The organism is Haemophilus aegyptius (assembly GCF_900475885.1).
Classification (GTDB): domain Bacteria; phylum Pseudomonadota; class Gammaproteobacteria; order Enterobacterales; family Pasteurellaceae; genus Haemophilus; species Haemophilus influenzae.
In genome coordinates this window covers 1,899,569-1,993,258 of sequence record NZ_LS483429.1, presented here as the reverse complement: position 1 = coordinate 1,993,258, position 93,690 = coordinate 1,899,569, and the positions used below count along the sequence as shown (strand labels likewise).

The window sequence follows — 93,690 nt, the reverse complement described above, 5'->3', positions numbered from 1 at the left end:
AAAAGGATCCTTATTGTTTTTGTAATAGAGAAAAGTGCGGTAAAAATTGTCGGAGATTTTACAATAAATGCGTGGAAAGATCTTCTAAAAAATCCAAGTTTGACCTTTCACTTAAGCAGATTATAGAACAGAAAAAGATGCGCCAGTAAGGTATAGATATAGCATGTCTAGTCCATCTGGCGCATTTTAATTTAGAATTTCATTTCTAATGTTAAGGTATAGTTTCGTCCTGATGCCGCGTAGCGAGTATAGTTACCAATATTTTGATGTTGATTGACCGCACCTTGTGCTGTTTGACGCACCGCTTCCCAAGTGACATAGCGATAGTTGAATAAATTATATATCCCTAATCGAAGCATAATATTTTTATTCACCATGTAATAACCCGATACATCTAAGATATGCCATGCCCGAGTAAGTTTTCTTGTTGATTTTACATCCCTTGAATTGTTACCTAATGCACGTTTTCCTAGCAATTCATTTTGAGATTTTGCTTTTGATTGGGTAAAGGTAGCATTTACTCCCCAAGTATTACTTATATGATCATAGCCTAAACCAATGATATAACGGCTGGGCTGAATGGCATCAAATAAATAACTGCTTACGGAGGCTAAACCAGCATTGATTTTTTGATCTTTAACTTTTACTCGGTTATAAGCAAATGTTGCATACCAACCGTAGGGAATACGTTTCCATAAACCATTAAAATCTAATTGTGCAGTTATATTTATGCCAACTAATTTTGCATTTTGTGCATTATGATATCCATAATTGCCCTTTCCAGTAGTTCCATTTTTACTAAGTTCTTCAGCAAAGGCGATAAGATTTCGATAAGCATTACTAAAATGACTGATCTCAATATTACCAAAATCCCCTTTTAGAGCGAGACCAAACTCTTGGTTACGAGATGTTTCAGGCTTAAATTTACCTACATAAACCTCGTCATTCTTGCCACCATACCGCCAACCATACATTTCAGCAAAACTAGGATTTCTAAATCCAGTAGAAAGGCGATAAGAAAGATCAAGCCATTCCGTTGGTTTTATGACAATACCAGTATTCCAAGAGAAATTTTTAAATTTACCAACACTAATAGTTGATTCATTAGCTTTTGTACGAGATACGTCATACCGAATACCTAAACCTAAATCAACGTATTTCCCTAATGCCATATTATTGCGTGCTGCGAAATAATAATTTTTCCCTTTAATTAACCGCACTTTACAGTCACTGTAATTAGAGGACTTACCTTGATAATTACAATGATCTTGTCCTACAAAATCTACTTTTGGTGTTGGGTAGAAGTAAGGACTTAATTTTAAACCATTTCTTGTTTCACCAACTTTCGCAATACTATTTGCCGTAGCGGTAACACGTCGAGTTAAATAATCTTTATGCTGAAGCGCTGAAGTAAAGTCATCAAAACCAAGATTGAAGACAATTTGATGAGTAAGCCAATTTTGTTGAATTTTTTTCTCTAAATTCAATTGCAACATATTATGTTTTTCTTTATAAACATTTCTATCAGAACGATAGTATGAATAAGGTTTATCAAGTGTTGGGCGGCAATTCTTACTTGGATTAGGATAAAGACTGCAATGCGTATGTCGCATATAACTGTCAAGTATGATGTTTTGTTGATTAGCACTTAACACTGCTTTGTCAATGATTCCCACTTTGTTCTTATTTTCGTAAATATATTCAATACCTACACGCTGTTTTCTATGGTGTTCATCGAAATAAAGCCCACTTGCATATTTAACGCCTCGGCCATCCTCAATATGTTGATATGCACCATGATCTTGCTTTGGATAAAAAGGGCGATTTGCTAAATCCCCTTTTTCTGTTGGGCTTAAATAAGCGGGAAATGTCATATCACGGATATCAAATTTTTGTTGTGTGAATTCAAAAATACCACCAATATAATGTTGTTCAGAAAAATGATACCCTCCTCTTAAAAACCAAGACTGGCTTTCATATTTCATTGGATTAGGTTTGATACGGTTAGCCCCCGTATAATCTGAAACGCTTACGGTTTCGCTTTGGGAGGATAACTTCGCAGGTGGTTTGGCTGAAGGTATACACTTGTCATAACCATTTGGACACTCATCTTCCATCACAAAGTATGCAGATTGATCCTCTGTTGTGGCGATGAATCGATTATAACTTTGTACGCCTTTTAATGCATCTTTATGGACTTGGGTTTCAATTGAATTTCGTTGAGTGTAAATAGCAAGTCCTTCAAATCCACCTTGTTTTCCTGCTACAGCTAAAGAATGGGTAAAGCCTTTATTTTTGCTTGAATAAGCATTTTTAGTTTGAATTCCCCATGATTTGTCTCCTTCTAAGATATCGGCTGCTGATTTGCTTTGAAATGTTACAGAACCAGCTAGTGCTCCATTACCATACTCAGAAGAACTCCCCCCCTTGCTTATTTCGACGGCCTTTACATTTTCATATTCAATTTCATTAATTGCACCAGTGCCAGAATATCCTGAACGAGCAACTAAAGGGCTTTGCACTACATAAGATTGCGTTTGAGGTAAACCATCTACTAATAAAGCAACTCTATTTCGGTCCATACCACGAATAGAATATCCAGAACTTGCACCGCGGCCTTGTTCTACAACTGAAATCCCTGGATCATAGCGTGTTAGATCACGAATATTTAATACTTGTTCTCGGCTGATACTTTCACTAGTTTTGATAATTTTGCCAAGTCCAGTTACTTCATTATCTTTACGATCTCTTATTTTTTCTGCAGTGACTGAGATAGTTTCTAATTCTGAATCTTCTGTACTTTGAGTGTCCACTTCAGATGATATAGCTTCTTTTGTATCTTTTATACTTTGAGTTTCTGCTTTTACATAGCATGAAATTAAAAGACAAGAAATAATACTTAGGCGAAAATAGGGTTTTTTAGTCATTTTTAGTATTCCATTATTTGTTTTTTTCTACTTGTTGTTTGTTTCTACTTGTTTTTTAGCACCAAAGACAACTGCAGCTCTTGCATTTGGTGAATTGGGTGGTGAAGGTACGGCTGGGGAATTTTTAGCTGTAGAATTTCCGTTATAGGTGAAATAACCGCCTAATTCTGTAGCGTTCGGTCCATAAAATGCCCCATTTACTTCAGTTGTAATATTAATTGGGGTACTTTTAGTTTGACTATTGTTACCATCTATTACAAAATTTGTTGCGGTTGCTGTACCAGTGAAGTCATTCTTACCACTTTGAAGGTCTGCAGTAATTTTAAATACGGTATTTCCATTATCGTGTCGTTTTAATTCGCCTGTTAGCTTTTTATCGGCAAAATTTACATTAAACTCGGCGACAGCATTGTTATTTTGTTGTTTATTTCCTGTAGTGGAATAAGATGTTGTACCATCACCAATATAACCAAACCAACTACCATGATATTTCACGTTTCCCATTGTAGGAATTTCAGAACTGGGAGTACGGTGACCTAATAAGAATTGATAATAAGTCTTGATAGATGTTGTCGTTTGTTTGTCTTTTTCTTCTTTGTCTTTTTGTTTTTCTTTGCCATTTTCTCCATTTAATGGGTCTTCATAATACATACCAAATTTCACATAGCTTAGATTCTTGCAACATGCTTCTACTTTATATCTTTTATTTCCAATATCGTGATGTTTACTCGTTACGAAGTCATCAGTTTTTTCTTCAGGTAAAAGAGGAACAGGGTAATTATCAATTAAAAGGTAATCAGCTTCACCAAAACTTGATATATTTTCTGTCGTAAAGTTTTTTTCATCGGTTTTTACATCGGTTGTTGTATTGGTTGTTTTATTGGTTTTTGCATCGGTTTTTTTAGTAGAGAAAGTAATTAGCTTGCCATCAATTAAGGTTTCTTTGGATAACGCTTTGTTTTTTGTTTCTTCCGTTTCTTTGGCACTAAATACCCCAAAAACTCGGTTATCGCCAGCTAAAAATTTTCCCCCTAGTTCTTCAGCATTAGGCCCATAAAAACCACCTTCTAATGTTCCCTCGCTGGTAAAGGGATGTTCTTCAGAATCTTTTGGGGTTGTTGGCTTTACTTTACCTCTGAATCTATTACTATAAATATCGGCATCTATATCATAGAGTTTATGTTTTCTATTTTCATCTTTATTAAGCTCTGTTTTCCTTTTATTATAATAAAGTTCTCCAGTGAGCTTTTTCGTACCAAAATCTACACTAAATTCACTTGTTAAGCCCGCGTCACCGTTTTCTAAATCAATATCTTCTGGAGTAGCACTACGTCGAGAATAAGCTTGACCGCCAGAATTTCTCAACAATTCATAAGTCTTGCCATTTTTAGTTGCAGTGATGAAGTTCCAAGTTCCTTTGTATTCAGCTACACCGTTTACTGGCAAGTTTGTTGCAGTTTGATTACCATAATAAAACGCATATCCATAGTAACCTAAATAAAGCTTGTTATTTTTAGGATCGTTTAAATTCCACGATTGAATATAATAAAGCCCTGAATATACATATTTTTGTCCATGACGATTTTCGGTTGGATGTGTTGCGCTAGGCTCGTCTATTGAGCCAACTGGATTTGTATGGCGTTTATTTTCTTTTTCAACATCAGCTTTAATCGTAGAAAGTGAGGAAAAATATGATATATAGTCATTTTCATTTAAGAGACTAGGTTCTTCCTTACTACGAAGATTCTGAGCCACTAACTTCATCCCTCCCCCTAAAGAAGGAATGGACAACTTTTTCAAATTAGATTTTGTTCTTGAACTTGAAGTATCGTCTTGATAACGTGGTTTAGAAGAGGAGGGATTAGAGACGTCATCTACATCAAAAGACCCTCCTCCGCTACAAGCACTTAGTAAAAAGGAAAGTCCACCAGTGATAAGAGGTACAGATTTCATAGAATTAATACTTATACAAAATTGATAATAATTCGCATTATTGTTCTTTTTTTGTAATAATGTCAAGTTAGAGTTTTTTAAGTTCATGGATAAAATATGAAAAATGGCGTAAAACAAATTTCTCTCTTATCATTAATAGGCTTATCATTACCGAATGTAGCTTGGGCAGATGTTGCACGTCCTAAAAATGATACATTGACAAATACGATTCAAAGTGCGGAATTAAAAACCTCCTCTTTTTCTTCTATGCCTAAGAAAGAAATACCAAATAGGCATATTATTTCTCTTTCCAAAAGCCAATTAGCACAACATCCAAGACTTGTTTTGCGTGGGTTAATTCTTGCTTTATATCAAAATAACACTCAGGCAGTTCAACTGTTATTACCACTATATAAACAATTTCCTCAGCAAGATAATTTCTTACTCACTTGGGCAAAGGCTATTGAAGCGCGTGAACAAGGCGATTTAACTCAATCTATTGCTTATTATCGTGAATTATTCGCTCTAGACGCATCTTTACTACCTTTGCGTTATCAATTAGCTCAAGCCCTATTTTTTAACTATGAAAATGAATCTGCCAAAATTCAATTTGAAAAATTACGTACAGAGGTAGATGATGAAAAATTTTTAGGTGTTATTGATCAGTATCTTTTAACACTAAATCAGCGGAATCAATGGATATGGCAAGTAGGCTTAAATTTTTTAAATGATGATAATTTGAATAACGCTCCAAAAAGTGGCACAAAAATTGGTAATTGGACCGCTTGGGAAAAAGAAAGTGGGAAGGGGGTAGGGTATTCTTTATCAGTAGAAAAAAAATGGCCGTGGGCAGATCATTTTTTTAGTAAAACTATGTTTAATGGGAATGGAAAATATTATTGGGATAATAAAAAATACAATGAGGCTACTTTTCGTATAGGTGGTGGTTTAGGTTATCAAACTGCCTTAGTTGAAGTCTCGTTGTTTCCTTTTCAAGAAAAACGCTGGTATGCAGGCGGTAGCTCTGGAACGAATACAATGAAGCAATATGCGGATAAATTGGGTATTCGTTTAGAAAACGTAGATTGGCTAAGTAAAACTTGGCAAATTTCTACCGCACTTGAGTATGGAAAATCTCGTTATAAAACCCGAAAACATTTAGATGGTGATTATTATTTCATTTCATCAACACTATTTTATTTACCTAAAAGCACTCAATTTTGGTTTGTTGGCATGGATTTTCATCGAGAAAATACACAAGCATTAGATAATGCTTATCAACAAAAGACATTGAGATTTGGTTGGGGGCAGGATTGGTCTTATGGTATTTCATCACGTTTTACTTTTAGTTATGCCAACCGAGTGTATAGAGAGAAAGATTTGATTGGGATACAGCAAAAAAATCGTGAATACACAACCACAATTACTTTATGGCATCGAAATATACATTTTATGGGATTAACACCTAAATTATCGTGGGATTATCAAAAATCCACTAGTAATCATGCTTTTTATCGTTATGATAAAAATAGAATTTATCTCGAAATTGGAAAAATATTTTAAGGTTGTAAACTAACTGTTGAGTTATCTCTAACATTGTCAAAGTGCATACACTATATTTTTAATATTAGTTTGAAATTTTTTAAAAAATTTCCGTTTCTTATTTGACGAACGCGCATTTTATGACTAGAATTGCACCCTATTTTATTCACTCTTAATTGTATTTAGGTAAATTAAAATGAAACGTACATTTCAACCTTCTGTATTAAAACGTAGTCGTACTCACGGTTTCCGTGCTCGTATGGCAACTAAAAATGGTCGTCAAGTTTTAGCACGTCGCCGTGCTAAAGGTCGTAAAAGTTTATCTGCATAATCACAATTCTTAGTGGTTAAGCTGAACTTTTCAAGGGAGTTACGTTTATTAACTCCCATTCAATTCAAAAATGTTTTCGAACAGCCATTCAGAGCTAGTACTCCCGAAATTACAATCCTTGCTAGAAAAAATAATCTTGAACATCCGCGTTTAGGTTTGACCGTTGCTAAAAAACATTTAAAACGCGCCCACGAGCGTAATCGAATTAAACGCTTAGTACGAGAAAGTTTTCGTTTATCACAGCATCGTTTGCCTGCTTATGATTTTGTTTTTGTAGCTAAAAATGGTATTGGAAAACTCGACAATAGCACATTTGCACAAATACTCGAAAAATTATGGCAGAGACACATTCGCTTGGCACTAAAATCTTAATTAAGATTATTCGTCTTTATCAAATTATGATTAGTCCGTTTATTGGGGCTCGTTGTCGGTTTGTACCTACTTGTTCTTGCTATGGTATTGAAGCATTAAAAACACACGGATTATTAAAAGGTGGTTGGCTTACGCTGAAACGTGTATTAAAATGCCATCCTTTAAACGCAGGTGGATTCGATCCTGTTCCACCAAAAACCAATAATAATGATGAGAAAAAATAATGGATTCAAGACGTAGCCTATTAGTGCTTGCACTGATTTTTATTTCTTTCCTTGTTTATCAGCAATGGCAGTTGGATAAAAATCCACCTGTGCAAACTGAACAAACAACTTCAATAACTGCCACTTCTGACGTTCCGGCAAGTTCCCCTTCTAATTCACAAGCCATAGCAGATTCTCAAACTCGTGGTCGTATTATTACTCTTGAAAACGATGTGTTCCGTTTGAAAATTGATACATTGGGTGGCGATGTAATTAGCTCTGAATTATTAAAATATGATGCAGAATTGAATTCAAAAACACCGTTTGAATTATTAAAAGATACTAAAGAGCATATTTATATTGCGCAAAGTGGTTTAATTGGTAAAAACGGTATTGATACCCGTTCTGGTCGTGCGCAATATCAAATTGAAGGCGATAATTTTAAATTAGCAGAGGGGCAAGAATCTCTTTCTGTACCGCTTCTTTTTGAAAAAGATGGCGTAACTTATCAAAAAATCTTCGTATTAAAACGTGGTAGCTATGATTTAGGCGTAGATTACAAGATTGATAACCAAAGTGGTCAAGCTATTGAAGTTGAGCCTTATGGTCAATTGAAGCATTCTATTGTTGAAAACTCTGGTAATGTTGCAATGCCTACTTATACTGGCGGTGCATATTCTTCTTCAGAAACTAACTATAAAAAATATAGTTTTAGTGATATGCAAGATAATAATCTTTCTATTGATACTAAAGCTGGTTGGGTTGCGGTGTTACAACATTATTTCGTTTCTGCGTGGATCCCAAATCAAGATGTAAATAATCAACTTTATACAATTACAGATAGTAAAAATAATGTTGCATCAATTGGTTATCGTGGTCCTGTTGTCACTATTCCTGCTGGTAGCCAAGAGACGATTACAAGTTCATTGTGGATTGGCCCTAAACTTCAAAATCAAATGGCAACTGTCGCAAATAATTTAGATTTAACTGTTGATTATGGTTGGGCTTGGTTTATTGCTAAACCGTTATTCTGGTTATTAACCTTTATTCAAGGGATTGTGTCTAACTGGGGTTTAGCGATTATCTGTGTAACAATTGTAGTGAAAGCAATTTTGTATCCTCTTACAAAAGCACAATATACTTCAATGGCTAAAATGCGTATTTTGCAACCGAAAATGCAAGAAATGCGTGAACGTTTTGGAGATGATCGCCAACGTATGAGCCAAGAAATGATGAAACTTTATAAAGAAGAAAAAGTAAATCCACTTGGTGGTTGTTTGCCAATTCTTCTTCAAATGCCAATTTTCATTGCATTGTACTGGACGTTCTTAGAAGCCGTTGAATTACGCCACGCGCCGTTCTTTGGTTGGATTCAAGACTTATCAGCACAAGATCCTTATTACATTCTCCCTATTTTAATGGGTATCTCAATGTTCTTGTTGCAAAAAATGTCGCCAACACCGGTAACTGACCCAACACAACAAAAAGTAATGAATTTTATGCCATTAGTTTTTATGTTCTTTTTCTTGTGGTTCCCTGCTGGTTTAGTGTTGTATTGGTTAGTTTCCAACTTAATTACAATCGCCCAACAGCAATTAATTTATCGTGGATTAGAGAAAAAAGGGTTGCATTCTCGTAAGAAATAGTCACGAACAGGCAAAAAGAAAGGCACGGAATGTGCCTTTCTTTATTATTTGATCTTAATATATTCTGCATTTTGTAGAGATAGAGTTTTTTAGTAGAAACAGGGATAAGCGTTATCCCTCTAAATTAAAAGTGCGGCTAGATTTTAAAGAGTTTTTTATGAAAGAAACAATCGTTGCTCAAGCTACTGCACCAGGTCGTGGTGGCATTGGGATTTTAAGGGTCTCTGGGCCTTTAGCAACAAAAGTTGCTCAAGCTATATTAGGTAAATGCCCGAAGCCAAGAATGGCAGATTATCTTCCTTTTAAAGATGCTGATGGCACTATTTTAGATCAAGGGATTGCGCTTTATTTCAAATCGCCAAATTCATTTACTGGTGAAGATGTATTGGAATTGCAAGGTCACGGTGGGCAGGTTGTATTAGATTTATTACTCAAACGTATTTTACAAATTGATGGAATCCGTTTGGCGAGACCAGGCGAGTTTTCTGAACAAGCTTTTTTGAATGATAAATTGGATCTTGCTCAAGCGGAAGCGATTGCGGATTTAATTTATGCAACATCAGAACAAGCGGTACGCTCTGCATTAAAATCTTTGCAAGGTGAATTTTCTAAAAAAGTAAATGAATTAGTTGATTCTGTGATTTACTTACGCACCTATGTAGAAGCAAGCATTGACTTTCCTGATGAAGAAATTGATTTCTTGGCAGATGGAAAAATTGAAGCAAACTTACGTGGCATTATTAATCAGTTGGAAGATGTTCGCTCTGAAGCTAAACAAGGTTCTATTTTACGTGAAGGAATGAAAGTCGTGATTGCTGGTCGTCCGAATGCAGGCAAATCGAGCTTGCTTAATGCCCTTGCTGGTCGCGAAGCAGCTATCGTCACGGATATTGCAGGTACAACCCGTGATGTATTGCGTGAGCATATTCATATTGACGGTATGCCATTGCATATTATTGATACCGCAGGTCTTCGAGATGCAATCGATGAAGTAGAGCGTATTGGGATTTCTCGTGCTTGGACAGAGATTGAACAAGCCGATCGTATTATTTTAATGTTAGATAGTAGCGATCCTGAAAGTGCAGATTTAAGCAAAGTGCGGTCAGAATTTTTAGCAAAATTACCCTCAACCTTGCCAGTTACTATTGTTCGAAACAAAATTGATTTAAATGGTGAACAAGCAAGTGAAAGCGAACAGGGCGGTTATCAAATGATTAGTCTTTCCGCTCACACGCATGATGGCGTACAACTTTTACGTGAACATTTGAAACAAGCAATGGGTTTCCAAGCTGGCATGGAAGGGGGATTTTTAGCTCGCCGCCGTCATTTAGATGCGCTGGATAAAGCCGCAGAGCATTTACAAATCGGTTTGGTTCAACTTACAGAATTTCACGAAGGAGAACTTTTAGCGGAAGAATTACGCTTAGTTCAAAGCTATTTAAGTGAAATTACGGGTCAATTCACATCCGATGATTTACTTGGTAATATTTTTAGCTCTTTCTGCATTGGAAAATAGGAAGCGTAAAGTGCGGTCATTTTTTGGCAAAATTTAAATCAAAAGCGGCAATATTTGGTGGTGTTTTGTTGATAGGAATTGCTATTAGCTGGCTTTGTGAGGATGGCGTTTTCACTTTTTAAGATGCTAATTTTTTACGTTTAGATTATAATCGGGAAAATTTTATATTTATAACAAGGGTTATAGAATGTTAATTGAAAAAATGCACAATTTAACAAACTCAAAGATTTCTAAATTTATCTTAGGTTTGATTACTGTATCGTTTCTAGTTGGTGGAATGTCTGGCTATCTTTTTAGCTCAAATGATACTTATGCGGCAAAAGTGAACGGCGAAGTGATTTCTCAACAAGATTTTTTAAATCGCTATAATCAAGAATTTGAAATACGCGCACAACGTGAGGGAGAGGCGTTTGTGGCTCAGTCTGATTCTCCTGAATTTGTTACCGCACTTCGTCAAAATATCGTTAATCTAATGATTGATCAAGAATTACTTCGCCAATATGTTAAAGAATTAAAATTAGGCGTGAGTGATGAAATGATTAAACGTGCAATCGTGACCGATCCTAATTTTCAAGTAAAGGGTAAATTTGATAATGCTGTTTATCAACGAATATTACAACAAAATCATTTAACTTCAGATGGTTACGCTTCAATTTTGCGTGCTTCGTTACCTCTTGAACAAATACAAAATGGCGTTGCTAACAGTGAATTTATTGTTCCTGCTCAAGTAAAAAATAGCGCAGAAGTTTTCTTTCAAAAGCGTTTAGCTCGTTTAGCAACTTTATCTCTTGCAGATGAAATGGCAAAACAATCAGTCTCTGATGATGAAATCAAAACGTATTATGAAGCTAATCAAAAGTCTTTTGTTCAGCCAGAGCAGGTTAAAGTTCAGTATATTGATCTTTCTGCAGATAACATCAGTAGAAATCTTCAAGTTACAGATGTAGAAATTGCGCAATATTATCAAGATAATAAAGCACAATTTATGACGCAACATTTAGCACATATTCAATTTGCAAATGAACAAGATGCGAAAGTGGCTTACGAGGAATTACAGAAAGGGGCAAATTTCGCTGATGTCGCTAAAGCGAAATCTTTGGATAAAATTTCTGGTGAGAATGGCGGGGATTTAGGCTGGGTAAATGAGAATGAATTACCAAAAGCCTTTGAAGATGCCGCAGCTGCATTGCAGGTAGGGCAATATAGCCAACCAATCAATGTGGATGGCAATTACCATATTGTGTTAGTGCAAGAACGTAAAGCGCAAAGTTTGGAGAATGTGAAAGCTCAAATTGCAGATTTAGTTCGTAAATCTTTAATGGAGAGTCGTTATTTTTCTTTAGAAAAACAAGCGAGTGATAAGGCTTTTGAAGACAGTAAGTTTCTTAATACTGCAGCACAAGCAGCAGGTGTTAAGGTTCAAGAGAGCGATTATTTTTCTCGTCAAAATGTGCCAGCTGGATTAAATTTTCCTAATGTTATTTACACAATATTTGAATCAGATACTACGAATGTTGGTATGAATTCTGAACCAATTAATGTAGGCGATTATCACACAATTATTGTACGTGTGTTGGATCGCAAAGCAGAGGGCGTAAAAAGTTTAGAAGAGGCTAAAATAGATATTGAAACTTTCTTAAAACGTCAGAAAGCTGAGAATGCGCTTAATGAAAAAGCACAACAAGCAGTGAAAAAATTAAATGAAAACCCTGAATCAAAAGTAGATGGCATTAATTTCTCAAGTGAGCAGACTTTTACTTTAAGTGAAAATAAAGATCCTATTTTAACAAATGGCATATTTTCAATTGCTAAACCTGAATCAAGTAAAGCTCTTTATCAAGTGGTGCATAATTCAAATGGCGATGTCGTTGTTGTCGCTTTGAATAAGGTTGAACAAGGCAGTTTAAGTGAAAAAGAATTGTCGCAATTTGCTATGCAATTATTGCGTAGTCATCAATCTGAATTACAAGTTCAGTTAATACAAGGATTACGTGAGAGAGCGAAAATTGAGGTAAATGATTCTTTCATCAATCAAGATGATGAAGCACAACAATAGTAGGTTAAATTATAATTTGAGATAAATTCTGCTCAAAAGTGCGGTAAATTTCACCGCACTTTTTTACTTTTGTGCGAAAGGAAGTTAATGATGTTCGGGAAAAAAATAATTCATTCTAAAACAATATGGTTTTATTTTTTATTGTTTCTCTTTTCTATATTTACCAATATGGGATTAGGCAATGTATTAAGTGAGAATATTCCTGTTTCAGATTACGCAATTTTATTTGTTATCACTGCGATTTCTTTTTATTTCACCCCTTGGATTGGGCGAATATTAATCACTGTATTATTCCTCAGCGCGCTATTTTATTGCTCTGCTGGTTTTTTCTATGGTATTCCATCTTTGGGTATTATCGCTTCGATTTATGAAACGAATATTAATGAAACCTTGGAATACTACACAACCATTCCTTTTTGGATATTTTTATTTCAAGCTAGTTATCTCATCCTATTTGTTGCTTTAATCAAATTAAGCTTTCATGTTAAACAGCAAGCATTTAAATGGCTAAATACAGCTGTTATCGGCATATTATTAGTTTTTTCTTACAATCAATTTGCTGATTGGAACTATGCGTATAAATTCCGTTTTTATCCAGTTCTTTTCTACTCAGAATTTGATCGTATGAATGATCTGTATTTAGAACAACGAGATTTTCTAAATCAATCCGTTAATGCGCCTTCTCAATGGGATATTCAATCTTTTATGCCAAAATATAAAAATTATATTTTGATTATCGGTGAAAGCATGCGAAAAGATTATATGTCGTTATATGGCTTTCCACTGAAAACCACGCCATTTTTAGAGCGTGTGAAAGGCACAGTTTTTGAAAATTATTATTCTGCGGCACCGAATACGCAACCGTCTTTACAACGCACCTTATATCGAGCAGAAAAAGAGGAAACCGTTTATACGGATAATATTATTTCTTTAGCCAAAAAAGCGGGCGTGAAAACTTATTGGATTTCTAATCAAGGCAAAATTGGTGAATTTGATACGATGGCCTCTCGTATTGGTCAAAGTGCGGATGAAACGATTTTTATGAAGCCGTTAGGTTACAATTCTAAAAAAGTTTATGACGAGGAAATGTTGCCTGTATTAAATAAAGCTTTAAAAGAAAATATTAACAATCCAAAATTAATTGTGATTCATTTAATGGGCTCTCATCCTGCATTTTGTGAGCGTCTTCCGTACGAGGTTAAAAATTATTTTATTAATCAATCTATGTCTTGTTATTTAGAATCAATTAAATATACGGATCAATTTTTAGAAAAATTAAATTTACAATTGGTGGCTCAAAATGAACCCTATTCGGTAATTTACTTTTCTGATCACGGGCTTGCTCATTATGAGGATTCTGAAGGTTTATCATTGCATCCAAATAATCTTTATAAACAAGATTATGAAATTCCTTTCGTTATATTTTCCAGTGATAGTAAAAAGCTAGAAAAAATAAAAACGCCACAATCGGCATTTAATTTTGTTTATGGTTTTGCTGATTGGATGGGGATTAAGGAAAAACATTTACAAGGCGTAGATTTCTTCCATCCTGAAAAACAGGAAATTAAAGTATTTGATTGGAAAAATGTTGTGAATGTTAAAGAGTTGGCTGATGATCCAGCAAAATTACCAAAATATGTTCAGTAAATAAGATCCTGCTTTATCATTTATCGGCTTATGCTAGAATTAGCGCAATTTTTTTAAAAGGGAAATATTATGTCCAAAAAATCAGGGCTTTCATTTTTATGGTTAAGTGCGGTCGCTTTTGTGGTTGATTTACTCACAAAATACATTGTGGTACAAAAATTTGATTTATATGAAAGTGTTAATCTTTTGCCTGTTTTCAATCTTACCTATGTTCGCAATTATGGCGCGGCATTTAGTTTCTTAGCGGATCATAGTGGCTGGCAACAATATTTCTTTATTTTGTTGGCATTGGCTATTTCAGGTATGTTGGTTTATTTTTTAGCAAAAAATAATGCCGAACAAAAAATCCAAAATTCTGCTTATGCACTGATTATTGGTGGGGCGTTAGCTAATATGGCAGATCGCGCTTACAATGGTTTCGTTGTGGATTTCTTTGATTTTTACTGGGATATTTACCATTATCCAGTGTTTAATATTGCTGATATTGCTATTTGTATTGGCGCAGGGTTATTAGCATTAGATGCGTTTAAAAGCGAAAAGAAAAAAGTACAAGATAAACAAGTAGAAAAGTGCGGTCAAAAATGAAGATAATTTTAGCCAATCCACGAGGATTTTGTGCCGGTGTAGACCGTGCGATTAGTATCGTTGAACTTGCCTTAGAAATTCACGGCGCACCGATTTATGTTCGTCACGAAGTGGTGCATAACCGATTTGTTGTGAACGGATTGCGTGAGCGTGGTGCGATTTTTGTGGAAGAATTAAGTCAAGTGCCTGATGGTGCGATCGTGATTTTTTCTGCACACGGTGTGTCTCAAGCGGTTCGGCAAGAAGCAAAAGATCGTAATCTCAAAGTATTTGATGCAACCTGTCCTTTGGTGACTAAAGTGCATATGCAGGTTGCGCGTGCAAGTCGAAAGGGTACAAAAGCGATTTTGATTGGGCATAAAGGGCATCCTGAAGTTGAAGGCACAATGGGGCAGTATAGCAATGAAGATGGCGGTATTTTCCTAATTGAAAAAGTAGAAGATATTGCACGTTTGCCAATGCAAGAAAATGATAATTTAACCTTTATGACGCAAACGACGTTGTCGCTAGATGATACGGCTGAAACTATTGCTGCATTAAAGGAAAAATATCCCGCTATTCAAGGACCACATAAAAACGATATTTGTTATGCGACAACTAATCGTCAAGAAGCGGTGCGTGAATTAGCAAGATTATCAGATTTAGTGTTGGTTGTAGGTTCTAAAAATTCATCCAATTCAAATCGTTTAGCTGAACTGGCTTCTCGAATGGGGGTTAAATCACAGCTTCTTGATGATCCTGCCGATATTCAAGCTGATTGGTTTAATGATGTAAAAACCATTGGGATTACAGCTGGTGCTTCTGCGCCAGAGGAATTAGTTCAATCGATTATTTCTCGTTTAAAAAGGTTTGGTGCGAATTCCATAGAAGAACTGCAAGGTTTAGAAGAAAATATGTTCTTTGAGGTGCCAAAAGAGCTGAGAATAAAAGAAGTTAATTAATACTAAGGGCTTGTCGTAAATGATAAGCCCTTTGTTTTTTCATTCAAATTAAGAATTTTTGCGATCGAGATCGCAAAAGTGCGGTCAGTTTCTTGAGGGTTTTTGCAAGGCAGGAAAAAATAGGTGTGTTGATTGCTGATCAACGATTCATATTATAAGGAAACCTCTATGAAATTAATGAAAACATTATTCACTTCGGTTGTATTGTGTGGTGCGCTGGTTGTTTCTTCGTCTTTTGCTGAGGAAAAAGCGACAGAACAAACCGCTCAACCTGTTGTAGCAACTCAAGCTGAAGCTCAAATAGCACTAGCCGTAGTGAGCGATAAATTGAATATCAACACAGCAACTGCCAGTGAAATTCAAAAATCCCTAACTGGCATTGGTGCGAAAAAAGCGGAAGCTATTGTGCAATATCGTGAAAAACACGGTAATTTTACTAATGCAGAACAGCTTTTAGAAGTACAAGGAATTGGCAAAGCAACACTAGAGAAAAATCGTGATCGTATAATCTTTTAATTTTCTAACCTCCAATGAATGCCCTGTTTTACAGGGCTTTTTTACTCTTTATACACAGAATATATTAAAAACCCGTTGGCAAGTTGAGTAAATTTTAATACACTAGAAAGCCTAGTCGGGGTGCAATACGCTGAGATCATACCCGTGAACCTGAAACAGTTAATACTGACGTAGGAAACTAGGAATACAACCTTATCTCCTTTTCGTCATTATTGCTGCCTTTTAATCATAAATAAGGATGTAATAATGAAACTTCTTAAATTAACCTTAATTTCTACCGCACTTTTTTCCACTGCGGCATTAGCTCAAGCACAGCAAAGTGTAAACGTATATAGCTACGACTCTTTCACTTCTGAATGGGGGGCTGGGCCAAAAGTAAAACAAGATTTTGAAAAAGCCCATCCACAATGTGCGATTAATTTTACGCCTTTTGAAAGCGTTGGTGTGTTGCTCAACCGTGTTCGTTTGGAAGGGAAGAAAACCAAAGCAGATATTGTGCTAGGTTTAGATAACTTTTTTTTGGAACAAGCTGAAAAAACAGCTATTTTTGCGCCAAATAACGTGGATTTAACTCAGCTGGATTTACCAACAAAATGGGCGAATAAAACCTTCTTACCTTTTGATTTCGGTAATTATGCTTTTGTGTACGATAAAACTAAATTACAAAACCCGCCGAAAAGTTTGAAAGAATTAGTTGAACGTCAAGATCTTAGTGTGATTTATCAAGATCCTCGCACCAGCAGTGTGGGTCGTGGTTTATTGGTTTGGATGAATGCTGTTTACCCTGCTGATAAAATTCAATCCGCTTGGAAAGAGTTAGATAAGCATACAGTGACAGTGGGTAAAGGCTGGTCAGATACTTACGGTGCATTTTTGAAAGGCGAAGCGGATTTAGTATTAAGTTACAGCACATCGCCACTTTATCATCAACTTTTTGAGAAAAAAGATAATTATGCGGCGACAGATTTTGCGGAAGGTCATATTACTCAAGTAGAATTAGCGGCGCGAGTTGCAAACCATCCAAATCAATGTGCGGATGATTTCATGGCATTTTTAATTTCGCCTACAGCACAAAAACATATTGTGACCGCCAATATTATGTTGCCAGTTATTCAAGGCGAAATTGAACCGCACTTTGATGCGCTTAAAGTTCAACAAAAAACTCAAACGTCAATTAATCCAACAGTGAATGCTGAGCAGTTAAAAAATTGGATCAGCACTTGGCAAACTACATTAACAAAATAATTTGATGTTTTCGTTATTTCATCATCCACAACTTCGCCCTCGTCATTATGCGGGCGGGGTTGTTGTTATTAGTTTCATTATTCTTTTTTATGGTAGTGCCTTAAGTTCGATCTTTGCATTGGGCGATGAATTGCAATGGCGAGCTTGGTTTACTGATGATTATCTACAGCATTTGATTCTTTTCAGTTTTGGGCAAGCCTTACTGTCTACCGTTTTATCTATTTTCTTTGGTTTACTTCTCGCTAGGGCATTATTTTATAAGCCATTTTTGGGAAAAAAGTGGTTGTTAAAATTAATGTCGCTAACTTTTGTCTTACCTGCTTTAGTGGTAATTTTTGGTTTGATCGGCATTTATGGTTCAAGTGGTTGGTTAGCTTGGCTTGCTAACCTTTTTGGAATGTCGTGGCAGGGACATATTTACGGACTTTCGGGGATTTTAATTGCCCACCTTTTTTTCAATATCCCACTGGCAGCACAGCTTTTCTTACAAAGTTTGCAAAGTATCCCTTATCAGCAACGTCAGCTTGCAGCCCAGCTTAATTTGCAAGGTTGGCAATTTGTTAAATTGGTGGAGTGGCCGGTTTTTCGTCAGCAATGTTTGCCTACATTCAGCTTAATTTTTATGCTGTGCTTTACCAGTTTTACTGTTGTTCTTACATTAGGTGGTGGGCCTCAATATACAACATTAGAAACCGCAATTTACCAAGCGATTTTATTTGAATTTGATCTGCCGAAAGCGGCTCTTTTTGCTATGTTGCAATTTGTATTTTGCTTGATTTTATTTAGTTTGACATCGCGTTTTTCGCTTTCTAATCAAAATGGCTTGAGCAATAGTAATATTTGGTTTGAGAAACCTAAAAGTGCGGTCAAAATTTTCCATATTTTGGTTTTACTTGTTTTTGTCTTTTTCCTTTTTTCGCCAGTATTGAATATTCTTATTAGCGCATTGAGTTCATCAAATTTACTCACAGTTTGGCATAATTCCCAGCTCTGGCGTGCCTTAGGCTATTCACTTTCTATCGCGCCCTTGTCCGCATTACTTGCATTAACGATGGCAATTGCCTTATTGCTTTTATCACGCCGTTTAGAATGGTTGAATTATCAAAAAATCTCACAATTTATTATTAATGCTGGAATGGTAATTTTAGCCATCCCGATTTTAGTGCTTGCGATGGGGTTGTTTTTATTATTACAAGATCGTGATTTTTCCAATATTGATTTGTTTATCATCGTTGTATTTTGTAATGCCTTAAGTGCAATGCCTTTTGTTTTACGTATTTTAAGCTCACCTTTTCATAACAATATGCGTTATTACGAAAATCTGTGTAATAGTCTGGGAATTGTGGGTTGGCAACGTTTTTATCTGATTGAATGGAAAACCTTGCGCGCACCGCTGCGTTATGCTTTTGCTTTAGGTTTAGCGTTATCTCTCGGCGATTTTACGGCGATTGCGTTATTTGGCAATCAAGAATTTACTTCTCTACCGCATTTGTTATATCAGCAGCTAGGGAATTATCGTAATCAAGATGCAGCTGTAACCGCAGGGATTTTATTATTGCTTTGTGGCATATTGTTTGCCTTTATTCACACATATAGGGATGCCGATGATTTATCTAAATAATGTCATTTTGAATGATAAAACCTTACCGATGTGCTTTAATTTGAGCGTAAATGCTGGCGAACGTGTTGCAATTATTGGCGAAAGTGGCGCGGGGAAAAGTACTTTATTGAATTTAATTGCTGGGTTTGAATTTCCTGCTCAAGGAGAAATTTGGTTAAACGATAAAAATCATACGCGTAGTGCGCCTTACGAGCGTCCTGTTTCTATGCTATTTCAAGAAAATAACTTATTTCCCCATTTGACTGTACAACAAAATCTTGCCTTAGGAATAAAACCCTCTTTAAAATTAACCGCACTTGAGCAGGAAAAAATTGAACAGGCCGCTTGCTCCGTAGGATTGGGCGATTATTTAGAGCGTTTACCGAATTCTCTTTCGGGGGGGCAAAAACAACGAGTGGCATTGGCGCGTTGTTTGTTGCGAGATAAGCCAATTTTGTTATTAGATGAGCCTTTTTCTGCATTAGATCAGAAACTTCGGGTAGAAATGCTGGCTTTAATCGCTAAACTTTGTGACGAGAAAGATTTAACATTGCTACTTGTTACCCACCAACCATCGGAATTAATCGGTTCGATAGATCAAGTGTTAGTGGTGGAAAATGGTCAGATAAGTCAATTACAAAAAGGGGTGTAAAATTAGTTTCATTCATAACGTTGAATTGATTGTTTCTACCATATACACTAATTCATCAATTAAGAAAGTATAAAAAGCGTGGTGTTTTTAACCGCACTTTCAAAGGAAAAACATGTTAGCGGAAAAATTACAAATTAACTCTATTACACCTAATCCAAGTGTAGAATATTGGTCTGTTTGCAAAGTTGAGGCGTTATTTGAAACGCCATTTTTGGAATTAGTTTACCGAGCAACGCAAGTTCATCGTAAGCATTTTAATCCTCGCGCGATTCAGTTATCCACGTTAATGTCTATCAAAACGGGGGGATGCCCAGAAGATTGTAGTTATTGCCCTCAATCAGCCCGCTATCATACTGGCGTACAAAATCAGCAGTTATTAGATGTTGATGAGATCGTCGCTAAAGCAAAAATTGCGAAAGCGCGTGGTGCAGGGCGTTTCTGTATGGGGGCTGCTTGGCGAGGCCCTAAGCCAAAAGATATTGAGAAAGTCACAGAAATTATTAAAGCCGTGAAATCACTTGGTTTAGAAACTTGCGGTACCTTTGGTTTATTGCAAGACGGTATGGCGGAAGATTTAAAAGAAGCTGGATTAGATTATTACAATCATAATCTTGATACCGCACCAGAACATTATGCAGAAGTGATTGGTACTCGCCGTTTTGATGATCGTCTTAGCACCTTAGGAAAAGTGCGCAAAGCTGGATTAAAAGTGTGTTGTGGTGGCATTGTGGGGATGAATGAAACCCGTAAAGAACGGGCTGGATTAATCGCGAGCCTTGCAAATCTTGATCCGCAACCTGAGTCAGTGCCGATTAATCAACTCGTTAAGGTTGAAGGTACGCCGTTAGCCGATGCGGAAGAATTAGATTGGACGGAGTTTGTGCGAACGATTGCTGTTGCACGTATTACTATGCCAAAAAGTTATGTTCGCCTTTCTGCAGGTCGCAGTGGTATGACTGAAGAAATGCAAGCGATGTGTTTTATGGCGGGTGCAAATTCTATTTTCTATGGCGATAAATTACTTGTTACAGATAATCCAGAAGAAGATGGCGATCAGTTATTGATGGCAAAATTAGATTTAGAGCCAGAAACTGCAGAAAATAAAAAGTTGTAGTTTGCGTTAGATAGCTGAGAAATTAAGTATAAATCTATTCCTTTCTTTATTTCATATCTCACAATAATTTTCAATAGCCAATAAAAAAGCTCCTTGAATATCAAGGAGCTAGTTTAGTTTAATCTTAAAGAATTTCTTTCGCTTTTGCTACCACGTTTTCAACAGTGAAACCAAAGAGTTTAAATAATTGATCTGCTGGTGCGGATTCGCCAAAGCTATTCATACCGACAACACGGCCATTGAATCCAACGTATTTATACCAGAAGTCAGCAATACCCGCTTCAATCGCAACACGTTTGGTTACCGCTGCAGGTAATACACTTTCACGGTATGCTGCATCTTGTTTATCGAAACGGTTAGTACTTGGCATAGAGACGACACGTACTTTTTTACCTTCAGCACTTAATGCTTCGGCTGCTTGCACTGCTAATTCCACTTCAGAACCTGTCGCAATGAAGATTAACTCAGGTGTGCCATCACAGTCTTTTAACACATAAGCACCACGTTTAACCGCATCTAATTGTGCAGAAGTGCGGTTCATTTGAGCAAGATTTTGACGAGTGAAAATTAACGCACTTGGGCCATCTTGACGTTCAACCGCTTGTTGCCATGCGATGGCTGATTCAACTTGGTCACATGGACGCCATGTTTCAAGGTTTGGAATTAAGCGTAGTGAAGCCGTTTGTTCTACTGGTTGGTGTGTAGGCCCATCTTCGCCTAAACCGATGGAATCGTGGGTATAAACGAATAATGTGCGTTGTTTCATTAATGCTGCCATACGCACCGCATTGTGAGCATATTCATAGAACATTAAGAAGGTTGCGCCGTAAGGAATGAAACCGCCGTGTAAAGCAATACCGTTCATAATGGCAGACATACCAAATTCACGCACACCATAGTTAATGTAGTTACCACCTACGTTTTCGTGCGCACGAATTGGTTTAGAACCACTCCATAAGGTTAAGTTGGAGCTTGCTAAGTCTGCAGAACCTCCTAAAAATTCTGGCAATACGTGTGCATAAGCTTCAATGGCATTTTGTGATGCTTTACGGCTTGCAATACTCGCTGGATTTGCTTGTAATTTTTCGATGAACGCTTTAGATTCTGCCGCCCAGTTTGTTGGTAATTCGCCAGAAACACGACGTTTAAATTCTGCTGCTAATTCAGGATAGGCTTTTGCATAAGCGGCAAATTTTTCTTCCCAAGATTTTTCTGCTGCAGCACCTTTTTCTTTTGCCGACCATTCAGCATAGTATTCAGCTGGAATTTCAAATGGCGCATATTCCCAGCCTAGTGCTTTACGGGTTAATGCGATTTCTTCATCACCTAATGGTGCGCCATGGGAATCATGAGAACCTGATTTATTTGGTGAACCAAAGCCGATGATGGTTTTACAAATAATTAACGTTGGTTTTTCTTTTTCTGCTTGAGCAAGAACGGTAGCAGCACGAATTTGCTCTGCATCGTGACCATCTACATTACGGATTACTTGCCAGCCATAAGCTTCAAAACGCTCGGCGGTGTCATCACTGAACCAGCCATCAACATGACCATCAATGGAAATATTGTTGTCATCGTAGAATGCGATTAATTTACCCAGACCTAAGGTTCCTGCTAAAGAGCAAGCCTCGTGAGAAATCCCTTCCATTAAACAACCATCGCCTAAGAACACATAAGTGTGGTGATCGACAATTTCATGGCCTTCACGGTTAAATTGTCCAGCTAAGGTTTTCTCAGCAATTGCCATACCCACCGCATTAGTGATACCTTGACCTAACGGGCCAGTCGTGGTTTCAACACCAGGGGCATAACCATATTCTGGGTGACCTGGGGTTTTAGAATGTAATTGACGGAATTGTTTTAAATCTTCGATAGAAAGATCATAGCCAGTTAAATGTAAAAGACTATAAATCAACATAGAACCATGGCCGTTAGAAAGTACAAAACGATCTCGATCAGCCCATTTAGGATTGGTTGGATTGTGTTTTAAAAAGTCGCGCCATAACACTTCAGCAATATCCGCCATCCCCATTGGTGCACCAGGGTGACCAGATTTTGCTTTTTGTACAGAATCCATTGCTAAGACACGAATTGCATTGGCTAATTGTCTACGAGTTGCCATTTTGTTCTCCTGTGATAATTCGCTTTGAAAAAATAATCTTGCACATTCTACCTTATTTCTGAAGGAAATTTAGCAAAAATCCGCACTCAATTTAATAGTTTGTGACAATAATCAAAGTCTACGACGACATTGATGAAAACGCATACTACTAGATTTCATTGTCAAATTTACCGCACTTTTTTCTCTTTGAGTTTATGATAAGAACAGCGATAATGACTTAAAAAATACTTGTTTTACACCAAATAAGATAACGCCAAATATCGCTAGGCTTAGCGAAATAATCGTTGCAAGTATCATTGAGTAGTTTTTCTTTAATTATTTTCACTTTTTCAATTCACATCGGTTAAAATCTTTTTAGTCGCCACAACTTACAGGATTTTTATGCAAATTCAACGTTTCGAAAGTATTACACAAAAATACCCACAATTTCCTACCGCACTTTTGGCTAATGAGGAGCCTATACAGAATGGGGAACCTTTTATCTTATACGGCACAAAGTTGGACATAACTAAGCTAGAAAAATTTCAACAAAAGTGCGGTCAAAATTTTCAGATTTTTGATGTTTGGATGGTAGCGAAAAATATTATCGTCTTATTGAAAGGTCAATGGTTTTCTGATTTCATTAAATTTGCTCACGATGTTGAAGTGGATATTGCTAAATTAGATTTCAGCCCTAAATTGTCTCAAGCAGGGTTGTTGGTGATGGATATGGATTCTACCGCTATTCAAATTGAGTGTATTGATGAAATTGCGAAACTAGCGGGTGTTGGCGAACTTGTTTCTGCGATTACGGAAAGTGCAATGAGGGGGGAATTAGATTTCGAGCAAAGTTTGCGTTGTCGAGTGGGCACATTAAAAGGTGCGCCAGAAAGTATCTTACAGCAAGTTAGAGAGAATTTACCGTTAATGCCAGGATTAGTTGAAACGATCCAAACCTTACAAAAATATGGCTGGAAAACTGCAATTGCTTCAGGCGGATTTACTTATTTTGCGGATTATTTGAAAGCCTTATTAAAGCTTGATTTTGCGGCATCAAATCAATTTGATATTGAAGATGGAAAACTCACTGGCTTAGTTAAAGGCGATGTGGTTGATGCCCAATACAAAGCTAAAACATTACAACATTTGTTAGAGGAATACGGTATTAATTCACGACATTCTATTGCTATCGGCGATGGGGCAAATGACTTGGCAATGATGAATGTGGCAGGGCTAGGCGTTGCGTTCCACGCTAAACCTAAAGTGCAACAACAAGTGCAAATTGTGGTAAACTTCGCCGACTTAACCGCACTTTTATGCCTTTTAAGTGCCAATGATAGAATTTAATAAAACGGGAGAAGACTATGCCATCTTTTGATATTGTTTCTGAAATCACTTTACACGAAGTTCGTAATGCAGTGGAAAATGCCAACCGTGTGCTTAGCACGCGTTATGATTTTCGTGGTGTAGAAGCAGTAATTGAATTAAATGAAAAAAATGAAACAATTAAAATCACTACAGAATCTGATTTCCAACTTGAGCAATTAATTGAGATTTTAATTGGATCTTGTATTAAACGTGGTATTGAGCACAGTTCTTTAGATATTCCAGCAGAAAGCGAACACCACGGTAAACTTTACAGTAAAGAAATCAAACTTAAACAGGGTATTGAAACAGAGATGGCGAAGAAAATTACTAAATTAGTAAAAGATTCTAAAATCAAAGTTCAAACTCAAATTCAAGGTGAGCAAGTGCGTGTGACAGGTAAGTCACGCGATGACTTACAAGCAGTGATTCAACTTGTAAAAAGTGCTGAATTAGGTCAGCCATTCCAATTTAATAATTTTAGAGATTAGTTTTTCAAATAAGGGCGAAATGTTGCCATAGTTTTTTGATAAAACTTGACGAACACCGCTTTCAAGCGTAACATTCGCCCGATTTTTTAACGAGAAGGACACACACTTTGGACAGTCATAGTCGATACCGAATATCGCTCTAGACGCCCGCCTTTTATTATCGGCGTGCGTTCGCCGGTAAATTTACCGTTGTTTCGGCATCTCTTAACGAAAACTTTGCGATTTTTCACCGCACTTTCGTTTCTTCTTTAATTTGTTCACTGTTAGCTGTTCATAATCCTATAAGGAGTATGAAATGATCAACGCGTTTGCTATCAATGATTCCCGCTTGGTTCGTATTGACGAAGACCAAACTGATCTCAATACTGCCATTTGGCTTGATTTACTTGAGCCAACAGGCGAAGAACGTGAAATACTACAAGAAGGCTTAGGTCAGAGCCTAGCCTCTTTTCTTGAATTGGAAGATATCGAAGCTTCCGCCCGTTTCTTTGAAGATGAAGACGGTTTACACCTTCACTCATTTTTTTATTGCGAAGATGAAGACAATTATGCTGATTTAGCGAGCGTCGCTTTTACTATTCGTGATGGTCGTTTATTTACGTTGCGTGATCGCGAGCTACCCGCATTCCGTTTATATCGTATGCGTTCACGTAGCCAGCGTTTATTAGAATGTAATTCTTATGAAGTTTTGCTAGATTTATTTGAAACGAAAATTGAGCAATTAGCGGACGTGATTGAAAATATTTATGCAGATTTGGAAGAGTTAAGTCGCGTTATTTTAAACGGAAAACAAGATGAAGCCTTTGATGAAGCATTAAATACACTCACGGAACAAGAAGATACGAGCTCAAAAGTTCGTTTGTGCTTGATGGATACTCAACGTGCATTAGGTTTCTTGGTTCGCAAAACTCGCTTACCAACTAATCAGTTAGAACAAGCACGAGAAATCTTACGAGATATTGAATCTTTGCAACCGCATAATGAATCATTATTCCAAAAAGTAAACTTTTTAATGCAAGCTGCAATGGGTTACATCAATATTGAACAGAACAAAATTATGAAATTCTTCTCGGTTGTTTCTGTGATGTTCCTTCCTGCAACATTAGTCGCGTCTACTTATGGTATGAACTTTGATTTTATGCCTGAATTACATTTTAAATATGGCTATCCAATGGCAATTGGATTAATGATCGCAGCCGCACTGACACCATATATTTATTTTAGAAGAAAAGGATGGTTATGATGGAATTATCCCAAACCGCATTATTTATCGGATCAATTATTAATCTTTACGCACTTGTATTAATCTTACGAGCTTGGTTGCAGTTTGCTCGTGTGGATTATTACAGTCCTGTTTCAACATTTGCAGTCAAAATGACTGATCCAGTATTAAAACCTCTGCGTAAAGTTATGCCAACGGTAAAAAATATTGATACTTCCGCATTACTGCTTGTATTTATTATTGGTATGTTAAAAGGTATTATTTATTTTGGCTTATCAGTAAATGTACTCTTAGTATTGGGTGTGCTAACTGTATTGAAAAGCATTGGTTTAGCTATTTTCTATGTGCTTTTTATTGGGGCTGTTTTAAGTTGGTTTAATCGAGGTAATAATTCTATAAGTTATGCCTTTTATCAACTCTCCGAACCACTTTTAAAACCAATCCGTCGATTATTACCTACATTAGGAATGATTGATTTTTCTCCGATGGTCGTTGTGTTTATCTTATTGTTTTTAAACAATTTTATGCTTGATCTTCTAGGTGGGCTTTGGATTATCGCTGGTTAGATATTCATATTCCTTATTTGAATATTGCTTTATAAAAATATTGAAGATTTAGTTGGTAAGAATAGTATTTTCTATTCTTACCTTTTTATTTCGTTTTTAGAGGTTTTTGATTTTTATAATTCTTATAAAAGATATAAAATTCTTTTATAAAAATAAGGGGAAGTTTATTTACATTGACATTTAAATAGCAGAATTTATTGTCCTATTACCTAAAGTACCATCATCAATCGCTTCTTTTGGCGTCCCAATAACTTCGGCGATTTTCTCTCCATTTTTAAAAAACACAAATCCACCATTTTCCATTTTTGTCCAAGATTCATTTTTGGTTAAAGGAAATGTTGTGATGATATTGACCTTATCTCCTGCTTTTGCATAATAGCTAAAATCAATTACTCCATCATCATCAATACGGTGAGCTTTGCCAAAAGGTGCTTTTCGCATAACATAATGTAAGTTTGTTGAGCAATGTGCAATCATCCACTCGCCATTAGAAAGAATGAAATTAAACGTACCGTGTTGAGCAAGTTCTTTTGTTACTTTTTGAATTGCTTCAAAAATTTCCATTTCACTTGGTTTTTTGCGGAAAGTATTTTTAAGATATTCAGCCATATAACAGAAAGCAGCTTCAGAATCTGTAGAACCTATTGGCTGTAAAAAATGATCTGTCATATCTGGTAAGTTTTTTAAATTACCATTATGTGCAAAAACCCAGTTTTGTCCCCAAATTTCACGAATGAACGGATGGGTGTTTTCAATATTGACTTCGCCTTGTGTTGCTTTACGAATATGCGCAATAACATTAAGAGATTTAATATTATATTGTTTTATACAATCTGCGATGGGGGAAAGACTGGCTGCTTGATTATCACGAAAAATACGTACACCACGTCCTTCAAAAAACGCGATTCCAAAGCCATCTGAATGGCAATCTGTTAAACCTGCACGACGACGGAAACCTTCAAAAGAAAAAACAATATCCGTTGGCGTATTACAATTCATTCCGAGTAATTGACACATAACTTTAATTAGATATAACCTCACAATATTTGAGCGATTTAACACCATTATAGGGAGAATATCAAGAGAGATTTAATGAATTTTTATGTTGTATAGATATTAATGATAGAAATCTTATTTAATCTATTATTCTTTAAAAATCAAGATTTAACAGTCTCTTTCGGCTAATGTATTGTGGTACAAGCAAATAAACTCACAAGGAAAACAACAAGCAATGCCATCTTTAATTTATTCATAAATACAAAATTCCGAGAAATAAGAAAGCGCGTATGATAGCGAAAATTGGGGACTGTGCAAGGATTGGAATGAGACTAAAAAATGCAATAAAAACTGGAAATGTAATTCCAAACACACACAAAAAAATAAAATATGGAAATTAACTTCCAATTTTTGTACACTTTTTACAAATATGAAATTAACTTCCAATGAGTAAAACTATGATCTCTCGTGAAAATTATTTACAGCAACTGATTCAATTTAAAGATACTGATTTTATCAAAGTCATCTCGGGTGTTCGTCGTTCTGGTAAATCAGTGCTACTCATGCAATACCGTGATTACCTTCAACAACAAGGAATTTCCCCTGAAAATATTCTTTACCTCAATTTTGAATCTTTTGAATATCAATGGGTGAAAGACGCTCAAGACTTCCAACAGCTTATTCAAGAAAAAATGCCGTCTTCTCAAGAGAAAATCTATTTTCTGATTGATGAAATTCAGTTTGTGGAAGGTTGGCAAAAAATCGTCAATGCGCTTCGTGTGAGTTTTAACACCGATATAGTGATTACAGGTTCCAATGCTAACTTGCTTTCCGGTGAACTTGCGACACTGTTAAGTGGTCGATATGTAGAAATCAAAATTTATCCGCTTTCTTTTAAAGAATTTTTACGCTCCCAAAATGTGGATAGTCAGTCAAGATTGGTGGATAAACTCTATTCGGAATATGAAAAATACGGCGGTTTCCCCAGTGTTGTGATGGCTGATGAGCCTTTAAAAGAAACGATTTTATCGGGTATTTTTGATTCCATCGTGCTAAATGATATTGCCCACCGAGCTGGAGTGAAAGACACGCATATTCTTAAAAGCGTGATTCTCTTTCTGGCGGATAACGTAGGGCAGTTGGTGAATCCAAGCAAAATTAGCAACACGCTCACGTCCGAACGTGTTCCCACTTCAAATCACACCATAAGCAAATATCTTGATTTGTTAGAAAATGCCTTTCTTTTTTATAAAGCAAAACAATACGATATTCGCGGAAAAGGCTATTTAAAAACCAATGCGAAATATTTTATTGTGGATAACGGTTTAAGACGACACGCTATCGGCAAAAAAGGGGCGAATTATGCCAATCGCCTAGAAAATATCGTCTTTATTGAATTACTCAGACGTGGTTATACCGTTGATGTGGGAAAACTTGACAGCAAAGAAATTGATTTTATCGCCCGAAAAGCCGATGAAATTCTATATGTGCAAGTCGCCTTTGAAATCCCTGAAAATACCCACGAAACCGATAATCTTTTGTATATTCAAGATAATTATAAAAAGATCTTAATTACGGGGAAATATTACGAACAAACGGAGATTGATGGGATTGAAGTGATTTATGTGGTGGATTGGTTGTTGCAATAAATCCAAAAAAAGCTGGAAATTTTCACCGCACTTTTTTGTATTTTATGAATTATAGCTAATTTATAAATTATTCTAATTAACGACGTTGCTGTTATGGAAACTATATTTAATTTTCTCTTTTAAGTATGTGAAAAAATTAATTAATGTTTACGATGATATTAATTTAGATAGAAAAGGAGATCCGAACGTTAATTTTTCAGGCAATCTTTTCTATCCAGCCAAAGCCCGTTGCAAACTTTGCGTCCAAGCGGTTCTAAATGCGGCATCTTTGGCAAAAAGTTTGTATAGTTCCAATTCATCCCGATGGCGTTCGCTCATCACATCGCGCAAAATGGCTTGGAAAGCCAATTCACGGGTATGAATATCCGGGTTATTTTGATATTTTTGCTCAAAGTCTTTATGGTTGCGGATGCGCTCGGTAATATTGATAAATTTTACCCGTTGCTCATCCGGCGTTGCGCTCCAGCCTTGAAACCATCTTTCGTTAAATACACGAATAATTTCATCAATCGGATCTTTTTCTTTATCTTCGCCATGCGTACCGCGCGGATTGGGGTTTTGCGGGTCAAGCCCTGTTTCTTCATCATCTAATTTAATGCTGTAATTCAGTTTGGTACGCGCCAAGCCGTAAGAGCTTAAATCCACAGCATCTAAAATTTCATCAAATTCATCCATCGGGTCTTGTACTTTTAATTTCGGTACTAAGAATTTGAGGAACCAATAGAGTTTCTCCCAAGCGATATTTTCAAAATTGATGATGGAGGCCATTTGCCCGTAGATTTTTAAAAACTGTTTTGCCTTGATTTTAAAATCAACTTTTTCATTTCGATCCAAATCCAATTCATCATCAAAACGTCGGACAGCCACATCAATCATACTGCTTAATTGCTGTGCGTCTTTATTGGCAAAATAGCCTTCGGTAAAATCGTCGACCTCCGCTTGTTCGTACACGCCGGTTTCATCCAACCGGTCTTTCAAATCATGCAAGACATTGACATCGGTTGCCTGCGACAACGAAGTAGAAGTATAAAACGGCTCAAATGCCTGCTGAATATCTTCAACACTGTTAAAAAAGTCCAATACAAACAAATCTTCCGTGCGTTTACCCAACTTATTCGCACTGCGATTCAAACGAGATAAAGCCTGCACGCAAAGCACGCCGGAGAGTTTCTTATCCACATACATGGCACACAATTTCGGCTGATCGAAACCGGTCAGATATTTATTGGCGACCACCAGCAAACGATATTCATCTTGATCGAAATACTCTTTGGTTTCGCTTTCTGCAAAGCCGTTCATTTCCGCTTCGGTGTATTCAACACCGTTAACCACTTTACTGCCTGAAAACGCAATCGCAATTTTAAACGGATTACCCCGCCCGGTCAGCAAGTGTTTTAACGCCTGAAAATAGCGGATGGCGGTTTCAATATTTTGCGTTACCACCATTCCCTTGGCTTTACCTTTGAGCTTTTTACGGTTGAAAACTTGGTGAATAAAATGCTCCAGCATAATTTCCGCCTTGGTATCAATCGTTTGTTGCGAACGCTCCACATAAGCTTTCAGACGGCCTTGAGCCTTTTTACTATCAAACTCCGGATTATCTTCAATCGATTTAGTGATCTCATAAAAACTTTTATAAGTGGTGTAATTTGCAATCACATCCAAAATAAAGCATTCTTCAATCGCCTGCTTCATAGAATAAAGGTGGAACGGCTTAAATTTACCATCCGCCTGTTTCTCGCCGAATTTTTCCAAAGTGCTGTTTTTCGGGGTGGCGGTAAAAGCAAAATACGACGCATTACCGCGCATTTTGCGGGATTGCATGGCTTGTAAAATCAAATCTTGCACATCTTCGGCATCAAGGTCTTCCGTTTTGCCGAAGGCTCGGTTCATATTGTCGTGTGCCGAACCTGATTGTGAGCTGTGTGCCTCATCAATAATCACAGCAAATTGTTTGTCACCCAAATCAGCAATGCCATCGACAATAAACGGGAATTTTTGAATCGTGGTAATAATGATTTTTTTGCCCTGCTCAAGGGATTGGCGCAATTCTGCCGAACTCAACGCCGGCGCAACAATGTTTTTAACTTCTGAAAAATCTTTGATATTGTCGCGCAGCTGTTTATCCAGCAAACGACGGTCGGTTACGACAATCACCGAATCAAAAATCGGGCGGTCTGCCTCTCTACCGTTTGCCGCCTTTTCATTGCGCGGATATGCCTCAATCAACTGATACGCCAGCCAAGTAATGGAATTAGACTTGCCCGAACCGGCAGAATGTTGAATCAAATAACGTTTACCCACGCCATGTTCACTGACATCAGCAATCAAACGGCGGACCACATCTAATTGGTGATAGCGAGGGAAAAAGAGGGTACGTTTATCCAACGGATCTTTGGTTGAACCGTCTAAGCGCATAAAATGCTGAATAATGTTGGCAAGGCTTGCTTTGCCGAACACCTCTTGCCATAAATACGCCGTGCGGTGTCCATTGGGATTGGGCGGATTACCCTTACCGCAGTTGTTGCCCAAGTTAAACGGCAAGAAAAACGTAGCAGGCCCCGCCAATTTGGTGGTCATATAAGCTTCTTCCGTATCTAAGGCAAAATGCGCCAAACAACGCCCGAAATGGAACAACGTTTGGCTTAAATCACGGTTGCGGTATTGTTTTTGCGCATCAATGGCTGTCTGACCTGTCCAATGGTTTTTCAGCTCAAGGGCAATAATCGGCAAGCCATTGGCAAACAGCACCATATCCACCGTTTCATTGCTTGAGGCAGAATAAGGCACTTGACGCATACAGCTAAACAAATTCTGTTCAAAACGCTGCTTGACCTTTTCGCCACTGCTGGCAAGCGGAATGGGGTAGAGCAAATCAAAATGGGCACTATCAATGTCCAAGCCTTTTTTCAGCAGGTGCAACACGCCGTTTTTCTTTATTTGTCGGTCTAACCGTTCTAGAATTTTACGTTGCCAATCGTTGGGATTGAGCTGTTGAAAACGGGCAAGTTCCGTCTCTTGGCTGGTTTGCAGGAATTGCCAAAACAGGCGTGTGTCGATGGCAAACTGCGCATCAAAATCCTGTGAAAATGCCAGCTCAAAACCATGATGGCGCGGCAGGTATTCCGCCTTCGGCTCGCCCAGCTTGTTTTCCATATTTTCACGCCAAGTGCCGGTTAAGGCTTTTTCAATGGCAATTTCTAAATCTTTTTCCTTTGTTCCTGAAACCATTTTGTACTCTTTTGTGAAATTTTTAAAATTGATTCATTACGCCCAAGTTGTCGCGCCAATATTCAAAATCCATCGGATTTTTTGACCGCACTTTTCACACCCTACACCTGCAGCTTGCCGGTCACCACATCGTTAATCAACACGCTTTTATATTCTTTCAGCTTTTCAATATGTGCTGTTTTTAATGCGATTGCTTGATCAATTTTAGCGGTTTGTTGTTCGAGATAATCGGCAATTTCTTGTTGCTCTTGAAATGGAGGAAGAACAATTTTTTGATTCCGATATTTATCCATTGCTAAGCTAGGGATAGCACCAGGATTAGTAAATAAATCAAAATCTAAAGCACAATGTAAGTAATACCCAAATAAAACATCTGCTTTTTTTATCTCAATTCCTAAACAATTATTATCAATAATGGAGTCTATTGATAAAATTTTCCTGTGATTTTTTCTTAATGCCTCACCAATTTTAGCGGTAACAATGCTATTTTTAGGAACAATATTCCATTTTTTCTGTTTTATTACTTTATTTGTTACTGAATTATTCCACTTGAAAATATATTTATCCTGATTCTCTGAAAAATCACTTACTTTTAAAAAAGGAATATTTCCATTGTTACCTTGTAGATCAATGGGAAAACCATTTCCTGAATGTTCTTTAACTACTCTTTTCATTGAAACTACTTCCCAATGCTCCGGCACTTGCCCTATCCATTCCACGCCGGAATCTTTTAACGGCACATCAGGGTTTAAGCCTCGGGTTACGGCATTTTGAATCAGGATCTGCTTGTGCTCTTTCAACAGGGCAATCTGCTTTTCCGCCAAATCCACCGCCTGATCGATTTTAGCGGTTTTATCGTCTAGGAATTGCGCGATTTTTTGTTGTTCGGAGAGAGGTGGAATAACCAAAATACTGTCTGAAATATGCCCATAGTTAATCGTTTGTCTTACACCTGAACCTAATAATTTCATATATGCAACATCGTATCTATGTAATAAATACGAAAAGTATTTTTTATTAATTATTTGTTTTTCTTTTAAAACAATGTAACCAGCACTTACAACAACGTCTATTTCTGATAAAGCAATTCTCAAACTAATTAGGTCATAATTTAAGTTTAAAGGATTTATTAAAAACTCGCCTTTTAACACCTCTTGATATGAACGTTTTGTTGCCTCTGTTACTTTATCATCCGATTTTTCAATAACTTTACCAAAACTAATGGCTCCACAATTAAGAGACAGGCTTTGCTTATGTTTTTTTTCAACAAATAATTGTTTCAAGCGTTTTAACTCCCAATGGCTCGGTACCTCCCCTAGCCAATCCACACCTGAATCCTTGTAACTCTCGTATCGTCTCATTTGCAAAAAATCCTTAAAATCTGACCGCTCTTATTGATGCAATTTGTTGTCCGTTTAACTATAAAAAAACTTTCTTATTTCATGCTAAATCTTGCTTAAAAGATAAAAAAGTATTATTTTTCAACAAGTTAATTATTATTAATTTCCTTGCTTAGCAAGCGATAAACCTTGCTTAATCTTTTCTAAAAGCATATTTGGCATTGGGGTCACGCTGTTTTACACTTTGTCTTTCAATAATACCTTGCTGAATAAAGGCATTTAAATACGCTCGGATCGAATTCTGATTGATTTTTGTATAGTCAACTAATTCTGACAATATCGCCGTACCATTTGTAAATAGATAAAGCAAAATGGCTTTTTGGGTGTCGTTGTAGTTTGTCCATTCTTTTTCAATCTGCAGCATAGTGGCTGTAGATACCGTTTTTTCATGTGCGGTAACACGGTTGCGCAATGTTAGATAAACATTGTTGTGTTGTTCTCTATATTCAGGCTTTGCCAATAATGATTTTTCCATTGACTCATAAATACGGGAAACGCCTTCATTAAGCTGACGGACATACCCAAGATCCTCTAAAACTCGTGCTATACGTGGATTCCGAGCAAATCGTTCTGTTTTAATATTTTCAATGGTGACTTGAGCAGGAAGAGGGCCACTATTACTAATTTCAAGACGATCGTCGAAATGTTTAATATAAATTACATTACCTTGAACATTGTAAGAACGATGACAAAGCGCATTTACAACACCTTCTAACCAAGCTTCTTCAGGATATTCCGGTACTTTGATAAATTTTCCCTGATTGATATCAAGAAAGTAATAATCCCTTAAAGAGGCTCTTAAAAAATAGGTCAGCTCCTCAATTAGCTTTGGAATATTATTTTCAAAACGTTGGTCTTTTATCACATTATGCTCAGTACCGACTTTCGCTACTGTACCTTCATAACGAACATAGCGGACTGATGCTGAAGGAATGTAACGTTCCGGCATGGTAGAAAAGAGTAAAATGGCTGATTTTTTAAACTGATAACAACCTTCCTTTTTGGTTAATAAATTTCGCTTGTATAACAAATCTAAGATATTATCGGAGGTAAAATTAACTTTCTTTTTATATAGCTCTAATAATTCTTGATCTAAATCTTCTTCATTAAAATCAGGAACTATTTCATCTTCAAATAGACGGATATTTTTATCATATTCAAGATTTTTGATTTGTTCTCTGGTGAGAGGGCCTCGATTACTATCTGCTACACGTAAGAACACATTTTCATTGTCTTTGCGACAATAAATACGCTCTAAATCTTGCTCTACGTGGAATAAGAAAACTAATTTTCCATCAACCAGAATTTCTTCCAGTCCAATCCGACAAGGCGGTGCAATAAAATCGAAAACCAATTTCCGATAATCATCTAATTTATCGCCAAGGCTATTCAAGTCTTGGATTTCGCCATTATCTGCCACACCAAAAGCCAAAACTCCGCCATCAGCATTGAGCATTCCAACTAATTCTTCAGCTATTTTAGTTGGCTTGATGTCTTTTTCTCCTAGTCCTTTGCGCTCAAAATATTGGTTTTCCGGCTGCATCTCTAAATAATTTTTTGTGATAATGCCGTTAATTTTAGAAAGCGGTTCTGTCATTATTATTCCTTGCTTATTTCATGCCAAATCTTGCTTAAAAGGTAAAATTCATTATTTTTCAATGTGTTATATATTTTGAATTTCCTTACTTAAGACCTATTAAAACTTGCTTAATAGTTTGTTTTTTATTAAGCCTCTAGAATTTCACTAATCAAGCCGTCAGCCTGTTTTTCTAACGCCAAAATATCTTGGGCAACTTCTGCAAGGCTGCGTAATGGTTTGTGGCGGTAGAAGTATTTGTTGAAGCTGATTTCATAGCCGATTTTTACGCTTTCCATATTCAGCCATGCTTCGCTGATGTGCGCTTGCACTTCGGCTTTGAAATAGTCGTGGATATTTTGTTTGAGCGGTATGGATTCGCTGTCGCGCAAGTCGCTGCTGGTTTCATATAGGATATATTCGCCTGCTTTGCCAGTGGTGTAATAGCCAAAGTCTGCCAGCCCGTCGGCTTGGCATTGGTAGCGTTGGCAAAGGGCGTCCAATTCGTTTGGTTTGAGCTTGAGTGTTTTGGCAATCACTTTGGCTGAATTTTCGTCGTACCAACTTACGGCATTGAAAATGGCCTTTTTCTCTGTGGCAGAAAGGGGGATTTTTTCGGTTTTCAGACGGCATTCCACGGCTTGTTTGAATTGGTTGAAATCGTCAAATTGTTGTTCGCCGAAATGTTCGAGCAGTTTTGATGCCGTCTGAAAAAGTGCGGCGGCTTTTTCCCAGGTTTTGACATCCAGTAGCTTTGCCTTGTTTTTGTTGTTTAAGGCTATGCCCTGCGCTTCGCACCAAGCGGTAATTTCTTGCTCGGTTTGGGTTAAAAATCCGGCGTTGTAAACTTGTCCGCCATATTGCCGATAAAGATATTGCATCGGCTCAAACAAGGCTTTGTCAAAACGTAAAGACGCAATATTTTCGACGGTAAATTGGGCAGAACGACGATCCGGGCGTTCGATGGTGACTTTGTAATAGCCGAAATCTTGATTGTCAAAAATCTGCGAAGCCAAACCGACCGCTTCATTTTGGCTGTCGGTTTCGCGCGCTTTGGCAGTGAAATCAAGATAGTTTTGGGTAATTTCGGAGATATGTTCAGGTACAAATTCGCAGTTTTTATCGCCAAGGTTTTTACGCAATTTGCGGAATAAGAGGCTGGCATCAATCAGCTGAACTTTGCCTTTGCGTGCTTCGGGTTTGTTGTTGGACAGCAACCAAATATAAGTGGTAATGCCTGTGTTATAAAACAGATTATTAGGCAGCTGTACGATGGCTTCCAGCAAATCATTCTCAATGATATGGCGACGGATGTTGCTTTCTCCTGAACCTGCATCGCCGGTAAACAGGCTTGAGCCGTTATGCACAGAGGCAACACGGCTGCCGATTTTGTTGTTTTTCGGCGATTTCATTTTGTTGACCATTTCCATCAGGAAAAGCAGCTGACCATCGCTGGAGCGCGGGGTGGCATCAAGGGTTTCTACATTGCCCCAGTAATCTGGTAAGGTAACTTTAAAGCGACTGTCGATAACCTCATTGCCGTCTTTGATATAGGCTTGATCTTTGCTCCAGCTTTTGCCATATGGCGGGTTGGAAAGCATAAAGTCAAAGTGATTACCTTGGAAGCTATCTGTAGCAAGGGTTGAGCCGACTTTGATGTTTTCAGGGTTGTCGCCTTTAATCATCATGTCAGATTTACAAATGGCATAGGTTTCATCATTGGTTTCTTTACCAAACAAAAAGATGGAACGCTCGCCTTGTGATTCAGATAGCGGATATTTTTGCTCAATAAAGTTTTGCGACTCGGTCAGCATGCCACCGCTGCCGCAAGCTGGGTCGTAAATCGTAATAATGGCCGGAATTTGGTCTTTGAGCGGATCAAAGACTAAATGCGTCATCAGCTCGATCACTTCGCGTGGGGTAAAGTGTTCGCCAGCTTCTTCGTTATTTTCTTCGTTAAATTTACGAATCAGTTCTTCAAATACATAGCCCATGCCCAGATTGGTCAGCGCTGGTAATTTGTTGCCCTCAGTGTCTTGTTGTTCTTTAGGGGTAAGATTGATATAGGGCGATACAAATTTTTCCAACACACTCAGCAAAACATTTTTATGGGACATGTGGCGGATTTGTTCACGCAGCTTGAAGCAGTTGATGATTTCATGAACGTTGGTGCTGAAACCATCAAGATATTCTTCAAAATTGGCCAGCATATACTGCGGCGTATTGCTGGCGGTTTGATAGAGGGATTTTAATGTCCATTTTGAGGTGTTATAAAAAACATGACCGGTAATTTTTTTAAGGGGAAGGTCATCCAATTCGGTGAATGCCAATTCTTCTTTTTGAAAACGCATTTCTTCCAATACGGCATCTTTGCTTGGCTCAAGTAAAGTATCCAAACGACGAAGCACAAACATCGGTAAAATCACATCACGATATTTACCGCGCACATACACATCGCGCAGACAATCGTCTGCAATACTCCAAATAAAAGAAACCAGCTTGTTATGAACAGAATGATCCATATTTGTTCCCACTTAATATTATGAAATTTTTTGGGTATTGTTGCTTATTTTTAATGGGCATTCAATTTTTTCTTTTATTAAAGGAAGCTAATTGTTATTAGTTATGATTGTAGGATCTTATAGAGAAGAAAGCGTGCGGTAAAAAATTAAGTAAATTTTACCGCACTTTTGTATTTTACGCTGGATTATCTATATCTTTAAATTCTACGTCAAAGCCATATTCGTTCGCCAACCATTCGCCTAATGCCTTGATGCCATAGCGTTCTGTTGCGTGATGACCTGCAGAGAAGAAATGTAATCCTTGCTCACGGGCAGAATGAATCGTTTGTTCTGACACTTCCCCTGTAATAAATGCGTCGCAGCCTTGTTCTGCAGCAAGATCAATATAACCTTGTCCGCCACCGGTACAGATGCCAATTTTTCGGATTAAGTGCGGTCCGTTTTCAATGCAAATTAACGGTTTTCGATTTAACACTTTTTCTATTTTTTCTGCAAAGTCTTTACCTGTCATCGGTTCTTTGAATTCGCCCCAAACAGGAATACTCACAGAGCCTTTTTCTAATGGTTGTAAATTTTCAATGTCGAGCAGTTTGGCTAATTGTGCATTGTTACCTAATTCTGGGTGCACATCTAATGGCAAATGATAGCCATATAAATTAATGTCGTTCACTAAAAGGGCTTTAATTCGCTTGCCTTTCATTCCTCGAATACAAGGGTTTTCACTTTTCCAAAAATAGCCATGATGAACCAAGATCGCATCGGCATTTTGGCTGATTGCGTAATCAATTAAAGCCTGACTCGCCGTTACGCCAGTAATGATTTTTTTGATTTCTGTTTTACCTTCGACTTGTAAGCCGTTGGGCGCATAGTCATTGATTTTATCGGAAGAAAGTTTTTGATTAATGAGTTGTTCAAGTTCGAGATTATTCATAATGGATCGTTGATTGGAAAAAGTTGGGATATGGTACAAAATTCCCAAAAAAATGGCTAGTGCGAAAGGAGTGGGGGAATGCACTAGCCAAGTTTCATTACTATTAAATTACTATCTAGTATCTAAAACAGAATTCATTATATACATAAATTTATAGCGATCAAGAGGGATAAGAAATTTTTTATTTAAAGTGCGGTTTAAATTCCTTGTGTTTTTTACCGCACTTTTCCTCTTAAATTCCCCTTGAAATCTTTCTTTTTATTCTTATATCTGTGACGTTCAATTTTTATCTTTATGAAGGAAAAAATTATGTCACAAAATCAAGAAACTCGCGGATTCCAATCTGAAGTCAAACAACTACTCCAATTAATGATTCATTCTTTGTACTCTAACAAAGAAATTTTCTTACGTGAATTGATTTCTAATGCTTCTGATGCGGCAGATAAATTACGCTTTAAAGCACTTTCCAACCCTGCTTTATATGAAGGCGATGGCGACTTGCGTGTGCGTGTTAGCTTTGATGCGGATAAAGGCACTATTACAATTAGCGATAACGGCATTGGTATGACTCGCGAGCAAGTCATCGATCATTTGGGTACGATTGCAAAATCAGGAACAAAAGAATTTTTAACCGCACTTGGCCAAGACCAAGCAAAAAATAGCCAGCTTATTGGGCAGTTTGGTGTAGGTTTTTATTCAGCTTTTATTGTGGCAGATAAAGTGACTGTAAAAACTAGAGCGGCTGGCGAAGAGGCGGATAAAGCCGTACTTTGGGAATCTGCGGGCGAAGGCGAATATTCTGTGGCGGATATTGAGAAAAAATCCCGTGGTACAGATGTGATTTTACATTTACGTGAAGATGAAAAAGAATTTTTAAATGAATGGCGTTTGCGTGAAATTATCGGTAAATATTCTGACCATATTGGCTTGCCAGTGGAAATGCTGACGAAAGAATACGATGATGAAGGCAAAGAGTGCGGCGAAAAATGGGAAAAAATCAATAAATCTGATGCCCTTTGGACGCGTTCTAAAAATGATGTTTCCGATGAGGAATACAAAGCGTTTTACAAACACTTAAGCCATGATTTTGTTGATCCTGTGACTTGGGCGCATAACAAAGTGGAAGGAAATCAAGCATATACTAGTTTGCTTTATGTACCAGCTAAAGCACCTTGGGATTTATTTAATCGCGAACATAAACACGGCTTAAAACTTTATGTTCAACGTGTATTTATTATGGATGATGCTGAGCAATTTATGCCGAATTATCTACGTTTTATGCGTGGTTTAATCGATAGTAATGACTTGCCATTAAATGTATCTCGTGAAATTTTACAGGATAACAAAATTACGGCTGCACTACGCAAAGCATTAACTAAGCGTTCATTACAAATGCTAGAAAAATTAGCAAAAGATGATGCAGAAAAATATCTTCAATTCTGGAAAGAGTTTGGTTTAGTCTTAAAAGAAGGCCCTGCAGAAGATTTTGCTAACAAAGAAACTATCGCAAAGTTATTGCGTTTTGCTTCGACACATAATGATGGTAGTGAGCAAACTGTCTCTTTAGAAGATTACATCTTGCGTATGAAAGAGGGGCAAAAAGCTATCTATTACATTACAGCGGATAGTTATGTTGCAGCGAAAAATAGCCCGCACTTGGAATTATTCAATAAAAAAGGCATTGAGGTTTTATTGCTTTCCGATCGCATTGATGAATGGATGTTAAGCTATTTAACTGAATTCGATGGTAAACAATTACAAAGTATCACGAAAGCAGATTTAGATTTAGGCGATTTAGCCGATAAAGAATCTGAAACACAAAAACAACAAGATGAAGCCTTTGGTAGTTTTATTGAGCGTGTGAAAAACTTGCTTGGCGAACGTGTGAAAACGGTGCGTTTAACTCACAATTTAACGGATACACCAGCGGTGGTTTCTACGGATAACGATCAAATGACGACCCAAATGGCGAAATTGTTTGCAGCCGCAGGGCAACCTGTACCAGAAGTAAAATACACATTTGAACTGAATCCAGAACACCATTTAGTGAAAAAAGTGGCTGATATTGCAGATGAAACTGAATTTGCTGATTGGGTGGAATTATTACTTGAACAAGCTATGTTAGCAGAGCGCGGATCTTTGGAAAATCCAGCTGCGTTTATTAAACGTATCAATAAGTTGTTAGGTTAATTCATTTGAGATGAAGTAGCATAAGGGTTAAAATCCTCAGTCTGATTAGATTGAGGATTTTTCTTTTTTAGGTGAAATATGATTACAGTTTACGGCATTAAAAATTGCGATACAGTGAAGAAAGCGTTGAAATGGCTGGCGGATCACAATATCGAACATAAACTTCACGACTACCGTGTTGATGGGTTAGATTTGAATTTTTTAACCCAAGCGGAAACTCAATTTGGCTGGGATGTGTTAGTGAATAAACGCAGTACAACTTGGCGTAATTTGAATGAGCAAGTTAAAAATTCTCTTGATAAAACCACCGCACTTTCCGTGTTGGCTGAGAATCCAACTTTAATTAAACGCCCAATTATTTTACAAGATGGGAAGGCACTAATTGGATTTAATGAAAAGGAATATCAGGCTGCTTTTGCTTAAAGTGCGGTTATTTTCTTAGGAGTTTTTATGAGAGAAAAAGTGGTTTCGTTAGCACAAGATTTAATTCGTCTCCCATCTATTAGCCCGAATGACGAAGGCTGTCAGCAAATTATTGCCGAACGTTTAGAAAAGTTAGGTTTTCAAATTGAATGGATGCCTTTTAATGATACGCTGAATTTGTGGGCAAAACACGGAACGAGCGAGCCAGTTATTGCTTTTGCAGGTCATACGGATGTTGTGCCTACTGGCGATGAAAATCAATGGTCGTCTCCGCCGTTTTCTGCTGAGATTATTGATGGCATGCTTTATGGGCGTGGTGCGGCGGATATGAAAGGCTCCCTTGCAGCAATGATTGTGGCGGCAGAAGAATACGTAAAAGCAAATCCTAACCATAAAGGCACCATTGCATTATTGATTACCTCTGACGAAGAGGCAGCCGCAAAAGACGGCACCGTGCGTGTGGTTGAGACTTTAATGGCACGTGATGAAAAAATTACTTATTGTATGGTTGGCGAGCCATCGAGTGCTAAAAACTTAGGAGATGTTGTCAAAAATGGTCGCCGCGGCTCAATTACAGGAAATCTCTATATTCAAGGTATTCAAGGACACGTAGCCTATCCGCATTTAGCTGAAAACCCAATCCATAAAGCAGCGCCATTTTTGCAAGAATTAACGACTTACCAATGGGATAAAGGCAATGAATTTTTCCCGCCAACAAGCCTACAAATTGCTAACATTCACGCGGGTACGGGAAGTAATAATGTAATTCCTGCTGAGTTATATATTCAGTTCAATTTGCGTTATTGCACAGAAGTCACGGATGAAATCATCAAGCAAAAAGTGGCTGAAATGCTAGAAAAACATAATTTGAAATATCGTATTGAATGGAATTTATCAGGTAAACCCTTTTTAACAAAACCAGGTAAATTATTAGATTCGATAACCTCCGCTATTGAGGAAACCATAGGCATAACGCCAAAGGCTGAAACAGGTGGTGGCACGTCAGACGGTCGTTTTATTGCATTGATGGGCGCAGAAGTAGTGGAATTTGGCCCGTTAAATTCAACCATTCATAAAGTCAATGAATGTGTCAGTGTAGAAGACCTTGGCAAGTGCGGTGAAATTTATCACAAAATGTTAGTGAATTTATTGGATAGCTAAAATGAAATTAACCCCAGAAATGCTTACAGGAAAGTCCCGTGAGCATTTAGTCAATTTACCCGCAACTCATTCATCAAATCATTTTTTGCAAACGCAAGCTGTGCAAGCATTTCAAGCTTTGCAACAAAGTGCGGCAAAAAATGGCTTTAATTTACAGCCAGCGAGCAGTTTTCGTGATTTTGAACGCCAACAACTTATTTGGAACAGTAAATTTAAGGGCGAGAGAAAAGTACACGATGATGCAGGCAAGGCATTAGATTTGAATCAATTAGATGACTGGCAAAAATGTCAGGCGATTTTACGTTGGTCTGCATTACCAGCGGCTAGCCGTCATCATTGGGGAACGGAAGTGGATATTTTTGATCCTGATCTTTTGCCACAAGGGCAATCTTTACAATTAGAGCCTTGGGAATATGAAAAAGGCGGCTACTTCTTTGAATTGAGTGAATTTCTTGCCGAAAATTTACCGCACTTTGATTTTGCTTTGCCTTTTATGAATATGCAGTCCAATAAGAAAGTGGGGCGGGAGCCTTGGCATATCAGTTATTTGCCGTTAGCTGAATTGGCAAGCCAGCAATTTTCTCCAGAGATTTTGCAACAGGCGTGGAAAGGGGAAAATATTTTAGGGACAGACTGTTTAATATCACATCTTGAACAAATTTTTTCCGAATATATTGTTTAAAAATAAGCCTTATTGTGAAGATAAGGCTTTATTGTTAAGCGTAAAAAAGCCCTTTTCTATGTAAATAAACAGGCAAATTATCGCCAATAGATAAATCGGGAGAAATAACGTTCTCAATCCATATTGCGTAGCCATTAATTTCAATTTGAATGGAGGTAATTTTTCCTTTAAATTCAATTTGTTTTATTTGTCCATTAAAAAGTGCGGTTGGATTTTCTGATGTTTTAAACAGGCTAAATTGTTCTGGACGAAGCAAAATCCTACCTTGATTTTGTGAGATTGATTTATTTTTTATAGGAATATTGCCTAATTGGCATTGAGCGGTATTTTCATCGAGTAGATTTGCAGGCAAAACAATACTTTCCCCCATAAATTTTGCTGTTTCAAGATGATTAGGCGACCAATAAAGGGTGCGAGGCGTATCGATTTGTAAAATTTTACCTTGCTGAATAATGGCGATTTTATCAGCGTAGCGTAAGGATTCATCACGGTCGTGAGTAACGAAAATTGCGGAAGCACCGCTTTGGCGAAGTGCTTGGAGCATCTCTTGGCGAATTTGTTGGCGAAGATGCTCGTCTAAGGCACTGAAAGGCTCGTCTAATAAAATCAGTTCTGGATTAGGGGCTAAAGCACGTGCCAATGCTACGCGTTGTTGTTGTCCGCCTGAAAGTTGATGTGGAAAGCGATCCGCCAGTTCAAAAATACCCGTTAGTTGCATTATTTGTTCAATCCGCATTTTTTCTTCGCTATTTTTTCCTTTGCCGTTGCCTAATCCGTAAGCAATGTTGCGATAGACATTTAAGTGAGGAAAAAGTATGCCCTCTTGCACCACATAACCGAGATGACGTTGTTGCGTTGGAAGATTAAAATTCTCGCCAAAAATTAACCGCTCTTTTAGCCAAATTTCGCCATTAGAGGGTTGTTCAAAACCTGCAATGGCACGTAATAATGTAGTTTTGCCACAGCCTGAAGATCCAAGTAGAAAGAGGATTTCTCCGCGTTGTAAGCTGAATGAAATATCGTGCAGAACTTGTTGTTCATTAAAAAATTTATTGAGATTTTTAACGGTTAATAACGGATTATTTATCATTTTATTTAAACGCATATTTTTTCAATAAAAATACAGGAATACCCGAAAAAAGAACGAGCATTAACGCATAAGGGGTGGCGGCAGCATATTGTGCATCGCTGGTATGTTCCCACACAGAAATGGATAAGGTTTTAATATCATTTGGTGTGAGCAAAAGCGTCGCGGTAAGCTCTTTCATTAAATTCAAAAAAACCAAAGCAAATGCGGCGGCCACACCTGGTAATATGGCTGGTAGCGTCAAGGTGCGAAAAATATAGAAAGGGCTTCGCCCAAGACTTTGTCCGACTTTTTCAATTTGATCGGAAAGTTGCTCTAAAGACGCTCTTAATGTAGTTTGTGCCATTGGCAAATAGAGCATAAAGTAGGCAATGATAATCACAAAAAAGGTTTGATATAGGTCGTTAGCGTAATGGATGGAAAAATAGACTAATGATAAGGCAATGACTAAGCCTGGCACAGCGTGTAATAGATATGGCAAGCGGTCGATCCAAATCGTTAAATAACTACGGTAACGAACAGCTGCCCAAACTAATGGCAAGGCGCACATTACGGTAAGCAATGCGCCTAAGCCTGAAATGATAAATGAATTGCTGAATGCCGATAAAAATTCTGAAAAATCACCCGCACTTTCGAGTGAAGTTCCCACAATAAGCCAGTAAATTAACATAATCACAGGCACGCCAATGCTTAAAATGAATATGCTAGAGAAAAATCCGAAGGTTAAACATTGTTTTCCAAAGGAAAGTGTTTTTACGAGATAAGGACGCGTAACACCTTTTCCACTGTGGTAAAGGGTTTGTTTTCCACGAAAGAAAATTTCCCCAAAAACAATAAGTATACAAATCGCCATTAAAACGGCGGATAATAATGCAGCAGTGCTGTTGTTAAAAGACATTTCATATTCTTGGAAAATGGCTGTGGTAAAGGTTTGATAATTTAAAATTGACACTGCACCAAATTCGACCAACATATGTAAAGCAATCAGTAAGATACTACTACCAATGGCGGGTTTAAGTTGCGGGAAAATAGCATACCAAAAGGTATACACAGGGCTTTTACCAAGCGAAAGGCTTACTTCTTCAAGAGAACGATCAAGTCTTTTTAGTATGGCGGAAACGGGCAAATAAGCCAAAGGAAATGAACTTAATGTCATAATACCAATTGTTCCCCAAAAACCCTCAACGCGGAATGTGAGGCTGATCCAAGTAAAACAACTTACAAAGGCGGGAATACAAAGGGGTAACGTCATCGCCACTTCAAAAAAAGCTTTACCGAAAAAGCGATAACGTTCAAGTAAAAAAGCACAAAACGTGCCAAGTGAAATAGCTCCGATAGTTACACAAACCATTAAAAGCATTGTATTGCTTAATAATTCAGCCATTCGAGGGCGAAACAATAGCTCAACACTTCGCGTTAATCCCACTTCTGTCGCACGCAAAATGACATACAGAAACGGCAAACATAACGGAAGCCCGATTAAGATGATAAGTAAAGTGAGCCAGAATGGCGGTCTGCGAGGCAAAGTTAAATCCTTTTAGGAATGTGAACCTTTCAGTTCACGCACGCAAGCGGTTAATTTTGTTAGAGAATTGTAAACGCGTGCGTGAATTTTTTCAAATACACGCACGCAATATTTGGATTATTTCAATCCAGCTTCTTCAATTAATTTGATCGCATGTTCTTTATCTTGAGCTGTTGTTGCGGACACCACTGGTGCTTCTAATTTTTCATAAGGTTCAAGATTAAATGGCGAAACCACATCAGCACGTAACGGATATTCTGCACGCGCTGCCACTAATGCTTCTTGACCTTTTTTACTCGCTAAGAAATCAACGAATTTTTGTGCTTCAGCTTGATTTTTAGAGGCTTTCAATACTGCTGCACCTGAATAGCTAACTAACGCACCTGGATCTTGGTGGCGAACAAAATAAAGACGGCTTTTTAGGTTTTCCACGCCTTTTTCTTTTGCTAGGTTATACCAATAATAGTTATTGATTAACGCAGCAGGTACTTCGCCATTTTCAACCGCTTGTAATGCCACACTATTTTTAGCGTAAAGTTTTCCGTTCTCTTTTAAACCTTTTAACCAATTAAGCGCAACTTTGTCCCCTTTCATTTTGCTTAACGCAACAACTTGCTCTAAGAACGCGCCAGAAGTTGAGACATAACCGATTTTGCCTTTCCATTTTGGTGTTGCATAATCAAGCACTGATTTTTCCATATCTTTTTCAGATAATTTAGTGTGATCGTAAACCACTACGCGAGAACGGCCACTTAATGCAACCCAGTCTTTTTTCGGTGCAAGTGGTACGCCTTTTTGTGCGGTTTGTTTAATGGTTTGTTCTGAAATTGGTGCTAAAAGTCCTGCTTCAGAAAGAGCGGCAAAAGTCGCTGTTTGTTCAGTATAGAAAACATCGGCTGGTGTTTTATCGCCTTCTTCTTTTAATTGACCTGCAAGTTGCTCACTTTTCCCGCTATTTAGCGTAACTTTAATGCCTGTTTCCTGTTCAAAGGCTTTTGCCACAGCCGTAGCGGCTTCTTTGTGCTGACCATTATAAACGGTAATATCAGCAAAACTATTAGCAGAAAAAGCAAGTGCTGCCACAAGGGTAGCAAGTTTGAAATGTTTAAATTGCATTGAAAAGCTCCTTATGTTGAGTGCAAATTATTCAGTTAAGCCTGAATTGTGGCTATTCTATGCCTAATTTTATTTAAATGCAAATAATTCTCAATTTAAATTGATATTTAGATGAAAAACAAAACGGTACATTAAACGAACCATACACAGATTATAGGTTTACAGGCTGGATATAGCCTAATCTTGTTAATACATCACAAAGCGCATTAAACAACTCAGTGCAATCATAAGTTTCATCAATCAACTTATCATTGTTATTCATATCTTGATATTCATTTTGAATTAAATAGCCTTGTAATGCTGATTTCAACTCAGCTTTAGTTGTCGGTTTTTCCATTTGAGACATTATATAAAGATGCAGTTTATTCAAATCTTCTACGCTGCCGTTATACATATCTCCAGTACCAATATACTGATTTGCACCTTCTACCAATGTTTTTACATATTGAGTAAAGCGTTTCGGTATGTAAGTTTTGTTATCTTCAAAGGAATAAATTGGATAGGGTGTAAGATAAACATAGACATAACCTAAAATAACTAAAGATAGCACCGCAGAATACAGTTCATTTTCAGTAATATTGGCAAATTCTTTATTTTCCTCAATATGCTGTGTTAAAGATTGAATAGTAAATGAACCAACTTGATAAATAAAATATTCAAGCAAACGAACGAGTGCTTGATTGTTAAATTGATGACTAAGATTATTTGTATAATTGGTATTTATAAAGGTAAATTTATCTAACAAATGCTTTTCAACATTTTCTGTACGATTGATACTTTCTTGTAAATGCTGATGACATAACAAACTTCGTCTAAATGCCACATCGTAAAGATAATCAAGGCATTGTTCACGGACGACATAATCTGTCTCAGATAATTGATCGATCATTTCTCTCAAATGGTAAGGCATCCAAGAAATATAGGAAAGTTGGAAACTGGTATCGCCAATATAAGCTAATTGATGTTGATTGACACTATCCACAAATTGATGAAGATAAATTGGATGATTGTGGTATGCAAGATATTCGTGTGCAATATAATGATCACTATCTGTTTGAATACTATCAAAATTATCCACTCGGCTATGATTTTTTATTTTTTCAGAGTCAATTGATTTAATCGCATCAGAAAATAATTGAACCACCGCTTTACCACGACGAGTTTGTTCTGCAAGCGGCAAATCTTGCGTATATTTGTTAGCATAAAGCATAATATCCCGTGCAACTTCACGACTTTTCCAACCGGGATAGGTATTATAAGAAATATAAGCAATACCGTTCGGGGTTAAATTCTCACGACAAATTTCAAGAATTTTATCTTTCACATTATCAGGCACCCAAGAATAAATACCATGCACGAGAATATAGTCAAACATGCCAAATTCAGGCGTAATATCGAGAATATTTTTTGTTTCTAAACGAACATTTGTTAAGCCCATTGATTGAATAATTTCATTACCTTGGGTAATTTGACTATCCGCTAAATCCACGCCAATAAATTCAGTATCTGGATAATAAACCGCTTGAGAGATTAAGTTTCCACCAAAAGAAGAACCTAATTCTAATACTTTAGCCCCTTTGAGTGCTGGCGGCTTTAATCCCCAAAACGTCGCATTCCCTTCTAAAAGCACAATACTCGTATAGGAAAAGGGTTTAGAATAGTATCCTAGTTCATCGTAAGGGTTATGCTGATTTGATTGATTGATTGATTGATTGATTGATTGATTGATTGATTGATTGATTGATTGATTGATTTGCCATTATTTGTCCTGTTAATGTAGAAATTGTCAATATCTTTGAAACACAACATTGTAAAGTGAATTGACACAAAAACAAAGTGAGATAATGTTTGTTGAGTTGTGATGGGGAGCGTGGTTTTGTTTATTGAGGGGATAGGTTTAAAGTATAGATAATAGAGATGACTATTTTATATTAATTTTAGAAGGATAACTCAAATATGAAATGAATGATCAATTAACCTAAAAGTGCGGTAAATTTTTTCCACGTTTTTTATTTAATTTCCAAAAATGTGAAATAACTTACATTTTTGACATTATTTTCTGTTAGAATGACGGGTCTCAATTATTTTCTTGACAAAGGAGCAAAACAATGAAAATCATTAAGCAAGCAAGCAAGCAAGCAAGCAAGCAAGCAAGCAAGCAAGCAAGCAAGCAAGCAAGCAAGCAAGCAAGCAAGCAAGCAAGCAAGTAAAATAGTCTAACCCGCCTTTCTTTAATTACTCTACTTATTTTCCACTTCTTTTTATCCTGTTCAGTCTTTTCTGCCGATCCAAAATGGACATCGGAATATGGAATTGCCTCCAGTAATGTTATTTGGGGTATTGCCTTGGGTTATGAAAGCGAAGCCGCCACTTACAATTCCGTTGCTTTGGGCGCAAGTTCGCTTGCCAACCGCCCCAACACCGTTTCCGTAGGAGATGGCGATTATAATCTTTACCGCCAAATTATCAATGTCGCCGACGGCGTATATGATTTTGATGCTGTCAATGTCCGCCAGTTGAACCGCTTAAGCAAACGTGTAAACCACGTCGGCGCAAGTGCGGCAGCATTCGCTTCGTTAAAGGCGCAATTGGGCGAAAACGGCAAATTCGCCTTTTCTTTGGGTTTTGGAAGCTATAAAAATGCCCAAGCGATGGCAATGGGTGCAGTGTTTAAGCCAGCTGAAAACGTATTGCTTAATGTAGCGGGTAGTTTTTCAGGCTCAGAAAAAATCGTTGGTGCAGGTGTTTCTTGGAAATTTGGTAACAAATCAAAACCTGCAGTTTCAACACAAAGTGCGGTCAATTCTGCGGAAGTTTTGCAATTGCGACAAGAAGTAGTGATGATGCGCTCTCAACAAGCAGAAACCGACAAAAAACTGTATAAACAAGCTGAAATGGAAAGCGAATTGAAACAGTTACGTCGTGAATTACTTGAATTTAAAAAAGCATTGAAGAAATAATAGGAAAAGGCGGAACAATTATTCCGCCTTATTTATTTGATCTGCCATTTTAATAGTTATCATTTTTATCTATAATATAAAAACCAAGTTAATTACTAGGAGATAAAAATGGCAAAAGATGAAGTAGGGCATAATTTTCTTGCACGTTTGGGTAAAACGCGTTTGCGTCCAGGCGGTAAAAAAAGCGACAGATTGGTTAATTGCCAATGGCGATTTTAGCCAAGATAAAAAAGTGTTAGAGGTTGCCTGTAATATGGGGACGACTGCAATTGGATTGGCGAAACAATTTGGTTGTCATATTGAAGGTGTTGATTTAGATGAAAATGCGTTAGCAAAAGCACAAGCAAATATTGAAGCAAATGGCTTGCAAGAAAAAATTCATGTACAGCGTGCGAATGCGATGAAGTTGCCTTTCGAGGATGAAAGTTTTGATATTGTCATCAATGAAGCGATGCTCACAATGTTACCCGTGGAAGCAAAGAAAAAAGCTATTGCAGAATATTTTCGAGTGTTAAAATCCAATGGTTTATTGCTTACTCACGATGTTATGCTGGTGGGGAATGATCATCAAACTATTCTAGAAAATATGCGCAAAGCGATTAACGTGACTGTCACGCCATTAACGAAAGATGGATGGAAAGGCATATTCCAAGAAAGTGGCTTTAGATATGTTGATACTTTCTCTGGTGAGATGACATTACTTTCCCCAAAAGGAATGATTTATGATGAAGGAATTTTCGGTACGTTAAAAATCATCCGTAATGCGATGAAAGCGGAAAATCGTGAGCAATTTAAAAGAATGTTCAAAACCTTTAATGATCCTGAACATAAATTACATTTTATTGCTGTATGTAGCCAAAAATAATATAAAAATGAACCGCACTTTGATTTGCACCTTAATGAGTAAGCTTATTTGTTTAGTTTTGGGGTGCAGATCATTTATATTAATTTATTTATACGATAGTTAAATTAATATTTAATTCTCTAATGCCATTCTGTGCAGATTCAACAAGATTTTTGTCGCAAATTATGTGATCAAAATTTGTTAGTGGACAAATATGGAATGTCGCCACTTTCCCATATTTTGATGAATCTGATACTAAAATTCGTTTTATTTTTTCTAGTTCACTTGCTGTATTTGGTGGTGATTTACCAGAAATTATTCAGGATTCTACTGCTGTAACGCCACAATCGACTTATGGTGCACAAAAAGCAATGAGTGAATTACTTATTAATGACTATACAAGAAAAGGTTTTGTTGATGGTCTCTGTGTTCGCCTGCCCACAATTTGTATCCGTCCAGGAAAACCAAATAAAGCGGCTTCTTCCTTTGTAAGTAGCATTATTCGAGAACCTTTACATGGTGAAACTTCAATCTGCCCAGTTGCTGAAAAAATGGCGTTCAGCTTTATCAAATTTCTAGGTAAGAAAAAGGAAGAATGGGCATTAGCCATTACGGGCTATGTCGTGAGTATTCCTATTGTCTTACCGATTTTACTTATTTTCATCAAAGCTATTCTTGATTTGGGGAAATGATGGTTCTGTAATAGATCTCATTTTTCCACTAGGGATTTTGGCATTAATTATGGGATATGTTCAAGTTCAGAATAAAACATTATAGCGATAAAAACGCAGTGCGGGAGAATAGTCTCCCGTCTTTTCTTGCAGATAAAACAATATTTGACTAACTTTCTTTTTCTCAATATTTTATCTTCATTTATCTTCTTTATTACAAATATGCAACTTGACAAATACACTGCCAAAAAAATTGTTAAACGTGCAATGAAGATCATTCATCACTCTGTAAATGTAATGGATCACGACGGTGTGATCATTGCGTCGGGAAATTCAACGCGTTTGAATCAACGGCACACAGGAGCGGTGTTGGCGTTGCGGGAAAATCGTGTGGTAGAGATTGATCAAGCGTTGGCACAAAAATGGAATTTTGAAGCGCAACCAGGGATTAATTTACCGATTCATTATTTAGGCAAAAATATTGGAGTGGTGGGGATTTCTGGTGAGCCAACTCAGGTGAAACAATATGCCGAACTAGTGAAAATGACGGCAGAACTTATTGTGGAACAACAGGCTTTACTCGAACAAGAAAGCTGGCATCGTCGTTACAAAGAAGAATTTATTTTGCAATTATTACATTGCAATTTGAATTGGAAAGAGATGGAACAGCAGGCGAAATTTTTTTCTTTTGATTTAAATAAATCTCGTGTGGTTGTATTGATTAAGTTACTTAATCCAGCCCTGGATAATTTACAGCATCTGATCAATTATTTGGAACAGTCTGAATTTGCACAGGATGTGGCAATTTTGTCCCTTGATCAGGTTGTGGTCTTAAAGACTTGGCAAAACTCCACCGTACTTTCTGCTCAAATGAAAACGCTTTTACCTGCAGATTATTCAAAACAAGATTATAAAATTGCTGTAGGTGCCTGTCTAAATCTACCTCTTTTTGAGCAGCTTCCCTTGTCTTTTCAAAGTGCGCAAAGCACGCTTTCTTATGGATTAAAACATCATCCACGCAAAGGTATTTATGTGTTTGATGAGCATCGATTGCCTGTGTTACTTGCTGGATTATCCCATTCTTGGCAAGGGAACGAATTGATAAAACCACTTTCTCCCCTTTTCTCAGAAGAAAATTCGATACTTTATAAAACCCTTCAACAATATTTTTTATCAAATTGTGATCTTTATCTCACTGCGGAAAAATTATTTGTTCACCCGAATACTTTGCGTTATCGATTGAACAAAATAGAGCAAATAACTGGCTTATTTTTCAATAAGATAGATGATAAATTAACGCTCTATCTCGGAACGTTGTTAGAACATTGAGGTTGTATAACTTTACAAAGTTTGATGATTTTTAACCGCACTTTTTGTTTGCTCTAATAAAGCATTTTCCCTATAAAACAGAAATAATCTCCTTGGTTTTAATTTTTATAGGAGAGAAAAAATGACAACAGTCTCAGCAATAGGTGCGTTGGTGGCGTTAATCGTTGCTATCTTCCTCATTTTGAAAAAAGTCTCACCAGCTTATGGTATGTTGGTGGGAGCTTTGGTTGGAGGCTTAATTGGTGGTGCGGATTTATCGCAAACAGTGAGCCTAATGATCGGTGGCGCACAGGGTATTACTACTGCGGTTATGCGTATCTTAGCTGCTGGTGTGTTGGCAGGCGTGCTGATTGAATCGGGTGCAGCAAATTCCATCGCGGAAACCATTACTAATAAATTGGGTGAAACTCGAGCTTTACTCGCCTTGGCACTAGCGACGATGATTTTAACTGCGGTGGGTGTGTTCGTGGATGTGGCAGTGATTACTGTTTCACCAATTGCTTTAGCGTTATCGCGTCGCAGCGATTTATCGAAAGCTGCAATTTTGCTCGCCATGATTGGCGGTGGTAAAGCTGGTAATATTATGTCGCCAAACCCAAATGCCATTGCGGCAGCAGATACTTTTCATTTGCCACTCACTTCCGTGATGATGGCTGGTATAATTCCCGCGCTATTTGGTTTGATTCTCACCTACTTCTTAGCAAAACGCTTAATCAACAAAGGTTCTAAAGTGACTGACAAAGAGGTAATCGTGCTTGAAACGCAAAATTTACCTTCATTTCTGACCGCACTTGTCGCACCTTTAGTGGCAATTTTGCTATTGGCACTTCGTCCATTGTTTGATATTAAAGTTGATCCATTAATTGCATTGCCGTTAGGTGGTTTGATTGGTGCGCTTTGTATGGGCAAACTTCGCAATATAAATAGTTATGCTATCAATGGATTGAGTAAAATGACACCCGTGGCAATTATGTTACTTGGTACAGGCGCGCTTGCTGGCATCATTGCTAATTCTGGTTTAAAAGAAGTATTGATTCAAGGTTTGGAACATTCAGGTTTGCCATCATACATTCTTGCACCAATTTCAGGGGTGTTGATGTCTTTAGCGACAGCTTCTACCACGGCAGGTACTGCGGTGGCATCCAATGTGTTCAGTAGTACCTTGTTAGAACTTGGAGTTAGCAGTCTTGCTGGTGCAGCAATGATTCATGCAGGGGCGACCGTATTTGATCATATGCCACATGGTTCTTTCTTCCATGCCACAGGCGGTAGTGTGAATATGGATATCAAAGAACGTTTAAAACTTATTCCTTATGAAAGTGCGGTCGGTTTGATGATGACCATCGTTTCTACCTTAATTTTTGGCGTATTTAAATTCTAGGAGTTGTTATGAAATTTGTGATTGCACCTGATTCTTTTAAAGAAAGTTTGACCGCACTTGAAGTCGCTACCGCCATTGAAACAGGCTTCAAACGTGTATTCCCCGATGCGGACTATGTAAAATTGCCAATGGCAGATGGGGGCGAAGGTACAGTTCAATCCCTTGTGGATGCCACGCAAGGCAAGCTCATTGAATGTGAAGTCACCGCACCTTTGGGTGACAAAGTGAAAAGTTTCTTCGGTTTATCGGGAGATGGAAAAACCGCGATTATCGAAATGGCAGCAGCTTCTGGTTTACATCTTGTTCCGCCTGAAAAACGCAATCCCTTGCTTACCACCAGTTACGGCACAGGGGAGTTGATTAAACTGGCATTAGATTTAGGCGTAGAGAGTTTCATTCTTGGCATTGGCGGTAGCGCAACCAACGATGGTGGTGTAGGAATGTTGCAAGCACTAGGGATGCAATGTTTAGATTCGCAAGATAAGCCTATCGGTTTTGGTGGAGCAGAGCTAGCAAATATTGTGAAGATTGACGTTCAACAATTAGATCCACGTTTGCAACAAGTTCACATTGAAGTAGCGTGCGATGTGAATAATCCGCTCTGTGGTGAATGTGGTGCATCTGCCATTTTTGGACCACAAAAAGGCGCAACGCCTGAAATGGTGAAACAACTTGATGCTGCACTTTCGCATTTTGTTGAAATTGCCGAACGCGATTGCGGTAAACAAATTCGTGATCAGGCTGGCGCAGGTGCTGCTGGGGGTATGGGTGGTGGCTTGCTATTATTACCAAGCGTACAACTGAAAGCAGGCATACAAATTGTGTTAGACCGGTTACATTTAATTGACTATGTAAAAGATGCTGATGTAGTGATTACGGGTGAAGGGCGAATAGATGCACAAAGTATTATGGGTAAAACGCCAATTGGTGTGGCACGTACGGCAAAACAGTTCAATAAGCCAGTGATCGCCATCGCAGGGTGTTTGCGTGAAGATTATGATGTGGTGTTTGATCACGGTATTGATGTGGTGTTCCCTATTATTCACCAACTTGGCGATTTATCGGATATTCTCAAACAAGGCGAACAAAATTTAATTTCTACCGCTCAAAATGTGGCGAGAGTACTGGCATTTAAATTTCATTAAGAAATAAGGCTTGTTTTAAATTCGAGCCTTATTCCATGATTATTTATTTTGTGATGTTGAATAATTTCTCGCACCAAAAATCGCAGTGCCAATGCGTACCATTGTAGAACCGCATTTTATTGCGCTCGGCATATCATCCGTCATTCCCATAGAAAGTGTATCAATTTGTTGATTGGGTAAGGCTTGTTTAAGTTGTTCAAATAGGTCTGACATTTTTCTGAACATGGCTTCTTGTTCAGCGATTTTATCGGTTGGTGCGGGTATTGCCATTAAGCCACGTAGGCATAAGTGCGGTAAATTTTCGATGTGTTTTGCTAGTGTTAGCATTTCCTCAGGTTGAATACCTGATTTACTTTCTTCATCGCTGATATTAATCTGAATTAATACATTCAATGGAGCCTTGTTGGTCGGTCGTTGTTCATTTAAACGATCTGCAATTTTTGCTCTATCAAGCGTTTGCATCCAATCAAAATGTTCTGCAACGAGACGGGTTTTATTCGATTGTAATGGGCCGATAAAATGCCATTCAAGGTTAACTTCTTGCGATTCAAAATATTGGATCTTTTCTACCCCCTCTTGCACATAATTTTCCCCAAAAGCCGTTTGTCCCGCTTGATAAGCCGAAAGAATAGCAGAAATAGGTTTGGTCTTAGATACGGCAAGTAATTTTACGGTATTTTGATTGCGATTTTCTTCTTTACAAGCCGTTTCAATTTTTTGCTGAATTAGGTTGAGATTATGCTGGATATTCATAGGTTTTCCTTTATAAAAAAGTGCGGTTAGTTTACACGAAATTTATTGACTAAGAAAATTTCTGAAAAATTTGTCACTTTCTGTTTGACAAGCTAGGGAAATTTCGGTATTTCTTTACGCATTCATTTTTCAAGATAAAACACAATGAAAAATAACCGCACTTTATCCGTAATCATTAGCACGATTACCGCCATTATGATGACCATTATTATGATTAATGGTGCGGGTTAGTGCAGCAAAAACAAGATACAGAAAACCCGCGATTCAACTGAATAGCGGGTTTTTTTATAAATTTAAAAACACAATATCTAGGAGAACCAATTATGCGCGTACTTAAATTTGGCGGCACTTCGCTTGCAAATCCGGAACGTTTTTCCCAAGCGGCGAAATTGATCGAGCAAGCTCATTTAGAAGAGCAGGCTGCAGGTGTTTTATCAGCACCAGCCAAAATAACCAACCATCTCGTCGCCCTTTCTGAAAAAGCTGTATTAAATCAATCAACCGATACGCATTTCAACGAAGCAATCGAAATTTTCTATAACATCATCAACGGCTTACATACGGAAAATAATCAATTCGACTTAAATGGCACCAAGGCACTTATTGATGCTGAATTTGCTCAAATCAAAGGATTATTAGAAGAAATCCGTCAGGCAGGAAAAGTAGAAGATGCAGTTAAAGCGACCATTGATTGCCGTGGGGAAAAACTTTCTATCGCAATGATGAAAGCTTGGTTTGAAGCGCGTGGTTATAGCGTACATATTGTGGATCCTGTCAAACAATTATTGGCAAAAGGCGGTTATCTTGAATCTTCTGTTGAAATTGAAGAATCAACAAAACGTGTTGATGCAGCAAATATCGCAAAAGATAAAGTGGTGCTGATGGCAGGTTTTACTGCAGGTAATGAAAAAGGCGAGTTGGTATTGCTCGGTCGTAATGGCTCAGACTATTCTGCAGCCTGTTTAGCGGCTTGTTTAGGCGCAAGTGTATGCGAAATTTGGACCGATGTGGACGGCGTTTATACTTGCGATCCACGTTTAGTGCCTGATGCACGTTTATTGCCAACTCTTTCTTATCGTGAAGCGATGGAACTCTCTTATTTCGGTGCGAAAGTGATTCATCCTCGTACGATTGGGCCATTGTTGCCACAAAATATTCCTTGTGTCATTAAAAATACAGGAAATCCTTCTGCGCCAGGTTCGATTATTGATGGCAATGTGAAATCAGAAAGTTTGCAAGTTAAAGGTATCACTAACTTAGACAATTTGGCGATGTTTAATGTGTCAGGCCCTGGTATGCAGGGTATGGTAGGCATGGCATCTCGCGTATTTTCAGCCATGTCAGGCGCAGGCATTTCAGTTATTTTAATTACTCAGTCTTCGTCTGAATATAGTATTAGTTTCTGTGTGCCTGTGAAATCTGCAGAAGTAGCGAAAACCGTACTAGAAACGGAGTTTGCTAATGAATTAAATGAACATCAATTAGAATCAATTGAAGTGATTAAAGACTTATCCATTATTTCTGTTGTGGGCGATGGAATGAAGCAAGCGAAAGGCATTGCTGCTCGTTTCTTCTCGGCATTAGCGCAGGCAAACATTAGCATTGTGGCGATTGCACAAGGATCTAGCGAACGTTCAATTTCTGCGGTTGTGCCGCAAAATAAAGCCATTGAAGCGGTGAAAGCTACCCATCAGGCACTTTTCAATAATAAAAAAGTCGTAGATATGTTTTTAGTGGGCGTTGGTGGAGTAGGCGGAGAATTAATAGAGCAGGTAAAGCGTCAAAAGGAGTATCTAGCAAAGAAGAATGTTGAAATTCGAGTTTGTGCTATTGCGAATTCCAACCGTATGTTGCTTGATGAAAATGGATTAAATTTAGAGGATTGGAAAAACGATTTAGAAAATGCGACTCAGCCATCAGATTTTGATGTATTGCTTTCTTTCATTAAATTACATCATGTGGTGAATCCAGTATTTGTAGATTGTACTTCAGCCGAATCTGTAGCAGGGCTTTATGCTCGTGCGTTAAAAGAAGGTTTCCATGTGGTTACGCCAAACAAAAAAGCGAATACACGAGAATTAGTTTATTACAATGAGTTACGCCAAAATGCCCAAGCAAGCCAGCATAAATTTTTATATGAAACCAATGTAGGTGCGGGCTTGCCAGTTATTGAAAATCTCCAAAACTTACTTGCAGCAGGTGATGAGCTTGAATATTTTGAAGGGATTTTATCTGGCTCGCTTTCCTTTATTTTTGGTAAGTTGGAAGAAGGACTTTCTCTTTCAGAAGTAACCGCACTTGCGCGTGAAAAAGGCTTTACTGAGCCAGATCCTCGAGATGATCTTTCTGGACAAGATGTAGCACGCAAATTATTAATTCTTGCTCGTGAATCGGGAATTGAACTTGAACTTTCAGATGTTGAAGTTGAAGGTGTATTGCCAAAAGGCTTCTCCGATGGAAAATCTGCAGATGAGTTTATGGCAATGTTGCCACAGCTTGACGAGGAGTTTAAAACTCGCGTTGCCACAGCTAAAGCAGAAGGCAAAGTATTGCGTTATGTTGGAAAAATTAGTGAAGGAAAATGCAAAGTATCCATCGTTGCGGTAGATCTGAATAATCCACTTTATAAAGTGAAAGATGGTGAAAATGCCTTGGCATTTTATACTCGTTATTATCAACCGATTCCACTTTTATTACGTGGTTATGGCGCAGGTAATGCAGTTACTGCGGCAGGTATCTTTGCAGATATTTTAAGAACATTACAACATTAATAAGGATTTCCAATGTTAAGAATTTACGCTCCTGCATCTAGCGCGAATATTAGCGTAGGTTTCGATACTTTAGGTGCTGCGATCTCTCCTATTGATGGTTCTTTGTTAGGCGATGTGGTTCAAATAGAATCTATTTCAACTGGTTTTGAGTTAGAAAGTGCGGGCTATTTTGTTCGTAAATTACCGAAAGAACCACAAAAAAATATTGTTTACCAAGCTTATGTGCTATTTAGCGAGCAATTAAAATTACGCGGAGCAAATGTTAAACCTTTACGTTTAACGCTCGAAAAAAATATGCCTATTGGCTCTGGTTTAGGCTCTAGTGCTTGTTCTATTGTTGCTGCATTAGTGGCATTAAATCAGTTTCATAATGAACCTTTTTCGAAAATGGAATTGCTTGAAATGATGGGAGAATTGGAAGGTCGTATTTCTGGTTCAATCCATTATGATAACGTCGCACCTTGCTATCTTGGCGGTGTGCAATTTATGGTGCAATCGCTCGGCAATATTTGTCAAAAATTGCCATTTTTTGATAATTGGTATTGGGTGTTAGCCTATCCAGGGATTGAAGTTTCTACTGCTGAAGCTCGTGCAATTTTACCGAAAAGCTATACTCGACAAAACGTGATTGCCCATGGTCGTCATTTAGGTGGCTTTGTGCATGCTTGCCATACCCATCAGGAAAATCTTGCCGCGATTATGATGAAAGATGTCATTGCCGAGCCTTATCGTGAATCTCTGTTACCTAATTTTGCTGAAGTAAAACAAGCTACTCGAGACTTAGGCGCACTTGCCACAGGTATTTCAGGCTCAGGGCCAACTATTTTCTCTATTGCCCCTGATTTACAAACTGCAATTAAACTTTCAAGTTATTTAGAAAGCCATTATTTACAAAATAATGAAGGTTTTGTGCATGTATGTAAAGTTGATAACGAAGGCACAAGAGAAATTAAATAAGTTAATTTAAATAGATGAAATCAGATTAAAAACGGATTAAATATGAATTTATACAATATCAAACACCCAGAAGAACAAGTCACTTTTTCTCAGGCTGTTCGTCAAGGTCTTGGGCGGGATCAAGGTTTATTCTTTCCAGAAGTTATTCCTAAACTTAATAACATTAATGAATTACTTGAATTGCCTCTTGTTGAGCGTAGTCAAAAAATTCTAGGTGCATTAATTGATGGCGAGTTACCACAAGCAACGTTAGATGCGATGGTGAAAAATGCATTCACTTTTCCTGCACCGTTAGAAAAAGTGGAAGATAATATTTATGCACTTGAGTTATTTCACGGTCCAACGCTAGCATTTAAAGATTTTGGTGGGCGTTTTATGGCTCAGGCGCTTGCAGCAGTTCGTGGTGATGGCAAAATTACTATTTTAACGGCTACGTCTGGAGATACTGGAGCCGCTGTAGCACATGCGTTTTATGGATTAGAAAATATTAATGTAGTTATCCTTTATCCAAAAGGCAAAATCAGCCCATTACAAGAAAAGCTATTCTGTACTTTAGGTGGGAATATTCGTACTGTTGCTATTAACGCTGATTTCGATGCGTGTCAGGCTTTGGTTAAGCAAGCCTTTGATGATGTTGAATTGCGCCAAGCTATCGGGCTGAACTCTGCAAATTCTATTAATATCAGCCGTTTATTAGCTCAAGTTTGTTATTACTTTGAGGCTGTCGCACAATTGCCAAAAGAAGAACGTGATAATGTCGTGGTTTCTGTGCCAAGTGGTAATTTTGGTAACTTAACTGCGGGATTAATTGCAAAAACCTTAGGCTTGCCGATAAAACGCTTTGTCGCCTCAACAAACGCAAATGATACTGTGCCACGTTATTTGAAATCGGGTAATTGGGAGCCTAAAACGACAGTTGCAACCCTTTCTAATGCAATGGATGTAAGTCGCCCAAATAATTGGCCGAGAGTGGAGGAATTGTTTAAACGAAATGGTTGGGATTTAACTGATTTAGGTTCGGGGATGCTAAGTGATAGCGAAACAGAAGATAGCTTAAAAGCGATGCAGTCGAAAGGTTATTTATGTGAACCTCACGGTGCGATAGCTTATCAGGTGTTGAAAGATCAACTTAAAGCGAGTGAAACAGGAATCTTCCTGTGTACGGCGCATCCTGCGAAATTTAAAGAATCCGTAGAACGTATTCTTGGTATTCAGCTTCCATTACCTGAAACACTGGATAAACATAATCAGCTACCATTGCTTTCTGATGAAATGGATAATGATTTTGCACAACTACGGGCTTACTTATTGAAGTCATAAAGTGCGGTAAATTTTTATTGTGTTTTGGATAGCATCTGATTTTCAGGTGCTATTTTATTTTAGAAAATATAACGTAGCGATAAAATATATTAATTATTTTAGATTGGATGGAGAGAATAGCTATTTTTCAATAAGCAAGTAATTTAAAAAATAGTATCAGATTTAGGCAATAAAAAAACACCTTTCGGTGCTTACTTTATTTTTAAGTGGTGGGTCGTGAAGGATTCGAACCTTCGACCAACGGATTAAAAGTCCGCTGCTCTACCGACTGAGCTAACGACCCAAAAGACTGATTTTAAAATTAATTTTAAAACCTTTAGATTGGTGTTTAAATGGTGCCCGAAGCCAGACTTGAACTGGCACGCCTCGAAAGGCGAGGGATTTTAAATCCCTTGTGTCTACCGATTCCACCACTCGGGCATATAGACAACTAACATTTGCGTATTATGGAGGCGTGTCCCGGAGTCGAACCGAGCTACATGGATTTGCAATCCAGTGCATAACCGCTTTGCTAACACGCCACGAATTGGAGCGGGAAACGAGGCTCGAACTCGCGACCCCGACCTTGGCAAGGTCGTGCTCTACCAACTGAGCTATTCCCGCATTCGCTGTTAGTGGTGCGCATTTTACGGAAATTCAGATAACTGTCAATTACAGATTTAAAAAAATTGTCTAACCGTTTAAAAAAAGTTCATTTTGTTCAAATAAATCACAGAAAATGATGGAAAAATGAAATTTTATGTAATTTTCTAATTTCTACTTTTATCACTTTTTCCTTTGTGCCAAAATGCTAAACGTTTTTTAGCACGTAAAGTGCGGTTGATTTTTTCATTATTTTTAGAGGATGTTATGACACAACAATATGCTATCGATACTTTATTAGCTCAAGCAGGCAATCGTAGTGATGAGCGTACGGGCGCGGTTTCTGCACCAATTTTTCTTTCTACGGCTTATGGTCATTGTGGTATCGGTGAAAGTACGGGATTTGATTACACACGTACCAAAAATCCAACTCGCACAGTATTAGAAGAAACGATAGCTAAATTAGAGAATGGAGATCGTGGCTTTGCGTTTTCTTCTGGTATGGCTGCAATTCAAGTTTTGATGACGCTTTTTACCGCTCCAGATGAATGGATTGTTTCTAGCGATGTGTATGGTGGTACTTATCGACTATTAGATTTTTCTTATAAAAATAACAATAGTGTAAAACCTGTTTATGTTAATACAGCATCTGCTTCAGAAATTGAGGCTGCCATTAACCCAAATACGAAAGCGATTTTTATTGAAACCCCATCAAATCCTTTAATGGAAGAATGTGATGTGGTTGAAATTGCAAAACTTGCGAAAAAACATAACTTAATGTTGATCGTGGATAATACGTTTCTAACGCCTGTGCTTTCTCGTCCGTTAGATTTAGGCGCTGATGTGGTAATTCACAGCGGAACTAAATATATTGCTGGTCATAATGATGCACTTGTTGGTTTAATTGTTGCGAAAGGACAAGCACTTTGTGATCGCATTGCTTATATTCAAAATGGTGCGGGTGCAGTACTTTCTCCGTTTGATTCTTGGCTGACTATTCGCGGTATGAAGACCCTTTCTTTGCGTATGAAACGCCATCAAGAAAATGCACAAGCTATTGCGGAATTTTTAAGAGCTCAACCACAAGTGGAATCGGTGCTTTATCCAAATAAAGGTGGGATGTTGTCTTTCCGTTTGCAAGATGAAGCTTGGGTTAATACATTCTTAAAATCCATCAAATTGATTACTTTTGCAGAAAGTCTAGGCGGCACAGAAAGTTTTATTACTTATCCTGCCACTCAAACTCATATGGATATTCCAGAACCCGAGCGTGTAGCTCGTGGGATTACTAATACCTTGTTGCGTTTTTCAGTCGGTATTGAAGATGTAGAAGATATTAAAGCGGACTTATTACAAGCTTTTGCAAACTTAAAATAATTGGAGCAAACCATGAAAATTGCAATCTATAGCACTAAAAGTTATGACAGAAAATATATTGAGCTCATTAACGCGAAATATAATTTCGATTTAGAATTTTTTGATTTTATGCTGAACGAGAGCACTGTGCGTTTGGCAGAACATTGCGAAGTAGTATGCATTTTCGTGAATGATAATGGTAGCCGAAAAGTATTAGAAAAATTAGCCGCACTTGGTGTGAAAATTGTGGCTTTGCGTTGTGCTGGCTTCAATAATGTTGATTTAAAAGCAGCTCAAGACTTAGGCATCCAAGTTGTCCGCGTTCCAGCTTATTCGCCTGAAGCGGTGGCGGAACATACCATCGGTTTGATGATGACACTGAATCGTCGAATTCATCGTGCTTATCAGCGTACCCGAGAAGCGAATTTCTCTCTTGAGGGGTTAATTGGTTTCAATATGTACGGACGCACAGTCGGCGTAATCGGAACAGGAAAAATCGGGATCGCAGTGATGCGAATTTTGAAAGGTTTTGGCATGAATATCTTGGCGTACGATCCTTTCAAAAATCCAGTGGTGGAAGAACTGGGGGGACAATATGTTGAATTAGATGAGCTTTATGCTAAATCTCATGTGATTACGCTTCATTGCCCAGCAACGCCAGAAAACTATCATTTATTAAATCGCGAGGCTTTTGCAAAAATGAAAGATGGCGTGATGATCGTTAATACGAGCCGTGGTTCTTTGATTGATACTCAAGCTGCAATTGATGCGTTAAAACAGCGCAAAATCGGTGCGTTAGGTATGGACGTTTATGAGAATGAGCGTGATTTATTCTTTGAAGATAAGTCTAACGAAGTGATTCAAGATGATATTTTCCGCCGTTTATCTTCTTGCCATAATGTATTGCTAACAGGTCACCAAGCGTTTTTAACCGAAGAAGCACTAACCAATATTGCAGACGTGACTTTATCAAACGTTTATAAATTAAAATCTGGTAAAGTGTGTGAAAATATTGTTTTGCCGTCTTAGCTTTTGGCAATTAAAACGATTAGTTTACATTTTTTAAAACGGTGTTATTCTGCACCGCACTTGTAAGTTTAAAAAAAGCCCTTATATAGGGATTCCATTCACAAAATAAGGAAAACAAAATGAGCGAAGTATTACACATTAATGACGCAGATTTTGAAAGTGTTGTAGTTAATTCAGATATCCCCGTTTTATTAGACTTTTGGGCACCTTGGTGTGGTCCTTGCAAAATGATTGCTCCAGTGTTAGATGAACTTGCGCCTGAATTTGCTGGTAAAGTTAAAATCGTGAAAATGAATGTGGACGACAACCAAGCAACGCCAGCACAATTTGGTGTTCGTAGTATCCCAACATTATTATTGATTAAAAATGGTCAAGTTGTTGCGACTCAAGTTGGTGCATTAGCAAAAACTCAATTAGCTAACTTCATTAACCAACATATTTAATCGTTGTTTAAAGCTATAAGTAACTTTAGCGCATTGATAAGATTGCCTCTTAATGGGGCTATTTTTTTGTCTGAAATTTTGATATTTGCTCTGGTGGAAGGTAATTTAAGGCTTTTTCTGCGCGCTGAACAATTTGTGCTACAGTTTCCACTTCATCAGAACGAGGATTGATGACGCCTAAGCCTAAAATACATTTTTGTCTTAAGATTTCACTTGCTAATAACGAACTTAATTCTCCCGCTCTTGGCGTAGAAAATTCGAGCATTAAAATATCAGGTAATGCCGATTCAAATAAATCCACTAATGATGTATAAGACCCGCGCAGTAATACGCTTTCATCTTTGCTCCAGTTGCCATGGCATACATGTAATTAGGGGAGAGTTCCACGCTACACGCCAGCTACGATCTAATGGCATATCGGTCATGCGCATAAAGCAAGAAACATTGCTACGCATATCTAAGCCATTCCAGCTATCGGCTTCAAAAGTTAAGCCTTGAGTGCCAAGTGGAAGCACCCAGTTATCAATAGTTTCGCCATTTTCGGAAGGCAAAAGCGCTAAATAATAAGAAGCATAATTGCCCGATGTCACCATGGATTTTAAGCCATTGAATACTGCAATTTAATTCAAAATAATTTCAGTAATGTGACGTGGATCAAGAAAAAATCTGGCAAGCATTTTCCCATGTAAGTTTTTTAATCAATTCAGCAGGTTCATTTCTTAAGGTACAAAGGGCTTTGAAACTTTCCACAATACGTTCTGGTCGATTAGGTTGGCCTTGAAAACCAAATACAGGCATATCTGGACTGTCTGTTTCCAACACTAAGGCATCAAGTGGTAGTTTTGCAATCGCTTGACGAGTTTTATTGGCTCGTTCATAAGTGATAGTGCCGCCAACTCCGATTTTATAGCCTAAATCAACAAAGCGTTTTGTTTGATCGTAACTTCCTGAAAAACCATGTACCACGCCAAGTTTAGATAATGGAATACGTTTTAAAAAAGTAAAAATTTGATCATGGGTTTTTCGACTGTGAATATTGACGGGTAAATTAAATTGCTTTGCCAAATAAAGTTGGCTTTCAAAAAAATGACATTGCTTTGCCCAAAGTTCATCGGTGAGCAAATCAGGAATTGCGCGTTCTAAACCAATTTCTGCCACTGCCGTGCAATTTGCATCACGATTTTTTAAGGCTTGTTCTAACAGAATCAAATCATTTTCGGCGTGTTCTTGAATATAAAGAGGATGGAGCCCAAGCCCATAGTACAAATTATCAGGAAAAAGTGCGGTCATATTTTGGATTGTTTTAAAATCAGCTTCTTTCACCGCCACAACCAGTATTTTTTGCACATCGGCTTGCTTAGCATTATCAATAAGCTGTGACAACGGTTCCCCAGTAAATTGTTGGAGATAATCAAGATGCGTGTGAGTGTCGAAGAAAGGCATGTGCATTTTCCTTTAGCTCGATAAAAAATGGCGGAATTTATCCGCCATTCACCATTATTCTACTGAAACCAATGTAATCACTACATCTTCAGTTGGAACATCTTGATGAAAGCCTTTGTTGCCCGTTTTCACTTTTTTGATTTTATCGACAACATCCATCCCTTCTACTACTTCTCCAAATACTGCATAGCCCCATTCTTGAACGACTTCGCGACCAAACATTTCTTTTGAACGATAATTTAAGAAATCATTGTCTGCCACGTTAATGAAAAATTGTGCGGTCGCTGAATGTGGATCTGAAGTGCGTGCCATTGCAATGGTTCCACGTTTGTTACTTAAACGATTGTTCGCTTCATTTTGGATTGGTGCTTTAGTTGCTTTTTCACGCATACCGCTTTCCATACCTCCTCCTTGAATCATAAAACCATCAATAACACGATGAAAAATTGTGTTATTATAAAAACCTTCTTTGCAGTAATTTAAGAAATTTTCTGCCGTAACTGGAGCTTTATCAAAATCCAATTTAATTTTAATGTCGCCAAAATTTGTGTGTAATGTAACCATTTTGTTTTCCCTCTAAAAAATTAAGGGTCGTATTATTCCACAATCGAGGTAAAAGTGCTATAAAAGTGCGGTTTGTTTTTATTTCATTTTACGAGCTTAAAAATGCTAAAAATTTTCAATACCTTAACGAGAGAAAAAGAAATCTTTAAACCTATCCACGAAAATAAAGTGGGAATGTATGTTTGTGGCGTTACTGTTTATGATTTGTGCCATATCGGTCATGGACGCACTTTTGTGTGTTTTGATGTGATTGCCCGTTATTTACGTTCTTTGGGTTACGATTTAACTTATGTGCGAAATATTACGGACGTAGATGACAAAATCATCAAACGTGCATTAGAAAACAAAGAAACCTGCGATCAGCTAGTGGATCGTATGGTGCAGGAAATGTATAAAGATTTTGATGCACTTAATGTATTACGCCCTGATTTTGAGCCTCGCGCAACCCATCATATTCCTGAAATTATTGAAATTGTGGAAAAATTGATTAAACGTGGACATGCTTATGTTGCAGATAATGGCGATGTGATGTTTGATGTAGAAAGCTTCAAAGAATATGGCAAATTATCTCGTCAAGATCTTGAGCAATTACAAGCTGGTTCACGCATTGAAATCAATGAAATTAAGAAAAATCCAATGGATTTCGTGCTTTGGAAAATGTCGAAAGAAAACGAACCAAGTTGGGCTTCCCCTTGGGGCGCAGGTCGTCCTGGCTGGCATATTGAATGTTCGGCTATGAACTGCAAACAGCTTGGCGAGCATTTTGATATTCACGGTGGTGGCTCTGATTTAATGTTCCCACACCACGAAAATGAAATTGCACAATCTTGCTGTGCGCATGGCGGCCAATATGTGAATTATTGGATCCATTCCGGCATGATTATGGTGGATAAAGAAAAAATGTCGAAATCTCTCGGCAATTTCTTCACAATTCGTGATGTATTAAACCATTACAATGCAGAGGCGGTACGTTATTTCTTATTAACGGCACATTATCGTAGCCAGCTAAATTACAGCGAAGAAAACTTGAATTTAGCGCAAGGTGCGTTGGAACGTTTATACACGGCTTTACGTGGAACGGATCAAAGTGCGGTTGTTTTTGGCGGAGAAAATTTTGTGGAAACCTTCCGTGAAGCAATGGATGATGATTTTAATACGCCAAATGCACTTTCTGTTTTATTCGAAATGGCGCGTGAAATTAACAAGTTAAAAACAGAGGATGTTGAGAAAGCCAATGGACTTGCCGCGCGTTTGCGTGAATTGGGGGCGATTTTAGGATTACTTCAACAAGATCCAGAAAAATTCTTACAAGCAGGTTCTGACGATGATGAAGTGGCAAAAATTGAAGCACTGATTAAACAACGCAATGAAGCCCGCGCTGCTAAAGATTGGGCTACTGCTGATGCTGCGCGTAATGAGCTTACCGCTATGGGCATCGTATTAGAAGATGGGGCGAATGGAACAACTTGGCGTAAGCAATAAATTCAAACGTTAAATCATTTCCATTAAAAAGACTAAGTTCAGAATGTAATAGAACTTAGTCTTTTTATTTTTTCATCATTTCTTAATATAGGATTTCAAGGTTTGCGCGGTTTCAATTTGTTGCCAAAATTGTGTAATAAGTGCGGTCATTTTTTCTCTCTTATTCGTTAAAACGGATCAAACCTTCTTGTTGTGTTGTCGCGATTAATTGACCATCTTGCGAGAAAATTTGCCCGCGAGCTAAGCCTCGCCCTCCAAAGGCATTATTGCTTTCAATTGCGTGCAAATGCCAGTGATTTAAATCAAACGGACGATGGAACCAAATACTATGATCAATGGTTGCCACTTTCATTCCTTTTTGTAAAAAGCCTTTTTCGTGCGGATGAAGTGCGGTCAAAATACAGTGAAAATCGGAAAAATAAGCCAATAAACATTGCTAAATTTTTATATCAAGCGGCGTTTCACCATTGGCTTTAAACCAAGAATATTGCTCGGCTGGCAATTTTGTCCCGTTAAATGGGTTATTCAAATATTTGGTACGTACCTCAAATGGACGCTCTGCCGCAAATTTTTCATTGAGTGGTTCTGGCAAGGTTTGAGCCACTTTTTGTAGCATCACATTTTCATCTGTAAAGTCTTCAGGCGCGCCAACATTTGGCATTGAATTTTGATGTTCAAAACCTTTTTCCTGCACTTGGAAAGAGGCTGTTACATGGCAAATGGTATTTTTATGTTGAATGGCTTTTACGCGTAATGCAGAAAAGTTACGCCCTTCACGCAAGGTTTCCACATCGTAAATAATCGGATATTGGCTGTCTCCTGGAGCAAGAAAATAGGCATGACAAGAATGTAAAATGCGATCTTCTGGCGCCACCTGCATTGCTGCAGATAACGCCTGTGCCACTACTTGCCCGCCAAATACTTGACGAAAACCTAAATCTTGGCTTTCACCACGAAAGATTAAATCATCAATTTTTTCAAGTTTAAGAAGATGAATGAGGTTATTGAGAATATCTGACATATTGCTTTCCTAGAAGATAAGAAAAAGTGCGGTTATTTTAGCGGAGATTTTGGGGAATGCCAAAGTTGGTAACAAAAAGCACGCATTAAAAAATGCGTGCTTTTGCTAGGGAGTTAAATCAAAGGTGTTTAACTCTTCTCTTCACTTCTTCCTGTTTTCCCGCATTAAATGGGCGGGCATCAGGACTGCCTAGATAGCCACAGACGCGGCGAGTGACAGACACTTTTGTGCTGTCGTGATTGCCACATTTAGGGCAGACAAAACCTTTGCTGGTACATTCAAACTCGCCAGTGAAACCACATTCATAACATTCGTCAATCGGTGTGTTTGTGCCGTAGTAAGGTACGCGATCGTAGCTATAATCCCACACATCTTCCAATGCTTTTAAGTTGTGTTGAATATTTGGATATTCACCGTAGCAAATAAAACCGCCGCTGGCGAGTGGGGGATATGCCATTTCAAAATCCAGTTTGTCGTAAGGATTCACTTTCTTTTCTACATCTAAGTGGTAACTATTTGTGTAGTAGCCTTTATCCGTGACGCCTTCAATCACGCCAAATTTTTTGGTATCTAGACGGCAGAAGCGGTCGCATAAGTTTTCACTTGGCGTGGAGTAAAGGCTGAAGGCATAGCCAGTTTCTTTTTGCCAGCGTTTAACTGCCTCGCTAAGGTGGCGAACAATCGCAATGCCTTTTTCGCGTAATTGTTCATCATCAAAAATATGCCCTTTGTTATATAGCGCATTAATGGTTTCGTGAATACCGATATAGCCAAGGGAAATAGAGGCGCGCCCATTTTTGAAAATTTGTGCCACATTTTCATCCGCTTTTAACCGCACTCCGCATGCACCTTCCATATAAAGAATTGGAGCAACGCGAGCTTTGGTATTCTCAAGACGGGCAACACGCGTCATTAATGCTTTTTTCGCAATAGCTAAACGTTCATCTAAAGTGCGGTAGAAATCTTCTTCGTTTTTGGACTCCAACGCAATACGCGGTAAATTCAAACTCACCACACCAAGATTATTACGCCCATCGTGAATTTCGTGGCCTTTTTCTTCGTATGCACCTAAAAAGCTACGGCATCCCATTGGGGCTTTAAAAGAGCCTGTGATTTTAACTACTTGCTCGTAATTGAGAATATCTGGATACATACGTTTTGATGCGCATTCTAATGCGAGTTGTTTGATATCGTAATTCGGATCGCCTTTATTTTGGTTCAAGCTTTTTTTAATGGTGAAAACGAGTTTTGGAAAGACTGGCGTTTTATGATTTTTTCCAAGTCCACGAATCCGATTTTTTAAAATAGCTTGCTGAATTAAACGGGATTGCCAGCTTGTACCTAAACCAAAACCAAAGGTCACAAATGGTGTTTGTCCGTTTGAAGTATGTAGTGTATTAACTTCATATTCTAAGGATTGGAAGGCATCGAAACATTCTTTTTCAATCAATGCTTTGGCATAACCTTCAACATCAGGCACGTTCCATTCTTGGGCATGTTTGAGATGTTTTTCGTAACTGATTTGCACATAAGGGGAAAGTACTTCATCAATACGATTAATGGTTGTGCCACCGTAAATATGGCTCGCAACTTGGGCGATAATTTGTGCTGTCACTGCCGTTGCGGTGCCGATAGATTTAGGGGGTTCGATTTCCGCATTGCCCATTTTGAAACCACGAGAAAGCATCCCTTCTAAATCAACTAACATACAGTTAAACATTGGAAAGAACGGCGCGTAATCTAAATCGTGATAATGAATTTCACCTTTTTCGTGAGCCTCTACCACATCGCGTGGAAGAATATGGTGCTTGGCATAATGTTTTGCCACAATTCCAGCAAGCAAATCTCGTTGCGTTGGAATCACTTTCGCGTCTTTATTGGCGTTTTCATTAAGTAATTCTACGTTGCTTTGTTCAATCAAGCCTTCAATTTCTTTTGTTAGCTGGCTACGTTTTTCGCGGGCTAAATCACGATCATGACGATATTCGATATACGCACGAGCAATCTCAGGATAACGACTTGCCATCAATTTATCTTCAACGATTTTTTGAATCTGATTAATATCAATCTCGCCTTGATGACGGGTGAAAATTTCATTCCCTACTTCTTGCCCAATTTGGTGGCAATAAAATTCATCGGAAATATTGACCGCACTTGCGGCTTTTTTAATGGCATTAATGATACGTTGAATCTCAAACTCCGAACGAGAACCATCGCGCTTGATGACCCCAAAGTTACTCATGATATAGCTCCAATATATAGTGTTTTTGAAATGCGGATTGCACTATATATAGATCTAAAAAGATAATCAACACACAATATGTAGTGTTTTAGACCTTTTTGTCGTAAGATAATTTTGTTAAAGATTGATTTTATTAGAAAAATATCACATTAAGTTGTTGAGAGCTTTTCTCAAATATTTTTGATTTTGTGATCAATATCACAATGTTTACTTTTGGGGTTATAGGTTTTGAGAAAAAATAGTCTATGGTAAAATAGATGAGTATTTAACAGAGGTAAAAATGATGACTGATAAGCTAAATTTAAATGTATTAGACGCTGCATTTTATTCGTTAGAGCAAACCGTAGTACAAATTTCAGACAGAAATTGGTTTGATATGCAACCCTCTATTGTACAAGATACCTTAATTGCAGGTGCAATTCAGAAATTTGAATTTGTTTATGAGTTAAGTTTAAAAATGATGAAACGCCAACTTCAACAAGATGCAATTAATACCGATGACATTGGGGCTTATGGATTTAAGGATATTTTGCGAGAAGCATTGAGATTTGGTTTGATTAAAGATATGTCAAAATGGGTTGCTTATCGTGATATGCGTAATATTACATCACATACTTATGATCAGGAAAAAGCCATGGCTGTTTATGCACAAATTGATGATTTTTTAATAGAAAGTCGTTTCCTATTGGAACAATTACGTCAGAGAAATCAATATGACTAGTTTTCAGCTTGATATAAAATCTGAAGAATTGGCGATTGTGAAAACTATTTTACAACAATTAGTACCTGATTATACCGTGTGGGCTTTCGGTTCTCGTGTAAAGGGAAAAGCAAAAAAATATTCCGATCTTGACCTTGCGATTATCTCTGAGCAACCTTTAGATTTTTTAGTGCGTGATAGATTAAAGGAAGCTTTTTCTGAATCAGATTTACCGTGGCGCGTTGATCTTCTAGATTGGGCTACAACGAGCGAAGATTTTAGGGAAATTATCCGTAAAGTTTATGTTGTTATTCAGGAAAAAGAAAAAACGGTCGAAAAACCGACCGCTCTTTAGACCAAATGTAAATTAAGCTGCCACCATTACCATCGCTGGGCGAATGACTCGACCACTTAAGGTGTAGCCTTTTTGCAATACCACGCTAATTTGATTGGTTTCAAAGCCTTCAGCAGGTTGCATTGAAATGGCTTGATGTAAATCAGGATTAAATGCTTCACCGACAACTCCCACAGCTTCCACGCCAAAACGCCCAACGGTTGAAACTAATTCTTTTAAGGTCAGTTCTACGCCGTCAAATAAGGCTTTTACGCTTTCATCTTCTTTATTTGCTGGAGTGGCAAGGGCACGCTCTAGGTTATCGATAGTATTCAAAATGTCTTTTGAAAATTTTTCCAAAGCGAATTTATGTGCTTTTTCTACGTCTTGTTCAGTACGACGACGAAGATTTTCAATTTCAGCACGAGAGCGAAGTAAAATATCCTGTTCTTTGTTTGCGGCTTCTTCTATTTGAGTTTTTAGCTGCTCTTCAAGCTCTTGCACGCGGGCAATAGCTTCTTCTAAAGGATCAAATTCTTGAGAAGGATCTGCTTGTTGTGCTTCTTCCACAACGACTTCTTCTTGATTTTCTACTTCTGGGTTTTTAACTTTTTGTTCTTGTTCTGACATTTTTTTCTCCGTAAAACAAAATTGATTAATCGTAATTGGGCATAGTGTAGCAAAAAACGATATAATGACGAAAATGTTAAATTCAAGTGCGGTCATTTTATGAATCATTTATATCGTTCCTTTAAAACCATTGCTCTTGTAGGTAAGCCTCGCAATGACATTAACTTACAAATGCACAAAAACTTATTTCATTGGTTAATGGAACGTGGTTATCAAGTGTTGGTGGAAAAAGAAGTCGCCATAACACTTGAATTACCTTTTGAACATCTTGCTACGTTAGAAGAAATAGGTCGCCGAGCCCAATTAGCCATTGTGATTGGTGGAGACGGCAATATGCTAGGGTGCGCTCGCGTATTAGCAAAATATGATATTCCATTGATTGGTATTAATCGTGGTAATTTGGGATTTTTAACGGATATTGACCCGAAAAATGCCTATTCCCAGCTTGAAGCTTGTTTAGAACGTGGCGAATTTTTTGTGGAAGAACGTTTTTTATTGGAAGCAAAAATCGAACGAGCAAGTGAAATCGTATCAACCAGCAATGCGGTAAATGAAGCGGTTATTCATCCCGCCAAAATTGCACATATGATTGACTTTCACGTATATATCAATGATAAGTTTGCATTTTCTCAACGTTCTGATGGATTAATTGTTTCTACTCCAACAGGTTCTACGGCTTATTCTCTTTCCGCTGGTGGACCTATTTTGACACCAAACCTTAATGCCATTGCATTAGTGCCAATGTTTCCACATACATTAACTTCTCGCCCTCTTGTTGTTGATGGGGATAGTAAAATATCGATTCGTTTTGCTGAACATAATACCTCTCAATTAGAAGTGGGCTGTGATAGTCAAATTACCTTACCTTTTACCCCAGATGATGTGGTGCATATTCAAAAAAGCGAGCATAAACTCCGATTGCTTCATCTGAAAAATTATAATTATTACAATGTGTTAAGTAGCAAATTAGGTTGGTTAAAATCATTTTGATTATGGTAAAAATTTTCGATTGAAATAGATTTGACAAAATACTGTAAAAAATCCTTTACTGTAAATTAAATCAGTTATATCATATTAAATATACAGTTAAAGGATTTTGCTATGCTTACTCAACTTACTATCAATAATTTTGCGATTGTTCGTCAGCTTGATATTGAATTGGCGAAAGGAATGTCTGTTATAACAGGGGAAACTGGTGCTGGAAAATCTATCGCCATTGATGCTTTAGGTTTATGTTTCGGACAAAGAGTAGAAACCTCAATGGTGCGTGAAGGGCAAGAGCGTGCGGAAATTTGTGCAACTTTCCAACTAGAATCGCAAAATCCTGCTTATCACTGGTTGAGTGAGCAAGAATTACAGGATCCAGATAATCCAACTGAATGTATTTTACGTCGCATAATTAATGCAGACGGACGTTCTAAGGCTTTTATTAATAGTACACCAGTATCCGCTTCTCAATTAAAAGAAATTGCTCAATATCTTGTTCATATTAATGGGCAACACGCTTCTCAATTATTGTTAAAAAATGACTATCAGCTTCAGTTAGTTGATAATTTTGCCGCTCATCCTGAATTACTTGTGAAAATGCGTGAAGATTATCAGACATGGAAAAATCTTCAAAATCAAGTTAAAACCTTTCAACAAAAAGTGGCGGAAAATGAAGCACGTAAACAACTTTTACAGTATCAAGTGGATGAGTTAGATGAATTTAACCTTCGACCAAATGAATATTTGGAATTAGAAGATGAACAACGTCGTTTATCTAGCAGCGAACAGCTAACTCAACTTTCCCAATCTGCACTGCAAATTTTAAGTGAAAATGACACCGTAAATATCGATAGCTTGCTTTATCGTGCGACACAATATATTGATGAATTAGCTGAACTTGATCCGCAATATGCTGAAGTGCAAAATATGTTGAATGATGCGTTGATTCAAGTGCAAGAAGCAACCAGTGAAGTGCAAAATTTATCAAGTAATATCGAGCAGGATCCTCGGCTTTTACAGGAAATCGAACAGCGAATTAGTCAGGCTTTACAACTTGCTCGTAAACATCAAGTTAAACCTGAAGATCTTGTAGAACAGCACAAAAAATTAAAAGCAGAATTAACCGCACTTTTAGATTTTTCTGAAAGTGAAGAGATGTTGATTGAGCAAGAAAAACGAGCATTTGAACAAATGCAAGCAACGGCTACAGCATTAACAGCAAGTCGTCAGCAATCTGCAACCCGCTTAGCGCAAAATGTCACACAGTCGATAAAACAACTTGCAATGGAAAACGCTGAATTTTATGTAGAGTTGAATACGGATTTAGATAAAGTGAGTGCAAATGGTGCGGATAATGTGATTTTCACTTTGCGTAGTAATTTAGGACAACAACCGCAGCCATTAGCTAAAATTGCCTCTGGTGGTGAGCTTTCTCGTATTTCTTTAGCGATTCAAGTTTTAACTTCTGATCAATCGGCTATTCCAACCTTAATTTTCGATGAAGTGGACGTGGGCATTAGCGGAAAAACAGCAAGTGTTGTCGGAAAACTTTTACGTCAATTAAGTGAACGCTGCCAAGTATTATGCGTAACCCATCTGCCACAGGTTGCTTGTCATGGTCATCATCAGTTTAATGTGGAAAAATTTACTGTTGATAATAAAACTGAAACAAAAATGACCGCACTTTCACAAGCTGAACGTGTACCAGCCTTGGCAAGACTCTTGGGCGGAAGTGAAATCACAGAATTAGCTCTAGCCAATGCACAGGAAATGTTAGATTTGGTTCATTAAAAATAGGATTGAATATTTAGTTTTTGCGAGGTTTCAAGAAGATTTGTGATGAAGGCTATTTTTGAAACGTCCACAAGCCATATTTTAGGATACAAATAACCTATCCCAAAATGCTTGAATAAATGACCGCTCTTTGACAAATTCAGTTTCATCCACAACGGGGGATTTGCCTATCAAATTTAAATGGTGAATAGCATTACGTAAATCAACATAACATTGTTTTAATGTGTCGCAGTCTGTTTGGCTAATAATTTTAGCCTCTGCCATATCATCGAAAATACGTACATTGTCTGACCATTTTGTTAGTTGTGGTTTTTTCGGGGCATTGGCAAGCATTAAATATTGAGCAATAAATTCTATATCTGTAATGCCACCGCGATCTGTTTTAAGGTTAAATTCACTGTGTTTTGAGTGAGATAAATGGGTAAACATTTTTTTTCGCATCTCAATAACATCTTGTTTTAATTGTTCAATATCTCGTGATGCAGAAAGCACTTGTTGGCGGATATGCTCAAATTTAGCTTTAAGAGATGATTCGCCAAATACTGGACGAGCGCGCACAAGTGCTTGTTTTTCCCATGTCCAAGCGTCATTCAATTGATAATGGGAAAATGCAGAAAGAGAGCAGCCAATTAAGCCAGCATCGCCAGAAGGGCGCAGGTGCATATCAGCCTCATAAAGTACGCCAGCGGAAGTATTTATGCTGAAAATACTCACAATCTTTTGTGCCAAGCGTAGGTAAAATTGATTGCTATCAATCACTTTTTTGCCACCTGTTGTTTGACTTTCTACGGCATCGTACAAAAATACGAGGTCTAAATCGGATTTATAACCGAGTTCAATACCACCTAGTTTTCCATAACCAATCACTAAAAATCCTTTTTCATTATTTTGTAAATGTTCTGGCACGCCAAATCTAGAAGACACTTGTTTCCAAGTTAGATTCACAACCACTTCAATAATGGCTTCAGCAAGATAGGTTAAATGATCGCTTACTTTCATTACTGGCAATGCACCTAAAATATCTGCCGCTGCCACTTTTAATAGGGTTGCTTGTTTAAATTGACGTAAAGCATCAATAAGCTGTTCTTCATCATCAGGGGGTAAACGAAGCAAATATTGGTGTAACTCTGCAGGATATTGGGTAAATGGCAACGGATGGCGTAGTGCTTCCGTATTAAGCAATTCATCTAATAAGATAGGATGGCGCGCCAATTGTTCTGAAATAAGTTGAGACTGCGCACAAAGTTCAATAACTTGCTGAAGTGCGCGAGGATTTTCCAACAATAATTCTAAATAAGTCGTGCGACTCGAAATTTTTTCAATAATGTTCAGAATCCGCGGAAGCAAAGTGCGGTAATTTTCTTGTTCAAAAATGAGTGCAAGTACTGTTGGCATCAAATGACTCAAAACATCACGCCCACGCGAACCAATCACTCTGTGATTTAGGCCGTTTTTGAATTGAGCAAGCTTTTCTAAAACTTCATCAATATTATTTTCTGATACACCACTCTCTAATAATGTTTGTTCAATATCCTCAAAATCTGCTTCTAAAAAATCTTGCCATTGGCTATCAGTTTGTGAAGGCTCATCTTGTTCATCACCGATTAATTGAGTAAATACTGCCCGCACTTTTTCTTGTTTTTGTTGTAAAGTGCGGTAAAAATCGTCCCAATTTTCTATTGGATAATGTTTTTCAATGGTTTGATTATTTTCATTTAAACAGGTGAAAGTTTTACATGCCTTGACTAAACGAATTTGATCTATTTCATCGGTTGGTAGTGTTTGCGTTTGTTGATCGTTAATGGCTTGTAGAATGTTTTCTACGCGGCGTAAAAAAATATAACTTTCACGTAAATCGTGGAATTGTTGTTCGGTAATTAATCCTAGTTTGGTAATTTCAGGCAAGATCTTTAAGAGTGAATGTTGTTGCAGATTGATTTCTCGCCCGCCTCGAATGAGTTGAAATACTTGTACGATAAATTCGACTTCACGAATACCACCAGCACCTAGTTTAATATTATCTTTCAAACCACGACGGCGTACTTCTCGCTCAATTTTGCCTTTCATTTCACGTAAAGATTGAATCACACTAAAGTCAATATAGCGACGATACACAAAGGGGCGTAACATTTTTTGCAATTTTGAAACGTTGGGATCCTTTGTTTGTACGCCCAATACTCGCCCTTTAATCATTGCATAGCGTTCCCAATCTCGACCTTGATCTTGATAATATTGTTCCATTGCTGCAAAGCTAAGAACAAGCCCGCCGCTATCGCCAAATGGGCGCAAGCGCATATCGGTTCGATATACAAAACCATCAGAGGTAAATTCATCTAAGGCAGAAATAAGGCGTTGTCCTAAACGTGTGAAAAATTTCGTATTATCTACAGAACGTCGAGCATTCGTATTCTCAACGGACGTTTCCCCTTGTGATGGATAAGTAAAAATTAAATCAATATCTGAGGAAAAATTTAGTTCAAAGCCGCCTAATTTCCCCATTCCTAGGATATAAAGCTGCTGCTGATTGCCTTGTTCATCCATTGGTGTGCCTATCTCCGCACAGGCTTGATGATAAAGCCAATCGCGGGCAGCGATAATTAAACTCTCTGCAAGTTGTGAAAGCTGAACAAAAATTTCCTCAACAGTGGCAAGATTCAAACTTTGACAAAAACTTAATTTTGCCATTTCAATGTTACGGAATTGGCGTAATGTTTGATAGAGTGCAGTTTCGTCATGTACATTGGCTAACTCTCTATTCAAACGTTCAATATAGGCAGTGCAATCTGCAAAACAGGGGGATTTTTCCCACCATTGTTTCACTAAGTGCGGGTATTTTTGCAAGACTTTTTCCACAAAGTCAGACATTGCTATGGCATAGCCTAATTGATAAACAGGCAGTTCTGGATGATTTGAATTTTGTTGAATGGCTTCGTGAATTTTTTCTGGGGAAAGTTCTGGAAAAGATTGGCACAGGATTGTGCCAAGAGATTGTAATTTTTGTTCGATGAGGGCCGAAAGTGCGGTCATTTTTTCTAACCTTTTTGATAGGAATCTAAGTGACGTAATACGGTTTCTTTCGCTTGTTGAGGTTGCAAACTATCTAGCCATTGTATTGGTGTTTTCCAGCCGCGTAGCCAAGTGAGCTGGCGTTTTGCAAGTTGGCGCGTTGCACAAATACCACGGAAAATCATTTCCTCGTAAGCGTAATCACCTTGCAAATATTCCCACATTTGACGATACCCTACACAGCGAATTGACGGCAGATTAATATTTAAATCGCCACGCGCATAAAGTTTTTCCACTTCTGCTTGAAAGCCTAGTTCAATCATTTTATGAAAGCGTTGTTCGATGCGTTCATGCAAAACATGGCGATCTTGCGGCGCAATTGCAAATTGCACAAAATCATAAGGCAAAGCTTCGCCTTTTTCTTCAGTCAGCTCTGTGAGTGATTTTCCCGTGATATAAAAAACCTCTAAAGCGCGATTGATTCGTTGAGAATCACTGGGATTAATTCGGGCGGCAGAAATGGGATCGATTTTGGCGAGTTCTGTATGCAATGCTGCCCAACCTTGTTGAGCTGCTTTTTGTTCAAGCTCGGCACGAATATTTTCATCAGCAGAAGGCAAGGGAGAAAGCCCTTCGATTAAGGCTTTGTAATACAACATCGTGCCGCCCACTAGTAACGGAATTTTGCCTTGTGCGGTAATATCCGCCATTTCGCGTAGCGCATCATCGCGGAAATTCATTGCGGAATAGCTTTCTGATGGATCTAAAATATCAATTAAACGGTGAGGCGCAAGGGCAAGTTCTTCTTTTGATGGTTTCGCTGTGCCAATATCCATTCCCTTATAAATAAGAGCTGAATCTACACTAATCACTTCGACTGGAAGTTGGCTTCGTAGTTGAATAGCTAAATCCGTTTTGCCTGAGGCCGTAGGGCCCATTAAAAAAATTGCGGTTGGTTTCATGAAGAATCTAAATTTCGTCTAATAAAGGCTGCCAATTAACAGGTTTGAGTAATTGGGTGAATGCCGTGCGATTCGTTTGCGTCAGTAAACGTTCTGTATCGCTCAATAAATTGAGTGCATCCGCTAAAGCGTTAAAGGTTTTGCATTCTAATTGTGCGCAAAGTGCGGTTAAAAATGGTGATGAATTTTCATCTCTAGTCAGCATTGCCATCACGCATTTTTGTAGATTTTGTGTGCGTAATAAACTTGGCACGCGATTTAAAGTTAAACGTAATTGTGCTTGATTTTCGATAAATTCAAAGCCAATTTTTTTGAAGTCATCTGAATATTGTTGCCATGCTTGAAATTGTGATTCGGTTAATCGGAACACGATTGGAATCAACAATGGTTGTTGTTCAATCTGTATTTGTTTTAACGCTAGTTGCCATTGCAAGCGTTGTAATTTTTCCAATGAAAGCAAAAAGAAATCTTGGTTTTGTTGTAATAACAGCGCGCGATTTTCAATAAGTGAAAGGGCACGCAGATGTGATGAACACTCAATTATTTCAGTTGAGATGATTTTAGCTGTATCTGAAATATTTTGTTGTGCTGTATTCGATATATCCCTTTGCTCTGTAGGCGGTAACGTGCGTAACAATTCAGCATATAAACGTTGCTCAGTTTTACTCGGTGCATCAGAACGGTAATCTCGATAACCAGTACTTACATGATTTGGAAACACTGGTGTGTTAGAAAAGTGCGGTTGATTTTGCTGTGATTTTTCATGATATTTTGGCGCAAAGCTATTTTGCCCCGCAGCTGCACGATTAGGACGAATACTGTAATTCGGTTGGGGCTCACGCACCGTATTTTCTTCGCGATTTTCTACCGCACTTTGGTCTGTGTGCCAATTAAGCTGTTCTTGATTGTTTAGCGCATGGCTGATGCCTTCGTAAATAAAATCATGAATGAGACGTTGTTGGTGAAAGCGTACTTCATGTTTGGTTGGATGAACATTGACATCTACATCGTGCGGGTTTAAGTCAATAAACAACACAAACGCAGGATAAACATCGGTTGGTAAATATTGAGCATAGGCTTGTCGAATCGCATGGCTGATCACTTTATCTCGAACCATTCGGCCATTAATATAGCAATAACTTAAATCGTTTTGAGTTCGGCTAAAATTTGGTGTCGCCACCCAACCTGATAAATGTAAATCATCGTGTTTCCACTCAATTCGTAAGGCATTTTTGACAAAATCATCCCCACAAATCGCGGCGACACGTTTTAGTTGTTGATTGATTGCTTCGGCAGGACGGTATTGACGGATAATTTTTCCATTATGCGTTAATGTAAATGCTGTGTTGAATTTCGTTAAAGCAATACGACGAATGACTTCATCAATATGCGCAAATTCTGTTTTATCTGTGCGCAAAAATTTTCGGCGGGCTGGCGTATTGAAAAAAAGATTGGCAACTTCAACTGTTGTGCCGACAGGATGTGATGCTGGTTTGATTGTGGTTTCCATATCACGACCTTGCGCATAAACTTGCCACGCTTCAGTTTGTTCTTCGGTACGAGAAGTAAGGGTTAGGCGTGATACGGAACTGATACTAGCTAATGCCTCGCCACGAAAACCTAAACTTAAAATCGCTTCGAGATCGTCAAGATCGGCTATTTTACTCGTAGCATGTCGTGCTAAAGCGAGGCTTAATTCTTCTTTTGGAATACCACAGCCATTGTCACGAATGCGGATTAAATTTGCCCCACCATTTTCGATATCAATTTGGATTTTATTTGCACCTGCATCAAGGCTATTTTCCACTAATTCTTTTACCACTGATGCAGGGCGTTCTACCACTTCTCCAGCAGCAATTTGGTTAGCAAGTTGTGGGGAAAGAATTTTAATAGGCATTTATTTTTCTCTTAATTTTATTTTTTGTCCTGTAATAACTTTGCCATTTTTTAAATGTGGATTTAGGCTCAATAGTATATTTACTGGAATGTTATATTCCCTCGAAATAGCATAAAGTGTTTGGTTTTTTGTTACTTTATGATAGAGCGGAATTATATTTTTTTGATTATTAGTTTGTGTATTTTTCTCTTTTTTTAAATCTTTATTGGTATTATTTACTGAGCTATTTTGTTTTTTATGAAAATCATTTTCTTTAATTGTTAATGATTTATTTTTTATCTCGACATTATCAGGGATTTTAATACTTTCATTTAGCCAAAGTGTTTTTCTCTTTAATTGATTTAATTTAATAATATCAGAGACTTTTACGTGATATTTATTTGATAAGCTGCCTAAACTTTCTCCTTTTTTTACAATATGGCGAATGCCACTGTCTTTAATATTATCTTCATTTATATTTTGTTCTGAAGTGCGGTTATTTTTCCCTGATTTTTTTATATCGTTTTGTTTGATGTTTTGCACTAAATTGTCTTTAACTAAAGTGTTGGTTTTACCGCTATGGAATGCAACTAAGCCTTCATAAATCATATAAGCAATGCGGCGACGATAAGTTTGGGAATTAAGTTTTTTTTCTTCTTCTGAATTGGAAAGAAATCCAGTTTCTACCAACACAGAAGGAATATCTGGCGAACGTAGAACACCCAGACTTGCATGTTGTGGCGTACTGCGACTTAATGTTGTTACTTTAGCAAAATGGTGCAAAATATGTTCGCCTAACACATAGCCTGTACGTTGGCTATGTCCGAATTGCAGATCAAGTACAGTCTGGTCAAGATATTTGTCATTATTGTGTGAAAGCACCTTTCCCGCTCCACCAAGTAATTCCGAGCGTTTTTCATCGTCTTCTAACCATTGACCCATTTCATCATTGGCTCGACGGTTTGACAATACCCAAACAGAAGCCCCGCGACGATCAGGCGATTCAGATGAATCCGCATGAATGGAAATAAGATAATTGGCTTTAAATTTACGTGCGATTTCTGAACGTTCAGGCACGGAAATATAATAATCACTTTTACGCGTTAATACACCGCGAAAATGTGGATCTTTATCTAATAAGGCTTTTAATTCTTTTGCAATTGAAAGGGTAACATTTTTTTCATAAATGCCTAAGTTTCGGCCGATTGCACCAGGATCTTTTCCCCCATGACCTGGGTCAATTGCAATCGTAATAGGAGCTGCAAAAATAGAAAAGCTAAATGTCGAGAAAAAAAGAAAAAATAAAATTTTAGTTTTCATAAATAAGTTAATTAGAAAATGCGCTTATAATATTTTTACCCAAATTTGTTTGTGCGATTAATTCAATATTTCGTGCATCATCGTAATAATCAATATTCACTAAAATATCCGCTTCCGGCAATATGCCTTGACCTTTTTCAGACCATTCAATTAAGCAAATACTATCAGTATTAAAATAATCTCTAATGCCCATAAATTCGAGCTCTTCAGGATCTGCTAAACGATATAAATCAAAATGATAAATCATTTTGCCTGCGATATTGTATTCTTCAACCAGCGTATAAGTTGGGCTTTTTACATTACCTTGATGACCTATGCCTTGCAACATTCCGCGCGTTAGCGTTGTTTTTCCTGCCCCAAGATCACCGTTAAGATAAACCATAATTGCTTTTTCTGTATGTAATTTTAAAAGAATTTCCGCAAATTTTTTGCCGAAGCGGAGCATAGAAAATTCATCAGGGATATATTGAGTTAAGCTTTCCATAACGGGTCATGAATGAAGAAAAATGTGGGCTGATTCTACCGCACTTTTGAGGTTCATAAAAGTGCGGTGAAATTTCTAGGGATTTAATTTTATCATTTTGTGGTCAGCAAATTGCTTGACCAGCTCTGTTATGATTTGACTATTTGGTAAAACTAAATCCGATGCGATTTCAAACAACGGCACAATGACAAACTCACGGTTATGCATATCATAATGGGGAATTGTTAAGCGTTCGTTTTGAATAATTTCATTGCCGTAGAGCAAAATATCTAAATCTAACGTGCGTTCGCCCCAGAGACGTAAACGCACTCGACCTTGCTCGTTTTCAATACGCTGTAATTCATCTAATAGCTTGAGCGGACTAAGTTCGGTTTCAATTTTTGCAACGGCATTCACATAATCGGGTTGATCTTGTGGGCCGAGCGGTTTGCTTTTATAAAAAGAGCTCGTCGTTACTAAATGCGTGTTTGGTAACTGACTTATCGCTTTAAGCGCAGCATGTAATTGTTCTACTGGTGTGTTTAAATTGCTACCTAGAGCAATATATGCAGTAATCATATCTCCCCTTACTCTGCTGAACGTGTTATTTTACGACGGCGTGGACGGTAGTATTTTTTCTTTGGTTTAGGATGTAAGCGTTGTTGCTCTTGTATCAACTGTTCGCGCTGTTCACCATTGCTTAATTGATATTCGTGCCACCATTTGGCTAATTCAATGGTTTCGCCACCTTCAATTTCTGCTCGCATAGCCAGTAAATCAAAGCCAGCACGGAATTTTGGATGTTCCATGGTGCGCATTGGTGCTGAGCCAGTACGTTTTAATAATTGCAGTTGTAAGAACCAAATATCTCGAATGACCGCAGTATGACGACGTGGTGCAGCTAAAGCTCGGCAGAATAAATCTAAAACTTCATTACCCGCTAAAGCATAAGCATCATGATTATTTAAACCGCCTTCATTTTTTAAAATTTCCACTTTTTCGCGCAATGGATACCAGAAAAATGCTGCAAATAAGAATGCAGGATTAATACGAAGTTTATCCGCAACACGTTCATCTGTCGAACTAAGGGCGGTAACGATCATGCGTTCTGCAAAGCTATCTTCTTTCTCTGTAAAATATGAGCTTAATGCAGGGAAAAGTTGTTCAAATAAACCATATTGGCGTAATAAACGATAGGTTTTTACCCCTCGTCCTGCCTGCAATAATTTTAAGCTTTCGTCAAATAAGCGGGCTGGCGGAATATTTTTTAATAAAGGCGCGAGTTCACGAATTGGCTGTTCACTTGGTTTTTCAAGGAACATATCAAGTTTTGCCATAAAACGAATTGAGCGTAGCATGCGCACAGGATCTTCTTGATAACGTGTAACAGGATCGCCAATTAAGCGTAGCTTGCCCGCTTTGAGATCTTTAATGCCCTCGAAATAATCTCGTAACGTATTATCCTGCGGATTGTAATACAGCGCATTGACCGTAAAATCACGGCGTGCTGCATCTTGTTCGATCGTACCGTAAACATTATCGCGTAGTAACATGCCTTCATTGCTCTGTTTCGCTTGATTTTCATTGCGAGCATCACTGTGATTAGCACGGAAAGTGGCGACTTCAATAATATCTCGACCAAACATAATATGTGCTAAGCGGAAACGGCGACCCACTAAACGACATTGGCGTTGAAAAATGTTTTGGATTTGCTCAGGGCGGGCGTTTGTTGCAACATCAAAATCTTTTGGTTTTTTACCGAGCAATAAATCACGGATACATCCACCGACGATATAAGCCTCAAAACCTTGACGTTGCAGTTTTTCCACTACATTGAGAGCATTACGGCTAAAATCACGCGGAGAAATATCAAATTGAGCCGCTTTAATCACATTTTTATCATAGCGACGTGTTTGTTCTGATTTTTTTGCTCGCGCTTTTGGCATTTGGCTATTAGAACGCTCAACTCGTTTAGAATGAGCACTTGTTTTGGCAACCTCTTTTGATTTTTTTGTCTTCTTGCCAAACAAATTTTTGATATAAGTAAGAATAATTTACTCCGTTTTGTTGTTGGAAATAAATGACTTGGCTCTTTTCTTGTAAAGAAAAAGGCAAGTGGATTTTCCTGCATTTTTAAATGCAAAAAAGTGCGGCTAATTTTAACCGCACTTTTGTATTTTTCAATAGAATGAATTAACCAGCGACTTGTTTTTCGCGGATTTCAGCTAAAGTTTTGCAATCAATGCAAAGATCTGCTGTTGGGCGTGCTTCTAAACGGCGAATGCCGATTTCTTCACCACAACAATCGCAGTAACCAAAATCATCGGTATCAAGTTTCTTCAAGGTTGCTTCGATTTTTTTCATTAGTTTACGTTCGCGATCTCGATTACGTAATTCTAGACTAAATTCCTCTTCTTGAGTTGCTCGGTCTGCAGGATCGGGGAAATTGGTTACTTCATCCTGCATATGTGCAACGGTGCGAGAAGCTTCTTCCACGATTTGCTCGTGCCAAGCATTAAGAATTTTTCTGAAATGAAGAATTTGCTCTTCATTCATATATTCTTCATCTTTTTTCATTTGATAAGGCTTAACGCCTGCTAAATCTAGCAAGCTCAATGATGCTCTTGACATCTCTCACTCCTAATACATACAGAATTAAGCGTGGACTTCACGACTTCCTGTCTTGTTATTTTAGTTTGTTCCTGACTGCTATTTTAGGAACCCAATTTTTGCGGGCGGTATAAATATCAGAAGTTGTTTGTTTTAGCAAGTAAATTTTCCTGAAAAATTTATTTTTACGATATGGATCGCAAAATTTGAAGCAACCGTTTGCATATTTAAATAAAACTAGCCTAGGCTTAGAGAGACTGGAATTAATCTTTTATAAAAATGAAATTAAACTTAATAACTTTAGCTGTCTTGTTAATTGTCGCGGATTTAACGTTGTTATTTCTACCGCAACCGTTGCTATTGCCTTGGCAAGTTGCTCTCGTTATTGCGCTTGTTTTGATTTTTCTTTTTATTTTCTTGCGTAGAAATTTCTTAGTTAGCCTTGCTTTTTTTGTTGCCTCTCTTGGCTATTTTCATTATTCGGCTTTGAGTTTATTACAACAAGCTCAAAATATTACCGCTCAAAAGCAAGTGGTAACTTTTAAGATTCAAGAAATTTTGCACCAACAGGATTATCAAACGCTTATCGCCACAGCAACATTGGCGAATAATTTGCAAGAACAACGAATTTTCTTAAATTGGAAAGCGAAAGAGGTGCCTCTATTATCGGAAATTTGGCAAGCTGAAATTTCTTTACGTCCCCTTTCTGCACGATTAAATTTCGGTGGGTTTGATCGGCAACAATGGTATTTTTCAAAGGGGATTACCGCTTTTGGAACGGTAAAAAGTGCGGTGAAAATTGCGAATGTTTCATCATTGCGTGCAGAAAAATTGCAACAAGTGAGAAAACAAACGGAAGGGTTATCACTACAAGGTTTATTGATTGCCTTAGCCTTTGGCGAACGGGCTTGGTTAGATAAAACTATTTGGTCAATTTACCAACACACTAATACTGCTCATCTTATTGCTATTTCTGGCTTACATATTGGGTTGGCTATGGGGATTGGTTTTTTCTTCAGTCGAGTTGTACAAATATTTTTTCCTACTCGTTTTATTCATCCTTATTTTCCTTTAGTTTTCGGTACTTTATTTGCTTTAATTTATGCGTATTTGGCTGGTTTTAGCGTGCCAACTTTTCGTGCCATTTCAGCACTTGTTTTTGTTTTATTTGTTCAAATAATGAGGCGACATTATTCGTCCATTCAGCTTTTTACGTTGATTGTTGGATTCTTGCTTTTCTGCGATCCATTAATGTCGCTTTCTGTCAGTTTTTGGCTTTCTTGTGGTGCAGTTGGTTGTTTGATCGTTTGGTATCGTTATGTGCCTTTTTCTCTTTTTCAATGGGGAAATAGCCCCTTTTCCCAAAAAGTGCGGTGGATTTTGAGTTTATTTCATTTGCAATTGGGGTTATTGCTCTTTTTTACACCTTTGCAACTTTTTCTATTTAATGGCTTATCGCTGAGTGGATTTTTAGCCAATCTTATGGCTGTTCCAATTTATAGTTTTTTCCTTGTGCCATTAATTTTATTTGCCGTTTTTACCAACGGCGCAATGTTTTCTTGGCAACTTGCAAATAAGCTAGCCGAAGGAATTACTTGGTTAATTTCTCTTTTCCAAGGAAATTGGTTCAATGTTTCATTTAATTTAGCGTTGGTTTTAACCGCACTTTGTGGCGGAATCTTTATGTTAATTATTTGGCGTATTTATCGAGAAGCAGAGGTTTTATCATTAACTTGGAAAATTAAACGACCAAGATTTTTTACATTAAATCTCAGTAAACCCTTGCTAAAAAATGAACGAATCAACGTTTTGCGATGTTTTTTCGGCATTATGTCGCTGTGTTTTATGATTTTGTTGTTCAAGCAACTAAGCAAGCCAACTTGGCAATTAGATACTTTAGATGTGGGGCAGGGCTTGGCAACGCTGATTGTGAAAAATGGCAGAGGGATTCTTTATGATACGGGTTCTTCTTGGCGAGGTGGAAGTATGGCTGAGTTGGAAATTTTGCCTTATTTGCAAAGAGAAGGGATTGTTTTGGAAAAATTGATTTTAAGCCACGACGATAACGATCACGCAGGTGGGGCATCAACAATGTTAAAAAACTATCCAAAAGTGGAATTGATTACTCCTTCACAAAAAAATTATGGGGAAAATTACCGCACTTTTTGTACTGCTGGACGTGATTGGCATTGGCAAGGGTTACATTTTCAAATACTTTCTCCTCACACTGTTGTGACACGAGCTGATAATCCCCATTCTTGTGTAATTTTAGTCGATGATGGAAAGCATCGAGTTTTGCTAACCGGCGATGCTGAAGCAAAAAATGAACAAATTTTTGCCCGCACTTTAGGCAAAATTGATGTGTTACAAGTGGGGCATCATGGGAGCAAAACATCGACAAGTGAATACTTACTTTCTCAGGTTCGACCAGATATGGCGATTATATCTAGTGGACGTTGGAATCCGTGGAAATTACCCCATTATTCGGTGATAGAGAGGCTTCAACGCTATAAAAGTGCGGTAGAAAATACCGCTGTTTCAGGGCAAGTGCGGGTAAATTTTTTTCAAGACCGATTAGATATCCAACAAGCACGCACAGAATTTTCCCCTTGGTATGCGCGTGTAATTGGATTATCAAAGAAATAAAAGGTACAATGCGCGCAATTTTTACTATTAGATAGCGATTATGCAAAAACAAAAATTACAAGATCATGACTTTTCTACCCTGCAAACTTTTAAACGTTTGTGGCCAACAATTAAACCTTTTAAAGCGGGGCTTATTGTTTCTGGTGTTGCGTTAGTTTTTAATGCATTTGCTGATTCAGGTTTGATTTATTTGTTAAAACCGTTGTTGGACGATGGATTTGGCAAGGCAGACCATTCATTTTTGAAAATTATGGCTTTTGTCGTTGTTGGAATGATTATTTTACGCGGCATTACCAACTTTATTTCTAATTATTGTTTGGCGTGGGTATCAGGCAAAGTTGTCATGACAATGCGTCGCCGCTTGTTTAAACATTTAATGTTTATGCCAGTGAGTTTCTTTGACAGAAATTCAACGGGGAAATTACTTTCTCGTATCACTTATGATTCTGAGATGATTGCAAGTTCTTCTTCAGGATCTTTGATTACCATTGTGCGAGAAGGAGCATATATTATTTCGCTATTGGCAGTGATGTTTTATACAAGCTGGGAATTAACCCTTGTTTTATTTGTTATCGGGCCAATTATTGCAATGTTGATCACTATCGTTTCAAAAATTTTCCGTAAGTTGAGTAAAAATTTACAAGATTCAATGGGGGAATTGACGGCGACGACGGAGCAAATGCTGAAAGGACATAAAGTCGTGATTTCTTTTGGTGGTCAGTTTGTCGAGGAAGAGCGTTTTAATAAAGTGAGTAATAACATGCGTCGTAAAGGTATGAAAATGGTTACTGCAGATTCCATTTCCGACCCTGTTGTGCAGATTATTGCTTCTTTTGCTTTAGTTGCTGTATTGTTTTTAGCTACCACGCCATTAATTGCGGAAGATAATCTAAGTGCGGGTTCTTTTACGGTAGTTTTTTCATCTATGTTGGCAATGATGCGCCCATTAAAATCCTTAACGAATGTAAACTCTCAATTCCAACGTGGAATGGCAGCCTGTCAAACGCTATTTGCCATTTTAGATTTAGAACCAGAAAAAGATAGCGGCACTTATAAAGCAGAACCCGCGAAAGGTGCGTTGGAATTTAAAAATGTGAGTTTTGCATATCAGGGAAAAGAGGAACTTGCATTAAATAATATTTCTTTTAGCGTGCCTGCAGGAAAAACCGTTGCTTTAGTGGGACGTTCTGGATCGGGCAAATCAACCATTGCTAATTTAGTGACACGTTTTTATGATATTGAGCAAGGCGAGATTTTACTGGATGGCGTAAATATCCAAGATTATCGTTTATCTAATTTGCGTGAAAACTGCGCTGTGGTTTCTCAACAAGTCCATTTATTTAACGATACCATTGCGAATAATATTGCTTATGCCGCGCAGGATAAGTATTCTCGCGAAGAAATTATTGCTGCAGCAAAAGCGGCTTATGCTTTAGAGTTTATCGAAAAATTACCGCAAGGTTTTGATACGGTAATTGGCGAAAATGGCGCGAGCCTATCTGGTGGGCAACGCCAGCGTTTAGCGATTGCTCGCGCTTTATTGCGTAATTCGCCAGTATTAATTTTAGATGAAGCCACATCTGCACTAGATACGGAATCAGAACGCGCCATTCAATCTGCATTAGATGAATTGAAGAAAGATCGTACTGTTATCGTAATCGCCCATCGTTTATCAACCATTGAAAATGCGGATGAAATTCTTGTGATTGATCACGGAGAAATTCGTGAGCGAGGCAACCATAGAGCATTGCTTGAACAAAATGGAGCTTATAAACAGCTATACAGTATGCAGTTTAGTGGCTAATTTATTGATTATCGAAAACGCGAGTTGAAAAACTCGCGTTATTTTATCCGCACTTATTAGAAAGGATTTTCTATGCCCTTCTGGTATTCCAACTCCAAACTTATTTGGCTCTTATCGCCTTTTTCTTTATTGTTTTGGTTGATTCGCCAACTTCGTCGCGCCTTATTTTGTTTGGGGATAAAATCTTCTTATCGTGCACCAAAACCAGTGATAATTGTGGGGAATTTGTCTGTGGGTGGAAATGGCAAAACGCCCGTGGTGGTGTGGCTTGTGGAAGAATTAAAAAAACGAGGTTTGCGCGTAGGTGTGATTTCTCGTGGTTACGGCAGTAAATCTAAAACTTATCCGTTGTTTGTTACTGAAAATACAAATCCAATTGAAGGTGGCGATGAACCTGTATTGATTGCTAAACGTACTAATGTTCCTGTCGTGATTTCCCCGAATCGCCAGCAAGCGATTGAATTACTCTTAAGCCAAGCAGAGTGCGATATTATTGTTTCTGACGATGGTTTACAGCATTATAAATTACAGCGTGATTTGGAAATTGTCGTAATGGACGCTGAGCGTGCATTGGGAAATGGTTTTGTATTGCCTGCAGGCCCATTGCGAGAATTACCAAGTCGATTAAAATCCGTAGATTTTGTGATCACTAATGGTGGAAAAAATCAGTATTCAGATGCAGTTATGTATCTTGTACCCCATTTCGCGATTAATTTAAAAACCAATGAAAAACGCCAATTAAAGGAATTTCAATCTGGTGTTGCCATTGCAGGGATTGGCAATCCACAGCGTTTTTTTACTATGTTAGAAAAGTTAGGGATTCAGTTACAGCGAACGCAAGCATTTCAAGATCATCAATATTTTGAAGCCTTTCAATTAGAAAAACTTGCTGAAAATCAACCGCTCTTTATGACGGAAAAAGATGCCGTAAAATGCCAATCTTTTGCCAACGATAATTGGTGGTATGTCCCTGTGGATGCAGAGATTATTGAGGCTGAAAAACAATGTGAAAATTTACCGCACTTTTGGGACAAAATAGACAAACTTGTGGCGCAATATAGAAATGGCTGAAAGGATTAATCTCCAGTTGTTTTGATTGCTTGCCGATAAAGCTGAAATATTAAAGAATAAGGAATAAATTATGTCATTTACCGTGATTATCCCCGCTCGTTTTGCATCAAGTCGTTTACCTGGAAAACCGCTTGCTGATATTGCAGGTAAGCCAATGATTCAACATGTATTTGAGAAAGCACTGCAGTCTGGGGCGAACCGAGTGATTATTGCCACCGATAATGAAAATGTGGCTGATGTTGCCAAAAATTTTGGCGCAGAAGTGTGCATGACTTCGGTTAATCATAATTCTGGTACAGAACGTTTAGCGGAAGTTGTAGAAAAATTAGCGATTCCTGACAATGAAATCATTGTCAATATTCAAGGCGATGAGCCTTTGATTCCTCCCGTTATCGTGCGACAAGTGGCAGATAATTTAGCAAAATTTAATGTCAATATGGCAAGTCTTGCGGTAAAAATTCATGATGCTGAGGAATTATTCAATCCAAATGCAGTGAAAGTTTTGACGGATAAAGACGGCTATGTGCTATATTTTTCCCGTTCGGTTATTCCTTACGATCGTGATCAGTTTATGAATTTACAGGATGTTCAGAAAGTACAGCTTGCGGACGCTTACTTACGTCATATTGGCATTTACGCATATCGTGCTGGTTTCATAAAACAATACGTGCAATGGGCTCCGACTCAACTTGAAAATTTAGAAAAACTTGAGCAGCTTCGTGTGTTATATAACGGCGAAGGCATTCACGTAGAGCTTGCGAAAGAAGTGCCTGCAGTGGGGGTGGATACTGCTGAAGATTTGGAAAAAGTGCGGCTGATTTTGGCGAAGGATTAAATGTTTGGCTCCCCTTGCTTGCGGGGGGAGCAGCCGAAGGCTGAGGGGGGATAAATTTAACATCGCAAGCCCCCTTCAGCCCTTTAGGCTCCTTCCCTCGAAAGCAAGGGAAGGCAAGATGTCTTTTGTTATTGGTAAAATATTCTATGTTCAATTACAAAAAATTCCTCGCTGATGTCTCTCACGAACCTGGTGTTTATCGTATGTATGACGATAAAGATCAGGTTATTTATGTTGGGAAAGCAAAGGATCTAAAAAAACGTCTTTCAAGCTATTTTCGTAAAAATCTGAGTAGTAAAAAAACAGAGGCGTTGGTGGCATCAATTCATCATATTGACACCATGCTAACTTCATCTGAAACGGAAGCTTTACTGCTAGAGCATAATTTTATCAAGCTTTATCAGCCTCGCTATAACGTATTATTGCGTGATGATAAATCCTATCCATTTATTTTATTAACCAAAGAACGTCATCCAAGAATCACGTCCTATCGTGGGTCTAAAAAATTTGCGGGTGAATATTTCGGGCCTTATCCTCACGCAGGCGCCGTGCGTGAAACCTTATCACTTTTGCAAAAACTTTTCCCTGTTCGACAATGTGAAAATTCCGTTTATTCCAACCGCTCTCGTCCTTGTTTGCAATATCAAATTGGGCGTTGTTCTGCGCCTTGTGTACAGGGATATGTTTCTGATGAAGAATATAATCAGCAAGTTGAATTAGCCCGCTTATTTTTACAAGGCAAAGATCAACTGGTGTTAGATTATTTAATCGGGAAAATGGAGCAGGCAAGCAGAAATTTAGATTTTGAACAGGCGGCTCGTTATCGTGATCAGATTCAGGCGGTGCGTTCGGTTATTGAAAAACAATTTGTATCCAATGAACGTTTAGATGATATGGATATTATGTCCATCGCTTACCAACACGGTTTAGCCTGTGTACAAGTGATGTTTATTCGTCAAGGAAAAGTGCTAGGCAATCGCAGTTACTTCCCAAAAGTCCCCGCCAATACGGATTTATCGGAACTTACCGAAACTTTTGTGGGGCAATTTTATTTACAAGGTCATCAAGGGCGAAGTATTCCGAATAGTATTATTGTTGATCGTCAATTAGCTGAAAAATCAGAGCTTGAGCAACTTCTTACGGATCAAGCAGGCAGAAAAGTGACGATTCAAGAAAGCGTAAAAGGCGATAAGAGTAAATACTTACAGCTCGCACAAGTTAATGCTAAAGCGGCTTTAAATGTACAACTTAAACAATCTTCACGAATGTCAGAGCGTTATCAAGCGTTGTGTGATCTGTT

At 37.9% G+C, this 93,690-nt stretch carries 72 protein-coding genes, 4 tRNA genes, 4 pseudogenes, 1 riboswitch and 1 other annotated feature (1 of these 82 running past the window's edge); of the genes and pseudogenes, 47 read left to right on the top strand and 33 right to left on the bottom strand.

What is annotated here, in order from left to right; translation table 11 throughout:
- Positions 1-191: 191 nt before the first annotated feature.
- Positions 192-2,927: a transferrin-binding protein Tbp1 gene (tbp1, locus tag DQN49_RS10115; protein ID WP_006995640.1), complete on the bottom strand. Its 2,736-nt coding sequence runs from the start codon at positions 2,925-2,927 to the stop codon at positions 192-194.
- 27 nt (positions 2,928-2,954) lie between these two features.
- Complete coding sequence (locus DQN49_RS10110; RefSeq protein ID WP_032826302.1) at positions 2,955-4,880, bottom strand: transferrin-binding protein-like solute binding protein; 1,926 nt, start codon at positions 4,878-4,880, stop codon at positions 2,955-2,957.
- A gap of 96 nt (positions 4,881-4,976) precedes the next feature.
- Here DQN49_RS10110 and DQN49_RS10105 point away from each other — a divergent pair, with 96 nt between their 5' ends.
- The 15 genes from DQN49_RS10105 to bioB all read left to right on the top strand — a co-directional run bounded on the left by DQN49_RS10105 (position 4,977) and on the right by bioB (position 20,825).
- Positions 4,977-6,422, top strand: coding sequence for a surface lipoprotein assembly modifier (locus DQN49_RS10105; RefSeq protein ID WP_006995642.1), 1,446 nt, complete (start codon positions 4,977-4,979; stop codon positions 6,420-6,422).
- A gap of 175 nt (positions 6,423-6,597) precedes the next feature.
- On the top strand, positions 6,598-6,732 hold the full coding sequence (gene rpmH / locus DQN49_RS10100; RefSeq protein ID WP_005539760.1) for a 50S ribosomal protein L34: 135 nt from the start codon (positions 6,598-6,600) through the stop codon (positions 6,730-6,732).
- 12 nt (positions 6,733-6,744) lie between these two features.
- Positions 6,745-7,104 carry a ribonuclease P protein component gene (gene rnpA / locus DQN49_RS10095; RefSeq protein WP_006995643.1) on the top strand — a complete coding sequence of 120 codons (360 nt, stop codon included), beginning with the start codon at positions 6,745-6,747 and terminating at the stop codon, positions 7,102-7,104.
- Positions 7,068-7,328 (top strand): membrane protein insertion efficiency factor YidD, encoded by a 261-nt coding sequence (yidD, locus tag DQN49_RS10090; protein ID WP_005647910.1) that lies wholly within the window; start codon positions 7,068-7,070, stop codon positions 7,326-7,328. The genes rnpA and yidD overlap by 37 nt, the downstream gene beginning before the upstream one ends.
- Positions 7,328-8,953, top strand: a complete 1,626-nt coding sequence (gene yidC, locus DQN49_RS10085; protein WP_006995644.1) for a membrane protein insertase YidC — start codon at positions 7,328-7,330, stop codon at positions 8,951-8,953. The genes yidD and yidC overlap by 1 nt, the downstream gene beginning before the upstream one ends.
- Positions 8,954-9,110: 157 nt before the next feature.
- Complete coding sequence (mnmE, locus tag DQN49_RS10080) at positions 9,111-10,469, top strand: tRNA uridine-5-carboxymethylaminomethyl(34) synthesis GTPase MnmE (protein ID WP_032826266.1); 1,359 nt, start codon at positions 9,111-9,113, stop codon at positions 10,467-10,469.
- Between the two features lie 187 nt (positions 10,470-10,656).
- Positions 10,657-12,525 carry a SurA N-terminal domain-containing protein gene (locus tag DQN49_RS10075; RefSeq protein ID WP_006995646.1) on the top strand — a complete coding sequence of 623 codons (1,869 nt, stop codon included), beginning with the start codon at positions 10,657-10,659 and terminating at the stop codon, positions 12,523-12,525.
- Between the two features lie 87 nt (positions 12,526-12,612).
- Entirely contained in the window at positions 12,613-14,172 is a 1,560-nt protein-coding gene (locus tag DQN49_RS10070; protein WP_006995647.1) for a phosphoethanolamine transferase, read from the top strand.
- A 69-nt stretch (positions 14,173-14,241) separates the two neighbouring features.
- Complete coding sequence (lspA, locus tag DQN49_RS10065; protein ID WP_006995648.1) at positions 14,242-14,757, top strand: signal peptidase II; 516 nt, start codon at positions 14,242-14,244, stop codon at positions 14,755-14,757.
- Complete coding sequence (ispH, locus tag DQN49_RS10060; RefSeq protein WP_006995649.1) at positions 14,754-15,698, top strand: 4-hydroxy-3-methylbut-2-enyl diphosphate reductase; 945 nt, start codon at positions 14,754-14,756, stop codon at positions 15,696-15,698. Before lspA ends, ispH begins: the two co-directional genes overlap by 4 nt.
- Positions 15,699-15,866: 168 nt before the next feature.
- Entirely contained in the window at positions 15,867-16,214 is a 348-nt protein-coding gene (locus tag DQN49_RS10055) for a helix-hairpin-helix domain-containing protein (RefSeq protein ID WP_006995651.1), read from the top strand.
- A 106-nt stretch (positions 16,215-16,320) separates the two neighbouring features.
- A riboswitch (TPP riboswitch) is annotated at positions 16,321-16,408 on the top strand.
- 52 nt (positions 16,409-16,460) lie between these two features.
- Positions 16,461-17,459: a thiamine ABC transporter substrate binding subunit gene (thiB, locus tag DQN49_RS10050; RefSeq protein WP_006995652.1), complete on the top strand. Its 999-nt coding sequence runs from the start codon at positions 16,461-16,463 to the stop codon at positions 17,457-17,459.
- A gap of 4 nt (positions 17,460-17,463) precedes the next feature.
- Positions 17,464-19,080, top strand: coding sequence for a thiamine/thiamine pyrophosphate ABC transporter permease (thiP, locus tag DQN49_RS10045; protein ID WP_006995653.1), 1,617 nt, complete (start codon positions 17,464-17,466; stop codon positions 19,078-19,080).
- A complete protein-coding gene (thiQ, locus tag DQN49_RS10040; protein ID WP_005655984.1) occupies positions 19,064-19,711 on the top strand; it encodes a thiamine ABC transporter ATP-binding protein in 648 nt (215 codons plus the stop codon). Before thiP ends, thiQ begins: the two co-directional genes overlap by 17 nt.
- Positions 19,712-19,823: 112 nt before the next feature.
- Positions 19,824-20,825 (top strand): biotin synthase BioB, encoded by a 1,002-nt coding sequence (bioB, locus tag DQN49_RS10035; protein WP_006995654.1) that lies wholly within the window; start codon positions 19,824-19,826, stop codon positions 20,823-20,825.
- Positions 20,826-20,949: 124 nt separating this feature from the next.
- Here the strand turns inward: bioB and tkt are convergent, their stop codons facing one another.
- Positions 20,950-22,947: a transketolase gene (tkt, locus tag DQN49_RS10030; RefSeq protein ID WP_006995655.1), complete on the bottom strand. Its 1,998-nt coding sequence runs from the start codon at positions 22,945-22,947 to the stop codon at positions 20,950-20,952.
- 381 nt (positions 22,948-23,328) lie between these two features.
- On the opposite strand from tkt, the gene serB reads away from it, so the two are divergent.
- The 4 genes from serB to DQN49_RS10010 all read left to right on the top strand — a co-directional run bounded on the left by serB (position 23,329) and on the right by DQN49_RS10010 (position 26,570).
- A complete protein-coding gene (serB, locus tag DQN49_RS10025; protein ID WP_006995656.1) occupies positions 23,329-24,273 on the top strand; it encodes a phosphoserine phosphatase in 945 nt (314 codons plus the stop codon).
- 17 nt (positions 24,274-24,290) lie between these two features.
- Complete coding sequence (locus DQN49_RS10020; protein WP_005651674.1) at positions 24,291-24,782, top strand: YajQ family cyclic di-GMP-binding protein; 492 nt, start codon at positions 24,291-24,293, stop codon at positions 24,780-24,782.
- Between the two features lie 295 nt (positions 24,783-25,077).
- Positions 25,078-26,025: a magnesium/cobalt transporter CorA gene (corA, locus tag DQN49_RS10015; RefSeq protein ID WP_005655990.1), complete on the top strand. Its 948-nt coding sequence runs from the start codon at positions 25,078-25,080 to the stop codon at positions 26,023-26,025.
- A complete protein-coding gene (locus DQN49_RS10010; RefSeq protein WP_005665949.1) occupies positions 26,025-26,570 on the top strand; it encodes a YggT family protein in 546 nt (181 codons plus the stop codon). The genes corA and DQN49_RS10010 overlap by 1 nt, the downstream gene beginning before the upstream one ends.
- A 180-nt stretch (positions 26,571-26,750) precedes the next feature.
- Here the strand turns inward: DQN49_RS10010 and DQN49_RS10005 are convergent, their stop codons facing one another.
- Positions 26,751-27,587 carry a class II glutamine amidotransferase gene (locus DQN49_RS10005; RefSeq protein ID WP_005647819.1) on the bottom strand — a complete coding sequence of 279 codons (837 nt, stop codon included), beginning with the start codon at positions 27,585-27,587 and terminating at the stop codon, positions 26,751-26,753.
- A gap of 425 nt (positions 27,588-28,012) precedes the next feature.
- Here DQN49_RS10005 and DQN49_RS10000 point away from each other — a divergent pair, with 425 nt between their 5' ends.
- Positions 28,013-29,215, top strand: coding sequence for an ATP-binding protein (locus tag DQN49_RS10000; protein ID WP_006995661.1), 1,203 nt, complete (start codon positions 28,013-28,015; stop codon positions 29,213-29,215).
- 210 nt (positions 29,216-29,425) lie between these two features.
- Here the strand turns inward: DQN49_RS10000 and DQN49_RS09995 are convergent, their stop codons facing one another.
- The 5 genes from DQN49_RS09995 to DQN49_RS09975 form a co-directional block, all read right to left on the bottom strand.
- Complete coding sequence (locus tag DQN49_RS09995) at positions 29,426-32,446, bottom strand: type I restriction endonuclease subunit R (RefSeq protein WP_006995662.1); 3,021 nt, start codon at positions 32,444-32,446, stop codon at positions 29,426-29,428.
- 101 nt (positions 32,447-32,547) lie between these two features.
- A complete protein-coding gene (locus DQN49_RS09990) occupies positions 32,548-33,807 on the bottom strand; it encodes a restriction endonuclease subunit S (RefSeq protein ID WP_032826267.1) in 1,260 nt (419 codons plus the stop codon).
- 172 nt (positions 33,808-33,979) lie between these two features.
- Positions 33,980-35,443: an ATP-binding protein gene (locus tag DQN49_RS09985; RefSeq protein WP_006995664.1), complete on the bottom strand. Its 1,464-nt coding sequence runs from the start codon at positions 35,441-35,443 to the stop codon at positions 33,980-33,982.
- A gap of 128 nt (positions 35,444-35,571) precedes the next feature.
- Complete coding sequence (locus DQN49_RS09980; protein ID WP_006995665.1) at positions 35,572-37,944, bottom strand: type I restriction-modification system subunit M; 2,373 nt, start codon at positions 37,942-37,944, stop codon at positions 35,572-35,574.
- Between the two features lie 175 nt (positions 37,945-38,119).
- Positions 38,120-38,875, bottom strand: a complete 756-nt coding sequence (locus DQN49_RS09975; protein WP_006995666.1) for a Nif3-like dinuclear metal center hexameric protein — start codon at positions 38,873-38,875, stop codon at positions 38,120-38,122.
- A gap of 309 nt (positions 38,876-39,184) precedes the next feature.
- Between DQN49_RS09975 and htpG the strand changes: the two genes are divergently transcribed.
- From htpG to DQN49_RS09955, 4 genes are all read left to right on the top strand, one after another.
- A complete protein-coding gene (gene htpG / locus DQN49_RS09970) occupies positions 39,185-41,065 on the top strand; it encodes a molecular chaperone HtpG (RefSeq protein ID WP_013527243.1) in 1,881 nt (626 codons plus the stop codon).
- Between the two features lie 78 nt (positions 41,066-41,143).
- Entirely contained in the window at positions 41,144-41,488 is a 345-nt protein-coding gene (locus DQN49_RS09965; protein WP_006995668.1) for an ArsC family reductase, read from the top strand.
- A gap of 27 nt (positions 41,489-41,515) precedes the next feature.
- Positions 41,516-42,649: a succinyl-diaminopimelate desuccinylase gene (gene dapE, locus DQN49_RS09960; RefSeq protein WP_006995669.1), complete on the top strand. Its 1,134-nt coding sequence runs from the start codon at positions 41,516-41,518 to the stop codon at positions 42,647-42,649.
- 1 nt (position 42,650) lies between these two features.
- The gene (locus DQN49_RS09955) at positions 42,651-43,331 is read left to right on the top strand and encodes a M15 family metallopeptidase (protein WP_006995670.1); all 681 of its coding nucleotides are present in this window, start codon (positions 42,651-42,653) and stop codon (positions 43,329-43,331) included.
- A 34-nt stretch (positions 43,332-43,365) separates the two neighbouring features.
- Here DQN49_RS09955 and fbpC read toward each other — a convergent pair whose 3' ends face one another.
- The 4 genes from fbpC to DQN49_RS09935 all read right to left on the bottom strand — a co-directional run bounded on the left by fbpC (position 43,366) and on the right by DQN49_RS09935 (position 48,764).
- Positions 43,366-44,436 (bottom strand): heme ABC transporter ATP-binding protein FbpC, encoded by a 1,071-nt coding sequence (gene fbpC, locus DQN49_RS09950; RefSeq protein ID WP_006995671.1) that lies wholly within the window; start codon positions 44,434-44,436, stop codon positions 43,366-43,368.
- Complete coding sequence (locus DQN49_RS09945) at positions 44,423-45,943, bottom strand: ABC transporter permease (protein WP_006995672.1); 1,521 nt, start codon at positions 45,941-45,943, stop codon at positions 44,423-44,425. The genes fbpC and DQN49_RS09945 overlap by 14 nt, the downstream gene beginning before the upstream one ends.
- A gap of 117 nt (positions 45,944-46,060) precedes the next feature.
- Entirely contained in the window at positions 46,061-47,059 is a 999-nt protein-coding gene (locus tag DQN49_RS09940) for an iron ABC transporter substrate-binding protein (RefSeq protein WP_006995673.1), read from the bottom strand.
- Between the two features lie 151 nt (positions 47,060-47,210).
- Positions 47,211-48,764, bottom strand: a complete 1,554-nt coding sequence (locus DQN49_RS09935) for a class I SAM-dependent methyltransferase (protein WP_032826268.1) — start codon at positions 48,762-48,764, stop codon at positions 47,211-47,213.
- 529 nt (positions 48,765-49,293) lie between these two features.
- Here DQN49_RS09935 and DQN49_RS10310 point away from each other — a divergent pair.
- The 7 genes and pseudogenes from DQN49_RS10310 (at position 49,294) to DQN49_RS09900 (ending at position 55,389) form a co-directional block, all read left to right on the top strand.
- Positions 49,294-50,019, top strand: a complete 726-nt coding sequence (locus DQN49_RS10310; RefSeq protein WP_408609793.1) for a YadA family autotransporter adhesin — start codon at positions 49,294-49,296, stop codon at positions 50,017-50,019.
- Positions 50,020-50,127: 108 nt separating this feature from the next.
- A pseudogene (locus DQN49_RS09925) lies at positions 50,128-50,884 on the top strand (class I SAM-dependent methyltransferase).
- A 236-nt stretch (positions 50,885-51,120) separates the two neighbouring features.
- Positions 51,121-51,417, top strand: a pseudogene (locus tag DQN49_RS10550) (NAD-dependent epimerase/dehydratase family protein); the annotation flags it as partial.
- A pseudogene (locus tag DQN49_RS10545) lies at positions 51,406-51,552 on the top strand (GntT/GntP/DsdX family permease); the annotation flags it as partial. The pseudogenes DQN49_RS10550 and DQN49_RS10545, both read left to right, overlap by 12 nt.
- Positions 51,553-51,756: 204 nt before the next feature.
- On the top strand, positions 51,757-52,863 hold the full coding sequence (locus DQN49_RS09910) for a PucR family transcriptional regulator (protein ID WP_006995678.1): 1,107 nt from the start codon (positions 51,757-51,759) through the stop codon (positions 52,861-52,863).
- A gap of 121 nt (positions 52,864-52,984) precedes the next feature.
- Complete coding sequence (locus DQN49_RS09905) at positions 52,985-54,244, top strand: GntP family permease (RefSeq protein ID WP_005658366.1); 1,260 nt, start codon at positions 52,985-52,987, stop codon at positions 54,242-54,244.
- Positions 54,245-54,252: 8 nt separating this feature from the next.
- Positions 54,253-55,389 carry a glycerate kinase gene (locus tag DQN49_RS09900; protein ID WP_006995679.1) on the top strand — a complete coding sequence of 379 codons (1,137 nt, stop codon included), beginning with the start codon at positions 54,253-54,255 and terminating at the stop codon, positions 55,387-55,389.
- A 39-nt stretch (positions 55,390-55,428) separates the two neighbouring features.
- On the opposite strand, the gene DQN49_RS09895 is transcribed toward DQN49_RS09900, so the two are convergent.
- The gene (locus tag DQN49_RS09895; RefSeq protein ID WP_006995680.1) at positions 55,429-56,142 is read right to left on the bottom strand and encodes a YggS family pyridoxal phosphate-dependent enzyme; all 714 of its coding nucleotides are present in this window, start codon (positions 56,140-56,142) and stop codon (positions 55,429-55,431) included.
- A 172-nt stretch (positions 56,143-56,314) separates the two neighbouring features.
- Positions 56,315-56,432, top strand: a sequence feature (Thr leader region).
- A gap of 33 nt (positions 56,433-56,465) precedes the next feature.
- Between DQN49_RS09895 and thrA the strand changes: the two genes are divergently transcribed.
- The 3 genes from thrA to thrC are packed head-to-tail and all read left to right on the top strand — an operon-like array spanning position 56,466 to position 61,190.
- Entirely contained in the window at positions 56,466-58,913 is a 2,448-nt protein-coding gene (thrA, locus tag DQN49_RS09890; RefSeq protein ID WP_006995681.1) for a bifunctional aspartate kinase/homoserine dehydrogenase I, read from the top strand.
- Between the two features lie 12 nt (positions 58,914-58,925).
- Positions 58,926-59,870, top strand: coding sequence for a homoserine kinase (gene thrB / locus DQN49_RS09885; protein ID WP_005654296.1), 945 nt, complete (start codon positions 58,926-58,928; stop codon positions 59,868-59,870).
- 42 nt (positions 59,871-59,912) lie between these two features.
- Positions 59,913-61,190: a threonine synthase gene (gene thrC, locus DQN49_RS09880; protein WP_006995682.1), complete on the top strand. Its 1,278-nt coding sequence runs from the start codon at positions 59,913-59,915 to the stop codon at positions 61,188-61,190.
- 207 nt (positions 61,191-61,397) lie between these two features.
- Here the strand turns inward: thrC and DQN49_RS09875 are convergent.
- The 4 genes from DQN49_RS09875 to DQN49_RS09860 all read right to left on the bottom strand — a co-directional run bounded on the left by DQN49_RS09875 (position 61,398) and on the right by DQN49_RS09860 (position 61,793).
- Positions 61,398-61,473: transfer RNA gene (locus DQN49_RS09875), tRNA-Lys, on the bottom strand.
- 50 nt (positions 61,474-61,523) lie between these two features.
- Positions 61,524-61,610 (bottom strand) — tRNA-Leu (locus tag DQN49_RS09870).
- 27 nt (positions 61,611-61,637) lie between these two features.
- Positions 61,638-61,711 (bottom strand) — tRNA-Cys (locus DQN49_RS09865).
- A 6-nt stretch (positions 61,712-61,717) separates the two neighbouring features.
- Positions 61,718-61,793, bottom strand: a tRNA-Gly gene (locus DQN49_RS09860).
- Between the two features lie 246 nt (positions 61,794-62,039).
- Between DQN49_RS09860 and DQN49_RS09855 the strand changes: the two genes are divergently transcribed.
- From DQN49_RS09855 to trxA, 3 genes are all read left to right on the top strand, one after another.
- Entirely contained in the window at positions 62,040-63,149 is a 1,110-nt protein-coding gene (locus DQN49_RS09855) for a methionine biosynthesis PLP-dependent protein (RefSeq protein WP_013525434.1), read from the top strand.
- Positions 63,150-63,161: 12 nt separating this feature from the next.
- A complete protein-coding gene (locus tag DQN49_RS09850) occupies positions 63,162-64,157 on the top strand; it encodes a 2-hydroxyacid dehydrogenase (protein ID WP_006995684.1) in 996 nt (331 codons plus the stop codon).
- Positions 64,158-64,276: 119 nt separating this feature from the next.
- Entirely contained in the window at positions 64,277-64,600 is a 324-nt protein-coding gene (gene trxA / locus DQN49_RS09845; protein WP_005689970.1) for a thioredoxin, read from the top strand.
- 58 nt (positions 64,601-64,658) lie between these two features.
- On the opposite strand, the gene DQN49_RS09840 is transcribed toward trxA, so the two are convergent.
- The 4 genes from DQN49_RS09840 to DQN49_RS09825 all read right to left on the bottom strand — a co-directional run bounded on the left by DQN49_RS09840 (position 64,659) and on the right by DQN49_RS09825 (position 66,607).
- Positions 64,659-64,901, bottom strand: a complete 243-nt coding sequence (locus DQN49_RS09840) for a uroporphyrinogen decarboxylase/cobalamine-independent methonine synthase family protein (RefSeq protein ID WP_006995685.1) — start codon at positions 64,899-64,901, stop codon at positions 64,659-64,661.
- Between the two features lie 34 nt (positions 64,902-64,935).
- Positions 64,936-65,193, bottom strand: coding sequence for a hypothetical protein (locus DQN49_RS09835; RefSeq protein ID WP_006995686.1), 258 nt, complete (start codon positions 65,191-65,193; stop codon positions 64,936-64,938).
- Positions 65,194-65,254: 61 nt separating this feature from the next.
- Positions 65,255-66,043 (bottom strand): TatD family hydrolase, encoded by a 789-nt coding sequence (locus tag DQN49_RS09830; RefSeq protein ID WP_006995687.1) that lies wholly within the window; start codon positions 66,041-66,043, stop codon positions 65,255-65,257.
- A 54-nt stretch (positions 66,044-66,097) separates the two neighbouring features.
- Positions 66,098-66,607, bottom strand: coding sequence for a peptidylprolyl isomerase (locus tag DQN49_RS09825; RefSeq protein WP_005652519.1), 510 nt, complete (start codon positions 66,605-66,607; stop codon positions 66,098-66,100).
- Between the two features lie 102 nt (positions 66,608-66,709).
- Here DQN49_RS09825 and cysS point away from each other — a divergent pair, with 102 nt between their 5' ends.
- A complete protein-coding gene (gene cysS / locus DQN49_RS09820) occupies positions 66,710-68,089 on the top strand; it encodes a cysteine--tRNA ligase (protein ID WP_006995688.1) in 1,380 nt (459 codons plus the stop codon).
- Positions 68,090-68,249: 160 nt separating this feature from the next.
- Here the strand turns inward: cysS and tesB are convergent.
- Positions 68,250-69,110, bottom strand: a pseudogene (gene tesB, locus DQN49_RS09815) (acyl-CoA thioesterase II).
- Positions 69,111-69,228: 118 nt separating this feature from the next.
- A complete protein-coding gene (nrdD, locus tag DQN49_RS09810; protein ID WP_006995691.1) occupies positions 69,229-71,352 on the bottom strand; it encodes an anaerobic ribonucleoside-triphosphate reductase in 2,124 nt (707 codons plus the stop codon).
- A 280-nt stretch (positions 71,353-71,632) separates the two neighbouring features.
- On the opposite strand from nrdD, the gene DQN49_RS09805 reads away from it, so the two are divergent.
- On the top strand, positions 71,633-72,073 hold the full coding sequence (locus DQN49_RS09805; protein ID WP_006995692.1) for an HI0074 family nucleotidyltransferase substrate-binding subunit: 441 nt from the start codon (positions 71,633-71,635) through the stop codon (positions 72,071-72,073).
- On the top strand, positions 72,066-72,407 hold the full coding sequence (locus tag DQN49_RS09800; protein ID WP_006995693.1) for a nucleotidyltransferase family protein: 342 nt from the start codon (positions 72,066-72,068) through the stop codon (positions 72,405-72,407). The genes DQN49_RS09805 and DQN49_RS09800 overlap by 8 nt, the downstream gene beginning before the upstream one ends.
- A gap of 12 nt (positions 72,408-72,419) precedes the next feature.
- Here DQN49_RS09800 and grpE read toward each other — a convergent pair whose 3' ends face one another.
- Entirely contained in the window at positions 72,420-73,016 is a 597-nt protein-coding gene (grpE, locus tag DQN49_RS09795; RefSeq protein WP_138676959.1) for a nucleotide exchange factor GrpE, read from the bottom strand.
- 99 nt (positions 73,017-73,115) lie between these two features.
- On the opposite strand from grpE, the gene DQN49_RS09790 reads away from it, so the two are divergent.
- Entirely contained in the window at positions 73,116-74,006 is an 891-nt protein-coding gene (locus tag DQN49_RS09790) for an NAD(+) kinase (protein WP_006995695.1), read from the top strand.
- 111 nt (positions 74,007-74,117) lie between these two features.
- Positions 74,118-75,794, top strand: a complete 1,677-nt coding sequence (gene recN, locus DQN49_RS09785; protein ID WP_006995696.1) for a DNA repair protein RecN — start codon at positions 74,118-74,120, stop codon at positions 75,792-75,794.
- An 84-nt stretch (positions 75,795-75,878) separates the two neighbouring features.
- Here the strand turns inward: recN and glnE are convergent, their stop codons facing one another.
- From glnE to dksA, 8 genes are all read right to left on the bottom strand, one after another.
- Positions 75,879-78,824, bottom strand: a complete 2,946-nt coding sequence (glnE, locus tag DQN49_RS09780; RefSeq protein ID WP_006995697.1) for a bifunctional [glutamate--ammonia ligase]-adenylyl-L-tyrosine phosphorylase/[glutamate--ammonia-ligase] adenylyltransferase — start codon at positions 78,822-78,824, stop codon at positions 75,879-75,881.
- A 5-nt stretch (positions 78,825-78,829) separates the two neighbouring features.
- Entirely contained in the window at positions 78,830-79,765 is a 936-nt protein-coding gene (miaA, locus tag DQN49_RS09775) for a tRNA (adenosine(37)-N6)-dimethylallyltransferase MiaA (RefSeq protein WP_005693854.1), read from the bottom strand.
- 7 nt (positions 79,766-79,772) lie between these two features.
- On the bottom strand, positions 79,773-81,662 hold the full coding sequence (gene mutL / locus DQN49_RS09770; RefSeq protein WP_006995698.1) for a DNA mismatch repair endonuclease MutL: 1,890 nt from the start codon (positions 81,660-81,662) through the stop codon (positions 79,773-79,775).
- Complete coding sequence (locus tag DQN49_RS09765) at positions 81,663-82,961, bottom strand: LysM peptidoglycan-binding domain-containing protein (RefSeq protein ID WP_005649777.1); 1,299 nt, start codon at positions 82,959-82,961, stop codon at positions 81,663-81,665.
- Positions 82,962-82,968: 7 nt separating this feature from the next.
- A complete protein-coding gene (tsaE, locus tag DQN49_RS09760) occupies positions 82,969-83,445 on the bottom strand; it encodes a tRNA (adenosine(37)-N6)-threonylcarbamoyltransferase complex ATPase subunit type 1 TsaE (protein ID WP_005693857.1) in 477 nt (158 codons plus the stop codon).
- A 75-nt stretch (positions 83,446-83,520) separates the two neighbouring features.
- Positions 83,521-84,003, bottom strand: a complete 483-nt coding sequence (gene folK, locus DQN49_RS09755; RefSeq protein ID WP_006995701.1) for a 2-amino-4-hydroxy-6-hydroxymethyldihydropteridine diphosphokinase — start codon at positions 84,001-84,003, stop codon at positions 83,521-83,523.
- A gap of 8 nt (positions 84,004-84,011) precedes the next feature.
- Positions 84,012-85,370: a polynucleotide adenylyltransferase PcnB gene (gene pcnB / locus DQN49_RS09750; protein ID WP_013527232.1), complete on the bottom strand. Its 1,359-nt coding sequence runs from the start codon at positions 85,368-85,370 to the stop codon at positions 84,012-84,014.
- A gap of 247 nt (positions 85,371-85,617) precedes the next feature.
- Complete coding sequence (gene dksA, locus DQN49_RS09745) at positions 85,618-86,055, bottom strand: RNA polymerase-binding protein DksA (protein ID WP_005630220.1); 438 nt, start codon at positions 86,053-86,055, stop codon at positions 85,618-85,620.
- Between the two features lie 258 nt (positions 86,056-86,313).
- On the opposite strand from dksA, the gene DQN49_RS09740 reads away from it, so the two are divergent.
- From DQN49_RS09740 to uvrC, 5 genes are all read left to right on the top strand, one after another.
- Positions 86,314-88,680 carry a DNA internalization-related competence protein ComEC/Rec2 gene (locus DQN49_RS09740; protein WP_006995703.1) on the top strand — a complete coding sequence of 789 codons (2,367 nt, stop codon included), beginning with the start codon at positions 86,314-86,316 and terminating at the stop codon, positions 88,678-88,680.
- A gap of 40 nt (positions 88,681-88,720) precedes the next feature.
- The gene (gene msbA / locus DQN49_RS09735) at positions 88,721-90,484 is read left to right on the top strand and encodes a lipid A ABC transporter ATP-binding protein/permease MsbA (RefSeq protein WP_006995704.1); all 1,764 of its coding nucleotides are present in this window, start codon (positions 88,721-88,723) and stop codon (positions 90,482-90,484) included.
- A 72-nt stretch (positions 90,485-90,556) separates the two neighbouring features.
- The gene (gene lpxK / locus DQN49_RS09730; RefSeq protein ID WP_006995705.1) at positions 90,557-91,555 is read left to right on the top strand and encodes a tetraacyldisaccharide 4'-kinase; all 999 of its coding nucleotides are present in this window, start codon (positions 90,557-90,559) and stop codon (positions 91,553-91,555) included.
- Between the two features lie 70 nt (positions 91,556-91,625).
- Positions 91,626-92,390 (top strand): 3-deoxy-manno-octulosonate cytidylyltransferase, encoded by a 765-nt coding sequence (gene kdsB / locus DQN49_RS09725; protein WP_006995706.1) that lies wholly within the window; start codon positions 91,626-91,628, stop codon positions 92,388-92,390.
- Between the two features lie 146 nt (positions 92,391-92,536).
- On the top strand, positions 92,537-93,690 hold the 5' portion of the coding sequence (uvrC, locus tag DQN49_RS09720) for an excinuclease ABC subunit UvrC (RefSeq protein WP_006995707.1). The gene runs 676 nt beyond the window's last position; the window shows 1,154 of its 1,830 coding nt (coding positions 1-1,154); its start codon is at positions 92,537-92,539; the stop codon falls past the right edge of the window.

What these genes read in the sequence shown, in the direction of transcription:
- DQN49_RS10010 (WP_005665949.1), top strand. Translation starts at nt 26,025, where the DNA reads ATGGAATTATCCCAAACCGCATTATTTATCGGATCAATTATTAATCTT.
- DQN49_RS09995 (WP_006995662.1), bottom strand. Translation starts at nt 32,446, where the DNA reads ATGGTTTCAGGAACAAAGGAAAAAGATTTAGAAATTGCCATTGAAAAA.
- DQN49_RS10005 (WP_005647819.1), bottom strand. Translation starts at nt 27,587, where the DNA reads ATGTGTCAATTACTCGGAATGAATTGTAATACGCCAACGGATATTGTT.
- msbA (WP_006995704.1), top strand. Translation starts at nt 88,721, where the DNA reads ATGCAAAAACAAAAATTACAAGATCATGACTTTTCTACCCTGCAAACT.
- serB (WP_006995656.1), top strand. Translation starts at nt 23,329, where the DNA reads ATGCAAATTCAACGTTTCGAAAGTATTACACAAAAATACCCACAATTT.
- DQN49_RS10070 (WP_006995647.1), top strand. Translation starts at nt 12,613, where the DNA reads ATGATGTTCGGGAAAAAAATAATTCATTCTAAAACAATATGGTTTTAT.
- DQN49_RS09805 (WP_006995692.1), top strand. Translation starts at nt 71,633, where the DNA reads ATGATGACTGATAAGCTAAATTTAAATGTATTAGACGCTGCATTTTAT.
- rpmH (WP_005539760.1), top strand. Translation starts at nt 6,598, where the DNA reads ATGAAACGTACATTTCAACCTTCTGTATTAAAACGTAGTCGTACTCAC.
- DQN49_RS09990 (WP_032826267.1), bottom strand. Translation starts at nt 33,807, where the DNA reads ATGAGACGATACGAGAGTTACAAGGATTCAGGTGTGGATTGGCTAGGG.
- fbpC (WP_006995671.1), bottom strand. Translation starts at nt 44,436, where the DNA reads ATGCGTTTAAATAAAATGATAAATAATCCGTTATTAACCGTTAAAAAT.
- DQN49_RS10055 (WP_006995651.1), top strand. Translation starts at nt 15,867, where the DNA reads ATGAAATTAATGAAAACATTATTCACTTCGGTTGTATTGTGTGGTGCG.
- thrA (WP_006995681.1), top strand. Translation starts at nt 56,466, where the DNA reads ATGCGCGTACTTAAATTTGGCGGCACTTCGCTTGCAAATCCGGAACGT.
- DQN49_RS09980 (WP_006995665.1), bottom strand. Translation starts at nt 37,944, where the DNA reads ATGGATCATTCTGTTCATAACAAGCTGGTTTCTTTTATTTGGAGTATT.
- DQN49_RS09830 (WP_006995687.1), bottom strand. Translation starts at nt 66,043, where the DNA reads ATGCCTTTCTTCGACACTCACACGCATCTTGATTATCTCCAACAATTT.
- DQN49_RS09905 (WP_005658366.1), top strand. Translation starts at nt 52,985, where the DNA reads ATGACAACAGTCTCAGCAATAGGTGCGTTGGTGGCGTTAATCGTTGCT.
- mnmE (WP_032826266.1), top strand. Translation starts at nt 9,111, where the DNA reads ATGAAAGAAACAATCGTTGCTCAAGCTACTGCACCAGGTCGTGGTGGC.
- thrB (WP_005654296.1), top strand. Translation starts at nt 58,926, where the DNA reads ATGTTAAGAATTTACGCTCCTGCATCTAGCGCGAATATTAGCGTAGGT.
- kdsB (WP_006995706.1), top strand. Translation starts at nt 91,626, where the DNA reads ATGTCATTTACCGTGATTATCCCCGCTCGTTTTGCATCAAGTCGTTTA.
- grpE (WP_138676959.1), bottom strand. Translation starts at nt 73,016, where the DNA reads ATGTCAGAACAAGAACAAAAAGTTAAAAACCCAGAAGTAGAAAATCAA.
- DQN49_RS09835 (WP_006995686.1), bottom strand. Translation starts at nt 65,193, where the DNA reads ATGGTGACATCGGGCAATTATGCTTCTTATTATTTAGCGCTTTTGCCT.
- DQN49_RS09790 (WP_006995695.1), top strand. Translation starts at nt 73,116, where the DNA reads ATGAATCATTTATATCGTTCCTTTAAAACCATTGCTCTTGTAGGTAAG.
- DQN49_RS09765 (WP_005649777.1), bottom strand. Translation starts at nt 82,961, where the DNA reads ATGAAAACTAAAATTTTATTTTTTCTTTTTTTCTCGACATTTAGCTTT.
- corA (WP_005655990.1), top strand. Translation starts at nt 25,078, where the DNA reads ATGATCAACGCGTTTGCTATCAATGATTCCCGCTTGGTTCGTATTGAC.
- DQN49_RS09895 (WP_006995680.1), bottom strand. Translation starts at nt 56,142, where the DNA reads ATGAATATCCAGCATAATCTCAACCTAATTCAGCAAAAAATTGAAACG.
- tsaE (WP_005693857.1), bottom strand. Translation starts at nt 83,445, where the DNA reads ATGGAAAGCTTAACTCAATATATCCCTGATGAATTTTCTATGCTCCGC.
- DQN49_RS09740 (WP_006995703.1), top strand. Translation starts at nt 86,314, where the DNA reads ATGAAATTAAACTTAATAACTTTAGCTGTCTTGTTAATTGTCGCGGAT.
- DQN49_RS09975 (WP_006995666.1), bottom strand. Translation starts at nt 38,875, where the DNA reads ATGAATAATCTCGAACTTGAACAACTCATTAATCAAAAACTTTCTTCC.
- DQN49_RS10020 (WP_005651674.1), top strand. Translation starts at nt 24,291, where the DNA reads ATGCCATCTTTTGATATTGTTTCTGAAATCACTTTACACGAAGTTCGT.
- dapE (WP_006995669.1), top strand. Translation starts at nt 41,516, where the DNA reads ATGAGAGAAAAAGTGGTTTCGTTAGCACAAGATTTAATTCGTCTCCCA.
- DQN49_RS09850 (WP_006995684.1), top strand. Translation starts at nt 63,162, where the DNA reads ATGAAAATTGCAATCTATAGCACTAAAAGTTATGACAGAAAATATATT.
- tbp1 (WP_006995640.1), bottom strand. Translation starts at nt 2,927, where the DNA reads ATGACTAAAAAACCCTATTTTCGCCTAAGTATTATTTCTTGTCTTTTA.
- nrdD (WP_006995691.1), bottom strand. Translation starts at nt 71,352, where the DNA reads ATGAGTAACTTTGGGGTCATCAAGCGCGATGGTTCTCGTTCGGAGTTT.
- DQN49_RS09985 (WP_006995664.1), bottom strand. Translation starts at nt 35,443, where the DNA reads ATGACAGAACCGCTTTCTAAAATTAACGGCATTATCACAAAAAATTAT.
- DQN49_RS09800 (WP_006995693.1), top strand. Translation starts at nt 72,066, where the DNA reads ATGACTAGTTTTCAGCTTGATATAAAATCTGAAGAATTGGCGATTGTG.
- DQN49_RS10000 (WP_006995661.1), top strand. Translation starts at nt 28,013, where the DNA reads ATGAGTAAAACTATGATCTCTCGTGAAAATTATTTACAGCAACTGATT.
- glnE (WP_006995697.1), bottom strand. Translation starts at nt 78,824, where the DNA reads ATGACCGCACTTTCGGCCCTCATCGAACAAAAATTACAATCTCTTGGC.
- tkt (WP_006995655.1), bottom strand. Translation starts at nt 22,947, where the DNA reads ATGGCAACTCGTAGACAATTAGCCAATGCAATTCGTGTCTTAGCAATG.
- folK (WP_006995701.1), bottom strand. Translation starts at nt 84,003, where the DNA reads ATGATTACTGCATATATTGCTCTAGGTAGCAATTTAAACACACCAGTA.
- htpG (WP_013527243.1), top strand. Translation starts at nt 39,185, where the DNA reads ATGTCACAAAATCAAGAAACTCGCGGATTCCAATCTGAAGTCAAACAA.
- mutL (WP_006995698.1), bottom strand. Translation starts at nt 81,662, where the DNA reads ATGCCTATTAAAATTCTTTCCCCACAACTTGCTAACCAAATTGCTGCT.
- DQN49_RS09825 (WP_005652519.1), bottom strand. Translation starts at nt 66,607, where the DNA reads ATGGTTACATTACACACAAATTTTGGCGACATTAAAATTAAATTGGAT.
- recN (WP_006995696.1), top strand. Translation starts at nt 74,118, where the DNA reads ATGCTTACTCAACTTACTATCAATAATTTTGCGATTGTTCGTCAGCTT.
- dksA (WP_005630220.1), bottom strand. Translation starts at nt 86,055, where the DNA reads ATGTCAAGAGCATCATTGAGCTTGCTAGATTTAGCAGGCGTTAAGCCT.
- DQN49_RS10110 (WP_032826302.1), bottom strand. Translation starts at nt 4,880, where the DNA reads ATGAAATCTGTACCTCTTATCACTGGTGGACTTTCCTTTTTACTAAGT.
- pcnB (WP_013527232.1), bottom strand. Translation starts at nt 85,370, where the DNA reads ATGCCAAAAGCGCGAGCAAAAAAATCAGAACAAACACGTCGCTATGAT.
- DQN49_RS09900 (WP_006995679.1), top strand. Translation starts at nt 54,253, where the DNA reads ATGAAATTTGTGATTGCACCTGATTCTTTTAAAGAAAGTTTGACCGCA.
- lspA (WP_006995648.1), top strand. Translation starts at nt 14,242, where the DNA reads ATGTCCAAAAAATCAGGGCTTTCATTTTTATGGTTAAGTGCGGTCGCT.
- DQN49_RS10075 (WP_006995646.1), top strand. Translation starts at nt 10,657, where the DNA reads ATGTTAATTGAAAAAATGCACAATTTAACAAACTCAAAGATTTCTAAA.
- DQN49_RS09910 (WP_006995678.1), top strand. Translation starts at nt 51,757, where the DNA reads ATGCAACTTGACAAATACACTGCCAAAAAAATTGTTAAACGTGCAATG.
- cysS (WP_006995688.1), top strand. Translation starts at nt 66,710, where the DNA reads ATGCTAAAAATTTTCAATACCTTAACGAGAGAAAAAGAAATCTTTAAA.
- thiQ (WP_005655984.1), top strand. Translation starts at nt 19,064, where the DNA reads ATGATTTATCTAAATAATGTCATTTTGAATGATAAAACCTTACCGATG.
- thrC (WP_006995682.1), top strand. Translation starts at nt 59,913, where the DNA reads ATGAATTTATACAATATCAAACACCCAGAAGAACAAGTCACTTTTTCT.
- miaA (WP_005693854.1), bottom strand. Translation starts at nt 79,765, where the DNA reads ATGAAACCAACCGCAATTTTTTTAATGGGCCCTACGGCCTCAGGCAAA.
- thiP (WP_006995653.1), top strand. Translation starts at nt 17,464, where the DNA reads ATGTTTTCGTTATTTCATCATCCACAACTTCGCCCTCGTCATTATGCG.
- DQN49_RS09940 (WP_006995673.1), bottom strand. Translation starts at nt 47,059, where the DNA reads ATGCAATTTAAACATTTCAAACTTGCTACCCTTGTGGCAGCACTTGCT.
- bioB (WP_006995654.1), top strand. Translation starts at nt 19,824, where the DNA reads ATGTTAGCGGAAAAATTACAAATTAACTCTATTACACCTAATCCAAGT.
- lpxK (WP_006995705.1), top strand. Translation starts at nt 90,557, where the DNA reads ATGCCCTTCTGGTATTCCAACTCCAAACTTATTTGGCTCTTATCGCCT.
- ispH (WP_006995649.1), top strand. Translation starts at nt 14,754, where the DNA reads ATGAAGATAATTTTAGCCAATCCACGAGGATTTTGTGCCGGTGTAGAC.
- yidC (WP_006995644.1), top strand. Translation starts at nt 7,328, where the DNA reads ATGGATTCAAGACGTAGCCTATTAGTGCTTGCACTGATTTTTATTTCT.
- yidD (WP_005647910.1), top strand. Translation starts at nt 7,068, where the DNA reads ATGGCAGAGACACATTCGCTTGGCACTAAAATCTTAATTAAGATTATT.
- DQN49_RS09965 (WP_006995668.1), top strand. Translation starts at nt 41,144, where the DNA reads ATGATTACAGTTTACGGCATTAAAAATTGCGATACAGTGAAGAAAGCG.
- DQN49_RS10105 (WP_006995642.1), top strand. Translation starts at nt 4,977, where the DNA reads ATGAAAAATGGCGTAAAACAAATTTCTCTCTTATCATTAATAGGCTTA.
- thiB (WP_006995652.1), top strand. Translation starts at nt 16,461, where the DNA reads ATGAAACTTCTTAAATTAACCTTAATTTCTACCGCACTTTTTTCCACT.
- trxA (WP_005689970.1), top strand. Translation starts at nt 64,277, where the DNA reads ATGAGCGAAGTATTACACATTAATGACGCAGATTTTGAAAGTGTTGTA.
- DQN49_RS09855 (WP_013525434.1), top strand. Translation starts at nt 62,040, where the DNA reads ATGACACAACAATATGCTATCGATACTTTATTAGCTCAAGCAGGCAAT.
- DQN49_RS09955 (WP_006995670.1), top strand. Translation starts at nt 42,651, where the DNA reads ATGAAATTAACCCCAGAAATGCTTACAGGAAAGTCCCGTGAGCATTTA.